This window comes from Actinomadura madurae (assembly GCF_900115095.1).
Classification (GTDB): Bacteria; Actinomycetota; Actinomycetes; order Streptosporangiales; family Streptosporangiaceae; genus Spirillospora; species Spirillospora madurae.
This window is the reverse complement of record NZ_FOVH01000002.1, coordinates 566261-681603: the sequence shown is the minus strand read 5'-3', so window position 1 is coordinate 681603 and position 115343 is coordinate 566261. Positions and strand designations below refer to the sequence as shown.

Genomic DNA, 115343 nt, shown 5'->3' with positions numbered 1-115343 from the left:
CTCCAACGTGGGGATGCTCTCGGAGAAGACGACCGCGCGCATCGTGCCCCTGGCCTTCACGCCGATGTTCTTCAGCTCGTCCACGAGGGTCCCGAGCTTGGCGGAGTCGTGGTCGCCCATCTGGTCGACAAGGAAGGCCAGATTGTTGAGCGCCTCGATCTCGCGCGCCTCGGTCGCGTTCTTCAGCCGCTTGGCGACGGTCGCGCCGAGCGCGACGTGTGACGACAGGAACGCCTTCGCGAGCGTGTAGGGGAACAGGCGCCGGTCGGCGTCCAGCACCGAACTTCCGGTGCGGTCGGGGCCGGGCAGCCAGACCTCCGCCAGCTCCGCGAAGATCGCTTCCTCCTTGGGCGTGGCGGGCGCGCGCAGCGAGATGGACGGGCCTCGGTCGGGCCACCGGCCGCGGATCCGGTCGCGGACCTCGTCACTGATCTTCGTCCGGCGGATGTAGAGGTGGTCGATGTCGGACGCCGCATACCGCTTCGGGTCGGCGATGGCGGCGGGGTCGAGCAACCCGATCAGCTCGGCGAACGACTTGGCGTCGCCGTTGTGCGGGGTCGCGCTCGCCAGCAGCAGCGCGTCGGTGTGCTTGGCGAGGAGGCGGGCCAGCTTGTTGCGAAGGTTGCCCTCGTTGATGAGGTTGTGGGACTCGTCGATGACGACGGCGTCCCAGTGCATGTTCTCCAGGTGCTGCCCGTACCGTCCCTGGTTCTTGAGGGTGTCGACGGAGATGATGACGCGCTTGTAGTACAGGAACGGGTTCCGCCCGGCGGGGATGTCGCGCTGGATCCGCTCGATGCCGACCGAGTCGAGCCGGACGAGCGGGATCGCGAACCGCGTCCACAGCTCATGCTGGAACTGCTCCAGGACCTGCTGCGGCGTCACGACGAGGATGCGTTCGCCGCGTCCCCGGCGGATCAGCTCCGCCAGGATCAGTCCGATCTCCAGGGTCTTGCCGAGGCCGACGACGTCCGCGAGCAGGATGCGGGGCCGCAGCCCCTTCAGCGCCAGCTCCGCCGGACGCTGCTGGTAGGTGAGCGGGTCGAGGAGGAACCGGTCCGCCAGCGCCAGGCCGCGCTCGGACTGCGGCAGCGGCGTGCGGCGCAGCACCGACTCCAGGTACAGGCGGCTGCGCGCGAACGCCGAGGACTCGTCGGCGACGAGCCGGGTGTCCTCGGGACGGAGCTGGACGATGTCGTCGATCCCGGTGAAGAAGACCGCGTCCTCGTCCCGCACGAACTCCGAGACCCCTACAGCGGTGATCTTGAAGCCGTCGCGGGGGGTGGGGGTGCAGGTGCGCACCATCCACTCCGCGTCGCGGACCTCGACGCGCGCGCCCGGCGCATACGGGGTCGCTGTCTCTGCGGAGGAGGTCACTCGGCTGGCTCCTAACGGGTCGTTCTCGCGGGGGTCGGACGGTGGGCCGGGGCGGGCCGCCGGTCAGAGTCTGGAGCCGGGCGCGTAGGCGAGGGCCAGCCGGTCCGCGAGCGACGCCACGACCGGACGGGGCACCGAGCGCTCCCGATGCCGCGAGCGCGCGGGACGCCGGGGCGGCTCGATGTCGGACGGCGGATCGTCAGGCCGCTCGACGTAGGTGAGCGTCGCGAAATGGATGCGGGCGTCGCGCGCCGACATCCCGGCGGCGTCCAGCATGCGGCGGAACTCGGCGGACGCCTCCGCCGGGGTCGGCCGGGACTCCGCGGCGTACTCCAGCATCGCCTCGACCACCGGCGCCAACGACGCGGGCAGGCCCGACATGTCCGGCCTCAGGTCGGGGTTCATGATCGCGTAGTAGAGGGCGTGCTCGTTCTTGTGTTTGTACGGGTAGTGCTTGGTCAGCGCGTAGAGCAGCGTGGCGCCCGTCGCGTACACGTCGGCCGCCGGCGTGAGGTCCTTCGCCGACTCGACCTGCTCGGGCGGCATGAAGACGGGCGTGCCGAGCCGCGTGCCGGTCCGGGTGAGGTTCTCGTCCGTCTCTTCCAGGGCGACGAGGCCGAAGTCGATGACCTTGGGACCGTCCGGGCCGAGGACGATGTTGCCGGGCTTGAGGTCGCGGTGCAGGACGCGGGCGGCGTGGATGTCGGCGAGCGCCTCCGCGAGCATCACGCCCAGCGCCGCCCCCATCTCGGCGGTGAGCGCCGGGCGCACCGACAGGTAGTCCCTCAGCGTCTCTCCGCGCACGTAGTCCATGGCCAGCCACGGGCTGTCGGCGCCCGGCTCGGAGGCGGCCACCAGACCCGCGACGCGCGGCCCCTGAACCATGCCCATCGCGAGCACCTCGCGGTCGAACCGCTCGCGCATCGTTGGCTGGTTCGCCATTCCGTCCCGGATCACCTTGACGGCGACCTGCTCCGCGTCCGGCGTGACCCCGAAGTAGACGGCGCCCATTCCGCCCTCGCCGAGCCGGCCGTGCAGCTCGATGCCGCCGATCGTCCGCGGATCGGACGGTTCGAGCGGCTTCATCGGCACCAGCTTCCCCAGGACGGCACTGACCAGGGTCGTCCTGCCTGACGACCGGCCGGGCAGCCAGGATAGATCTGCGCGCGAGGCGGAGACACCGTTCTCCGACGGTTGCGGAACGGTGACCGTGCGAACCCGGGAGCGGGTCCTCCGCGATGCATCCCACCGGTGCTCCTCCTGACTACGCATCGTCCCAGGTCGGACTGGGGAGAGAACCGAAGTTCCCTGGTCAGGGCGCATCGGAAGCCGGTGTTTTCCCGGAAGCCTGACACGGCTGGCCGTATTCGGACACGGTCTCCGGTCAACCGGCCCACCGCCGGAGAGTCGTGCGAGGACCGGCACCGTTGGGCGGCTGCTCACCAACCTGGATTCCAGCCTGCGCATCATCGCGCTGCCCGAGGACGGCGTCCCGACAGCGCTCGAAGCCGTCGTCACGCGGAAACACCAAGCTCGCGCTGGACGCAGCGCATAGAGACAGCCTTCGCGGCCCGTGTGCCGCCCGGTCCGTGCGTCCGGGTGTTCAGGCAGTCTGTTGAGCCGAGGCGCAGGTTCGCGGTACATCCGGCAAGGGACGCGGGTCACTCGGGCGACAGTTTGGATGCTGCTTCTCGTACGCTCCGGACTGGGTCGTTGACGGCGCGGTCGCGTAGGAGGCTCTGGGTGTCCGGGTCGGCCGGGTGGGCGGCGGCCAGGGCCTCTAGTGCGTCGCGGCGCATGGTGAGGTCGGGGTCGTTGACGGCGCGGTCGCGGAGTAGGGCGAGCGTCTGCGGGTCGTCCGGCCAACCGTCGGTCGTCGCCCTCATGGCGCCTTGCCGCACGCGCCAGTGGGCGTCGTCGGCCGCGCGGTCGCACAGCCACGCGAGGGTTTGCGGGTCATCCGGGCGGGCGGCGGCCACGGCCCGCACGGTCTCCCACCGGACGAAGTCGTCGCGGTCGTTGACGGCGCGACTACGCAGCCAGGCGAAGGCCTTCGGGTCGTCTCGCCAGCCCTCGGCCACCGCCCGGAGGGCCTCTCGCCGGACGGCCTCCTCGCGGTCGTTAGTCGCACGGGCGCGCAGGAATTCGAGGGTCCGCGGGTCGTCGGGCCAGCCGTCGGCGACCGCCCGGATGGCCGCCTTTCGTACCGGGAAGTCCGGGTCCCTGATGCCTCGATCGCGCAGGAGGCCGAGGGTTCGCGGGTCGTCCGCCCAGCCGTGGGCCACTTCTCGTGTTGCCACCAACCGCACGTTCCCGTGCAGGTCGCGGACGGCACGATCGCGCAGCCAGGCGTGGACGTGTGGATCGTCCTGCCAGCCCTCGGCCACCGCGACCGGTTCCCACTGCAGGGCCGCGTTGAGGTCGCCAGCGAGATGATCATGCAGTCCGGCCAGGGGCGGCGGCTCGGCCGGGACGCGGCAGGCCTTGTCGACGATCTTGATCTGCGCCAGCAGGCCCGCCGCCCTCACCGTGGCGGCCAGCATTTCGGCGGTCGTCCAGAGGCCGTCCCGACGTCTGCTCATGGCGCCATCTTCGCAACCGGGGGGCGGTGTCGCGCGTCCCATTGAGGGCCGCTTCGAGTGCAATTCTCTGGGGAGCGGGCCTTCTGGCACTCTGGCGGCAAACGGGGTGAAAGTGATGCGGGGGTGTGGATGGCCGGGGACACGCTGACGCGAGAGCGGATCGGGCATCTGTACGACTACCTGAGCGCGCTCGCCCAGGAGGTCTACGCCAAGCCCGTCCGGCATGTCGGGGATCATGACGTGGCGGTGTCGCCGGGCGACCTGCCGTCCCATCCGGCCGTGCGGGCGGGGGCGGCGGCCGGGGAGGCGTGGCTGCGCGTCGGCAAGGTGGCGAGGCCGCTGCCGCCCGGCCTGCCCGCCGAGCTTCGCGAGCCGTTCCGCGACGTGGTCCGGGACGATCCGTACGTCGCGCCGGAGGCCCCCGATGATCTCGCCTGGCGTGTCGGGGCCCTGACCGAGGACGATCCCGCGGCGGTACGGGTACGTGCGGCCTTCGAAGAGTGGCGTGAGCAGGTGTGGACGCCCTGGGCCGAGGCCGCGCGGGAGGCGATGGCCGCGCGGCGCCTGTACGAGACGCTGTTCCGGCTCCGGCAGCGGATGCGCGCCGACGAGGCCACGCACGAGCTGGTGTGGGGCCACGGCGTCCTCGGGTGGAAGCACGGCGGGCATCGCGTCTGCCATCCGCTGCTGATCACGCGGGCGCGGATCGCGTTCGACGAGCGGTCCGGTGAGATCTCGATCGTCCCGGACGGGATACCGGCGCTGGAGCTGGACTGCCTGCAGGGGCTCGGCGTCCCCGGGATCGACCGGCTGAACGCGGTCGTCGAGGAGGTGCGCGACACGGCGGTCGATCCCTGGGCGCCGGACGGGACGCGGGCCCTGTACCGGCGGATCCTCGCGCCGCTCGGTCTCGACGACCGGCTCGAAGACGGCCCGGATCTCCCGGACGCCGGTCCCTCGCCGGTCATGGCCGAGACGTGGCGGCTGTTCGTCCGCAGGCGCCGCGTCATGTTCCTGCGCTTCTTCGAGCGGCTCAAGGCCGCCGTCGCGGACGGGGAACGGCTGCCCGCTCCGATGGTGGCGCTCGCCGCCGGGGAGGACGCGGCACGGGACGCTCTGGCGGCCGGCGACGCCGACTGGGCGCCGGTCGCCGAGCAGCTGCTGCTCCCCCTCGCGGCCAACGACGAGCAGGAGCAGATCGCGCGCAAACTCGCCCGGCACAGCGGCGTCACCGTGCAGGGCCCGCCCGGTACCGGCAAGAGCCACACGATCGCCAACCTCGTCTCCCATCTGGTCGCGCACGGCAAGCGGGTCCTGGTCACCGCGCACAAGGACCAGGCACTCGCCGTCCCGCGCGAGAAGATCCCGGCCGAGCTGCGGGACCTGTCGCTGGCGGTGCTGGGGTCGTCGTCCGCGGACCTCACGGAGCTGCAGCGGTCCGTCCAGGCGATCACGGCCGCGGCCGACGGTGTCGACGAGGAGCGCGAGGAGAGGGCGACGGCCGCGCTCCGCGAGCGGCTCGACCGGGTGCAGGGGGACGTGGCGGTGCTGCGCAAGCGGCTCCGCGACTCGCTGGAGCGCGAGCAGGAGAGCCTGGAGGTCGGCGGGTTCCGGCGCACGGCGGCGGAGGTCGCCGACTGGCTCGCCGAGAACGAGGAGGCGCTCGCCCGCGTCCCCGATCCGCTGACCACGGCGTCCGCCTGCCCGCTGGACGCGTCCGAGCTGGCCGAGTTCTACGCGCTCGCCGGCGCCATCGAAGGGCGCGACGCGGCTGTGGCGACCATGGATCTGCCGACCGCCGGGCGGCTTCCCGCCGGCGCCGACCTCACCGCCCGCTGGGACGAGTTGCGCAGGCTCCGTGAGGCCCTGGCCGGCCTCCGGGAGTACGTCGCCGACCTCACGCGCGTCGACGGCGTCCCGCAGGAGGAACTCGCCGCGCTCGCCGAGCACACCGGGCAGGCGGCGCGCGCGCTCGAAGGGCTCCAGGAGCCGTGGCTGGCGCGGCTGCGCGAGCAGGTCGCCCAGAACCCGCAGTGGCACGCGCTGTGGGACGGGCACGCGCGGCGGCTCGCCGAGGACACCGGGGAGTGCGCGCGGCTCCGGTCGATCATCGCGGGGTCGGCGGTCGAGCTTCCGGCGGGCGTCACCCGCCGCGAGACCCTCGGCTTCCTGGAGCAGGCGCGGGCGCGCTTCGCCCAGGGCAGGGGCGTGTCCCCGCTCGTGCAGCGCGGGCTCGCCCAGTTCCTCAAGGGCACGAGCCTGGACGGCGAGGCGCCGCGGACCGCCGCCGACATCGACAAGATGACCGCGTTCGTGGAGCTGGGCCGGCGGCGGGAGACGGCCGTCCGGCTGTGGCGGGACGAGCTGGTCGCGGCGCTCGGCGCACCCGACCCGCCGGGCGGGGGCGGTGCGGTGGAGATCTGGATCGACGCGGAGGTCCAGAAGATCCACACCGCACTGGCCTGGGAGACCGCCCACTGGCCGGGGCTGCGGGCGCGGCTGGCCCGGGTGCTCGCCGCCGAGGCCGTCCCGGCACGGCCCGTCCCGGACGATCTGGACCGGCTCGCCGCCGTCCTCGGCGGGCTGCGGGCGCGCGCCCGGGAGCGGCAGGTGCGCGCGGACTTCGACTCGCTCGCCGCCCACCTGGCGGAGGCCCGCCGGCGGGACGGCGCCGCCCCGCTGTGGGCCGACCTCGCGACCGCGCTGGAGCGGGGCGACGCCGCGGCTTGGGACTCCGTGCTCGCGGACGCGTCCCGGCTGGCCGCCCTCCGGCCGCAGGTGGCACGGCTCGACGACCTGCGCGGAAGGCTCGCCGCGACCGCGCCGCGGTGGGCGCGGCGGATCCTGGAGACCGGCGGGGACGCGGACGCCTGCGGCGACCCGGCGCGGCTTGAGGGGCTGTGGCGGTGGCGGCAGGCGGAGACGTGGCTCCGCGCGATCATCGACGCCGACGACCTCGGGCAGGTGCAGCGGCGGCTCGACGAGGCCCAGGAGGAGCAGCGCCGCCTCACGCTGGAGCTGACGCGCCGGTCCGCGTGGCTCGCCATGAAGCGGGGCCTCGGGCACACCCAGCGGCAGGCCCTGGTGGGCTGGCTGCAGACCCTCCGGAAGATCGGCAAGGGCACCGGCGTCAACGCGAACAAGTGGCGGGCCGAGGCGCAGCGGCTCATGCCGGAGGCGATGGGCGCCGTCCCGGTGTGGATCATGCCGTACTACCGGGTCGCCGAGTCCTTCGATCCCGCCGTCGCCGACCCGTTCGACGTCGTGATCATCGACGAGAGCAGCCAGTGCGACGTGTTCGCCCTGGGGCTCCTCGGCCTCGGCCGCAAGGTCGTCGTGGTGGGCGACGACAAGCAGATCAGCCCGTCCGCCGTGGGGGTCCGCCGCGACCGCGTGGACGAGCTGATCCGCACCCATCTGCCGACGTTCCCGAACTCGCTGCTCCTGGACATGGAGTCGAGCCTGTACGACGCGTCCGCGCGGCTCTTCCCCGGTGTGGTGCGGCTGCGGGAGCACTTCCGGTGCCTGCCCCGCATCATCGAGTTCTCGTCCCAGCACTACTACGGCGGTGAGATCCAGCCGCTGCGGGAGGAGTCGGCCGACCGGCTCCCCGGCCCCGCCGTCCGCGCCGTGCACGTCCCGGACGGCGTGCGGCGCGACCTGCCGATCGGCAACGTGAACGAGGCGGAGGCGGACGCGGTCGTCGACCAGGTCGTCCAGTGCTGCTCCGACCCCGCCTACGACGGCCGCACGATGGGCGTCATCTCCCTGCTCGGGACGAGCCGCCAGGCGCAGCTCATCGACGAGCGCCTGCTGGGCAAGCTCGGCCCGGAGGAGTACGAGCGGCGGCTGCTGCGCTGCGGCGACTCCTACGGCTTCCAGGGCGACGAGCGCGATGTGGTCTTCATCAGCGTGGTGTCGGACGGGGAGGGCGCGCCGTTCACGTCCCGGCGCTTCGAGCAGCGGATCAACGTCGCCGCCAGCCGGGCCCGCGACCAGATGTGGGTGTTCCACAGCGTCCGGCCGCACCGGCTGCATCCGGAGGACCAGCGGGCGGCGCTGATCCGCTACGCCGCCGACGGGCAGCGGTCCACCGACCTCGCCCGCGACCTGGAGGCCCGCTGCGACTCCGACTTCGAGCGGCGGCTCCTGCGGATGCTGCTGGGGCGCGGCTATCTGGTCACGCCCCAGCATCCCGTGGGCAACCTGCGGATCGACCTCGTCGTGCGGGGCGGCGGCCAAAGGCTCGCGATCGAATGCGACGGCGACAGGTTCCACGGGCCCGACCAGTGGGAGGACGACCTGCGCCGGCAGACCGTCCTGGAACGGCTCGGGTGGCGGTTCTGGCGCGTCCGCGCCAGCGCCTTCTACCGGGATCCCGAAGCCGCCACGTCCTCGCTGTGGCCTCTGCTCGAATCGCTCGGCATCACACCCGAACCGGGTCCCGGGCCGGAAGGGCCCACGGATACTCCCACGTACGGTCCCCACCTGGATCATCTGGGACCGGACGATGGGATCACGGGCCTGACGTACGTCCCCGGTACGTGAAAAGGGGTGCGGCTCCGGCGCCCGCGTCCGGTACCGTCCCGGCGGCGTGAAGGAGGGGTCGTGGAGATCGTTGTCGATGATCTGAGCGGGGCGGAGATCGGGGCGTTCCTGCGGGAGCATGTGGAGGAGATGCGGGCGATCACGCCTCTGGAGAGCAAGCACGCGCTCGACCTCGACGGGCTGCGGAAGCCCGAGGTGACGTTCTGGTCGGTGCTGGACGGCGGCGCGGTGGTCGGCTGCGGTGCGATCAAGAGGCTGGACGTGGAGCACGCCGAGCTGAAGTCGATGCGCACGTCGACGGCGCGGAAGCGGAGCGGGATCGGGTCTCTGCTGCTGGAGCACATCCTGCGCGAGGCGCGGGGCATGGGGTTCGCGCGGGTGAGCCTGGAGACCGGATCGGCGGAGTTCTTCCTTCCGGCGCGGCGGCTCTACGAGAAGTTCGGGTTCGGGTACTGCGAGCCTTTCGCGGATTACCGGCCCGATCCGCACAGCGTGTTCATGACGAGGCTTCTCTGACGCGAGGTCAGGCGCGGGCGGCGATGTGGCCGACGATGTGGGCGGCGTCCGCGCCCACGCCGGCGAAGACCGACGACGGTTCGGAGTAAAGCCAGCGCAGCCCGACGGCGTAGAGGCCGGGGTGCTCGGTGACGCCTCGGACGTGGCGCGGATACCCCCACTCGTCGAAGACGGGCACGTCCACCCAGGAGAAGTCGAGGCCGAAGCCGGTGGCCCAGACGACCGTGCGGATTCCGGCGGCGTCGAGGTCGAGTTCGGTGGCGGTGTCCGGCGTGAAGGTGTCGGCGGGCGGGCGGTCGTCGGGAGGCGCGTCGATGCCGGCGGCGGCGATGTAGGCGTCGAAGAGGGGGCGGAACTCCTCGTCGAAATGCGTCTCGGCGAACGCCAGGCGCTTGTCGAGGTCGCCGGTGAAGCGGACGGCGGCGCCGTCCGCGGACTCCAGGCGGCCGTACAGGCGCATGCCGCGGCGGGCGAAGTCGCGGAGGCTGATGTCGTGGCCGCCGTCCTTGCCGGACAGGTGCGGGTCGCAGCCGAAGCGGGCGGCCGGGGACGGCAGGTCGGCCACCGTCGGGAACGGGACGCCGACCTCGGAGCCGTGCAGGAAGGCCTGCAGCAGCCACCAGATGGAGTCGCGGCCCCGGTAGCGGCGCGGGACGGCGAAGCAGCCGGAGACCGACAGGTGGACGTCGCGTCCGGCGTCGTGGAGTTCCTCCGCGATCTGGGCTCCGGACTGCCCGGTGCCGACGACGAGCACGGCTCCGTCCGGCAACTGGCCGGGGTTCCGGTAGTCGGCGGAGTGGAGTTGCCGGACGCGGGGAGGGAGCCGCAGCGAGGCGGCCGGGATCTTCGGGCGCTGGTACGGGCCGGTCGCCAGGACGACGTTGCGCGCGGAGATCGGGCCCGAGGGGGTGTGCGCGACGAAGCCGCCGTCCGGCGCGGACAGGCGGGTGACCTCCACGCCCAGCCGCACCGGCGCGTCGATCACGGACGCGTACTCGGTCAGGTGGTCGACGACGTCGGCGCGGGCCATGAAGCCGTCCGGGTCGGGGCCGTCGTAGGGCATGCCGGGCAGCAGGAGGGTGAAGTTCGGGGCGACCAGGCGGAGGCCGTCCCAGCGGTCGTTCCAGCCGCCGCCGAGCCGGTCGCGCCGGTCGACCACGAGATGGCCGACGCCGGCGCGGGTCAGGTGATGGCTGGTGGCCAGGCCCGCCTGCCCGGCTCCGATGACCAGCGTGCCGATCTTCTCCATGGTGGCCTCCCCGTGGACGTGCTTCCACGCAGGACGTTAGGCACCGGCGGCCGTCCGCCGCGTCGGGAGGATTCGGCAACTCAGCCGGAACCGGGATGGGCAGATCTGTGTAGGTCGTGCTCGTAGGCGTAGGCCGTGGCGGCGGCCCGGGAGGGCAGGCCCAGCTTGCCGAGGATGTTGCTGACGTGCCGCGCCACGGTCTTCTCGCTGAGGAACAGGTCGGCTGCGATGGCGCGGTTCGTCCGGCCGGTCGCCACGAGCGCCAGCACCTCGGTCTCGCGGGCCGTCAGCACGCCCGCGGCGGGGGCGCCCGACAGCGCGTCGACCGCCGCGATGTCCGGCGCGGCGCCCAGTTGCTGGAAGATCCACCGGGCCGCGTCCAGTTCCATCGCGGCGCCGTCCTCGTCGCCGAGCCGCCGGCACGCCAGCCCGATCAGGACCCGGACCCGCGCCGACTCGTACGGGACGTCCAGCTCCCGCCAGCCCGCCCACGCCCGGCGCGCCTCGGCGAGCGCGGCCCCGGCGTCGCCCTCCGCGAGCAGGACGGCGGCCCGCGCCTGGCCGGCCGCCGCGCGCAGCAGCGGCGCGCCGAGATCGGCGGCGAGGCCCGCCAGCTCGTCGGCGGCGGCACGGGCGGCCGGGACGTCGCCGGCGGCGAGCATGATCTCCACGCAGGCGGTCAGGGTCCCGGCGCGCGATCCGGGGTCGGACTCCTCGCCGGCGACGCGGCGGACGGCCGCCGACGCCGCGCCCGTCCGGCCCTGCGCGAGCCGGAGCAGGGCGAGGCCCGGCTGCGGTTCGCGGCCCAGGCGGCTCGCCGTCCGGTACAGCTCCTCGGCCTCGCCGAACCGGCCGCGGAGCCGGAGCAGCTCGGCATGCCGGTAGTGGGCCGCCCCCGCCGCCGGGTCGCCCGGACGGCCCTCGAACACCGTGCGGGCGCGCCGCAGCTCCTCGGCCGCGTCCGGCCACGCGCCGTGCAGCTGCATGATCTCGGCCCGGTGCACCAGGCACTGGCCGCGGAACGGATCCAGGCCGGGCTGGGACTCGCACCAGCGGGTCAGCGCCCTCGTCCACTCGGTGGCGCGGCGCACGTCCAGCGTCTCCCCGCAGGCCTCGATCAGGCTGCAGTAGACGTTCCCGGCGACGATCGGCGACACCTCCCCCGCCGTGACGGCGACCATCACCTCGTCGAGCAGCGCCACCCCCGCGGCCGTCCTGCCGAGCCGGATGAGGGCCCGCCCCTCGATCTGCCGGGCGAGGACGACGAGATCGAGGTCGTCGAACCGCTCGCCGATCCCGGCGGCTCGTGCCGCGAGCGCCCGGCCCTCTTCGGCGTCCCCGCCGACGACCCGCCGCTGCCCGGCGGCCACCAGCAGGTAGCCGTGCTCGGCGCAGTCGCGGCCGGCGCCGTCCAGCAGCCGCCCGGCGCGCGCGAGCCAGCCGCCGCCACGCGCGGCGTCTCCCCCGTTCAGCAGCTGGAACGCCAGCCAGAACGCGCACCGCGCCGCCCGCGCCGCGTCGCCCCGCCCGGCGAGCAGATGGTGCGCGCGCTCCCAGAGCGCGACGCTGTCGGCCTCCCGGCCGGTCAGGTAGGCGGCCGCGGCGAAGCGTTCGAGGTCGGCCGGTTCGAGCGGCGCCTCCCGGTCCGCGTCGGCCAGGTGCGCGCACGCGTCCGCCCACCGGCCCGCGGCGAACGATCGCCGTCCCCGCTCCAGGACGTCTACCGTGGTCACACCTCCACCCCACCACACGATCCCTCCGCCGCCCACCGCCCGCAGTCCGGGCCGGACGCCCCCCGGAGCACGCATGATCGAGGTACGGACCGCGGCCGTCGCCGCCGGCGCCGCCGCCGCGCTCGGCCTCGCCCAGGTCGCGGTCGCCGAGCTGACCGGCATCACGACGCTCGGCGGGGACTTCACCGCCGGGGCCGACCGTGTCCAGGGCGTGCAGGTCACGCTGATCGCCTGGTACTGCGCCGTGGCGGTGCCGCTGGCGGTGGCCGTCGCCGTCGCACGCCCCGGGGTGGACGCCCGGATGCGGAAGGTGTCCGTGCTCCCTGCCTCCGCCGGGACGCTCGCGGTCTGGCCGCTCCTGGCCGCCTCCAGTGGCGAAGGTCTCCGGGACGACGTCACCGCCGCGATGCTGACGGGCGTCCTCCTGGGGGCCGCGGGTGCGCTGGCCGTCGCCGTGGTCCCCGTCATCGGCACGGGGCTCGCCGCCTACGCAGCGCTGCAGTGGGTCGCGGCCCTCGCCTGCACAGCGCTGGTGCCCCGGACCGTCGTGTACGCGGGGATGGTGCAGCCGCTGGGGCTGGAGTTCCTGGTCGCGCTGCGGACCGAGCCGTACAACATGGGCTACCACCTGCCGACCATGCTCCCGGTGGCGGCGGCGGTGCTGGTCCTGGCAGGTGCCGTCGCCGGTGTGACCGCCCGGCGCACCCGCGAATGGTGGACGTCCGTGGCCGCGGGCGCGGCGGGGCCGGTGCTCGCCGCCCTCCTCTACCGCCTGACGCCCGATCAGGCGTACCTGTGGAACGAGACCGCGGGGTCGACCGTGATCGTGCTGGCGTTCCTCTCCCTGCCGGTGTCCGCGGTGACCGCCGCGGCGTTCACCCTCCGCCGCACCCGTCCGCAGGAGTAGATCGGCCGCGCGGGCGGCCGATGCGCCGTCAGCGGGTCGTTGTGCGGGGGCGGGGGTTGAGGGCCGAGGCGACGACGCCGGCGAGGCCCTTGGCGGACGCGGCCAGGAAGGTCGTCCAGTCGAAGTAGTCGCGCCACAGCGTGATCTTGCCGTCGTGGACCTCGAAGGTGCCGCAGACCCAGAACTCGGCGCGCCAGGCGCCGCGCTCCAGGACGTCGGTCCGCTCGGTGAGGACGACCGGGCCGGACGCGGCGATGTTGTGGACGCGGGCCTCGAAGCCGGTGCCGTAGCGGGTCATGGCGCGCAGGGTCTTCCCGACGGCGGCGCGGCCGCGGGCGGGCGGGAGCGGGACGTTCTGGTAGATCATTCCAGGGGCGGCGTGGGTGAGGGCCCGGTCGACGTCGAGGTCTTCGAGGGCGGAGAGGAAGTCGGTGACGATCTGGATCTCGGTCATGGCTGTCCTCCAGAAGCCGGGAGGACCACCGTAGTGCGCGACAATCGGGGCATGCGCTTCGGCATCCTGGGACCCGTCGAGGTCGTCAACGGCGGGGCGGCCGTCCCGGTGGGCGGGCCCACGGTGCGGGCGCTGCTGGCGATGCTGCTCCTGGACGCCGGACGCGTCGTCCCGGCGGAACGGCTCATCGACGGGCTGTACGGGGAGGATCCGCCGAGCGGGGCGGCCAACGCGCTCCAGTCGCAGGTGTCCCGGCTGCGGCGCGGGCTCGGGGACGCGGGCCTCGTCGAGGGGCTGCCGGCTGGGTACCGCATCGCCGCCGCGCGGGAGGACGTCGACGTCCACCGCTTCCAGGGGCTCGTCCAGGAGGCGGGCCAGGCCCTGGCGGACGGTCGGCACTCGACGGCGGCGACCCTGTTCGAAGAGGCGCTCGGCCTGTGGCGCGGCCCCGCGCTGGCGGATGTGAGCGCGCCCTTCGCCGGGTCCCAGGCCGCGCGGCTGGAGGAGGCGCGGGCCTCGGCCGTCGAGCAGTACGCCGAGGCGAGGCTGCGGATGGGCGATCCCGGAGCGGTGGTCGCGGCGCTGCGGGACCTGGTGGACGCGCAGCCGCTGCGGGAGCGGGCGCGGGCCCTGCTGATGCGGGCGCTGCACGGCGGCGGGCGGCAGGCGGAGGCGCTCGCGGTGTTCGAGGAGGGCCGGCGCGTCCTCGCCGACGAGCTGGGCGCCGACCCGTCGAGGGAGCTGGCGGACGTCCACCTGGCGATCCTGCGCGGGGATCCGCTGGACGAGCCGCCCGACGAGGCGCCGGCCGTCCGGGCGGGCCTGCCGGCACAGCTCACCAGCTTCGTCGGGCGCGAGGAGGAGTTGCGGCGCATCGGCAAGATGCTGGCGAGCGGGCGGCTCGTCACGCTGCTCGGGCCCGGCGGCGCGGGGAAGACGCGGCTGGCGATCGAGGCGGCCGGGCGGGAGGACGGCGAGGTCCACTTCGTCGACCTGGCGCCGGTCGTCGCGTCCGAGGTGCCGAAGGCGCTGCTCGGCGCGCTCGGGCTGCGCGAGGGCGGGATGCGCCCGGCGCCCGGCGAACGACCGCCCGGCGTGGTGGAACGGCTGGTCACGGCGCTGGACGGGCGGCGGGCGCTGCTCGTCCTGGACAACTGCGAGCATGTCGTGGAGGCCGTCGCCGGCCTCGCGCACCGGCTGCTGAGCGCGTGCCCGCGCCTGCGGGTGCTGGCCACCAGCCGGGAGGCCCTCGCGATCACCGGCGAGGCGGTGTGGCCGCTGCCGCCGCTGGAGCTGCCGCCGGAGGGCGCGCCGGCCGGGGAGCTGCCGGCGTATCCGGCGGTCCGGCTGTTCCTCGACCGGGCCGAGGCGGTGCGTCCCGGCTTCGCGGTGGACGAGGCGAACGCCGGCGCCGTGCTGCGGATCTGCCGGGCGCTGGACGGGCTGCCGCTCGCGATCGAGCTGGCCGCGGCGCGGCTGCGGTCGCTGCCGGTCACCGAGGTCGCGACCCGGCTGGACGACCGGTTCCGGCTCCTGTCGCGCGGGAACCGCGCCGCGGCGCCGCGCCACCAGACGCTCCGCGGGGTCGTCGAGTGGAGCTGGGACCTGCTGGACGAGGCGGAGCGGACCCTCGCGCGGCGCCTCACGGTGTTCTCCGGCGGCCTCACCCTGGAGGCGGCCGCGGGCGTCTGCGACCTCGACGACGCCGACGAGCTGCTCGTCGAGCTGGCCGACAAGTCGCTGCTGCAGAGCGACGGCTTCCGGTACCGGATGCTCGACACCGTCCGCGCGTTCTGCGCCGAGCGCCTCGCCGGGGCCGGTGAGGCGGAGCGCTTCGAGCGGGCGCACGCGGAGTACTTCGCCGGCGTCGCCGCACGCGCGGACCCTCACCTGCGCGGCCCCGGGCAGCTCGAACGGCTGGAGCTGCTCGCCGCCGACCACGGGAACCTGCACGCGGCGCTGCGGCGGTCCGTCCGGCGCGATCCGGCGCTCGCGCTCCGGCTGATCGCCTCGCTGTCCTGGTACTGGTGGCTGCGCGGCCGCGTCGAGGGCGCGCCGCTGGCGTCCGACCTGCTGGAGGTGATCGGCGACGCCCCGCCGGACGGGCTCGACGAGGAGTACGTCCTGTGCGTGACCAACGCCGTCGCGGGCGGCGCCACGGGCGAGCGCGCGGTGGAGTGGCTCGACCGGGCCGCGGAGCTGCTGCGCCGCATCGACCGCCAGGTGCGGTACCCGGTGGTGATCGTCCTGTGGGCGCTGACCGCGGGCCCCGACCGCACCGACATCGACGTCTTCGCCAGGCAGGTCGGGGACGACCCGTGGTCGCGGGCGCTGCTCCGGATGAGCGACGGGTTCGTCGCCCAGCTCGCCGGCGACGCCGCCGGGGTGGAGCGGGCGTGCGGCGAGGCGCTGCGCGGCTTCCGGGCCTGCGGCGACCGGTGGGGCATGGCGAACTCGCTCGACCCGCTCGCGCAGGTCGCCGCCTGGCGCGGCGACCCGGAGCGGGCGCTCGCGCTCCTGGACGAGGCGCTGGAGATGACCGGACGGCTCGGCGCCCTGGAGGACACCGCCGACCTGCTCTACCAGCGCGGCCTCGTCCGCCTGCGCGCCGGCGACCTGGACGCGGCGCGGGCCGAGTACGAGCGGGGCATCGAGCTGGCCCGCCGGGCGGGCACCCCCGACAAGATCGCCGCGGGATGCCACGGGCTCGGCGAGGTCGCGCGCCTCGGCGGCGACGCCGCGCGAGCCCGCCGGATGTACGAGGCGGCGCTCACCGGCTACTCGTCCGAGCGGTTCATCGCCGCCGGCGTGCGGGGCTCGGCGCTGGTCGGGCTCGGATGGCTCGCGGCCGGGGACGGCGACACCCGGCGGGCCCGGGAGCTGTTCGCCGAGGCGCTGGACATGGCGCTGGACCATCCGATCTTCGCCTACCGGGGCGCCGCCGCCGTCGGGCTCGCCGGCGCCGCCGCCGCGGACGGGGACGGCGAGCGCGCCGCCCGGCTGCTCGGCGCGGGACGGGTGCTGCGGGGCGTCGCGGTCACCGGCGATCCCGACGTCGAGCGCGTCGCGTCCGCGGCCCGCGCGCTGCTCGGCGGCCCCGCCTACGAGAAGGCCTACGCCGAGGGGGCCGCGCTCCCCCGCGACCGGGCCGTCGCGCTGCTCGCCCGCCGCTGACCGGACGCCGCCGGACCGGTTCCCGGAGCGGAGCTCCAGCGGAGCGGAGGGAGCCGGACCGGCCTGCTCTTCCGGGGGGTGTGGGGGGTCGTCCCCCCCAGAGGAAACCGGACCGGTCAGCGGACGGTGCGCGGACGGTCAGCGCCGCCCGCGACCGTGGCGGGCATGGACACCTCGGCCCGCAAATGGGGCACCTTCACGATCTGCCTGCTCGTCGCGATCGTGCCGAACATCGACCTGACCGCGCTGAACCAGGCCGTCCCGCACCTGAGCGCGGACCTGCACCCCTCGTCCACCCAGATCCTGTGGATCGCCGACGCCTACGGGTTCGCCCTGGCCGGCCTGCTGATCACCATGGGCGGCGTCGGCGACCGGATCGGCCACAAGCGGCTGCTGCTGATCGGGACGGCGGTGTTCGCCACCGCGTCCGCGCTGACCGCCTACGCGCCGAGCGCCGGGCTGCTGATCGCGGCCCGCGCGGTGCTCGGCGTCGCCGGGGCCACGCTGATGCCGTCCTGCCTGTCGCTGATCCGGCGCGCGTTCACCGAACCGAAGGAGCGGACGATGGCGATCGGCGCGTTCGCCGGCGTCGCCGGGCTCGCGGTCGGGCTGGGGCCGGTCGCCGGCGGCGCGCTGCTGGACCACTTCTGGTGGGGCTCCGTCTTCATGATCAACGTCCCGATCATGGCGGTGGCGCTCCTCGCCGGCGCGCTGGTGCTGCCGGAGTCGCGCAACCCCGTGCCCGGACGGCTCGACCTGCTCAGCGTGCCGCTCTCGGTGGCCGGCGTCCTCGGCCTGGTCTACGCGATCAAGGAGGCGGCGGCGCACGGCCCGGACGAGCCCCGGATCTACGTGTCGGCGGCGATCGGCGCGCTGGCGCTGGCCGCGTTCCTGGTCCGGCAGACCCGGCTGGCCGAGCCGCTGATCGACGTCCGGCTGTTCCGCCGCGCCGCGTTCACCGGGTCGGTCGGCACCAACATGTTCGCGATGTTCGCCCTGGTCGCCCAGTCGCTGATCTTCTCGCTGTTCTTCCAGCTGGCGCTCGGCTGGTCGCCGCTGAAGGCGGGCCTCGCCGGGCTGCCCGGCGCCGCGGGCGCCATGGTCGGCGGCGCCGCGCTCGCCCCGCCGCTGATCGGCGCGCTCGGCCGCGCCCGCGTGGTCGCGCTCGGCATGCTGCTGTCCGCCTGCGGCTTCTCCCTCTACCTGATGATCGGCCTGCACACGTCCTACTGGGCGATGCTCCCGGTGATGCTGCTGTCCGGCCTCGGGATGGGGATGGCGATGACGGTCACCTCCGACACCGTCCTCGCGACCGTGCCGAAGGACCGCTCCGGCGCCGCGTCCGCGATCTCCGAGACCGCCACCGAGCTCGGCGGCGCCCTCGGCATGGCGGTCCTCGGCAGCGTGCTGAACGCCGTCTACCGGGGCGCCCTGGACCTGCCCGCGGGCGTCCCCGCGCCCGCCGCGTCCGCCGCCCGCGACTCCCTCGGCGCCGCCCTCCAGGCCGCCGCGGACCTGCCGGGCACGCTCGCCGCCCAGGTCGCCACGGCCGCGCGGGAGGCGTTCGTGGACGGCATGCACGCCGCCCTCGCCTGCAGCGCCGGCTTCGCCGCACTCGTGGCCGTCTTCGCCCTCGTCACCCTCCGCAACGTCCCCAAGGTCATCCCCGACACCGAGCAAGACCCCGACCTCGTCACCACTCCCTGACCTGGGCGAACCAGGACATACTCCCCCGAGCTAGAAAAAGTGATATCACTTTGCTATTCTCGTGATAACGCATGAAGGAGGACGAGATGGTGGACGCGGCGGCGCAGGTGGAGATGCCGAAGCCGAAGATCGAGGAGCGGGCGGCGGCGGATCGCGGCGGATGGGGGATGCTCGGGGTCGCGCTGCTGCTGATGCTGCTGGCCGTCGCGGCCCTCGTCGCCGGAGTGGCGACCGGCGGGGGCGTCGCCATCGGGACGGGGGTCGTCGCCGGATCGCTGCTGCTCCTGGCCGGGCTGGTGGTCGCGGCCGGGCTCACGCCGGTGGCGCCCGGCGAGGCGCGGGTGCTGCAACTGCTCGGGCGGTACAGCGGGACGGTCCGGACCGACGGGCTCCGGTGGGTGAACCCGCTGACCCAGCGGCAGCGGGTGTCCACGCGGATCCGCAACCACGAGACGGGGCTCGCGAAGGTCAACGACCTGGACGGGAACCCGATCGAGATCTCCGCCGTGGTGGTGTGGCAGGTCGCCGACACCGCGCGGGCGGTGTTCGAGGTCGACGACTTCGTGGAGTTCGTGGCGTTCCAGACCGAGGCGGCCGTCCGGCACATCGCGGGCAGCTTCCCCTACGACGCGCACGACCGGACGTCGCTGCGCGACAACGCCGACGAGATCACCGCGCAGCTGTCGGAGGAGCTGGCGCAGCGGGTGGCGTCGGCGGGCGTCGACATCATCGAGTCGCGGATCACGCGGCTGGCGTACGCGCCGGAGATCGCGCAGGCGATGCTGCGCCGGCAGCAGGCGGGCGCGGTCGTCGCGGCGCGGCAGCGGATCGTGGAGGGGGCGGTCGGGATGGTGCAACTCGCGCTGGAGCGGCTGGACGAGGAGAATGTGGTCGAGCTGGACGAGGAACGCAAAGCGGCCATGGTGAGCAACCTGTTGGTCGTGCTGTGCGCCGACCGGGACGCCCAGCCGGTGGTGAACACCGGCACGCTCTACCAGTGATCCCCGGCGACCAGTGACGGAACGCAAGAAGATCCTGCTGAGGCTCGACCCGGCCGTCCACGACGCGCTGGCGCGGTGGGCCGGGGACGAACTGCGCAGCACCAACGCGCAGATCGAGTTCCTGCTGAGGAAGGCGCTGGCCGACGCGGGGCGGATGCCCGGGACGGCCCGGCGGATGCGCGGGCGGGGCCGCCCGCGCAAGGTCACCGACGACGAGGACGACCCGCCGGCCGGCGGGAGCGAGGACCGACCATGACCCACGTTCCGGAAACGCTGCCGGCGCGGATGTTCCTGCTGGCCTACGACCTGCGGAAGCGGAAGATGACCAGCGGCGGCACGCGGCTCGGCTACGTGCTGCGGGCCGCCGCCCTCACCGAGCTGTTCCTGGACGGGCGGCTCGTCGAGGAACGGGGCAGGCCGGTCCCGGGGACGCCGGGCGAGGACCCGTACGGCGTGCTGACGCAGATCGCGGAGTCGCGGCCCCGCCGCTGGCGGCACTGGGTGTGCAAGGACGCCAAGGGCATCGTCACGACGGTCCGGGAAGAGCTGGTGCGGGACGGCTGGATCCGCACGCGCAGGCGCCGGATGCTCGGGCTGTTCCCGTACTACGAGGTCACCGTGAAGGATCCGCGGGTGGTGAAGGCGCTGTGGGGCGGGGCGTCGTCGGCGCTGCGGGGGCGCCCGGTGGCCCATGTGAACAGCTACGACGCTGCGGCGGTGGCGCTGGCGGCGGCGGGCGAGCTGAAGTCCGTCCTGCCGGAGCCGGACCGGCGGCGGTACCGGCGGCGGATCGAGGAGCTGACGGCGCGGACCGGGCCGGCGCCGGCCGCGGTCCGCGGGCTGATCCGCGAGGAGGAGGCGGCCGCCGCCGGCTGAGCCGCGGGCCCTCTACTCGATGACCAGCTCCACCGGGACGTTGCCCCGGGTGGCGTTGGAGTACGGGCAGACCTGGTGGGCGCGTTCCACCAGGTCCTTTCCGTTCTCCAGGTCGTCGGGGAGCTCGATCCGCAGGACGACGGCGAGCCCGAACCCGCTCTCGGTGTCGCCGCCGATGCCGACCTCGGCGGTGACGGAGACGTCCCGGACGTCCTGGCGGGTGGCGCGGGCGACGGCGCCGAGCGCGCTGGCGAAGCAGGCCGCGTAGCCGGCGGCGAACAGCTGCTCGGGGTTGGTGCCCTCGCCGCTGCCGCCCATCTCGCGGGGGACGGCGAGGGCCAGGTCGAGACGTCCGTCGGAGGTGACGGCCTTGCCGTCGCGCCCGTTCGCGGTGGCCACGGCGGTGTAGTGGATGTCCATGCTGCCTCCTTTAAGTTGCCTCCAATTTAGTTGCTCACAATTAACACCCGGCAAGTGCGGGTTCCTACAAGTTCCGGGGGTCCGAACTTGTATCGGGCGCGAGCGGCGGCGGGGCGGGCGCGCGCCATAGCCTCCTCGGACATGGACCCCGAACGCGTCATCTACCCGCTGCTGAAGTACGTCGTCATGGGACCCGCGATGCGCGTCGCCTTCCTCCCCCGGGTGAGCGGCCTGGGGCACGTCCCGCGGATCGGGCCGGTGATCCTCGCGGCGAACCACCTGGGGTTCCTCGACTCGTTCGTCCTACCGCTGATGGTGCCGAGACGGGTCCACTTCCTCGGCAAGCACGAGTACTTCACCGGGGCGGGCATGAAGGGCCGCGCCATCGCGACGTTCTTCCACAGCGTGGGCGCCATCGCGGTCGACCGCTCCGGCGGGCGGGCCGCGCTGGACGCGCTCGACACCTCGGCGGCCGTGCTGGAGCGCGGCGGCGTGTTCGCGATCCACCCCGAGGGCACCCGGTCCCCGGACGGGCGGCTCTACCGGGGCCGGACGGGCGTGGCGCGGCTCGCGATGCGGACCGGCGCGCCCGTCGTCCCGGTGGCGATAGCGGGCACCGACAAGGTGCAGCCGCGCGGGCAGGCCGTCCCCCGGCCCGGCCGGATCGGGCTGCGCATCGGCGCGCCGATGGACTTCAAGGGACGGGACGCGGGGGTCCCGCGCGGCAAGGCCGCCCGCCAGGTCACCGACGAGATCATGGAGGCCATCCAGCGGCTGTCGGGCCAGGAGTACGTGGACGACTACGCGCCCAGGCCGGACGGCGCGCGCTGACCACGGCGCGTCCGCGACCTGGCAACGGCCGTCTCCAGGTTTGAGCGTGACCGAAAGGGCACGATTCAGGGGGACGGACGGAGATTGCGTGGAAATCAGTCTGGACCTCCAGCTCCCGCGGGACGCCGCGAGCGTCCCGGCGACGCGGAGGCTCCTGGACGCGGCGCTCGCGGCGCTGGGCGTGGAGGACCAGATCCGCGACGACATCGAGGTCATGCTCACCGAGGCGTGCACCAACGTGATCAAGCACGCCGAGCACGGCGCCGGCTACCTCGTGCGGGCCGTCATCCAGGACCGGCGCTGCATGATCAAGGTGATCGACTCCGGCGGCGGGTTCGACGCCGAGCGGGTCCCGCTCCCCGATCCGGTGGCGGACAACGGCCGCGGGCTGCTGATCATGCGGGCGCTCGCCGACGACGTCCGGTTCTCCTCGTTCGCCGAGGACGGGGCGCTGGTCGCGCTGGAGAAGCGGCTGACCTACGGCGAGGACAGCCTCGGCGGAGCGCTCACGGCGCGCCGGACAACGCCGGCGGCGACCGGCGCCGACCTGGAGGCCGAGGACTTCGCCACCGGGCTGTTCGAGCTGGCGCGGGCCGGCGACACCGAGCGGCTGCTCGCCTTCGTCGAGGCCGGGGCGCCGGTGAACCTGTCCGACGACAAGGGCGACACGCTGCTGATGCTGGCCGCCCACCACGGCCACCCGGGCACCGTGCGGGCCCTCGCGTCCCGCGGCGCCGACCCGGAGCGGGCCAACGACCGCGGCCAGCGGCCCCTCGCGGGCGCCGTGCTGAGGAAGGAGGCGGACGTGGTGCGGGCCCTGCTCGACGCGGGCGCCGACCCGCGGGCGGGGTCGCCGTCCGCCGCCGACACCGCCCGCATGTTCGGCTACACCGACTTCCTCGCGTGGTTCGGCGAGGCCGCTCCCCCGCCCGCGTGACTCAGCGGCGCACGCGCAGGACCAGCACCGCCACCAGCAGCGCCGCCGCGGCGAAGACCGCGCCGGTCGCGAACGCCGCGCCCATCCCGTCCACGGGATGCCCGGACGCCGCCGACCCGTGGACGGTGACCATGACCGCCGAGCCCAGGGATCCGCCCGACCAGAGCATGGTCTGCGCGACGCCGGACGCGGCGCCCGACTGCTCCGGCCGCACGCTGGCCAGGATCGTCGCGTTCAGCGGCATGATCGACATGCCGCCGCCCGCGCCCATGAGCATGAACGGGACGAGCAGCGCGCCGGCGTAGCCGTCCCCCGGCGACAGCCGCGACAGCCACAGCAGCCCGGCGGCGACCAAGGCCGTCCCGGCGATGACGAGCGGCCGGGCGCCGAGGCGCCGCATCAACCGCGGCGCCGTCCGGACGACCGCGAACTGCATGCCCACCATCGGCAGGAACGCCGCGCCGGCCCGCAGCGGCCCGTACCCGAGGATCTGCTGGAGGTACTGGGTGAGGAAGAAGAACGAGCCGAACATCGCGGCCGTCAGGCACAGCTGGACGAGATAGGACGCGGCGCGGTCGCGCCCGGTCAGCAGCCACAGCGGCATGATCGGCTGCCCGGCGCGGGTCTCGACGGCGGCGAACCCGGCGAGCAGGACGGCCGCGGCGCCGAACGCCGCGAGCGCGCGGGAGTCGTCCCAGCCGGTCTCCCCGACGCGGATCAGCGCGTAGACGAGGACGGTCATGCCGAGCGTGGAGGCGACGGCCCCGCCGACGTCGAACCGGCCGGGCCGGCGTTCGGTCTCGGCGAGGACGCGCGGCGCGACCAGCGCCAGCGCGAGGCCGACGGGGAGGTTGACGAAGAACACCCACCGCCACGAGCCGGCCTCGGTCAGGACCCCGCCGACGATCATGCCGACGGCGGCGCCCGCGCCGGTCACGGCGGACAGGACGCTCAGCGCCCGGACCCGGGCCCGGCCCTCGAAGGCGGTCGCGATGAGCGCCATCGCGCTCGGGGCCGCGACGGCCGCGGCGAAGCCCTGGGCGGTGCGGGCGGCGAGCAGCGCCCAGCCCGCGGTCGCGAGCCCGCCGAGCAGGGACGCGGCGGTGAAGAGCACGACCCCGGCGGTGAAGGTGCGGCGGCGTCCGAACACGTCCCCGGCGCGCCCGCCGAGGAGCAGGAGGCCGCCGAATGCGAGCATGTAGGAGTACTGGATCCAGGCGAGCCCTCCGGTCGACAGCCCGAGCCCCTGCCCGACCTCCGGCAGCGCGATGGTGACGACGGAGGTGTCGAGGCCGATCATCAGCTGGCAGCCGACGATGACGGCGAGGACGATTCCTGGACGATGATGGTGTGACGGCGCGGCGGCCTTCCCGGGAGCGGCGATCTTCCGGAGTGAGGCCGTCCGCCCGTTGGATGCGGTCAAGTCGGACCTTCCCGAGACTTAAGGAACGGCGAAGTACACTATGCGGGGAACGTACCACCGATACAGACGAAAGAGAACGCTATCGTTCACTATTTCCGGGACCGCGTCATGACCCCGGCCACCCGCCGCCGCGGCGGCGACCTGGAAGCGGCGATCTTCGACGCCGTGTTCGCCCAGTTGGAGACCGTGGGCTACCGCAGGCTGACCATGGAGGGCGTCGCGGCGGCAGCCCGCACCGGCAAGGCCGCGCTCTACCGGCGCTGGCGGTCCAAGGACGAGCTCATCACCGACGCGCTCAAGCACGTCCTGCCGGAGCCCCCGACCGCGCCCGCGACCGGCCGGGTGCGCGAGGACATGCTGCAGATCCTCAGAACGCTGCGCGACACCCTCCTCGCCTGCCGCGGCGCCGCGTTCAGGGTGCTGAAGGAGGAGAGCGACGACGGCAAGGGGCTGGTGCACGAGGTCGTCCGCGAGCGGCTGTCCACGCCCGTCCGCGACCTGCTGTTCCAGGCCCTGGAGGACGCCGCCGCGCGGGGGGAGATCCGCCCGGCGGCGGCGACCCGGCAGGTCGCCAACGTCGGACCGGCCGTGATCGTCTACCACAACCTCACCGAGGGCGGCGCGATCACCGACGACTACCTGGTCTCGGTCGTCGACGGGATCCTGATGCCGATGCTGCGCCCCTGACCGACGCCCCCTGACGAAGGACAGGGGTCACCGCGGCCGTTCGGCCATGATCGATCACCCGCCCGGACCGCGAGGATCCGGGCATGCGATCACCTGTACTCCGGCTTCCGCTCGTCCTGCCCCTCGCCCTGGCGCTGGCCGCGTGCGGCACGTCCGCCCAGGCGGCGAGGACGGCCGCCGGCACGCCGGCCGCCTTCGAACTGCCCGCCCCTACCGGCCCGCACCGGGCCATCGGCACGACCGAGCTGCACCTCGCCGACCCGGCACGTCCCGACCCCTGGGTGCCCGGCCGGGCACGCGAGCTGATGGTCAGCGTCTTCTACCCGGCGGCCCGGCGGTCCGGCCCGCCCGCGCCCTACCTGCGTCCCGGGGTCGCGAAGGTCCTCTCCCAGGCCGACGCGCTCGGCGTGTTCAAGGCCGGGACCGTGGACTGGGCGGCGGCCCGGACCCACGCCGCCGAATCCGCCCCGGCCGATCTCCGCGGCGGCGCGCGGCCCGTCGTCCTCTACTCGCCCGGTCTTGGCGTCCCGCGCGCGCTCGGCACCACGCTCGCGGAGGAGCTGGCCACCCGCGGGTACGTGGTCGTGACCGTCGACCACACCTACGAGACGGCGCCCGTGGAGTTCCCCGGCGGGCGCGTCGAGAACCAGCGGCTGCCCGGACCGGGGCCCGAACGGCTGAAGACCGCGCTGGACACGCGGGTCAAGGACACGCGGCTCGTCCTCGACCGGCTCGCCGCACTGCGGGACGGCCGCAACCCCGACGCGGAGGGCCGCGCCCTCCCGCCCGGCCTCGGGCGGGCGCTCGACCTGTCCCGGGTCGGGATGGCCGGGCACTCGGCCGGCGGCATCGAGGCCGCCGAGGCCATGCGCGTCGACCGGCGGCTGGACGCGGGCATCGACATGGACGGCACCATGCAGTACGCGAAGGACGACTACGTGGAGGTCGCCCGCGCCGGGCTCGACCGCCCGTTCATGCTGATGGGCGCCGCCACCGGCGGGTCGCCCCAGACGCACCTGACCACCCCGTCCTGGGGGTCGTTCTGGCGGAACTCGACCGGCTGGAAGCGCGACCTCAACGTGCCGGCCGCGAGCCACTACTCCTACACCGACGTCCAGGCCGTCCTGCCCGCGCTGGACGAGACCCTCGACATCCCCGCCCAGGACCGCGCCGACCTCATCGGGACGGTCGACCCGGAGCGGATGACGGCGTCAGTGCGCGCCTACGTCACCGCGTTCTTCGACCGTGCGCTGCGCGGGCGGCACCGGCCCGTCCTGGACCGGCCGTCGCCCCGCCACCCGGACGTCCGGTTCATCCGCTGACCAGGTCGGAGGGCTCCCCGCCGCCGGGCAGGATGATCTCGCGGCGGGGGTAGGGGACCCGGATGCCCTCCTTCGCGAAGCGGCGGTGCAGCCGCTTGACGAACTCGTGCTTGATCCGGAACTGGTCGCCGAACTCCCCGGTCCGCAGAATCGCGGTGAACCCGATCCCCGACTCGGCGAACGTGTGGAAGCGCACCAGGATCTCGGCGTCCTCGACCCCGCCCTCCACCTCGCTCATGACCTCCCGGCCGACCTCGATCACGACGTCCTCGACGCGCTCCAGGTCGCTCTCGTAGGCGACCCGGGCCTGGATCAGGAGCGACATGTCCTGCGCGGGGCGGTGGTAGTTGGTCAGTATCGTGTCGGAGAACCGCTGGTTCGGGATGACCTCGATGTTGTCCGACAGCGTCCGGATGGAGGTGTTGCGCCAGTTGATGTCGACGACGTACCCCTCCTGGCCGCTGGACAGCTTGATGTAGTCGCCGGGCTCGATCGTCTTGGACGCGAGGACGTGCACGCCCGCGAACAGGTTCGCCAGGGTGTCCTGGAGGGCGAGCGCGACGGCGAGGCCGCCGACGCCCAGGGCGCCGAGCAGCGGCGTGATCGACACGCCGACGCTCTGCAGCATCACCAGGACGCCGACGCCGAGCACCAGGACCCGGGTGATGTTGGCGAAGATCGTCACGTTCGCGGCGACGCCCTGCCGGGCCAGCGCGATCGAGGTGACCAGCGCCGCGATCAGCCGGGCCAGTGCCAGCGAGATCACCAGGATCGTCACGGCCGTCAGCACCTTGGCGGTGACGTCCAGAGTGCCGCGCGGCAGCTCCAGCACCTTCGCCGAGGTCCACAGGCCGAGCAGCACGGCGAGCGGCATCGCCAGGTCCCGGATGAGGCGGGCGGCAAGGTCGTCCCACGCCCACCGGGTGTCGCCGGCCCGGCGGAACAGCCGCCCGGTCAGCAGCCGCAGCACCACCGCGATCGCGATCGCGGCCACCATAACGACGGCCGCGGCGATGACCCGCTCCAAGCTCAGGTCGCCCAGATCACCCATGACGCGCGCATCTCTCCCTCCGCCGGCACGGCTCACCACCGTCCGATTTGCGTGTTTACGGCTCCTCGATCGTAGTGAAGCCCGGGGCCGGTGCGAGGCACATCACGGACATGTGGCCTCAGCGCCCGGCTACCGGCCGGTTACGATCAATCGGGTGGTAGGCGTGGGAATGATGCGCCGGCTCGGGGTCACGGCGCTCGGACTGCGGAACGGCCCCCACCGTGTGACGGTCGAGCGGGACCTGGAGGTCCCCGCCGCCGACGGCGTGACGCTGCTGGCCGACCGGTACGCCCCGGCCGACGTCGAGCGGGCTCCGACGGTGCTCGTCCGCTCCCCCTACGGGCGGCGCGGGCCGTTCGGGCTGATGTGCGGGCAGGCGTTCGCGTCGCACGGGTTCCAGGCCGTGGTGCAGAGCGCCCGCGGCGGCTTCGGCTCGGGCGGCGTCTTCGAGGCGCTGGACGAGCGCGAGGACGGCCTCGCCACCATCGAGTGGCTCACGTCCCAGCCCTGGTTCGGCGGCACGTTCGCCATGCACGGCCCGAGCTACCTCGGCTACGTCCAGTGGGCCGTCGCCGCCGAGGCCGGACCCGAGCTCAAGGCCCTGTCGATGCAGGTCACGGCCTCCACGTTCCGGGACGCCGTCAACGTCGGCGGCACCTTCGCCCTCGAATCCGCGCTCATCTGGGTGGACCTGACCGCGCGGATGAAGAACTCCCTCTCCGGCATCACCACCGGCATCATGTCGCCGCGCCGCGCCCGCCGCGCCACCCTGTCGGGACGTCCCCTCGCCGAGCTGGACCGGCTCGCGACCGGCGCACAGCAGCGGTTCTTCCAGGACCTCCTGGTCAACGGGCCCGACACGCCGTTCTGGGACAAGCGCGACTTCAGCCCCACCGTCTCCCGGGTCACCGCCCCGGTGAACATGACGGGCGGCTGGTACGACATCTTCCTGCCCTGGCAGATCAAGGACTACGCCGCGCTCCGCGCCGCCGGGCAGCGCCCCTACCTCACCATCGGCCCCTGGTTCCACGCCGACCAGCGCATGATGCGCGGCTCCGTCTCCGACTCCATCAGGTGGTTCCGCGCGCACCTGCTGGACGACCCGTCCGAGCTGCGCGACAACCCCGTCCGGCTCTTCATCACCGGCGCGGACGAGTGGCGGGAGTTCCCCGACTGGCCCGTCCCCGGGATGCGGGAGGAACGCTGGCACCTCCAGCCCGAGGGCGCCCTGTCCCCCGCCGCGCCGCCCGAGTCCGCCCCGGACACCTACCGGTACGACCCGAACCACCCGACCCCGTTCCTCGGCGGCCCGACCCTGCTCGGCGAGACCCGCCCGTCCACCGACCAGAAACGCCTGGAACGCCGCCGCGACGTGCTGACCTTCACCTCCGACGTCCTCGACGACGACCTGGAGATCATCGGCCCGGTCACCGCGGACCTGCACATCCGCTCCAACCGCGAGCACACCGACTTCGTCGTCCGGCTCTGCGACGTCACCCCGGACGGCGAGTCGCTGAACCTCTGCGAGGGCATGCGCCGCCTCGTCCCCGGCACCCCGGAGCCCGGCCCCGACGGCGTCCGCCGCGTCGCCGTCGAACTGTGGCCCGCGGGCCACCGCTTCCGCCGCGGCCACCGCGTCCGCGTCCAGGTCGCCAGCGGCGCCTACCCCCGCATCGCCCGCAACCCCGGCACCGGCGCCCCGATGGGCACCGCCACCGAAATGCTCACCGCCGACCAGGGGATCTTCCACACCCCCGCCCACCCGTCAGCCATCACCCTCCCCATAACCCCCTGAACCCTCTACTTTTGGGCGCGGAGGGCTGCCAGGGCCTTGTCGGCGTGGGTGTTCATGCGGATCTCGCTCTTGACGACCGCCAGGACGCGGCGGTCGGGGGCGATGACGAAGGTCTGGCGCTTGGTGGGCATGAGGGCCAGGCCGCGCTTGACGCCGAAGGCGGCGCGGACCTCGCCGGAGGGGTCGGACAGGAGCGGGTAGCCGAAGGAGTGCTTGTCGGCGAACTCCTTCTGCTTGGCGACCGGGTCGGCGCTGATGCCGACGGGGTGCGCGCCGACCTCGGCGAGTTCGGCGACCAGGTCGCGGAAGTGGCAGGCCTCGGCGGTGCAGCCGGGGGTCATGGCGGCCGGGTAGAAGAACAGGACCACGGGGCCCTGCTCCAGCAGGCCGCTCAGGGTGCGGGGCTCGCCCGTCTCATCGGGGAGTTCGAAGTCGTCAACGACGTCACCGACGTTCATGGGACGAACCTAGCGGAACGCGGTTCGGTTCGAGGAGGGCGGCGACGTCGCGGGACGTCCAGTGGCCGTGCGCGCCGGGGCGGGCGGCCAGGTAGGACGCGGCGCGCTCGGGGGGCCAGCCGTGGGCCTCGCGCAGGCCGTGGCCGAGCATCGCCAGGTAGGAGGCGGACGGCGGGTTGGGCGGGGCGGGCGCCGGCGAGGTGAAGGTGAGCATGGGGCGGCCCGCGCGCTCGCCGACCTTCAGGACGGTCTCGTAGCGGCCCGGGCCGATCCGCTGGCGGCCGTGCGCGACGGCCTCCGAGAGGTCGTGGTCGGTGCCGGTGTCGCGGCGCATCTCCTGGGAGAGGACGTCGCAGAACTGGCGCCGGGTGAGCAGGTAGGCGCGGGCGGCGGCGCGCCCGGGGAGGGCCGGGTCGTAGAAGGCCATGCCGCCGCCCCAGGTCAGGGACGTGTGCGCGAAGTAGATGCCGCCCGGCACCGTGATCGACTGCTCGGCGCGGGCGGGGCGGGGGTCGCGGCAGCCGGTGTGGTGGCGGGCGCCGCCGCGCGGACGGCCGCCGGACAGGTAGCACGCGAACCTCTCGCGGAAGAGGTTCGAGCCGTACGCCACATACCAGAGGGGTTCGTCATTCATCTGGTCCAGTATCCCCGCAGGTGGGCGGTGCTTCGCGGAGTGCGGGCCCGCCCGAGATCCGATTCGTCAGGTTTGACGGAGAGGGCGGGCGGATATGACAATGGCCGAGCAGGTGTCTACGACGCAGATACCTCCGAGCTTCCCCTGTGTAGTCCCGGAGGATCCGTCATGCACCGCCCTTTGAACATTGCTCTCGTGTCCGCCTCCGACCTTGACGGCGAACACCTGCAGTCAGTCCACGTCCGGGATCTCGCTCGTTCGCTCACCCGTCCGCTGATCGCCGACGGGGAGCCCAACCAGGTCACGGTCTACACGCGCCGGCAGGACCGGTCCGTGCGCGGTCGCGTCCGGCTGGCACCGGGCGCCGCGCTCGTCCACCTCGACGCGGGCCCCCCGCGCCCCCTGTCCGACGACGAGCTGCTCCAGCACCTGCGCGACTTCGCCGACGGGCTCCGGCGCCGCTGGTCCGGCGCCGGACGTCCCGACATCGTGCACGCGCACGGCTGGATCGGCGGCCTCGCCGCCTGCGCCGTCGCCCGCGAGCTGGGCATCCCGTTCGCGCAGAGCTACCACGGCGTGTCGGCCGCCGAGCGCCGCGCCGGGCGCCAGGTGCACCCGCACCGCGACCGGCTGGAGAAGGCCATCGGCCGGGACGCCGACGTGGTGCTCGCCGGGCACGAGGAGGAGGCCGGCGCGGTCGTGCGGATGGGCGTGCCCCGCCCGTCGGTCTCCGTCGTCCCCTACGGCGTGGACGGCGAGCAGTTCGCGCAGGTCGGGCCCGCGATGCCGCACGGCGGCCGGCCCCGCCTCGTGATGGTCTGCGACGACCTGGAGGCCGGGGACGTGGAGACCGGGATGCGCGCCCTCGTGCACGTGCCGGACGCCGAGCTGGCCGTCGCCGGCGGCCCCGCCCGCGAGGACCTGGAGAGCGACGCCACCGTGCACCGCCTCCGGACGCTCGCCAAGGAGCTGCACGTCGCCGACCGGGTCATCTTCCTCGGCCGGCTCCCCCGCAAGAACCTGCCGAAGCTGCTGCGGACAGCGAGCCTCGCGCTCTGCCTGACCCCGCGCCAGCCGTGCCCGTCGATGCCGCTGGAGGCGATGGCCTGCGGCGTCCCCGTCGTGGCGACGCCGTCCGGCGCGAACGCCGACGAGGTCCTCGACCACATCACCGGCCTGCACGTCCCGCCGGGGCGGCCGGTCGTGGTCGGCCGCGCGATCCGCACCCTGCTGGCGGAGGAGACCACCCTGCACGGCTACTCGATCGCCGCCGCGGACCGGGCCCGCTCCCGCTACTCGCTGGAGCGCGTCGCCGCCGAGACGCTGCGCGCGTACCAGAAGGTCCTGCCCGTCCCCGAGCCCGAGCCCGAGCCGGAGGCCGAGGACGCGGCGGAGCACGACGCCGACAGGACCCCCGCCCTGGCCGGCTGACGAGCCCCGCCCCGCGGGCCCCGGATCCTCACCGGAATCCGGGGCCCGTTCACGTTCCCGCCGATGGGATACTCAACGGGATGACCGGAAGGGGCGTTCGGTGCTGATCGGCAGAACGGCGGAGCTGGCCGAGCTGTCCGCGGCGCTGGACCGCGCCGCCGCGGGCGCCGCCGGCGTGGTGCTCGTCAGCGGGGACGCCGGGGTCGGCAAGACGCACCTGGTGTCCACGCTCACCGAGGACGCCCGCGGCAAGGGCTTCGCCGTGCTCGTCGGGCAGTGCGCCGAGCTGGGCGAGAGCATGCCGTACCTGCCGCTGACGGACGCGCTGTGGACGGCCGCGCAGGCCGGCACGGCCGAGGCGGGCGACGTCAAGGCCGCGCTCGCCGCCCGCCCCGTCCTCGGGCGCCTGCTGCCGGACGGCGACGGCGGTCCCGGCGCGGCGTCCGAGCTGGCGCAGCAGCAGCTGTTCGGGGCGGTCCTCGGGCTGCTCGGCGAGCTGGGCAACGACCGGCCCGTCCTGCTCGTCCTGGAGGACCTGCACTGGGCCGACCGGTCGACGCGGCACCTGCTGACGTTCCTCAGCCGCGTGCTGCAGCGCGAGCGCGTCTGCCTCGTCGGGACCTACCGGTCGGACGACCTGCACCGGCGGCATCCGCTGCGGCCGGTGGTGGCGGAGCTGCTGCGGCTGCCGAACGTGACCGGCGTCGAGGTCCGGCCGTTCGGCGCGGGCGAGACCGCCGAGTACCTCGCCGAGCTGTCGCGCGGGTCCGCGCCGGTGACGGCGGACGTGGTCGAGCGGGTGCACCGGCGCTCGGAGGGCAACCCGTTCTACGCGGCCGAGCTGTACTCCTCCGGCCTGGACGACCGCGACGACGGGACGGCGGAGCTGCCGTCCGGGCTCGCCGACCTGCTGCTGTCGCGGATGGAGCGGCTCTCCGACGGCGGCCAGCGCGTGGTGCGGGTCGCGGCGGTCGCCGGGCGCCGCGTCGACGACGAGCTCGTCCGGCGGGTGTCCGGCCTGGACGAGGCGGCGGTCGGCGAGGCGCTGCGCGAGGTGGTGTCGCACCAGCTGCTCGTCCCGTCCGGCGCGGGGTACACGTTCCGGCACGCGCTGCTGCGGGAGGCCGTCTACGCCGACCTGCTGCCGGGCGAGCGGACCCGGCTGCACGCCGACTTCGCCCGCCTCCTCGCGGACCTCCCGGAGGGGACGCGCGGCTCGGCGGCGGAGCTGGCGCACCACAGCCTCGCCGCGCACGACCTGCCGGCGGCGTTCGCCGCGTCCGTCCGGGCGGGGCGGGAGGCCGACCGGCTGGGTGCCCCCGCCGAGGCGTTCGAGCACTACGAGCGGGCGCTGGAGCTGTGGGAGGCGGTCCCGGAGCCGGAGGCCGCCGCCGGGACGGACCGGCTGCGGCTGTCGCTCACCGCCGCCCAGGCGTCCGCGCGGGCCGGCGAGCTGCGGCGGGCGGTGCACCGGCTGCGCCGCATGCTGACCGTGATCGACCCCGCCGACGTGCGCCTCGGCTCCCGCATCCGCGAGCACCTCGCCGCCTACCTCGGCGACATCGACGAGGACGAGGAGTCGCAGGCGGTGGCGCGGGAGGCGGTCGCGATGCTGCCCGCCGACCCGCCGACCGTCGAGCGCGCCGACGCGCTCGCCACCTACGCCCGGACGCTGCTCTACCGGGACCGCGACGGGGAGATGCCCGCGTACGCCGAGAAGGCGATCGAGGCGGCGCGGGCGGCCGGGGCCACCGGCGCCGAGGCCAGCCTGCTGGTCACGCTCGGCGTGCACCGGGAGTCGCGGGAGGCCGACACCGGCGTCGCCGAGGTGTTCGCGCGGGCGCACGAGCTGGCCGCGGCGGACGACGACAACTCCATGATCGCGATGCGGGCGGCGTTCCACTACGCGCGGACCAAGTTCGACCGCGGCGACCTCGCGGGCGCGGTCCGGGCCGCCGACGAGGGGGTGAAGTACGCCCTCGACAAGGGGATCGCGTGGAGCACGTTCGGGACCGTGCTGCGCTCCCTGCGGTTCCTCGTCCACTACACCTCGGGCGACTGGACGGAGGCGGGCCGGCTCGCCGACGAGTTCGCGATCCAGGTCGACCGGTCGACCGGGGGGCACGTGTCCGCGTACGCCCTGTTCCTCGACGTCGCGCAGGGCACGCCGACGGTCGAGGAGCGGCTGCGCTGGATCCTGCCGCTGTGCCCGCGGGACCCGTTCATCAACTACCTCGCACGCGGGCTCGCCGCCGAGCACGCCCTGTGGCGGGGCGACCCCGACACCGCGGCCGGCCATGTCCGCGACGTCCTCGGCACCGTCTACCGCGAGTCGATCGGCGCCATCCGGATCGCCGCGACGGGGCTGTGGGCGGAGGCCGACCGGGCCGCCCGCGCCCGCGCCGCCGGCGACGAGGACGCGGTCCGGGCGGCGGCGGAGACCGGTGACCGGCTGCTCCAGGCGGCGCGCGGCGTCGTCGCGGTCGACGTCCACGGGCACCCGCGCACCTGGATCGGCGGGGAGGGGCAGGGCTGGCTGGCCCGCGCCGAGGCCGAACGCAGGCGCGTGGACGGGGTGCACGACGTCGGCCTGTGGCGCCGGACCGCGGACCTGTTCACCTTCGGCGACCCGGACGGCGGGTTCGTCTACGAGGTGGCGCGCTCCCGGTGGCGGCTGGCGGAGGCCCTGGTCGAGAACGGCGACCGCGAGGCCGCCGCCGAGGAGTGGCGAGCGGCCGTCGAGGCCGCCGAACGCCTCGGCGCGCGGCCGCTGCTCGCCGCCCTGCGCGACCTCGGCGCCCGCGCCCGCCTCACCGCCGGGCGCCCGGCGCGCCCCGAGCCGTCCGGCCCCCTGGCCTCGCTGACCGGCCGCGAGCGCGAGGTCCTGAAACTCGTCGCCGAGGGGCACAACAACAGGGAGATAGCGGCGACCCTGTTCATCTCCCCCAAGACGGCCAGCGTCCACGTCTCCAACATTCTCGCGAAACTGAACGCGACCAGCCGCACCCAGGCCGCCGCCATCGCCCACCGCGAAGGCATCTGAATTACCGTGATCTTGCAATTTCCCGGGGCGCTGAGTACTCTTCGACGCGTGACTGCCGGGTCGGCCTTGGGCCATGAGCGAGTGAGGTTCCCGGCCTCCGAGTGAGGCCGGGGCGGGCACGCGGCCCGCCTTTCCACTCGCGTTCCTCTCTCTCACCTGTCGCGCCGAGCGCGACGTCATCGGGCATGCCCGCTTTTCCGGCATGCCCTCAAAAACCCTTTCCCAAGCCATAGGCGCATGGCATCCCTGTGGCTCTGTTCAGCATGCCCGAAAACAATTCAGGAGACAGATGGATTTCAATACCCGGATCATCGAGGAGTTCCGCGCGAACGGCGGGCGGGTCGGCGGCCCGTTCGAGGGCGGGCGGCTGCTCCTGCTGACGACGACCGGGGCGCGGACCGGCGCCCCGCACACGACGCCGCTCGGGTACCTGCCGGACGGCCTCGGCCGCGTCCTCGTCATCGCCTCCGCGGGCGGGGCGCCGAAGAACCCGGCGTGGTTCCACAATCTCGTCGCCGACCCGCGGGTCACGGTGGAGAGCGGCTCCTTCGCCTACGAGGCGGACGCCGTCGTCCTCGCGGGGGACGAACGCGACCGCGCCTTCGCGCGTGCCGTGGAGGCCGATCCCGGATGGGCCGGCTACGAGAGCGAGTCGGGGCGGACGCTGCCCGTCGTCGCCCTGGTCCCGACCGTCTCCGGGCCGCCCGGCGGGCCGGAGACGCCCGGCGCGATGCTCCTGGCGGTGCACGACGCGTTCCGCGCTGAGCTCGCGCTGATCCGCAAGGAGGTCGCCGCGTCGGGCGCCGGGATCGGCGCGCAGCTGCGGATCAACTGCCTGACGCTGTGCCAGGGGCTCGGCAACCACCATCTGGGCGAGGACACGCAGATGTTCCCCGTCCTGGAACGGCTGCATCCGGGGCTCGCACCGCTGCTGGCGCGGCTGAGGAGCGAGCACGAGACGGTGAAGGAGCTGCTGGACGAGCTGCGCCGCGTCCTCGACGCCGGCGAGCCCGCGTCGCTGCTCGCCGAGGTGGAGCGGCTCACCGGAACGCTGGAGGCGCACCTGGACCGCGAGGAGGAGCGGCTCGTGCCGCTCCTCGACACGCTCGAGCTCTAGAGCAGGCCGCGGCCCGGGATCAGCGGGAGGTCGAGGGCCGTGAGGAGGCCGGGCGGCGCCTCGACGACGGCGGGGACGGCGTTGACCAGGCGCATCGCGGTGGCCTTCAGGCCGGCGGTGTTGTGGTCGCCGTCGGTGCCGAGCAGCCGCAGGTCGACCGTGTAGTTCGGCTCGCCGCGCACCTCGACGCGGTAGCAGCCGGCGCCGGCGGGCTGCGGCCAGTCGGGGGCGAGGTCGTCGCGCAGCCGGGTGACGTGCTCCAGGACGACGACGGCCTCGCCGCCGCGCATCCCCTTGACCTCGAAGCGCAGGGCGGCGGCGGTGCCCTTCCCGATCGTCCCGGAGGAGACGTCGAAGTCCTCGGGCGCCGGCAGCCGGGTGTGCTCCTCGTCGATCCCGTCGAGGTCCACGCCGAGCCCGGCGGCGATCTGCCGGACCACGCTCCCCCACGCCATGGTGAGAACGCCCGGCTGCAGCAGCATCGGCGTCTCGTCGAGGGGACGGCCGAAGCCCATGATGTCGAACAGCACGGTGCCCTGGTCGTAGGTGGCGTAGTTCAGGATCTCCATGCAGCGGACCTGCTCGATGCGCTCGCTGATGCCGGTGACGGCGAGGGGGAGCACGTCGTTGGCGAAGCCCGGGTCGATGCCGTTGACGAAGATCGACGCGCCGCCCGCGGCGGCCGCCTCCCGGACGGGGTCCGCCATCTCGGGCGGCACGACGCCGTCCGGGAACTGGAGGAACACCGGGCTGCTGGAGACCACGTTCACGCCGGCGCGCAGGATGCGGCACAGGTCGTCGAGCGCCTCCATGATCCGGACGTCCGCCATCGCGGTGTAGACGACGCAGTCGGGCCGCGCCGCGAGGAGCGCCTCGGCGTCGCCGGTGGCGGTGACGCCGAGGTCGCGGCCGAGGCCGGCGAGATCGCCCGCGTCGCGGCCGATCTTGGCCGGGGTGGAGACCCAGACGCCGGCGAGTTCGAGGTCGGGCCGGGCGTCGATGCCGGCGATCGCGTGCCGGCCGACGTTGCCGGTGCTCCATTGGACGACGCGGTACGTCACAGATCCTCCAGGCGCAGGTCGAGGTTCGGGGTCTCGATGCCGCCGTCCACGCGCAGGACGCCGCCGGTGACGTAGGCCGAGGCGGGCGAGGCGAGGTAGAGGACGGCGGCGGCGATGTCCTCGGGGACGCCGACGCGCCGCAGCGGCGTCCGCTCCTCCATCTCGGTGCGCAGCTCGTCGCTGGTCATGACGATGTCGAGCGCGGACGTCGCGACGGATCCGACGGCGATCGCGTTGACGCGGACGCGCGGGGCCAGGTCGAGCGCGGCGAGCCGGGTGTAGTGCGCGAGGGCGGCCTTGGCGGTGCCGTAGGCGAGGTAGCCGCGGCCCGCGATCCGGCCCATCACCGAGGAGATGTTGACGACGCTGCCGCCGTCCGCCGCGAGCAGGTGCGGGACGGCGGCGCGGGTCAGCGCGTGCGTCGTGCTGACGTTGAACTGGAACGCGTTCTCCAGCCTCCGCGGCGAGGTGTCCAGGAAGGGGACGGGCATCGCGCCGCCCATGTTGTTGACCACGATGTCGAGCCGGCCGAACTCGCCGGCGGCGCGGTCGGCCAGCCCGGCGGCGGCATCCGGATCGCTGAGGTCGGCGGGCACGACGAGCGCCCGGCGCCCGGCCGCCTCGATCTCGCCTGCCACCTTGCGCAGCTGCTCCTCGGTCCGGGAGGAGATCACCACGTCGGCGCCGGCCTCGGCGAGCGCCACCGCGGTGGCCGCGCCGATGCCGCGCCCGGCGCCGGTCACCACCGCGACCCTGCCCTCGATGCGGAACCGGTCCCAGATCACCGGCGTCACCTCCGGTCCGTCGCGTCACTGCCCGCACAGCCTACGCAGAATGTAGAACGTGTTTCAATAAGTTGGGCGGACCGGTCAGGCGAGGAAGTCGAACCGGACGCCGGCCCCGGCGTCGAGGGCCGCGCGGTAGGCCGTCCAGCTCAGCGCGAGGTCCTGCCAGGGCAGCCCGACCGGCGCGTACACGGTGACCTCGTCGCCCTTCACCCGTCCGGGCACCTGGCCGCGCAGGAGGTCGCGCAGCGTCCCGGCCGCGTGCTTGACGTCCAGCCCGGCGTCGGCCAGCACGCCCATCTCGACGGCGAGCGGGACGTCGTCCACCACGACGCGGGCGCCCTCCAGCAGGTCGGCGCCCAGTTCCGCCTTGCCGGGCTCGTCCGCGCCGAGGGAGGTGATGTGCGTCCCGCGCGCCACGTCGGCGGCGTGCAGGAGCGGGCGGCGCGCCCAGGTCGCCATGACGACGATCCCGGCGTCCCGGACGGCGGCGCGCGGGTCCGCCGCGACCGCCGCGGGCACGCCCAGCCGGTCGCCGTGCCGCCCGGCGAAGTCCGCGGCGCGCCCGGCGTCCAGGTCGCAGACGGCGAGGCCGCGCACCTCCCGGAGCTCGCCCAGCCCGCGCAGGACCAGCTCAGCCTGCGCCCCCGCGCCGATCACCGCGACCTCGCCGGCGTCCGGGCGGGCCAGCGCGTGCGTGCCGAGCGCGGCGGCGAGGCCGGTGCGCCAGGCGGTGACGGTCGCCGAGTCGAGCTGCGCGAGCAGCTCGCCGGTGCCGAGGTCGTGCAGGCAGACGACGCCGCGCAGCGCCGGGCGGCTGCCGGGGAACTTGGCGTTCACCTTGACCGTGTAGGCGGGGATCTCCTCGACCAGTCCCGGCATCAGCGCCGTCGCCGTGCCCTGGCCGGGCAGTTTCGCGATCACGCGGCGGGCGGCCGGGCCGCCGTCCACCGCCCGGAAGCCGCGGCGCAGCGCGTCCAGGCACACCTCCGGGACGAGCAGCGCCTCAAGGTCGGAACGGGTCAAAAGGAGCGTCACCGGACCATTCTCCCGTTCCGGTGGCCCGGCGTCACCACCGCGGTCACCGGCGACCGGTGACGAGCGCGTCCCAGTCGGTGAGCCAGTCGTTGCCCGCGTCGTCGACGAACGACCCCGGCGGCGGGGTGACCCCGTGCTCGCGCAGCCATCCCCCGGGGCGCCGCATCGAGGGCCGCAGCCGCCCGTCGCTCGGCATCAGCTGCGGCGGGATCGGCGCCGGCTTCGGCGGCGGCCCCTGCGGCTCGGCGGCGGCGCCGGCGACGTCCTTCTCCTCGGCCATGCCGATCGGCCCCTGGCGGCGGGCGTTGAAGAACTGGTCGACCGCCGGGTGCGGGCTGGACAGCACCATCTCCCGCGGCCCGAACATCACCAGGCCGCGGCGGAACAGCAGGCCGAGGTTGTCCGGCAGGACGCGCGCGGTGCCGATGTCGTGCGTGACGATCAGGAAGGTGGCGCCGAGCTCGGTGTTGAGGTCGACGAACAGCTGGTTGAGGTAGGCGGTGCGGACGGGGTCCAGCCCGGAGTCCGGCTCGTCCGCCAGGATGATCTCGGGGTCCAGCACGAGGGCGCGGGCGAGCCCGGCGCGCTTCTTCATCCCGCCGGAGATCTCGCCGGGCAGCTTGTCCTCCGCGCCGGTGAGCCCGACCATGTCCATCTTCTCCAGCACGATGCGCCGGATCTCCGCCTCGCCCTTCTTGGTGTGCTCGCGCAGGGGGAAGGCGATGTTGTCGTAGATGTTCATGGAGCCGAACAGGGCGCCGTCCTGGAACAGCACCCCGAACTGGCGGCGCAGCTCGTAGAGGTCGTTCTCGCGCAGCCGCGGGACGTCGCCGCCGCCGACGTAGACGTGGCCCCGGTCGGGACGCAGCAGCCCGACCAGGTTCTTGAGGAACACCGACTTCCCGGTTCCGGACGGCCCGAGCAGGGCGGAGATCTCGCCCGCCGGGATGGTGAAGGACACGTCCTCCCAGATGACCTGCCGCCCGAACGACTTCCTGAGCCCTTCCACCCGGATCTCGACACCCATGGGCACTCCCGAGCCGGGGGAACCGGGGGCGGGGGATCCGCGTCATATGTCCGGCCCCCCGTCGCCTCCGACCCTACGTCCGGGAGGCCGCGCCGGGGAGACCCATTGGACCTACCGTCCAGTCATGGACCGGCCAAACGGGTCATCCTGCCCGAGTTTCGGGCACGCATCGCGCACCCATTGTGACAAGCCGTACCGGGACGTTTAGTCACTTTCTCGCCTTACGCCAACGTTCAGGATTCTTCCAGCATGTCCCGTGACCTCCGGCGCACCAACACGGGTGCGCCCAATCCCCCCTGGAGGCACAGTGAAGATCCGTTCCACCCGCATCGGCGGCGCCGCCACGGCCGTCACCGTGGCGGCGTCGGGGCTGCTGGCGACGGCACTCGTCGCCGGTCCCGCCGATGCGTCCCTCGACGCGCCCACCGGGCGCGTCACCACCCTGTCCGACACCGGCGGGGTGGCCGCGAAGCTGGCGCGGCAGCTCGGTGGCCGCAGCGCCGGCGCCTACGTGGACCAGGCCACCCAGAACCTGGTGGTCACGGTGACCGACGCGAAGGCCGCCCAGGCGGTCCGCGCCGCCGGCGCCGTGCCCAAGAGCGTCACGCGCAGCGGTGCCGACCTGAAGAAGGTCATGTCGGCGCTCAAGCGCGAGGCGACCGTCCCGGGCACCGCCTGGGCCGTCGACCCGGCCGCCAACCAGGTCGTCCTCACCATGGACGGCACCGTCAAGGGCGCCGAGCTCAAGAAGGTGCAGGCCGCCGCCGCCAAGCAGGGCGCGGCCGTCCGGACCAAGAAGGTCGCGGGCGCGTTCCGCATGTTCGCCGCCGGTGGCGACCCCATCTACACCGGCAGCGCCCGCTGCTCGCTCGGCTTCAACGTCAAGAAGGGGAGCGAGTTCTTCTTCCTGACGGCCGGGCACTGCACCGAGGCGGGCTCGACGTGGACCGACGAGTCGGGAGCGACGCTCGGCAGCAACGCCGGCAGCAGCTTCCCCGGCGACGACTACGGCATCGTCAAGTACGACTCCGCCCCGGCCGACACCGAGGGCGGCGTCACCGTCAACGGGCAGTTCCAGGACATCACCGGTGCCGCCGAGGCCACGGTCGGGCAGACCGTGACCCGCAGCGGCAGCACCACCGGCGTCCACGACGGGCAGGTCACCGCGCTGGACCAGACGGTGAACTACCAGGAGGGCAGCGTCAGCGGCCTGATCCAGACGACGGTGTGCGCCGAGCCGGGCGACAGCGGTGGCCCGCTGTTCGCCGGGTCCAGCGCGCTCGGGCTGACGTCCGGCGGCAGCGGCAACTGCTCGTCCGGCGGCGTCACGTTCTTCCAGCCCGTGACCGAGCCGCTGTCGGAGTTCGGGGTCGAGATCTACTGACCCGGAACCCCGCAGGGTGACCTGACGGCCCGCCGGAGCTCCCAGGCGGCGGGACGCCTCGATGCCCGGCCCCGGTCCCTCGACCGCCCCCGGCGAGGGACCGGGGCCGAACCTTGTTCTGTTCCAGCGCGTACTGGCCGGTATCCCCCGACTGACCACGGCGGACGTTCCGAGCCTGCCAATGCCTTCGTCCCGAATTGGTCACCTTCTGCGTCTTACGCGCACCTTGACGGTTCTTACACCATGTCGATGACCTCCGGTGCACCACTCGGGTGCGCCCAATCCCCCGTGGAGGCACAAGTGAAGATCCGTCACAGGCGCGTCGGCGCCGCGGCCGTCACCACGGCGGCGGCAGGCCTGGTGGCCGCCACCCTCGCCACCGCTCCCAGCGCGTCCGCGGCTCCGGCCGCACCCGCCGCCCCGCCCGCTCCCGGCACCGTGGCGACGAAGCTCGCGCAGCAGCTCGGCTCCAGCACCGCCGGCTCCTACCTCAAGGGCGGCACGCTGGTGGTCACGGTGACCGACGCGAAGGCCGCCCAGGCGGTCCGCGCCGCCGGCGCCGTGCCCAAGACCGTCACGCGCAGCGGCACCGACCTGAAGAAGGTCATGTCGGCACTCAAGCGCGAGGCGACCGTCCCGGGCACCGCCTGGGCCGTCGACCCGGCCAGCAACCAGGTCGTCCTCACCATGGACGGCACCGTCAAGGGCGCCAAGCTCAAGAAGGTGCAGGCCGCCGCCGCCAAGCAGGGCGCGGCCGTCCGCACGGAGAGGGTCGCCGGGTCGTTCCGGACGTTCACCCTCGGCGGCGAGGCCATCTACACCGGTGGCGCCCGCTGCTCGCTGGGCTTCAACGTCCGGAGCGGGAGCACGTACTACTTCGTCACCGCCGGGCACTGCACCAACATCGGCACCACCTGGACCGACGGGTCCGGGCGGACGCTCGGCCGCACCGTCGCCAGCAGCTTCCCCGGCAACGACTACGGCGTCGTGCAGTACACCTCGACCCCGACCGACACCGCGGGCGCCGTCCAGCTGTACAGCGGCTCCCGCAACATCACCGGCTCCGCGAACGCCACGGTCGGCCAGACCGTGTACCGCAGCGGCAGCACCACCGGCCTGCACAACGGCCGGGTGACGGCGCTCAACCAGACCGTGAACTACCAGGAGGGCAGCGTCAGCGGCCTGATCCGCACCACGGTCTGCGCGGAGCCGGGCGACAGCGGCGGCTCGCTGTTCGCCGGGTCCACGGCGCTCGGCCTGACCTCGGGCGGCAGCGGCAACTGCTCCTCGGGCGGGACGACGTTCTTCCAGCCCGTCACCGAGGTGCTGAACCGCTACGGGCTCAGCGTCTACTGACCAAGGAGGCTCCCATGAGCGGCGGGCCGTCCCCACACGGACTCCGTGGGGGCGGCCCGCCCGGGTGTTCAGCCCAGCGCCGGGACCTCCAGCGCGCGGTGGATCTCGCCGATCACGGCCGGCCGCTGCTCGGCGAGGTAGAAGTGGCCGCCCGGGAGCACCTTCAGCGCGAACCGCCCGTCGGTGACCTGCTCCCAGCCGCGGGCCTGGCCGGGGGTGACGTGCGGGTCGGAGTCCCCGATGATCGCGGTGACCGGGACCGCCAGCCGCGTCCCGTCCTTGTGCGCGTAGTCCTCGATCAGCGCGAAGTCGTTGCGGACGTACGGGAGGACGAGCTCGCGCAGCTCCGGGTCCCGCAGCGCGTCGGCGTCGGTGCCGCCGAGCTTGATCATCTCGGCGACGACGCCGTCGTCGTCCTGGTCCGCGACGCGGTCGTCGCCGCGGTCGTGCGGCGGCCGGGCACCGGAGGCGAACACGTGCGCGGGCGCGCTGCCCCGCTCCTGCAGCAGCCGCGCCACCTCGTAGGCGAGGACGGCGCCCATGCTGTGCCCGAACAGCGCGGCGGGACGGTCCATCAGCGGGGCCATCGCCCCCGCGATGAGCCGGGCGAGCTGGTGCGCGTCGGTGACGAGCGCGTCCGCCATCCGGTCGGCGCGCCCCGGGTACTGGACGGTGTGCATCTCGACGGCCGGGCTGACCTCCTTGGCCCACGTCCGGTAGAACACTGCCGACCCGCCCGCGTGCGGAAGGCAGAACAGCCGCAGCGACGCCCACGGCCGCGTCTCGGGGCAGCGGAACCAGGTCACGTGATCAACTCCTCCTCCTCGTGGCGGCGGGACGCCACGCGCGGGTCGTGCGGGAGCGGCCACGGCGCGACCCGCGGGTCCGGGACGAGCTTCGGCGCGGTGCTCTCCGCCGCCACCTTAAAGCCCCGGCGCCGGTAGTTGGCGATCGCGTTCGGATGGTCGAGGCTGCTGGTGCGCAGCCACACCCGGGACGCGGGCCCGGAGTCCACCGCCCACAGCTCCCCGCGCTGCCACGCGCGGCGCGTGCACTGCTCGACGAGGTAGCCGCCGTACCCGCGGCCGACGAACGCGGGCGTGAGCCCGACCAGGTGGATCTCGGTGTCGCCGCCCGGCTGCGCCTCGATCTCGAAGAAGCCGGCGATCGTCCCCTCGGCCATCGCGATCCAGGTGGACAGCTCGGGGCGGTCCACCCAGGCGCGCCAGCGCGCGTACGTCCAGGGGAAGCGGTCCGTCCAGCAGACGCGGGCGCCGACCGCCGCGTACAGGGCGCGGCTGACGTCGGCGGACGGCACGCCCGCCAGGGTGAAGGTCATCTCGACGCCCGGCAGCGGCGCGGGACGCAGGTCGGCGGCGTCCCGCATCTCCATCTCCCACTCGGCGACGGCGGGGATCTCCAGAGCGGCGCCTCCCGGAGGCGAGGCCCGGCCCCCTTCAGTCACCCATCGCCTCGATGAGGCTCTTCGGCCGCATGTCGGTCCAGTGCTCGTTGATGTAGTCGAGGCACGCCTGGCGGGTGTCCTCGTCCTTGGCCACCGTCCATCCGGCCGGGACCTCGGCGAAGGACGGCCACAGCGAGTGCTGGTTCTCGTCGTTGACGAGGACGACGTAGGTGCCGTCCGGGTCTTCGAAGGGGTTCGTCATCTGCGTCGTCCCTTTCAGTGCGTGCTGTGCAGCTTGTCGAGCTTGGCGGCCAGGACGGCGCCCATCTCGGCGGCCGGGCCCGGCTCCATGAGCAGGTGGTGGTCGGCGTCGAGCGGGTAGTCCTCGATCTCGCCCTCCACGAGCGGCCCCCAGTTGGACCGCCCGGTGGGCGCGGCGGCGCTGCGGCCCCGCATGGCGGTGAAGAACAGGACGTCGCCGCGGAACCGTCCCGGCCGGTACTCCTCGGCCTGGCGGAGCCCGCTCTCGTAGCTGCGGTAGACGTTGACCAGGTCGTCCTCGCCGAGGGTGGCGAGGGCGTCGTCGCGTTCGGCGAGGACCGCCATGATCTGCGCCATGTCCGGGTTGCCGTCCTCGGCGACCATCGTCGCGTCGATGCCGATCGACTCCAGCAGCTCGGGGAGGATCTCGCGCCGCTCGGATTCGAGGTCCTGGCCGTGGTAGGCGTCGATGACGGCGAGCAGGCCGACCCGCTCCCCGGCGGACTGCAACTGGACCGCCATCTCGTAGGCGACGAGCCCGCCGAGGGACCAGCCCGCGAGGTGGTACGGGCCGGACGGCTGGACGGCCCGGATCTCCTCCACGTAGTCGCGCGCCATCTCCTCCACGGAGCCGGGCGGCTCGGCCCGCGTGAACGCGCGGTTCTGGAGCCCGTAGGCCGGCTGGCCGGGGCCGAGGTGCCGCTGGAGCTGGAGGTAGCTCCAGGCCAGCCCGCCGGCGGGATGGACGAAGAAGATCGGCGGCCGGGTCCCGGACACGCGGATCGGCAGCAGCACCTCGAAGCCGAGCCGGTCCTCCGGCTCGCCGGCCCTGGCCAGCGCCTCGACCGTCTGGTGGGTGAACACGTCGCGCGGGGTGAGCTCGATGCCGGCGTTCCGGGCGCGGGTGGCGAGCTTGAGCGCGGCGATGCTGTCGCCGCCGAGGTCGAAGAAGCTGACGTCGGCGCCGACGCGGCCGAGGCCGAGCACGTCCGCGACGATCGCGCAGAGCCGCTCCTCGGCGGGCGTGCGGGGGGCGCGTCCGGCGGCGGCCCCGCCGTGGTCGGGCGCGGGCAGGGCGCGCCGGTCGAGCTTGCCGTTCGGCCCGACGGGGAACGTGTCCAGCCGGACGAACGCGGCGGGCACCATGTACTCGGGGAGCTTCCGCGCGACGAACTCGCGCAGACCCTCCACCGTGGGCTGTGCCGCGGGGGGTTGCGGGGGACCGTCCTCCTCGGGGGCCAGGTCTGGGGCGATGACGTAGGCGACGAGGGTCTTGACGCCCGGGGTGTCCTCGCGGGCGATGACGGCGACGTTCGCGACGGCCGGGTGGGCGGCGACGGCGGCCTCGATCTCGCCCAGCTCGATCCGGAAGCCCCGGACCTTGACCTGGGAGTCGGCGCGGTCGACGTAGTCGAGGCGGCCGTCCGGCCGCCATCGGACGAGGTCGCCGGTCCGGTACATGCGGCCGCCGGGCGGGCCGAACGGGTCGGCGACGTACCGCTCCGCGGTGAGCGACGGCCGGCGCAGGTAGCCCCGGCCGACTCCGGCGCCGGCGAGGTACGCCTCGCCGACCACGCCGGGCGGGACGGGCCGCAGCCCGGGGTCGAGCACGTACACGCGCATGTCGTCGAAGGGGCGCCCGAGCGCGGGCGTCGTCTCGGACGGGTCGGCGAGCGGCGCCCGCTGCGGGGCGAGGGTGGTGTACGTGGTCGCCTCGGTCGGCCCGTACATGTTGCAGACCTCGGTGTCCGGGCACGCGGCGAGGACCTTGCGCATCGCGGCCGGTGAACCGGTCTCCCCGCCGGTCAGCACCTCGCGGAGCCCGGCGAACGCGTGCGGCCGCTCGTCCGCGACGAGGTTGAACAGCGTCGTTGTGATGAACAGCCCAGTGAGGTCCTCGGCCGTGATGATCTCTTCGAGGGCCTCGCCGTCCAGGTGCCCGGGCGGGGCGACGACGGCCGTCCCGCCGCGCAGCAGCGGCGTCCACATCTCGTAGGTCGAGGCGTCGAAGGCGTGCGGCGAGTGGACGAGCACCCGGTCGTGCGCCCCGTTCCCGAGCCGCTCCTCGGTGGCGAGGTCGACCGCGTCGCGGTGCGAGATCATGACGCCCTTGGGCGTCCCGGTCGAGCCGGAGGTGAAGAACACGCAGGCGAGCTGCTCCGGATGGCACTCGACGCCCGGGTCGGTGCCGGGCTGCGCGGCGATCCGCGGGTCGTCGTCCACGACCACGATCCGCGCGGACGTGCCGAGGCCGTCGGCGCGGTCGCGCATGACCGAGTCGACGAGGAGGACGGGGGCGCCGACCTCGGCGACCGCCCACGCCATCCGCTCGGGCGGGTGGCCGTGGTGGATCGGCGCGTACGCGCCGCCCGCCTTGAGGATCGCCAGCGTCGCCACGACGGTTTCGGCGGATCTCTCCAGCAGGACCGCGACGGGCGTCTCCGGGCCGACTCCGAGCCCGAGGAGAAGGTGCGCCAGCCGGTTGGCGCGCGCGTTCAGTTCGGCGTAGCCGAGCGACCGGCCGGCGGCGCGGACGGCGACGGCGTCGGGTGTCCTCGCCGCCTGGGCGGCGAAGCGGGCCGTGAGGGTGCCGGGGCGGCGGGCCGTGGCCGGGCCCTGCCAGTCGCGGAGGACCTTGGCGCGCTCGTCCTCGTCCAGCACGTCCATGCGGCCGAGAGGGAGGTCGGGGTGGTAGGCGATTGCGTCGAGGATGCGGGTGAGGCGGCGCATCAGGCGGGCCGCTTCGGCCTCGCCGCAGAAGTCGGTGCGGTGGTCGACGCGCAGGGAGAGGCCCCGGCCCGGGACGGCGGCGAAGGTCAGCGGGTAGTGCGACGCGTCGTAGCCGGCGACGTCGTGGAGGGAGAGGCCGCCGAGGTCGGTTCCCGCGGCGTCCGGGTCGAAGGGGTAGTTCTCCAGGACGGTCATCGTGTCGAACAGCGTCCCGGTCCCGGTGAGCCGCTGGATGTCGGACAGGCCGAGATGGTGGTGCTGCATCAGCGCGGCCTGCTCGTCCTGGAGGCGGGTGAGCGCCTGCGCGACGGTGTCGGCGGGACGGACGCGGACCCGGATCGGCAGCGTGTTGATGAACAGGCCGATCATCTGCTCGACGCCCGGGAGTTCGGGCGGCCGGCCGGAGACGGCGGCGCCGAACACCACGTCGGTCGAGCCGGTGAGGCGGCCGAGCAGCGTCCCCCAGGCGAGCTGCAGGACGGTGTTGAGGGTGACGCCCTGGGCTCGGGCACGGGCGTTGAGCGCCGAGGTGAGCTCTTCGGTGAGGCGGGTCCGGACACGCCCCGGGGCGCCGGTGACCGGGTCGCCCGCGCCGGGGGCCACGAGGGTGGGCTCGTGGACGCCGTCGAGGGCGCGGCGCCAGGCGTCCTCCGCGGCGGCGCGGTCCTGCCGCGCGAGCCAGGCGAGGTAGTTCTTGTACGGGGCGACGCGCGGCATCCCGGTGTCGTCGCCCTTGGCGAGGTACAGCGCGAACAGCTCGGTCTGCAGGACGGGCGTGGACCAGCCGTCCAGCAGGATGTGGTGGTTGGTGAACACCATGCGGTGCAGGCCGTCCGACAGCTTGAGGAGCAGGAAGCGCAGCAGCGGCGGCCTCGCCATGTCGAACGGCCGGGCGCGTTCGGCGTCGGCCAGGTCGCGGGCCCTGGTCTCGCGCTCGGCCTCGGGCAGGGCGGACAGGTCCTCCTCCCGCCACGGCAGGCGGACCGTCCGGTGGACGACCTGGACGGGCGAGCCCTCCTTGCGCTGCCGGAAACCGGCCCGCAGGTTGGCGTGGCGGCGCAGGAGCGTACCGGCGGCGGCGCGCAGCGCCTCCCCGTCGAGAGGGCCGCGCAGGTCGAACACGATCTGGGCGGTGTAGACGTCGTGGCCGGAGTCGTAGAGGGCGTGGAAGAACAGGCCCTGCTGTAGCGGGGACAGCGGGAGGATGTCCTCAAGCTGCGACGTGCTCACTCCAGCTCCCATTCGCCGTCGAGCTCGGCGGCGAGCTCGTCGATCTCCTCCTGGCTGACGTCCACGAGGGACAGGTCGGACGGGGTGAACCCGCCGACCGGCCCTTCGGCCGCGCCCTCGGTCACGTGCGCGGCCAGGCCGCGCAGCGCCGCGTACCAGCGTCCGGCGAGGTCCTCGACCGCGGCGTCGTCGAACAGGCGGCCCGCCCACGTCCACGTCGCGGACAGCTCGGGGCCGTCCGGCAGGTCGCGGGTGTGCGCGTTGACCTCGATGGCGTGGACGAGGCCGAGCGCAGCGTCCTGGCCGGGGCCGAGCGCGGCGCTGTCGTTCTGGTCGGCGGGGCCCCAGTCGGTGGCCTCGGGCGCGGCGGTGCGGCCGAGGTAGTTGAACGCGATCTGCGGAGGCCGGCCGCCGCGGGCGGCCGGGTCGAGGTAGCGGAGGAGCCCGTGGCCGATGCCGTTGTCGGGGATCTCGCGGAGCTGCTCCTTCACCCGCTTGAGCGCGGTGCCGACGGCCTGGCCGCCGTCGCGGACGTCGGCGGGGTCGACCCAGCCGGCGTCCAGGCGGACCGGATGGATCGAGGTGAACCAGCCCGCGGTGCGGGACAGGTCGACGCCGGGGACGATCTCTTCACGGCCGTGCCCTTCGAGGTCGACGAGGACGGCCGTCTCGTCGGTGACGCCGCGGTCGCGCCGCCATTCGGCGACGGCCAGGGCGAGGCCGGTGAGCAGCACGTCGTTGACCCGTCCGTGGAACGCGGCGGGGACGTCGGTGAGCAGCGGCGCGGTGACGTCGGCGGGCAAGTCGAGCGTGAGGTGCCGCGCCGTCCCGAACGTGTCGGCCGCGGGATCCAGGGGATGGGCGCCGAGGACGGGGTCTGGGGTGGCGAGGACGTCGTCCCAGAGCGGCATCTCGGCGGTGCGGACGGGGTCGGACGCCTCGGCGGCGAGGCGCTGCGCCCAGCGGCGGAACGAGGTCGGCACGGGGTCGAGGTCTCCCCCGGCCCAGGCGGTGACGAGGTCGGGCAGGAGGATGCGCCAGGACACGCCGTCCACGGCCAGGTGGTGGAGGGTCAGCAGGAGGCGCCCGGACGCGGCCGGGCCGGCATCGAACCAGACGAGCTGCGCCATCGTCCCGGCGGCCGGGTCGAGGCGGCGGCGTGCCTTCTCCGCCTCGTCGGCGAGGACGACTCGCAGTGCCTCGGCGTCGAGGCCCGCGACGTCCACCCGGCGGACGAGCGGGGCGGCGTCGACCGTGCCCGGCTCGGTGACCTCGAAATCGGTGCCGTCGAAGCGGAGCCGGAGCATGTCGTGGTGGTCCAGGAGGGTCTGGAGCGCGGCGGCCAGCCTGCCGGTGCCGAGGTCCGGCGGGACCTGGAGCAGAACCCGCTGGCTGTAGCCGGCGACGGGGCCGTGGAGGTCCTGGAACCAGCGCATGATCGGGGTGGCCGGGATCCGGCCGATGCCCGCGCCGGGCGGTTCCGTCTCGATCCGCTCGCCCTCGCCGACCGGCGTGGCGGTCGCGGCCAACTCCTCGACGGTCTGATGCTGGAACACATCGCGGGGGGTGATGACCAGACCGGCCTGGCGGGCGCGGGAGACGAGCTGGATCGCGATGATCGAGTCACCGCCCAGATCGAAGAACCCGTCGTCTACCCCCACCCGCTCCAGGTTGAGTACCTCGGCGAACAACCCGGCGAGGGTCTCTTCCTCCGGGGTGCGAGGGGGGCGGGACGACACCTTCGCGGTGAAGTCGGGATCGGGCAGCGCCCTGCGGTCCAGCTTCCCGTTCGCGGTGAGCGGCAGGGCATCCAGTTCGACGACGGCCGCCGGGACCATGTAGCCGGGCAGATGCCTGCCCGCGAAACGGCGCAGCTCGGCGGTGTCGACCCCGTTGCCCACCACGTAGGCGACCAGCCGGTCGTCACGGACGATCACAGCAGCGCCCTGGACGGTCTCGTGCCTGGTCAGGACCGACTCGATCTCGCCCGGCTCGATCCGGAAACCGCGCAACTGAACCTGCTGGTCAGCCCGCCCCAAATATTCAAGGCGACCGTCCTTCAACCACCGCCCGAGGTCACCCGTCCGATACATACGGGCGCCGGACTCACCGAACGGGTCAGCGACGAACCGCTCCGCCGACAGGCCAGGACGGTTCAGGTAACCGCGCGCCAACCCTGCGCCAGCGACATACAGCTCACCGACCACCCCAGGCGGAACCGGCTGAAGGCGACCGTCCAAGACGTACACGCGCAGATCAGGGATCCCGACACCGATCACGCTCCCAGGCGCGGTCGCGGCCTGGACCCGGTCAAGCGCCAGATACGAGACGTGCACGGTCGTCTCGGTGATCCCGTACATGTTGACCAGCCTCGGAGCGTCCTCCTCATACCGGGAGTACCACTCCTCCAAACGCCCCAGATCCAGCGCCTCACCACCGAACACCACGTACCGCAACGCCAGATCAACGTCTGGACGCTCCTTGTCGGCGACCATCAACTGGTAGAACGCCGACGGCGTCTGGTTCAGAACCGTGACCCGCTCGCGCTCCAGAAGAGCGAGGAAGTCCGTCGGCGTCCGTGACGTCAGATAGGGGACGACGACGAGGCGACCGCCGTACAGCAGCGAGCCCCACAGCTCCCACACCGAGAAGTCGAAGGCGTAGGAGTGGAACAACGTCCACACATCATCCGACCCGAAACCGAACCAGCCTTCCGTGGAGCGCAGCAGCCGCACCACATTCTGATGCGGAACCACCACACCCTTGGGACGCCCCGTCGAACCCGACGTATAGATCACATACGCCGGATGGTCAGGCGAAATGTCGAGACCAAGGTTCGTCTCGTCGTACCCGACCGCATCGAGGTCTTCCGGGCCGAGGGTCAGGACCGGCTCGGCGTCCTCGACCATGTAGGCGATCCGATCCTCCGGATAATCCGGATCGATCGGCACATACGCCGCACCCGCCTTCAACACCGCAAGGATCGCCACCACCAGATCCACCGAACGCGGCAACGCCAACGCCACGAACCGCTCCGGCCCCACACCCTCCTCGACCAGCCGCCGCGCAAGACGATTCGCCCCCGCATTCACCTCCGCATACGTCCACGACACACCCTCGAACGACACCGCCACCGCCCCCGGACGAACCGCCGCCTGCGCCTCGAACAGCGCCGGGATCGTCGCCCGCTCCACGGCGCCGCCCTTGCCGCCGGCCCAGCGGCGCAGGAGGGTGCGGCGTTCGGTCCGGTCGAGGATCTCGGCGGCGGTGACCGGCGCGTCCGGGTCGGCGACGAGCTCGCGGACGAGACGCTCGAAGCGCTCCGCGATCGTCTGCGCGGTGGCGGGGTCGAAGAGGTCGAGGGCGTATTCGAGACCGGCCTCGATCCCGCCGGGCGTCCCGTCGTCGCCGTGCCGTTCCTCCAGGTAGAGGGACAGGTCGTACTTGGCCACGCCCGCCGTGAGGGGTTCGGCGCCGCCGGTGAGGCCGTCCATTTCCAGCCGCGCGGCGGGGTTGTTCTGGAAGGACAGCACGACCTGGAACAGCGGGTGCCGTGCCATCGACCGCGCCGGGTTGAGGACCTCCACGAGCCGTTCGAACGGCAGGTCCTGGTGCACGTACGCGGCGAGGTCGGCCCCCTTCACCCGTGCGATCAGCTCCCGGAACGTCGGGTCGCCGGAGGTGTCGGTGCGCAGGACGAGCATGTTCACGAACATGCCGACCAGGTCGTCCAGGGCCTCGTCGGTGCGGCCCGCGATGGGCGCGCCGATCGGCACGTCCGTCCCGGCGCCGAGGCGGGTGAGCAGGGCGGCGTAGGCGGCCTGCATGACCATGAAAAGGCTCGCGCCGCTCTCGCGGGCCAGGGCCAGCAGCCCGGCGTGCAGGTCGGCGTCCAGTTCGAAGGCGTGCGTCGCGCCCCGGTAGGACGCCTCGGCCGGGCGCGGCCGGTCGGTGGGAAGCGCCAGTTCCTCGGGCAGGCCGTCCAGCGCGTTCCGCCAGTAGGCGATCTGCTTGGAGATCAGGCTGTCCGGATCGTCCTCCGACCCGAACAGTTCACGCTGCCACAGCGTGTAGTCGGCGTACTGGACGGGCAGCGGCGCCCACTGCGGCGCCCGGCCTTCCGCGCGGGCCGCGTAGGCGAGGATCACGTCGCGGGCGAGCGGCGCCATCGACCAGCCGTCCGCCGCGATGTGGTGCAGGACGAGCACGAGGACGTGCGTGTCGGCGCCGAGCGCGAAGAGCCGCGCCCGCAGCGGCGGCTCCACGGACAGGTCGAAGCCCTGCCCGGCAGCGGCGGCGAGCGCGGCCGGCAGCGCGTCCTCGCCGGTCTCGGTGACGTCGAGGCGGGGGCGGGCGTCCGCCGGGTCGAGGACGAGCTGCCGGGCGCTGCCCGTCCCGTCCGGGAAGATCGTGCGGAGCGACTCGTGCCGGGCGACGACGTCGCCGAGCGCGGAGCGCAGCGCGTCCAGGTCGAGGGCTCCGTTGAGGCGCAGCGCGACGGGCATGTTGAACGTCGCCGACGCGCCCTCGAACCGGTTGAGAAACCAGAGCCGCTGCTGGGCGTACGACAGCGGGACGACGTCGGGGCGCTCGGCCGGCACCAGCGGCGGGCGGACGTCGCCGGCCGCGTCCGCGAGACGTCCGGCGAGACCGGCGACGGTCGGCGCCTCGAACAGCGCCCGGACGGGCAGTTCGGCGCCCAGCGCGGTCCGGATCCTGCTGACGAGCCGGGTCGCGGTGAGCGAGTCGCCGCCGAGGTCGAAGAACCCGTCGTCCACGCTCACCCGCGGAACGCCGAGGACCTCGGCGAACAGCCCGCAGAGGATCTCCTCATGCGGCGAGCGCGGCGCGCGGCCGGCGGGCGTGCCCGCGTCGGGGGCGGGCAACGCGGACCGGTCCAGCTTGCCGTTGACGGTGAGCGGCAGGCCGTCCAGGACGGTGAGGGCCGGGACCATGAAGTCGGGCAGCCGCTCGGCCGCGTACCGGCGGACGGCGGCGACGTCGACGTCCGGCCCGGCGAGGTAGGCGGCGAGGCGCCGGTCCCCGGGACGGTCCTCGCGGACGATCACGGCGGCCTGCGCGACCCCGGGGCATCCGGCGAGGACGCTCTCGATCTCGCCCGGCTCCACCCGGTAGCCGCGGATCTTGACCTGGTCGTCGGCGCGGCCGAGGTACTCGATCGTCCCGTCCGGGCGCCATCGGGCCAGGTCGCCGGTGCGGTACATGCGGTCGCCGGGGGCGCCGAACGGGTCGGCGACGAACCGCTCGGCGGTCAGGCCGGGCCGGTCGAGGTACCCGCGGGCGAGCTGGGCCCCGGCCAGGTACAGCTCCCCGGGGACGCCGGGCGGGACGGGCTGGAGCGCGGGGTCCAGCACGTACGCGCGGGTGTTGCGCTGGGGGGCGCCGACGGCCGGGCGCTCGCTGCGCGCGACCACCTGGTTCATCGTGTCGATCGTCGACTCGGTCGGCCCGTAGAGGTTGCGCGTGGTGATCCCGGGGATCGCGCGGAGTTCGGCCCACAGGCTCTCGCCGATGGCCTCGCCGCCGAGAAGCAGCTGTGCCGGGAGGTGCCGGCCGTCGTCGTCCAGGAGGCCTGCTTCGCGGAGGGAGGTGAAATGCGACGGGGTGGTGTTCACCAGGTCGATCCGCGCGCGCGCCACGTACGCCGTGTACGCGTCCACGTCGCGGCGGGTCTCGTCGTCGATGAGGTGCAGCTCGTGGCCGTACATCATCCACAGCAGGCCCATCCAGGAGGTGTCGAACGAGAACGACGCCAGATGGGCGAACCGCATCCTGCGCCCGCCGGCGGCCTCGATCGCGGGATCGATGAACGCGTCCCGGTGCGCCTCGAAGTAGTTGAGCAGTCCCGCGTGCGGAACCGTCACGCCCTTCGGCCGCCCGGTGGACCCCGACGTGTAGATGACGTACGCGCCGTTCGCCGCACGTAGGGGCCGCACCCGCTCCGCGTCGGACGGGTCGTGCGCGGGCCGTCCGGTGGTGTCCGGGAAGTCGTCGGCCGTGATGGCGAGGGCCGGGCGGCAGTCGTCCAGCATGAAGGCGATGCGCTCGGACGGGTACTCCGGGTCGATCGGCACGTAGGCGGCGCCCGCCTTGAGGACGCCCAGGATCGCGACGACGATCTCGGGGGTGCGCGGGAGGACGAGGGCGACGCGGTCTTCGGGGCCGATGCCCCGGGCGATGAGCTCGTGGGCGAGGCGGTTCGCGCGCTCGCTCAGGTCGGCGTAGGTCAGGCGCGTGTCGCCGCAGACGAGAGCCACGTCGGACGGGGTACGGGCGGCCTGGGACTCGAAGAGGGCCGGGAGGCTCCCCTCCGGGACGTCGGCGGCGGTGTCGTTCCAGGCGGCGAGGGCCGCGCGTTCGGCGTCGCCGGCGAGGCCGACGGCGCCGATCGGGCGCCCGGCGTCCTCGGCGAACGCCTCCAGGAAGCGCCGGACGCGGGCCAGCAGGGACTCGACGACCGGGTGTTCGAAGACGTCGGGCCGGTAGTGCAGGCGGAGCGACAGCCTCTCACCGGGCACGGCCACGAACGACAGCGGGAAGTGGGTCGCGTCGTAGGAGTCGGCCTCGGTGATGCGGACGCCGTTGAGGGACCCGTCCATCGAGGACGGGTCGAACGGGTAGTTCTCCAGCACCGTCATCGTGTCGAACAGCGCACCGCCGTGGCCCGCCGCGCGCTGGATGTCGGTGAGGCCGAGATGGTGGTGGGCGAGGAGCTCGGTCTGCTCGTCCTGGAGCCGTTCCATCAGCGTGCCGAGCGGCTCGTCCAGGCGGTACCGGACGCGGACGGGCAGCGTGTTGATGAACAGCCCGATCATCTGCTCGATGCCGGGTAGCTCGGGCGGGCGGCCGGACACGGTCGCGCCGAACACGACGTCGTTCGTCCCGAGGAGGCGCCCGAGGACGAGGCCCCACGCGCCCTGCAGGACGGTGCTCAGCGTGACGCCGTGGCGGCGGGCCGCGCGGGTGAGGCGGCGCGTGGTGCGCTCGTCCAGCTCGGTGACGGTCCGCTCGGGGCGTTGGGGGGCACGGGCGGCGGCCTCGGGGGCGACGAGGCTCGGTCCGTCCACGCCGTCGAGGGCGCGGCGCCACGCGTCCTCGGCGGCGGCCCGGTCCTGCCGCGCGAGCCACGCCAGGTAGTCCTTGTACGGGGTGACGCGCGGCATCCCCGTGTCGTGGCCGCCCTGCATGTAGAGCAGGAACAGCTCGGTCGCGAGGATCGGCGTGGACCAGCCGTCCAGCAGGATGTGGTGGTTGGTGAGGACGAGCCGGAACCGCTCCGGCCCCATCCGGACGAGCACGAACCGCAGCAGCGGCGGCGCGGTCATGTCGAAGCCGCGCGCCCGCTCCCGCGCGACGACGGCGTCGGCCTCGGCCCCGGACGCGGTGATCTCCTCCCACGGAAGGCCGACCGTGCGCGGGACGACCTGGACGGGACGCGACAGGTCCTCGTGCCAGAACGCGGCGCGCAGGTTGGCGTGCCGGCGCAGCAGCGTCCCGGCGGCGGTCCGCAGCGCGGCGGCGTCCAGCGGCCCCTCAAGGTCGAGGACGATCTGCGCCGTGTAGACGTCGCCGTCGCCGGAGTCGAACAGGGCGTGGAAGAAGAACCCCTGCTGCAGCGGTGACAGCGGCAGGATGTCCTCAAGATCACCCCGGTTCACCACTTCTGCCTCCACGCGGTCTGCAGCTTGTCGATCTCGCCCTGGTCCAGGTCGACGAGCAGGTCCGACGGGGTGAAGCCGCCGGCCGCACCGTCGGTGACGTCCGCGACCAGGGCGCGCAGCGCCGCGAACCAGCCCTCGGCCAGCTCCCGGACGTCACCGGGGTCGAGCAGCCCGCCCGGCCACGTCCAGGTCGCCGACAGCACGGGTCCGCCGGGCAGGTCGCGGGTGAGGGCGTTGATCTCCAGGACGTGCGCCATCGGCATGCGCGGGTCCTCGCCCGCGGGCAGTTCCTCGGCGGCGAGGGTCCAGTCGCCGCCGTCCCCGCCGCCGTCGACGCGCCCGAGGTAGTTGAACGCGATCTGCGCGGGCGGGATCTCGGCCAGTTCCGCGTCGGCGTCCAGGTACCGCAGCAGCCCGTAGCCGGGGGCGTCCGGGACCGCCCTGAGCTGCTCCTTGACCTTCTTGACGGCGGCGCCGCCGGTCGCGGTGCCCGCGTCCAGCCGGACGGGATGGAGCGAGGTGAACCACCCGGCCGTGCGGGAGACGTCGGCGCCGGGGACGGCGGCGTCGCGGCCGTGTCCTTCGAGGTCGACGAGAACGCCGGTGCCGCGCCCGCCGTGCCGCCTGCGCCATTGGGCGAGGGCGACGGCGAGGCCGGTGAGCAGCACGTCGTTGACCCGTCCGTGGAACGCGGCGGGGACGTCGGTGAGCAGCGGCCCGGTGACGTCGGCGGGCAGGTCGAGGGTGAGCGAGCGGGCGCGGTCCGCGATGTCCCTGCGCGGGTCGAGCGCGCGGGGCGCGAGGTTCGCGGGCGGGCCGTCGACGATGTCGAGCCAGTCCTCCACCTGGTCCGCGCTCCGCTCGACGGCCGCGAGCTTCTGCGCCCAGCGGCGGAACGACGTCCCCACGGGCTGGAGCTCTCCCCCGGCCCAGGCGGTGACGAGGTCGGGCAGGAGGATCCGCCAGGACACTCCGTCCACGACGAGGTGGTGGAGGACGGCGAGGAGGCGGCCCTGCTCCTGGCCCGCGTCGAACCAGACGAGCTGCGCGACCGTTCCGGAGGACGGGTCGAGGCGGTCGCGGGCGGCGGCGGCCTGCTCGGTGATGACGGTGGTGAGCTTGTCGGCGTCCAGGCCCGCGACGTCGACGCGGGTGACCAGGTCCCGCGCGTCGGACGAGCCCGGCGGGCGGACGACCGGCTGCCAGTGCCCGCCGTCCACGTCCAGGCGGAGCCGGAGCATGTCGTGGTGGTCGAGGAGGGTCTGGAGGGCGGCGGTGAGCCGCTCGATGCCAAGGTCGGGCGGGGTGCGCAGCAGCATCGACTGGTGGAAGCCCCGGATCAGCGACGCGTCGCCGCGAACCCGGTCGCGGAGCCAGGCGACGATCGGGGTGACCGGGACGGGCCCGACGCCGGCGCCGGGCGGTTCCGTCTCGATCCGCTCGCCCTCGCCGACCGGCGTGGCGGTCGCGGCCAGCTCCTCGACGGTCTGGTGCTGGAACACATCGCGGGGGGTGATCACCAGACCGGCCTGGCGGGCGCGGGAGACGAGCTGGATCGCGATGATCGAATCACCGCCCAGATCGAAGAACCCGTCGTCTACCCCCACCCGCTCCAGGTTGAGCACCTCGGCGAACAACCCGGCGAGGGTCTCTTCCTCCGGGCTGCGAGGGGGGCGGGACGACACCTTCGCGGTGAAGTCGGGATCGGGCAGCGCCCTGCGGTCCAGCTTCCCGTTCGCGGTGAGCGGCAGGGCGTCCAGTTCGACGACGGCCGCGGGAACCATGTGGCCGGGCAACGACCGTCCGGCGATTCGACGCAGCTCGGCGGTGTCGACCCCGTTGCCCACCACGTAGGCGATGAGCCGGTCGTCACGGACGATCACAGCAGCGCCCTGGACGGTCTCGTGCCTGGTCAGGACCGACTCAATCTCGCCCGGCTCGATCCGGAAACCGCGCAACTGAACCTGCTGGTCAGCGCGCCCCAGATATTCGAGGCGACCGTCCTTCAACCACCGCCCGAGGTCACCCGTCCGATACATACGGGTTCCGGACTCACCGAACGGGTCAGCGACGAACCGCTCGGCCGACAGGCCAGGACGGTTGAGGTAACCGCGCGCCAGACCCGCACCCGACACGTACAGCTCACCGGTGACACCGGGCGCGACCGGCTGGAGACGGTCGTCCAGGACGTAGACGCGCAGGTCGGGGATGCCGACACCGATCACGCTGCCGGGCGCGGTCGCCGCGTAGGCACGGTCGAGCGCGGTGTAGGAGACGTGCACGGTCGTCTCGGTGATCCCGTACATGTTGACCAGCCTCGGAGCGTCCTCCTCATGCCGGGTGTTTGTTTGGCGCCCGGACGCTCCTTGTCGGCGGCCATCAACTGGTAGAACGCCGACGGCGTCTGGTTCAGAACCGTGACCCGCTCCCGCTCCAGAAGAGCGAGGAAGTCCGTCGGCGTCCGCGACGTCAGATAGGGGACGACGACGAGGCGACCGCCGTACAGCAGCGAACCCCACAGCTCCCACACCGAGAAGTCGAAGGCGCAGGAGTGGAACAACGTCCACACATCATCCGACCCGAAACCGAACCAGCCTTCCGTGGAGCGCAGCAGCCGCACCACATTCTGATGCGGAACCACCACACCCTTGGGACGCCCCGTCGAACCCGACGTATAGATCACATACGCCGGATGGTCAGGCGAAATGTCGAGACCAAGGTTCGTCTCGTCGTAGCCGACCGCGTCCAAATCCTCCGGACGCAAGGTCAGGACCGGCTCGGCGTCCTCGACCATGTAGGCGATCCGATCCTCCGGATAATCCGGATCGATCGGCACATACGCCGCACCCGCCTTCAACACCGCAAGGATCGCCACCACCAGATCCACCGAACGCGGCAACGCCAACGCCACGAACCGCTCCGGCCCCACACCCTCCTCGACCAGCCGCCGCGCAAGACGATTCGCCCCCGCATTCACCTCCGCATACGTCCACGACACACCCTCGAACGACACCGCCACCGCCCCCGGACGAACCGCCGCCTGCGCCTCGAACAGCACCGGGATCGTCGCCCGCTCCACGGCTGCCGCGTCGCCCCCGGCCCACTCGCCGAGAATCAGGGACCGCTCCTCCGGCGCCAGCACGTCGGCGGATCCGATGGGCGCGTCCGGGTCGGCGACAAGCGCCGCGAGGTACCGCTCGAAACGTTCGATGAGGCGCCGCGCGGTGGACGGGTCGTAGAGGTCGAGCGCGTACTCCAGCTCGCCGTCGAGCCCGTCCTCCCGCTGGGTGAGGATCATCAGCAGGTCGAACCGGGACACGCCCGCGCTGAGCGGCTCCGGCTCGGCGCTGAACCCGGGCATCTCCAGCCGCGCCTCGGGGTTGTTCTGGAAGGTGAGCCCGACCTGGAACAGCGGGTGGCGGGCCAGGTGGCGCGGCGGGTTCAGCACCTCGACGAGCCGCTCGAACGGGACGTCCTGGTGCGCGTACGCCGCGAGACCGGTCTCCCGGACCCGCCCGACCAGTTCCCGGAACGTCGGGTCGCCGGAGGTGTCGGTCCGGAAGACGAGCATGTTCACGAACATGCCGACCAGGTCGTCCAGGGCCTCGTCGGTGCGGCCCGCGATCGGCGAGCCGATCGGCACGTCCGTCCCGGCGCCGAGGCGGGTGAGCAGGGCGGCGAACGCGGCCTGGGCGACCATGAACGGGCTGGCCCCGGTCTCCTGCGCGATCTTCAGCAGGCCGGCGTGGACGTCCGCGCCCAGCCGGAACCGGGCCGTCCCGCCCCGGTAGGACGCCTCCGCCGGACGCGGCCGGTCGCTGGGAAGCGCCAGCTCCTCCGGCAGCCCGTTCAGGGCGTCCCGCCAGTAGGCGATCTGCTTGGAGATCAGGCTGTCCGGGTCGTTTTCGGAGCCGAAGAGCTCCTGCTGCCAGAGCGTGTAGTCGGCGTACTGGACCGGTAGCGGCGCCCACTGGGGCGCGCGGCCCCCGGCCCGCGCGGCGTAGGCGGTGATGAAGTCGCGGGCCAGCGGCGCCATCGACCAGCCGTCGCCGCCGATGTGGTGCATGAGCAGCAGCGCCACGTGCTCCCGCGGCCCGACCCGGAACAGGTGGGTGCGGAGCGGCGGCTCGGCGGAGATGTCGAAGGCGTATCCGGCGGCCATGGCCAGCCGCGCCGGCAGCTCCGCCTCGGTCGTCTCGGTGACCTCCAGCTCGGGCCGGGCGGCGGCCGGGTCCAGGATGAGCTGGCGGGGCACTCCCCCGCCGTCGGGCAGGATCGTGCGGAGCGACTCGTGCCGGGCGACGAGGTCGCCGACTGCGGCGCGGAGCGCGTCCGCGTCCAGCGGCCCGCGGATGCGCAGCGCGACCGGCATGTTGTAGGTCGCGGACGGCCCCTCGAACCGGCTGAGGAACCAGAGCCGCTGCTGCGCGTACGACAGCGGGATCACCTCGGGGCGTTCCCGCGGCTCCAGGGGCGGGCGCCCGGGTGCGGCGCCGCCGCCGAGCACCGCGGCGAGGCCCGCCACGGTCGGGGCCTCGAACAGCGCGCGGACGGGCAGCTCGACGTCGAGGGCGCGGCGGATCCGGCTGACGACCCGCATCGCGACGAGCGAGTTGCCGCCGAGCGCGAAGAAGTCGTCGTCGGCGCCGACCCGGTCCACGCCGAGCAGGTCGGCGAAGACGGCGGCGACGGCGCTCTCCGTCTCCCCGGCCGGTGCGCGGTACGCGGTCGCCGGGGCGATCGTCAGTTCGGGCTTCGGGAGCGCCTTGACGTCGACCTTGCCGTTCGGGGTCAGCGGCATCTCGTCCAGGACGACGACCGCGGCGGGCACCATCGACTCCGGCAGGCTCTCGCGGATGTGGGCGCGCAGCTCCTCCGGGTCGGGCGTCATGCCGGGCGCCGCGACGACGTACGCGACGAGCCGCTTCTCCGCCGGGCCTTCCCCCGCGGCCTCGGCGGCTTCGACGCCGGGCAGGTCCAGCCCCTCGACGGTGACCGCGCCGCCCGACGCGACGGCGGCCTCCAGCGTCCGCCGGAACAGGCCGGTGAGACGCTCGGCCGTGCCCCGGTCGAACAGGTCGAGCGCGTATTCGAGGGTTCCCGCGAACCCGCCCGAGCCGTCGGCGGCGTCCTCCAGGAGGAACTCCAGGTCGAACTTGGCGACGCCGGGGTCCACCGGCTCGACGGCGACGTTCAGGCCGGGCAGCTCGACGGTCGCCTCGGGGTTGTTCTGCAGGGTCAGCATCACCTGGAAGAGCGGGTGCCGCGCCAGCGACCGGACCGGGTTGAGCACCTCGACGAGCCGCTCGAACGGGACGTCCTGGTGCGCGTAGGCGGCGAGGTCGGTCTCCCGGACGCGGGCGAGCAGCTCCGCGAACGACGGGTCGCCGGAGGTGTCGGTCCGCAGCACCAGCGTGTTGACGAAGACGCCGACCAGGTCGTCCAGGGCCTCGTCGGTGCGTCCGGCGATCGGCGAGCCGATCGGCACGTCCGTCCCGGCGCCGAGGCGGGTGAGCAGGGCGGCGAGCGCGGCCTGCAGGACCATGAACACGCTGACCTGGTGGTCGCGGGCGAGCGTGCGCAGCCCCTCCGACAGCTCCGCCGGGAGCTCGAAGGCGACCTGCCCGCCCCGGTAGGACGCGCGGGCGGGGCGGGGGCGGTCGTGCGGCAGCCTGATCTGGTCGGGCAGCCCGGCGAGGGCGTCCTTCCAGTAGGCGATCTGGCGCGCGGCGAGGCTGCCCGGGTCGGTCTCGTCGCCGAGCAGCTCGCGCTGCCAGAGCGCGTAGTCGGCGTACTGGACGCCGAGCGGCGCCCACCCGGGGGCGCCGCCGTCGTGGCGGGCCAGGTAGGCGGTGATGACGTCCCGGGCGAGCGGCGCCATCGACCAGCCGTCGCCGGCGATGTGGTGCAGGACGATGAGGAGCAGGTGCTCGTCCCCGCCCGATTCGTTCCTGCCCGATTCGTCCCGGCCGAGGCGGTAGAGGTGGGCGCGCACCGGGAGGTCGTTCGCGAGGTCGAAGCCGCGCGTGGCGTCCACGAACAGCGCGCTCTGGAGGTCGTCGGGCTCGGCGGCCTCCAGCCGCGGCCCGGCCTCGTCCGGCGGAAGGATCACCTGGCACGGTTCGCCGTCGACCTCGTCGAACAGGGTGCGGAGCGACTCGTGCCGGGCGACGACGTCGCGCAGCGCGTCCCGCATCGCGTCCTGGTCGATCGCGCCGGTGAGCCGCAGCGGGATCGGCAGGTTGTAGGTGGCGGTGGGCCCTTCGAGCCGGTTCAGGAACCAGAGCCGCTCCTGCGCGTGCGACACCGGCAGCGGGACGGGGCGTTCCGCCGTTCGCAGCGCGGGGCGTTCCGCGGCGCCGGCGGACGCGATGTACTCGGCGAGGCCCGCGACCGTCGGCGCCTCGAACAGGGCCCGGACCGGAAGCTCCACGTTCAGCGCGGCGCGTGCGCGGGCGATGACGCGGGTCGCCTTCAGGGAGTCGCCGCCGTGGTCGAAGAACCCGTCGTCGACGCCGACGCGCTCCAGGCCGAGGACGCTCGCGAAGATCCCGCAGAGGATCTCCTCGCGGGCGTCGCGCGGGCCGCGGGCGGTGAGGCCGCCGGTGAAGTCCGGTTCGGGCAGCGCGGCCCGGTCGAGCTTGCCGTTCGGCGTGAGCGGCATGGCGTCCAGCACGACGATCGCGGACGGCACCATGTAGTCCGGCAGCGTCCGCGCGACGAACGCGCGCAGCTCGGCGGGGCCGGCGGGGCCGACGACGTACCCCGCGAGGACGGTGTCGCCGACCGCGTCCCGGCGGGCGACGACCACGCTCTGCACCACGGCGGGGTGGGCCGACAGCGCGGCCTCGATCTCCCCCAGCTCGATGCGGAAGCCGCGGACCTTCACCTGGTGGTCGAGGCGGCCCAGGTACTCGATGTGCCCGGCGCGGTTCCAGCGGACGAGGTCGCCCGTCCGGTACATGCGCTCGCCGGGTCCGCCGTACGGGCACGCGACGAACCGGTCCGCGGTCAGGCCGGGGCGGCTCAGGTAGCCGCGCGCCAGGCCGTCGCCCGCGACGTAGAGTTCGCCGGGCACGCCGACCGGGACGGGCTTGAGCCGGTCGTCCAGCACGTAGGCGCGGGTGTTGGCCATCGGGCGGCCGATCGGCGCGAGCCCCTCGGCGTTGCCGTCGTCGTGCCAGCCGGTGACGAAGATCGTCGCCTCGGTGGGGCCGTAGATGTTGGAGATCCGTGCGTCCGGCAGCAGCGTCCGGAGGTCCCGGACGAGCTGCGGCGGCAGCGCCTCCCCGCCGAGCGCCACGTAGTCGGCCTCCAGCCGGACCTGGGAGGACGCCCCCGCGGCGCCGGCGCCGTGCCGGCCGACGCGCGCCAGCAGCACCGCGACCACCGACGGGACGCCGCTGATCAGCGACCCGGACCAGCCGCCGCGCTCGGCGATCTCCAGCAGGTCGCGGACGACCTCGATCTCGCCGCCGGCGGTGAGCGGCACCAGCCACTCGAACACCGACACGTCGAAGTTGAGGGACGTGGAGAACAGGACCCGCCGCATGCTGCCGGGCCCGTAGCGCTCCATCGACTCGGCGCAGAAGTCCACGACGTTGGCGTGGGAGATGACGACGCCCTTGGGGCGGCCCGTCGAACCGGACGTGTAGATGATGTACGCCGGGTTGGCGGGACGCAGCGGCCGGACGCGCTCGGCGTCGGTGACGTCCTCGCCGGAGAGCCCGTCGAGCGAGAGCGCGTCGAGTTCGACGCGGGGCGTCCCGCCGGGCAGTGCGGCGTCGCCGGTGGTGATGACGCAGGCGGGGGCGGCGTCCCCCAGCATGTAGGCGATGCGGTCGGGCGGGTACGCCAGGTCGATCGGCTGGTACCCGGCGCCCGCCTTCAGCACGGCCAGCGCCGCCACGACCAGGCCGGCGCCGCGCGGCAGCGCGAGGGCGACGAAGTCCTCGGCGCCGACCCCGCGCCCGATCAGGTGGCGGGCGAGCCGGTTCGCGCGGGCGTTCAGCTCGGCGTAGGTGAGCCGGGTGCCGCGGTCGACGACGGCGGTGGCGTCCGGTGTCCGGGCGGCCTGCGCCTCGACCAGCTCGGGGACGACGGCCGGCGCGACGGTCACTGCCGTGTCGTTCCACTTCTCCAGGACGAGGGAGCGCTCAGCGTCGTCCAGCAGCTCGACCTCGCGGAGCGGCGTGGAGGGGTCGGCGTCGCCGAGGGTGCGCAGGAACCGGACGTAGCGGTCCAGGTGCGTGGAGACCTGGTCCTCGGTGTAGAGGTCGGGGTGCGCCTCGAAGTCGACGCGCATGCCGGCGCCGTCGAAGTTGTCGTAGATGTTGATCGACAGGTCGTCGATCGGCCCGATCGTGATCGCGTGCATCCTCGCCGGCAGGCCCGCGAAGTCCAGCCGGTAGTCGAAGGCCATGACGTTGATGACGGGCCCGTAGAGGCGGCGGCGCTCGCCGAGGAGCTTCAGGTCGCGCAGCAGGTCCTCGCGCCGGTACCGCTGGTGGCGCAGGGCCCGCGCGGTCGCCCGCGTCACCGTGCGGACGAGGTCGTCCACCGTCATGTCCGGGCGGACGCGCACCCGCAGCGGCAGGATCGTGGCCAGCATCGCCGGGGTGTCCAGCGCGACCTGGGACGTGCGGCCGGTGACGGCGAGGCCGAGGATGACGTCCTCGGTGCCCGTCATCCGCGCCACGTACGCGGCGGTCGCGGCGATCGCGAGGCCCTGCGTGGCGGTGCGCAGCCGGCGGGCGCCCGCGGCGAGCCCGGCGGTCTCGTCCGGCGGGACGACGGTGACCAGGCTGAGGTAGTCGGCGGTCGGCTCGGCCATCTCCTCCGCGAGCGACACCGCGACCGGCTTGTCGGCGAACCGCTCGGTCCAGTAGGCGCGGTCCCGCTCGAACCTCTCCGACGCCCGGTAGGCCTCCTCGTCGGCCAGGACCTTCCGGTAGTCGCCCAGCTCGGCGGGGACGTACTCGCCGCCGTTCGCCAGCGACGTGTACACCTCGGCGGCGCGGCGGCTGATCAGCGAGCCGCTGTGGCCGTCCTGGATCACGTGGTGCGCGCGGATGAACCACCAGTGCCGGTCCGGGGACAGGCGCAGCAGGGCCGTGACGTACAGCCGGTCGGCGTCCAGCGGCAGCGGCGCCGCCATCCGCTCCCTGACCCACGCCCGCGCGGCGGCCTCCGGGTCGGGCTCGCCGGACAGGTCGACGAGCGGGATCGTCGCGGTCGCGTCCGGGTCCAGGATCTGGTGCGGCAGGCCGTCCCGCTCGGCCAGCCGGGCGGTGAGGGCCGGCACCTCGTGGACGGCGCTGCGCGCCACCCGGTCGAACAGTTCATGGTCGACCGGGCCCTCGATCTCGATGTACTGCGCGATGTGGATCGGCGTCTCGGGCGCCAGTTGCTGCGCGTACCAGACGCTCTTCTGGGCGGCCGAAAGGGGAACGTACTCGGTGGACATCAAGCGGCACTTTCGGGGTCGCAGGGGGTTCGCATTACGCCTGGCATCGGAACCGGCAAGGCGCCGGGATGCAGAAATTCAAAGAGAATGACCACAGAACTGACCGGGTTTCCCCGTCCCCTTTCACCCCGAGTCCCTTCCGGGTACGCGATCGGCCCGCGCGATCCCGGAGTCAACGCCCTGTGTTCCCGCCAATACGGAGCGCCGCCGCTTTCCGTACTCGATCGGACCCGCCCTCGACCCACGTTCTACTCAGGAGTAGCGGGGTCACAGTCAACCAGCCTGTCACATGGCTCGCAATCCCCTCAAAAGCAGAACTTGGCCCGTCCCATTGCTAACAGGAGTGACAAAACGGCCGGTCGGACGCGCGTATGCGGCGGGGCCCGACGCTCACCCGATGACAAAGGTTGGCAACCGAATCCGGTCAGTCCGATTACGCAGCGTGAATTGCGGGGCCCTACCTGGGCGGGTACTCGTGCACCACGACCGCCGCGGCCCGCACCGCCGGATGCCGCTGCAGTACCGCCTCGATCTCGCCCAGCTCCATCCGCACCCCGGCGATCTTGACCTGCCGGTCGACGCGCCCCAGGTACTGCAGGGTGGGCCGGTCCTCGCCGCCCGCGCCCGCCGGCAGCAGCTTCACCGCGTCGCCCGTCCGGTAGAGGCGCCCGGTCGGGGACGCGCCGAACGGGTCGCGGTAGAACGCCTCGCGGGTCCGCTCGTCGTTGCCGATGTAGCCGCGCCCGACGACCAGGCCGCCCACGAACAGCTCACCGGTCTCCCCCACGTCGCACGCCGTCCACGTGCCGTCGTCCTCCCCGCGGAGCACGTACAGGCGCGCGTTGACGATCGGAGTGCCGATCGGCAGGCGCAGAAGCTCCAGGTCACCGGACGTCACGGCGTGGTGGGTGACGTCGTCGGAGCACTCGGTCGGGCCGTAGGCGTTGAGGAGCCGGGCGTGCGGCATCGCCTCCAGCCAGCGGCGGGACAGCTCGACCGGCAGCTCCTCGCCGGTGGCGATCATCCATCTGAGGTGCGGCAAGGGCCGTTGCCGGGGGGCCTGGGGGGCCGTCCCCCCAGAATGAGCCGACCCCGGGGCGAGATCGTCCAGGAGGTGCCTGACCATGGTGGGGACGAGCTCGACGACCGTGATGCCCTGCTCGTCCACCGCGCGGGCGAACGCCTCCGGGTCGTGGCCCGTCCCGTCGCCGATGACGTCCACCCGGCCGCCGAGCAGCAGCGGGCTGAGCATCTGCCAGATCGAGATGTCGAAGCCGAGCGGTGCGGTGAACGCGAGGACGTCCGCGCCGGTCAGCTCCAGGTCGATGTTCTTCGCCCAGAGATGGTTGAGCATGCCGCGGTGCTCGACGACCGCGCCCTTGGGGCGGCCCGTCGAACCCGAGGTGAACAGCACGTACCGGGGCTGGTCGGGGGAGGTCAGCCGCGGCTCGCCCGTCCAGGGGGCGAGGCCCTCCGCCTCGGCGGCGCGCACGAGGCGGCAGCCGGCCTCGGCGGCGCCCTCCAGCAGGGCGGGGGCGGTCGCCCCGGCATCGACCGTGACCAGCACGGACGCTCCCGCCTGGTCGAGGACGTCGCGGACGCGCCCCGCCGGCCAGGTCTCGTCGGCCGGGACGTAGAGGGCGCCGACCAGCTCGATCGCGAGGAACGCGGCGATGACCGACGCGCACCGCTCGCCGCCGACGCCGACCACCGTGCCGGGCTCGACGCCCTCCCGTTCCAGGAGCGCGGCCAGGCGCCGGGCCTCGGCGGCCAGTTCCCCATAGGAGAGCGACCGGTACTCGTCGGTCACGGCGGGACGGTCCCGCTCGGCGGCGTACCGCTCCACGCGGGCGATGACGGGATCGGCCAGGTCGACGTCCTGCTCGCGCAGCATCCCGTGCCGCGCGGCCAGCTCGCGGGCCCGCCGGGCCTCTGCCGCGGACACGTCCAGGGCGGGCAGCCCGGCCAGGGGGAGCAGCCGGTCCACGGCGGGTCCGCGAGCGCTCATCATTACTCTCCGTGATGTAGAACTTCTCCGCTGTAACAGCAATACAAGCGGGCCATAGCTTATGTCCGGCGTCCGGCAGAAGCACCTCGCATTGTGCCCTACCGGCGGGTAATCGGGGGGTTGCGGCGGCAAGATGCGCGAAGGTACCGTGATGAGCCGCCATGGCTCTGGCGTGAAGCCCGCGGCGAACTTCGGGGGAAGATGAGGGAATTGCTTCTTCATTTCAGGGTGGCAGCGTGCCGATAATAACCTCGCCGCAGGATTTCAATGTCGACGACCTTTACGTCGATCTGCGGCATGTCATCGAGCGTCCGCTCTACCTCAAATGCGAGGGCTTCAATTTCGCCGGATCGGTGAAGCTGAAGGCGGCCGCGGCGATGGTGGAGGCGGCCGTCCGGGAGGGCGCGATCACCCCGGAATCGATCATCGTCGAGTCGTCGTCGGGCAACCTCGGGATCGCGCTCAGCCTGATCGCCGCGAGCCGCGGGCTGCGGTTCGTCTGCGTCACCGACCCGCGCTGCAACCCGGCGTCGATGCGGGTCATGCGGGCGCTCGGCGCGGAAGTGCGCGTCGTGTCCGGCACGGACGCCAACGGCGGCTACCTCGGGGGGCGCATCAGGTACGTCCAGGAGCTGTGCGCGGAGGACGCGCGGTACGTGTGGCTGAACCAGTACGCCAACCGGAACAACTGGCTGGCGCACTACAGCGGGACCGCTCCATCGATCGACCGCGAGTTCCCTGACCTGGAGGTCCTCTTCGTCGGCGCCGGGACGACCGGCACCCTGATGGGCTGCGCCCGCTACTTCCGGGAGCACCGGCGCCCGGTCACGATCGTGGCGGTGGACGCGGTCGGCTCGGTCACCTTCGGCGGCATCCCCGAGCGCCGGATGGTGCCCGGCCTCGGCACCAGCAGCAAGCCCGCGCTGGTGGACGAGGCCTACATCGACGACGTGGTGCACGTCCCGGAGACCGACACGATCCGGACCGTGCACGCGCTCGCCGCGCGGGGGTTCCTGTTCGGCGGCTCCACCGGCACCGTCGTGTCGGGCGCGTCCCGCTGGCTGGCGGAGAAGTACCCCGGCGAGGACCCGATCGCGGTGGCCATCGCCCCCGACCTCGGCGAACGGTACCTGGACTCCCTCTACGAGGAGAGCTGGGTGCGCGAGCACTTCGGCGACCTCGCCGCTATCCTCGGCGACTGATCATCTAGACGACACGGAGTTTCCATGACGCAGGCCCCCACGTTCGCCGTGATCTCCGGCGCGCAGGTCCACGACGCGGTCGCCGGGCGGGAGCGCGAGGTCACCCGGATGGTCGAGGCGGCCTACCGGCTGCACGGCGAGGGCCGGACCGTCAACCCCGACTCCTACTTCCTGCGGTTCCCCGACCGGCCGTCCGACCGGATCATCGCCCTGCCGGCGTCGGTGCGCGGCGACGTCGGCGTGCACGGCATCAAGTGGATCTCCAGCTTCCCCGGCAACGTCGCGAACGGCATCCCGCGCGCGTCGGCGGTGCTGATCCTCAACGACGCCGAGACCGGCTACCCGTTCGCGTGCCTGGAGAGCTCGATCATCTCCGCGGCGCGCACCGCGGCGTCCGCCGCCCTCGCCGCCGCCACCCTCGCCGATGCCCGCGGGTCCCGGCCGCGCCGCGTCGGCTTCGTCGGGGTCGGCCTGATCGCCCGTTACATCCACACGTACCTCGCGGGCAACGGCTTCACGTTCGACGAGTTCGGGATCCACGACCTCTCCCGCGAGCACGCCGAGGGCTTCCGGGGGTACCTGGAGCGGTCGGAGAAGGGCGGGATCACGATCCACGATTCGGCGGAGTCGCTGATCCGCTCGTCCGACCTGGTCGTCTTCGCGACCGTCGCCGGCGAGCCGCACGTGCACGACCCGGCCTGGTTCGCGCACGACCCGCTCGTCCTGCACGTGTCGCTCCGCGACCTCTCCCCCGAGATCATCCTGGCGTCCTGCAACATCGTGGACGACGTCGAGCACTGCATGAAGGCGAACACGTCCCCGCACCTGGCGGAGCAGCGGGTCGGCAACCGCGACTTCGTCGACGGGACGCTTGACGACGTCCTCACCGGGAAGACCACGCCGCCCGCCGGAAAGCCGGTGGTGTTCTCACCGTTCGGGCTGGGCGTCCTGGACCTGGCCGTGGCGAAGTATGTGTACGACCACGTGTCGTCGTCCGGCACGCTGAACACCGTCCCGGGCTTCTTCCACGAGATGAAGCGCTACGGCTGACGCCCGGTGGCGGCGAGGGACCCAAGGAGGGCCAGGGCCTCGCTGCTCGCCGACCCCGGCTCCGCGTGGTAGACGACGAGTTCCTTCCCGGGGCTCGACCGGACGTCGAACGTCTGCATGGTCAGCGTCAGCGGCCCGACCTCGCGGTGCCGGAACCGCTTGCGTTCGAGCGCCTTGCCGCGGGCGTCGTGCCGCGCCCACAGCTCGGCGAACTCGGGGCTGCGTTCGAGCATCTCGGCGAGGACTCGGCGGACCCGCGGGTCGTGGGGCGCCTCGCCGTGGCCCAGCCGGAAACCGGCCACGCTGTTGCGGGCGACCTCGTGCCAGTCCTGGTAGAACGTCCGGGCGGCCGGGTCGGTGAAGACCACGTGCATGAGGTTGCGCGAGTGCGCCCAGTCGTGGAACAGCGCGTCGGCGATCGCGTTCGACGCGAGCACGTCGTAGGCGCGGTTGTAGACGATCGCGGGGTTGTCCGGCCACGCGTCCATGAGCTGGAGCAGGCCCGGATCCACGTGGTCGCTGCCCGCGCCTGCGCGCGAGCGCGGGCTGAGCCCGGCCAGGCGGAACAGGTGCGAGCGGCCGTCCTCCGCCAGCCGGAGGGCGGCGGCCAGCGCGTCGATCACCTGCGCCGACGGGGCCCGCTCCCGGCCCTGTTCGAGGCGGACGTAGTAGTCGACGCTGACCCCGGCGAGCATCGCGACCTCCTCGCGCCGCAGCCCGGGGACCCTGCGGAACCCGGCGGCGGGAAGACCCACCTCGTCCGGTGTCACCTGGGCCCGCCGGGCGGAGAGGTAGGCGCCGAGTTCGGTGCGCGTCATGCCGCCATGGTAGGTCGCGGTGCGCCGGGGTTCCTGGGTGCGGCACTCCCAGGAACCCCGCGACCTGCCACATAGCCCGCGGACCGGCCACGGTGGTGGCCATGGCAACGAATTCATCGAAGGTCGTCCTGGTCACCGGCGCCAGCAGCGGTATCGGCGAGGCCGTCGCCGCCCGGCTCGTCAAGGAGGGCCACCGCGTGGTCGCGGGGGCGCGGCGGACCGACCGCCTCCAGGCGCTCGCGGACCGCTGCGGCGCCGGCCTGGACCCGGTGCGGCTGGACGTGACCGACCGCGCGGACGTCGCCGCGTTCGTCCAAGGCGCCCGCGACCGGCACGGGCGGGTGGACGTCCTGATCGGCAACGCCGGGGTCATGCCGCTGTCGCGGCTGGACTCCCTCCTCGTCGACGAGTGGGACCGGATGATCGATGTGAACGTCCGGGGCCTCCTGCACGGGATCGCCGCCGCCCTGCCCGTCTTCGCCGCACAGGGCGGCGGGCACTTCGTCACGGTCGCGAGCGTCGGCGCGCACGAGGTCGTCCCGACCGGCGCCGTCTACTGCGGCACCAAGTACGCCGCGTGGGCGATCACCGAGGGGCTGCGCCAGGAGTGCGACCCGTCGATCCGCGTCACGACCGTCTCGCCGGGCGTGGTCACGTCCGAACTCGCCGGCTCCATCACCGACCCCGGAGCCGCGGAGGCCATGCGCACCTTCCGGGCGAACGCCATCGCCCCGGACGCCATCGCCGAGGCGGTCTCCTACGCCCTCTCCCAGCCGGACGGCGTCGACGTCAACGAGATCGTCGTCCGCCCGTCCCGCCAACGACCGTGAAGGAACCCACCATGTCGCTCCCGTCCACCTGGGACCTCACCGGCCGCGTCGCCGTCGTCACCGGCGCCGCCCGCGGCATCGGCCGCGCCACGGCCCTGCTGCTCCGCGACCGCGGCGCCCGCCTGGTCGTCACCGACCGCTCCGACGCCGTCGAGGACCTCGCGTCCGACACCGTGGCGGCCCTGGTCGGCGACGTCGCCGACGAGGACCTCGCGCGCTCGACCGCGCGCCTCGCCCTCGACCGGTTCGGGCGCCTCGACATCCTGGTCAACAACGCCGGCCGCACCCTGAACAAGCCGATCACCGAGACCACGGTCGAGGACTTCGAGGACATCCTGCGCGTCAACGCGCGCGGCAACTTCGTCCAGGCCCGCGAGGCGTTCCGCGCCATGGAGGCCGGCGGCGGCGGCGCGATCGTGTCGATCGCGTCCGTCTCCTCGGTCGTGGCGTTCGAGACGCAGACGGCCTACGCCGCGTCCAAGGGCGCGCTGGCGCAGATGACGCGCGTGCTCGCCATCGAGGGCGGGCCGAAGGGGATCCGCTCCAACGCCGTCCTCCCCGGCGTGATCGACACCGACATCATGGAGGGCGTCGTCGAGAACGGCCGCGCGATGCTCGCCTCCTTCGGCCCGGCCCACCCGATCGGCCGCATCGGCCGCCCCGAGGAGGTCGCCGAGACCGTCGCCTTCCTGGCGTCGGACGCGTCGAGCTTCATCACCGGCGCCCTCGTCGCCGTGGACGGCGGCTGGACCGCGCAGTGATCAGAGGCCGATGGCGGCCTTCTCCCCCATGTAGGAGCCCGCGCCGGGAAACCCGGCGCGGGCCAGCTCCACGAACCGCTCGCCGAACCCGAGCCCCGGCAGATCCGCGAGAGCGACGAACGCCACGGCCCTGATCGGCCTGGTGTCAGTGCCCGCCACATCGCCAAGCACCCCGCCGACCCGCCGGGCCTCGAAGGTGATGTGCACGACGCCCGCCGGCACGTGGTCGCAGACGTAGAGCAGCCGCCCGACCTCGACCTCGGCGCCGGTCTCCTCCCTCATCTCCCGGACCAGCGCGCCGGCCAGGGTCTCCCCCGCCTCGACCTTCCCTCCGGGCAGCGACCACGACCGCCCGCCCCCGGTGTCCTGGTCGAGCAGCAGAACGTGCCCGTCCTCGATGACCACCCCGGTGACCCGAACGGACACTCAGGCCTCCGAGACGTGCTGGAGCAGGTCGAAGACGAACACCGCCTCCATCCGCCGCCCCCTGACTTCGAAGGGCACGACCTGGCAGATCGCATTGGGCATCCGGTTCACCCCCAAGCCGAAGAAGTCCCGCGCCTCGGACAGCAGGACGGCCCAGGGGCGCATCTCCTCCGGCGACCGCATCGGCGTCCCCGACCGCCGCACGAACTTCCGACCGATGATGTATCCGCCGACCTCGGTGTCGAGGGTCGTGTGCTCAAGCCAGAAATCGGGCCAGAGCGGAAGCGCGAACCGGTGCCGCGAGGACCCACCACTGACCGGATCACCCAGGATCGCCGCCAGATCGGCGATCTTCTGATCGCGCAGGCCCCGCCACCGTCCGGCCTCCTCCACCAGACCGGCCGGCGGATCGTCATACGGCGCCGGCGGCTCCAGCACGGCCCCCGGGGCCATGTCGCGCATGTCGTCCAGCAGCGACAGCTGGTAGCCCTCCCTGGTCAGCGTCCGCGGAGGCCGCGGCTCGGGGTCGGCGAACCGCTCGCACGACCAGCACCACCACGGCTCCGGCCCGCCCATGCACGACCCGGTGAAGTAGATCTCGCGACGCTCATGCCGCCGATACAGCTCGTCGCCCACGGGCATGCCGTACTCCACCGGGACCAACGCCCCACCACACCGCTCACACTCAGCCTCCACACCCCCTCAGACGCCACCCGCGCCCCAGGTGTTCGGCAAAGATCGCGAAGAGATGCCTCAGACGAAGTCGGTCGTGTCCAACTCGAACCCGAACGGCTCCGGGAGTGCCAGGCCGTTGCCGACAGTCACCTGATCGGTGCGCGCATAGTCCTCGCCGTCCGGCCTGCTGAACAGCGTCACCCGCTTCTCGTCGCGATCGACGAGAAGGTAGAGCGGGATCTCCGCACGCGCGTAGGCCTGCCGCTTGCCTTCGCGATCCGCTCTCGGTCTCGATGACGTCACCTCAACGACCATGGCGATTCCATCCGGTTCCGACCAGGAGTCGTCGTTGTCGTAGACATCAAGGTCGAGAGGCGCGAACGTCCCGTCCGGGATCACGTAGTTCGGCAGACCGCCGTCGCTGGGCAGGACGAGGCCCATGTTGCCGGAGAAGTCGAACGCGGTCGAACTGTGCAACATGACTTGGCGGATGATCCTGGCGATCGCCCGCTCGTGCCTACTACCGGGGGGTGGTGACACGACGATCTCTCCGTCGATCAGCTCGGCTCGGAGACCCTCGGGGGTATCGAGGGCGAGGAATCTGTCCAGGAGACCGCTGTCGCCCTGCGTTAGAGGCTCATCAACCATGACAGTCATGCTCTGCTCCCTTCCTCGCGCACGAGTCTACAAGCAGAGCGTCACCTTTCGAATGCAGATTGTAGTAACCGAGCCTGGCGCATCCAGCGTATGGGCCCATCGCCGGATCCACCAAAGGTGGCTGATCACGGTCGTCGGGGCGGCGTTAGAGTGAGGTCGTGGGCCCCTTGGCGGAAGACCCGTCGTCGCGGATCAGCGAAGACGATCGTGAGACGGCCGTGCGGCGCTTGCAGGAGGCCTATACCCAGGGGCACATCTCGCATGAGGAGATGGACGAGCTTCTCAATCGGGTGTTCGACGCCGGGACGCACGGCGAGCTGGTGACGGCGCTGGCCTCGCTCCCCGCGGAGAAGGCGCCCACCACGTCCACGATCGCCGCCGTCAGCGGGCGGATCCGGCGGCGCGGCGCATGGCGGGTGCCGCGGGTGCTGAAGGTCGAGTCCGCGTTCGGCCGGGTGCATCTGGACCTGTCCCGGGCTGTCATCGAGCATCCGGTGGTCGACATCGAGCTGCAGCTCACCACCGGCGAGGCGAAGATCACGGTGCCCCGCGACGCGGAGGTCGACGTCGAAGGTCTGCAGACCGTGTGGAAGGACTCGGCCTACACACCACCGCGGCGCTCCCGCCCCGGCGGGCCGAAGATCTTGATCTCCGGCACCATGGGCTTCGGACGCCTGAAGATCCGCCACGCGCGGCGCTGAGGGTCCTCACCGAGGGACGAGCCGGATCACCGGGTACCGCCGGTCGGACTTGCTCTGGTACTTCGCGATGCGCGGCTGTGCCGCGGCGATGCGCCGCCACGCCTGCTCGCGGTCCGCGCCCTCAAGCCGCTGCGGCGTCACGGGCACGGCGTCCTGCCCAGGCAGCTCGATCGCCGCCTGGTCGGGGTGCGCCATCAGGTTGACGTACCAGTCCGGGTGCTGGCTCCCGCCGCCGGACGCGACGATCAGCCGCGCGTCCTCCCCATCGGCGAACCACGCCACGGGCGTCTCGCGATGCCGCCCGCTCCGGCTCCCGACCGTGTTAAGGATCAGCACGTCCATCCCCATGAACCTCTTTCGGCCCCGCCGCACCTTGCGGTTCACGCGGGCGTTCATCCGCTGCTGCATCCACCGTGAGAAGGCTCCGGGCGTCCCGCTCCTACGCTCGCCCGCCTGCTGCTCCTGCGCCATGTCTACCTCCACCTTGTTCTCCATGGAGGCCACGCTAGGAGCGGCCCGCTCCCACCCGCTTCTCGATTCCTGACCGGTCCGCTTCCTCGACCGGCGCCAAGGGGCGACGCGGTGTCACATTGGCCGACGCTCGTTGACTCTGGCTCTGGATTGACAATTCTGGATAACAACTTCTTCGCCATCGAAGATGCAGATGGTGAAGGGAACGGGTGCCATGCGGTATGCGCAAAGTGATCTCGTACTGCGAAAGCACCGCTGGGCGGTGTGGGAGAAGCTGGCCGCCTTGACTGCGGCCGCGGCGGGCCTGGGTCTGACCCTTGCGCCCCTGTCCGTGCGGGCGGCCATCCTGGTTTCCCTCGTGGTGTGGGCGGTGACGGCCGTCCTGCTGGTGGAGAAAGGGCGTCGTGCCACAGGCGTCCGCCGAGGTCCTGTTCATACTCGACGCGCACGGCAACGCGCTCATCAAGGTGGACGGCGATGGCTTCGAAACCGGTGACCTCGACCGGTTCGTGGACGCGCTCGGGCTGCCTTGCAGCGGCCCCGGCCATGCCCTCAGCTGGGCCAAATTCGGCAGGATGTATCCCGGTCTGGTCCCGTGGGACAAGCGCCATAGCACGCTGCTCGCGATACTGCTCGTGTCAGTGTTCACCCTTCTACTCGTGGCCGCCATCACCTTCTTGAGCTCCACGGGAATCTTCCCGAGGCCCCCTGAGCCGAGCCCGTCATCACAATCTGAGCAGCGAAACAACTTCGGCTCGGCGCTTCACTACCCCGGCCGATATTAGGGACGAGCTTCACGACGATCCCGACCCTGGGCGCCCAGGCGCTCCCCCGGCGCCGGCCCTCGGAAAAGTGGGGCGCCGGGGCCGACGTCGGCGGTCTAGGCTGCTTTGCCGTGCAGGAGACACGCCTTGATACAGCTCGGATTCAGGCTGCTCGCCAGGTGATCGACCCCGTTTTTCTCGATACTCCGCTGTACGACTGCGAGGCGCTGGGGCGCGACCTCGGGTGCGCGGTGAGCGTCAAGCTCGAAACGGCGAACCCGGTCCGCAGTTTCAAGGGGCGCGGCACCGAGGTCGTCGCGAGCCGGCTTGCAGGCGGCGGCTCGCGTGCCGCGGTGTGCGCCAGTGCGGGCAACCTCGGCCAGGCCCTCGCCTGGTCCGGTCGCGGCCGGGGGCTCGACGTCGCCGTCGTGGCCTCCCGCTTCGCACCCGCGGCCAAGCTCGACCGCATCCGCGCGCTGGACGCCCATCTGGAGCTGGTGGACGGCGATTTCGAGATGGCTCGCGAGCGGGCTGCGGCCATCGCGCGGCACGACGGCATCCGGCTGGTCGAGGACAGCCTCGACATCGAGACCTGCGAGGGTGCGGCCACCATCGGCCTGGAGTTGGTGGACACCGCTCCGTCGTTCGACACCGTCCTGATCGCGCTCGGCGGCGGTGCGCTGGCCACCGGTGTGGGGCATGTGGTGAAGGCCCTCGCGCCCGATGTCGAGGTGGTCTGCGTCCAGCCGCTGGGGGCTCCGGCGATGACGCATTCCTGGCGGCAGCGGCGCGTCGTCACGACCGACTCGACCGACACCATCGCCGACGGCGTCGCCGGCCGGTTTCCCATCCAGGCCGTGCTGGACGACCTTCTGCTGGTCGCCGACGACGCCGTCCTGGTCGAGGAGGCGTCGATCATCGCCGGGATGCGGATGCTCCTCGGCCACGCGGGGCTCGTCGTCGAGCCGTCGGCCGCGCTCGGCATCGCGGCGATCCTCGAAGACCGCGACCGCTTCGCCGGCCGGCACGTCGTCACCATCGTGTGCGGCGGCAACGTCGACCTGGACGCCTACCACCGCTGGGTCGGCGCGCCCCCCACCCCCAGGTAGGCCGCTTAGGCGAATCTGGACGTGTCCAGCTCGATGTCGATGGGTTCCGCAAGAGGGAGGGTCTTGCCGAAGGGCACCCACTCGACCTTGTGGTAGTCGCCCTCCTTCGGCTCGCTGAACAGGCTCACCTTCTGTTCCCTGCGGTCTACTAGGAGGTAGAGCGGAATCTCCGCCCGCGCGTATCCACGTCGCTTGGCGTCTCGGTCCACTTCCGGCCTTGAGGAGGTCACCTCGACCACCATGGCCACGCCACCGGGCTCAACGGGCATCCAAGACTCAGCGTCGCGGAAGAGACCCGTCTCGGCGAGAGCGAACGTCGCGTCCGGAATCACGCGGTTGCCCGGCTGCCCACCATCACTGCTTGGCACGAGCAGACCCTTGTTGCCCGACCAGTGAAACCTGTGCGGGGAGTCCCGCACCACCTGCAGGCTGATCTCTGCGATGCACCACTCGTGCGCGCCTATGGGGGGTGGGGACACGACGATCTCTCCGTCGATCAGTTCGGCTCGGAAGCCCTCCGGGGTGTCGAGGGCGAGGAAACCTTCCAGGAGAACGTCGGCGTCCCCGTGCGACAGAGGCTCATGAACCATGACAGTCATGCTCTGCTCCTTTCCTCGCGAGCGAGTCTATGAGCAGAGCGCCACCCTTCGCATACAGATCGTAGTTGTCGAGCGTTACGCCCCCAGCGTACGGCCCTATGCGTCGGGTGGGGCAGATAGAACGGGCGCGAGTGGGCACGGTTTGTCTATGGATGAGCGAGATGCCAGGCGCGGGGACGTTCAGGAGCTCAGTGACTTCGAGCTGACCGTGTACGAGACCGTGGCGGAGATCGACAAGGAGCGGGGCGCGGCCGACTTCGAGACGATCGGGGCGCTCGTCGAGGCGCCCGAGGAGGATCTGTGGGCCGCGCTCGGGCATCTGGTGTCGATCAACCACCTCCACTCGACGAGCAAGGGGTACGTGCTCGGTCCGCACGACTGGGCGCCCTGATCGTCCCGGTGGATGGGAACGCGTGTGAGGCGGGCGCCGGGCGCGCGGCACGATGACCCGGTGAGCGCCGGACACGTGGGGGAGGCCGCCCGATGAGGCTCGTCGTCACCGAGGAGCAGCGGGAGCTGCGGGACGCGCTGCGGCGGTTCTTCGCCGACCGCTCCCCCGCCGCCGAGGTGCGGCGGCTGATGGAGACGGCCGAAGGCTACGACCCCAAGGTGTGGGCGCAGATGGCCGAGCAACTCGGCCTGCAGGGCCTCGCGATCGCCGAGGAGCACGGCGGCGCCGGGTTCGGGGTGCGCGAGCTGGCCGTGGTGTTCGAGGAGATGGGACGGGCCGCGGTGTGCGCGCCGTTCCTGGCGACGATCACGGCCGGGGCGGCGCTGGAGGCCGGGGACGGCGGGCACGACCTGCTGCCCGGGATCGCGGACGGGTCGGTCATCGCGACGCTGGCCGTGGCCGAGGACGGCGGATCGTGGGATCCCGGGGATGTGGAGACCACGTTCCAGGACGGGAAGTTGTGGGGGGCGAAGAACTTCGTCTTGGACGGCCACATCGCTGATCTTGTTCTGGTGGCGGCCAAGAGCGATGGCGGCGTGGGGATTTATGCCGTCGAAGACGTGGCCGCCCTTACCAGGGAGGTTCTGCCCACGCTCGACCAGACGCGGAAGCTGGCGCGGGTCGGGATGGACGGGGTCCCGGCGCGCAAGGTTGGCGGGCGGGACGCGCTGCTGCGGGCGCTCGACGTGGCGGCCGTCGTGCTGGCGGCCGAGGAGCTCGGCGGGGCCCAGAAGGCGCTCGACATGACCGTCGAGTACGTGAAGGTGCGGCGGCAGTTCGGGCGGCCGATCGGGTCCTTCCAGGCGATCAAGCACCGGTGCGCCGACATGTTCGTGCTCGTGGAGTCGGCGCGGTCGGCGGTGCTGAACGCGGCGGCCGCCGCCGACGAGGGCCCCGGGGAGCTGCCGGCCGCCGCCGCGCTGGCCAAGGCGTACTGCTCGGACGCCTACTTCCACACCGCCGGCGAGGCGATCCAGCTCCACGGCGGCATCGGGTTCACCTGGGAGCACGACGCGCACCTGTACTTCAAGCGGGCGCAGGGGTCGCGGCAGCTGTTCGGGGCGCCGGACCGCCACCGGGAGCGGCTCGCCGCGCTCGCCGGGATCACGGGTGCAGCCGCAGCCCCTTGAGGACCTTGTCCACGCCGTTCTTCGGGCCGTGGACCGCGAAACCGACGAGGGGCATGTCCTCGGCGGTGACCGCGCGGACGGTCTCCCGGTTGGCCTCGTCGTGGCCGGTCTTGAACATGTCCTCGATGTAGACGGCGATGTCCATCTCGCGGGCGAGGGCGCGGCCGTGGGCCTTCAGGATCGCCCCGGCGTCGGCCTCGTAGACCAGCACGGGCTGCCGGAACATCGCCAGGTACCGGTTGCCGGACGCGTCCTCGTACGGTTCGCCGATGACGCCGGGGACGCCGCCCGCGACGGCGCTGGCCAGGAACGCGGTGACGTTGAGCCGCTGCCAGGCGGCCAGGTCGTCCCGGACCACGATCCCGATCTTGGTGTCGAAACGCATGCCGTCCAAGGTGCCTCATGAGAGGCGCGCCGTCTTGAACGCTCGTGCGCCAGACTGGTCACGTGGACTGGAGCAGGTACTGGCGGTCGCCCGACCGCCCCCTGGAGGCGATGCACGCCCATTTCGAGCGGCACGTCTATCACCGGCACAGCCACGAGACGTACTCGTTCGGCGTGACCGAGGACGGCTATCAGGCGTTCCGGTGCCGGGGCGACGCCCACACCAGCGCGGCGGGGATGGTCATCGCGTTCAACCCGGACGATCCGCACGACGGTCATGCCGCCGACGAGCTGGGCTTCACGTACCGGATGGTGCACATCGGCCCGGAGCTGGTCTCCGCCGTCCTGGCCGACATCGCGGACGGCCCGGCCGGGCCGCCCCTGTTCGACTCGCCCGTCGTCCCGGATCCGGTCCTGGCGAAGAACCTGCGCGGCCTGCATCAAGCCCTGCTCGGGGCCGCGCCTGCCCTGCGGCGGGACGAGCTGCTGGCCGCGACCGTCGGGGCGATGGTCGACCGCGCCGCCACCCGGCGGGTGCGCGTTTCGGTGTCCGGCGGGTTCGTCGAGCGGGCCCGGCGGCGGCTCGAAGAGTCGTACCTGGACGACATCGGCGCCGACGAGCTGGCGGAGGCGGCGGGGTGCAGCCGGTTCGCGCTCTACCGGGGGTTCCGGCAGGCGTACGGGATGGGGCCGAGCGACTACCAGCGGCAGCTCCGCCTCCGTGCCGCGCGCCGCCTGCTCGCCGCCGGCGAGGCCATCGGGGACGTGGCCGCCCGCACGGGCTTCGCCGACCAGAGCCATCTGACGCGCTGGTTCGTGCGCTGCTACGGCATGACGCCGGGCTGCTTCCAGAGTGCCGCCTGAGGGAGAATGCCCGGTATGAAACGGGCGAGCGGGGCGATGTTCGGGCTGGCGTACGGGGACTCGCTGGGGGCGCCCACCGAGTTCCTGTCGATGAAGCAGATCCACAAGCGGTTCGGCGACCACGGGCCGACGCAGCTCAACGGCGATCCCGCGCTCGTCACCGACGACACGCAGATGACCCTCGCGGTGGGGCTGGGCCTCCTGGACGCCCTGGCCAACCCTCCGTTCACCCCGGATCTGATCACGCCGATGTGGCGGCGGCGCTTCGTCGACTGGCTGAACGACCCGGACAACACCCGGGCACCCGGCCACACCTGCATCCGGGCGTGCCAGGGCCTCGAAGCCGGACTGCCCTGGGTGAAGGCCACCGTGGCGGGCTCCAAGGGCTGCGGGGCCAACATGCGCGTCGCGCCGGTCGGGCTCGCGCCCGGCCTGACGGACGAGACGCGGGCGGGGGCGGCGCAGTTGCAGGCCGCCCTCACCCACGGGCACCCGACCGGGCTCGCGGCCAGCGAGCTGACCGCGTTCGCCGTCCGGTGGCTGGCCGACGGGATGGACCCGTCCGACCTGCCGGAGGCGCTCCGCGCCCGCTGCCACGACCAGCGCACGACCTACCACGAGCGCTGGCTCGGCACTCTCTGGCAGCGGCCGGGCACGGACGCCCCGGAGACCTTCGTCTCGCGCGGCTGGGACGAGTGCCTCGCCGTCCTCGACCGGCTCGACGAGGCCCTGGCGCGGGGCGACCGGACGTCCGACCCCTGCGAGATCACCGGCGGTGGCTGGATCGCCGAGGAGGCGCTCGCCACCGGCCTGCTGTGCTTCCTGCTGTTCCCGGACGAGCCGGTCGAGGCGATCTGGCGCGGCGCCGCCAGCTCCGGCGACTCCGACTCGATCGCCTGCCTGGCCGGCGCGTTCGCGGGGGCGCACCTCGGCATGGACGCCTGGCCCGCCGAATGGTCCGCCCGCATCGAGTACGCCGACCGGCTCGCCGCGATCGGCGCGGCCTGGGACTGACCTCGCGAGAGCACCGCTCTTGACGGCACCGCACCCTATGGCTAACCTCATTAGCCATAGGGCTACCAAAGATATAGGAGCGTGCGATGAGCGAGACCCGGTTCCTCGACCTGCCCGGTGGGCGTCTCGCCTACGACGACACCGGGGACGGCCCCCTGGTCGTCTGCCTGCCGTCGATGCTCGACCTCCGGTCGCAGTACCGGTTCCTCCGCCCGCTGCTACTGCAGGCGGGGTACCGGGTCGTGACCGTCGACCAGCGCGGGATGGGCGAGACGAGCGCGACGTGGCCCGAGTACGGCAGCACGCCGCTGGCCCACGACCTCATGGCGCTGCTGCGGCACCTGGACGCCGGGCCGGCGCTGGTCTACGGGTGCTCGAACGGCGCCGCGGCAGGCGTGTGGGTCGCGGCCGAGGCGCCGGAACTGGTCGGCGGGCTCGTGCTGGCGGCCCCGTTCGTCCGGGACGGCAAGGCCGGGTTCACGCAGAAGCTGACGATCGCGCTCGCGCGGATTCCCGGGCTGGCCGTGCCGCTCTACATGTCCTACTACCCGAAGTGGGAGCCGAAGCCGCCGGCCGACTTCGCCGAGCACGCGGCGAAGCTGAGGGCCAACTTCAAGGAGCCGGGCCGCGGCAAGGTCATCGCCGGCTACCTGAGCATGTCGCACGCCGAGTCCGAGGCGCGGCTCGACCGGGTCCAGGCGCCCGTGCTCGTCATCATGGGGACGGGCGACATCGACTGGCCCGACCCGGCCGCCGAGGCCCGCTGGGTCGCGCGCAGGCTGAACGGCGAGGTCGTCCTGCTGGACGGAGCCGGGCACCACCCGCACGTCGAGTACCCCGAGAAGGTCGCCGACGCCGTCACGGCCTTCCAGAAGAACCTCTAGGACGCCGACCAGCCCGTCCAGGCGTCGATCGTGATCGCTATGACCGGGCCCTCGGGCGGGCGCTCGCGGTACTGGGCGTAGCGGTCCGCCAGGAGCCGGACGGGCCCGGCCATTCCCGCGCCGTCCTCGACGATGTGGGCGTGGCCGTCGACGCGGACCCACCAGAGCCGCTCCCAGTCGTCCTCGTAGTGGTCGGCCAGCAGCGCGACGCGGGGGTTGGCGCGGATGTTCGCGAGCCGCCGCAGATCCCGCGTGCTCTTGGGCTTGTGGTCGACGGCCGTGTAGACGGCGCCCCGGTGGACGGCGAACGTCACGGGGACGAGGTGCGGCCGCGCGTCCTCCCCCACGGTCGCCAGCCGGACGACGGGAACCGTCGTCAGCAGGCGGCGCGCCTCGTCCGGCGCAAGCTTCGGCACACCCTCAGCCTGCCATGCCCGCTCCCCCGGCAGGAGTACGCGGATCACCCCCTGGCGGGAGGCCGGGCGGGGCGGGTCCCGGCGAGGGTCGTCCCATGGAGTCGATCGTCAGGCACTGGCCGCGCTGGGCCGGCTACGCGGCGGGCGCGTGGTCGACGGGCGCGGTGGCGGTGGCCCTCTACTGGGCGTGCGGCGGGGAGGCCGGGAACCCGCTGGACGGCGCGCGGCCGGCGGCGTGGGCGATCGCCGCGTGCCTGGGGGCCGGCGGGATCATGGCGGTGTCGACCGTCCGGGACGTCGGGCGGCACATGCCGCGCTGGTGGCCGCTCGCCGGGCTCTGGGGCGCGTTCGCCGTGGCGGGGGCCGGGACCTTCGGGTTCGTCATGAACGCGCTGCAGCTCGCCTTCACGGGGACGGTCGACGACTGGCCGGAGTTCGGCGTCGAAATCCTCTGCGCGGCGGGCGCGGCGCTGCTGGCGGGCGCGGCCCTGGCCTACCAGCGGCGGACGGCGGGGGCGTGCGCGCGCTGCGGCCGGGTCCATGCCGACACGGGCACGGTACGCAGGCCCGCGCCCGTGTCGGCTCCGCCGCGCGGAGTGCGGTGGGCGGCCTACGCCGGGACGCTCGCCTTCGTCCCCTACGTCGTGATGAAGACGACGTGGGCGTTCGGGGGCTCGTTCGCCGGGATCGAGGGTGAACGGGTCGTCGCCGAGTTCGAGCGCAACGGCGCGTCCGGGCTGGTCCTGACGCTGGAGAAGTACGGGCTGGACTTCACCACGCTCTCGGCGGCGCTGGGGATAGTCCTCCTGTTCGGGCTCACGCGCGGGTGGGGGCAGGTCTTCCCCCGGTGGACGCCGTTCGCGGGACGCGGGGTGCCGCGCTGGCTGCCGCTCGCGCCGGCCTGGCTCGGCGCCCTCACGCTCGGCCCGTACGGCGTCGTGGGGACGGTCGGGTACCTGCTGCCGCCCGTCGTCGGGCTGGGCGACCTCCCCGACGACCCGCTCCTGCACGGCTGGTCCGGCTGGACGGTCGCGGCGTGCGGGATCGTCGCGTTCGCCGTCTACGGGACGGCGCTGGGCGTCGCGGCGTGGTCGTACCAGCGCCGCACCCGCCCGCGGTGCGTCAGTCCTGGAAGTCCGGCGGCCGGTGCTCCTTCCGGGCCTTGATCGCCTCCTCGAAGTTGTGGGTGGTGAGCCGGACGTACAGCTGGGCCAGGCCCTCCTGGCCCATGTGGGCGTCCAGGCTCGCGGCGTCCAGGCTCGACCACAGCATCCGCTTCGTCAGCTCGGTGCCGGGACGGCTGAACCCGGCGATCCGCTCGGCCAGCTCGTAGCTCGCGTCGAGGAGCTTGTCGCCGGGGACGACGCGCGACAGCAGCCCGACGCGCTCGGCCTCGGCGGCGTCGACGTCCCGCCCGGACAGCATCATCTCGAACGCGCGGGAGGCGCCGATGGCGCGCGGCAGCAGGTAGCTGAGGCCGAGCTCGCTCGCGGTCAGCCCGTTGTTGATCCCGGCGGCGCGGAACAGCGCGGTGTCCGAGCCGAGCCGGATGTCGGCGGCCAGGGACAGGCACAGGCCGCCGCCGATCGCCGGGCCGTTGACCGCCGCGATCACCGGCTGGTGGACGCGGCGCATCGCGCGGATCACGTCGTCCAGCAGCTCCATGGAGCGGAGCGCGATGGTCGGGAGCGTCAGCCCGTCGATGCCGGGGATGTGACCGGGGTTCTCCAGGTCCGCCCCGGAGCAGAACCCGCGCCCCGCGCCGGTGATGACGACGACGCGGGTCCCGTTGTCGCGGCCGACCTCCTCCAGCGCCTCGCGGAACGGGACCATGACGTCGAACGCCATGGCGTTCATGCGCTCGGGCCGGTTGAGGGTGATGAGCGTGACGTCCGGCCGCGGCTTGTCGATCAGGACGAAGGGCACTGCGGGGCCTCCCAAGGTCACCTAGCAAGCGCTAGGTTACACGCGCGGGAAGTCCGGCGGCGCGAGCCCCCGCTCGACCACCCTCGCCAGCTCCCCCTCGGTCAGGACGCGCGGCTCGCCGATCGTCCTGGCCCGGACGTACACGCCGCAGAGCCACTCCAGCAGGCGCGCGTTCTCGAAGGCCTCGTCGAGGTCGCGGCCGATCGTGACGCCGCCGTGGTTGGCCATCAGCGCGGCGCGCTTGCCGCCCGCCATGGCCGCCCGGACGTTCTCCGCCAGCTCGGGCGTCCCGTAGGTGGCGTACTCGGCGACCTTCACCACGCCGCCGAGCAGCAGCGTGTTGTAGTGGATCGGCGGCAGCTCGGACATCGTCGTCGCCACGACGGCGCCGTAGGTCGAGTGCGTGTGCACGATCGCGGCGGCCGGCGTCGCCGCGTAGAGCGCGAGGTGCATGGGGGTCTCCGACGACGGCGCCCGCTCCCCCTCCGCGAGCCGCGACTCCAGGGTCACCACCGGGCAGTCGGCGGGCTCCATCCGGTCGAGCATCATCCCGCCCGGCGTGACGGCGACCAGGTCCCCCGAGCGGACGCTGATGTTGCCCGACGCGCCCGTCACCAGACCGGTATCGGCCAGCCTGCGGCCGATCGCGCACAGCTCGGCCCGCTCGTCCTCCAGCAGCATGCGAATACCTCTCACATCTCACGGTTCCCACCGCGTACGCTACGGCCCTGACGATCACGAAGGGGCCGGTCATGACCGTTGTCACTCTGGGCGCGCACATCCTGGACGTCCTCGCCCGTCCCGTGCAGGGCATCCCGGACGGGCAGGACACCGTCGTGGTGGACCAGATCCGGGTGACCGCCGCGGGCGCCGCCGCCGGGACCGCCGTCGCCCTCGCCCGGCTCGGCAACGAGGTGATCTCGGTCGGCGCCATCGGCGACGACGACCTCGGCGACCTGCTGGTCACGATCATGCGGCGCGACGGCGTGGACGTGTCCGGGCTCGTCCGGCGGACGGCCGACCAGACCAGCGCGTCCGTGCTGCCGATCCGGCCGGACGGCGGGCGGCCGAGCTTCCACGTCCCCGGCGCGAACCTGACCCTCACCCCCGGCGCGGTCGGGCCGGGCCTGCTCGGCGCGGCGGACGTGGTGCACCTCGGCGGTCCCGACGTCACGTTCGGCCTCAACGACCCGGCGTTCTTCGACATGCTCGCCGCCGCCCGCGAGTCCGGCACCGTCGTGACGATGGACCTGCTGTCCAACATGCCCGACCTGCTGACCGGCGCCGCCGCGTTCCTCCCGTACGTCGACCACGTCCTGCCCAACGAGGAGCAGGCGGCGGCGCTGACGGGCGAGGACGACCCAGAGAAGGCCGCGGCCGCGCTCCTCGGGCAGGGGCCGAGCACGGTCGTCGTCACGCTCGGCGCGGACGGGAGCCTCGTCGCCACCGCCGAGGGCGTGCACCGGCTGCCCGTCCTGCCCGTGGAGGTCGTCGACACCACCGGGTGCGGCGACGCGTACTGCGCCGGGTTCATCACCGGCCTCACGCACGGCAGGGACGTCCTGGAGTCGGCGCGCTGGGGCACCGCGGCGGCGGCGACCGTCGCCCGGGGCCTCGGCTCGGACGCGTGCCTCACCGACCTGGACGCGGTCCTCGCCCTGCTGAGCTAGATCTTCTGCTTCTCGTCCTTCCAGTAGGGATCGCGCAGGAGCCGCTTGTAGAGCTTGCCGGTCGGCGTCCTCGGCATCCGGTCGACGAAGTCGATCGAGCGCGGAGCCTTGTACCCGGCCAGCGAGGCGCGGACGTGCGCGATCAGCTCGGCGGCGAGCCCGTCCGAGGGGGCGGCGCCGTCGCCGAGCTCGACGGCCGCCTTCACCTGCTCGCCGAACTCCTCGTCCGGGACGCCGAACACCGCCACGTCCCGGACGGCCGGATGAGTGATCAGCACGCCCTCGATCTCCGCCGGGTAGATGTTCACCCCGCCGCTGATGATCATGTCGATGACGCGGTCGGACAGGAAGAGGTAGCCGTCCTCGTCCAGGTAGCCGACGTCGCCGGTGGTGAACAGCCCGTCCTCGCGGTGCACCGAGCGGGTCTTCTCCTCGTCCCCCCAGTACTCGACGTCGTCGCCGCTGGTGTAGCGGAAGTAGATCTGGCCGCGCTCCCCCGGCGCGGCGGGCTCGCCGTCCTCCCGCAGGACGTGCACCTCGGTCGTGGGCAGCGGGCGGCCGACGCTGCCGGGCTTCTCCAGCCACTCCCGCGCCGTGATGACGCTGTTCACCGACGCCTCGGTGGAGCCGTAGTACTCCGAGACGATCGGGCCGAACCAGTCGATCATCTGCCGCTTGACCTCGGGCGGGCAGGGCGCGGCGCCGTGCCAGACGACCGCCAGGCTGGAGCCGTTGAAGGCGGCGCGGGTCTCCTCGTCCAGGCGCAGCAGCCGGACGAACTGCGTCGGGACCAGATGGACGTTCGTGACGGCGTGCCCGTCGATGAGCGCGAGCGTCTCGGCCGGGTCGAAGCTCCGCCGGATCACCACCGACCGTCCCCGCAGCAGGAACATGAACGACCACAGCCACTGCGCCGAGTGGTACACGGGCCCGACGAGCAGCGACCTGCCGTCCGGCGGGATCCCCAGCACATCGGCGAACACGTCGCCGATCAGCGCCGCCGTCTCGATCGAGGCACCGACGCCCAGCATCTTGCGGCTGACGCCCTTCGGCCGGCCGGTGGTGCCCGAGGTGTAGAACATCGGGAAGCCCATGACCGGGTCGGTGATCTCTTCCCGCGCACCCGCCCCGAGGAACTCCTCGTACGGGGTGAAGCCCTCGACCGCGCCGCCGAACGCGACACGCCCGGCGAGGCCGAGCCCCTCGGACGCCTCCCGTGCCACGTCTCCGAACGCGTCCTCGGTGAACAGCACCCGCGCGCCCGCGTCCTCCAGGACGTAGCGCAGCTCGTCGGCCGTCCAGTGCCAGTTGACCATGACGTACCGGAGCCCGACGTGCGTCGCCGCGCACATCAGCTCGAAGTACTCGCGCCGGTTGCCGGAGTGGATCGCGATCGCGTCGCCGGTGCCGAGGCCCAGGCCGCGCAGCGCGCCCGCCAGCCGGTCGGTCCTCGCGTCCAGCTCCCGCCATGACGTGGCCCCGCGCTCGTCGGTGATCGCGGGTTCGTCCGGCCTGGCTTCGGCGTACGGGGCGAGCAGAACGGCCATCGGCCACCTCCAGGAACGCGACAACGCCCAGGATGCGACTCTAGATCGGGACCGTCGTGACCACCAGGTCAGAAGAGCGGCCGGTCCGCGTAGAGGACCGCGTCCGCCGCGCCGGCGAGCTGCTCCAGCCGGAACACCTCCGTCCGGTGGAACGGCGGGGCGCCCGTCCGGGCGACGACCAGCGCGAGGCTGCCCTTGGCGAGCGGGCACAGCGCGTACCGCGTGCCGTCCGGCGCGGTGAACGCGCGCGGCCGCAGCGGCAGCAGCCCCGGCAGGCCGGTGCCGGGGACGCCGCCGGCGCTGACGTGCACCAGCACCGCCCCGCCCTCCCCTTCCAGCTCGGCGAGCCCCGCCCAGTCCGCGCTCAGGATCGCCGGGACGGCGTCGGCGAGGATCCGCGCGCCGTGCTCCGGGACCGCCGCGACCTGCCCGATCACGGCCGCGTCGGGGAAGGCGCCCTGCGGCTCGACGGTCGGCCAGATGCCGACGACCTCCACACCGGGCACCGAGCCGAGCCCCTCGGCGAGCCGGTCGGTCGCCGCGCCGGCGGGCCACACGACGGTGAAGTCGTCCATCGCCCGGCCGTTGTCACGTTCCAGCACCGCCATCTGGACGACGTCCGCGCCCGCCGCGCCCAGCGTCCGGGCGACCTGGCCGAGCGATCCGGGACGGTCCGGCAGGCGCACCCGTATCCGCAGCAGCATCGCCACCTCCAGTCTCCGTGCCAGGCCCCCAGCCTCCGCGACGGGCGTTTCCACGGTGTTACCGCGAGGTCTCGTCCTGAGAAAACGGCACGGGAGGTCGGTGCTGGAATGGCGGGTACAGGTCAAACTAGAGTCCGGTGAAGGTCATCGAATGGCCTGTCGCCTCCTGCCGTCCAGCATTAAGGTAACTGCACGTGTCGAGGGACGGGGAACCCCCAGTCAACGAGGACTCCCGAGCCGAGCCGGGACCGGCGCCCGAGGGCGGCGCTGGACCGGCGCCCGCGGGCGGTGCCGGCGCGGACTTCCGCGCCGAGGTGCGGGAGGCGCTCGCCGGGCTGGCGGCGCGGCTCGACCGCGAGCACGAGCGCGCGGCGCACCGGGAGGCCGTCATCGACCGGCTGCACGAGGAGAACCAGCGGCTCCGCCGCGGGGAACTGGAGGCGATGCTGGAGCCGGTCCGCTCCGCGCTGTACCGGCTGCACGACCAGGCGCGCCGGGAGTCCGACCGGCTCCGCGCGCCCGAGCGGACCGATCCGCCCGACCCGCGGCAGACGGCGCTGCTGCTGGCCGCCGTCGCCGACGACGTCGCCGACGCGCTCGCGCGCCTCGGCGTGGACCGCTTCACGGTCGAGCCGGGCGCCCCCTACGACGCGTCCCGGCACCGCCCGGTCGCGGTCACGCCCGTCGACGACCCGCTGCGCGACGGCACGGTCACCGGCGTCCGGGCGGACGGGTTCGAGCAGGGCGGGAAGGTGCTGCGCAAAGCGGCGGTCAGCGTCGGGCGCCTCGGCGGGAGACCGGACGGCGAGGACGGGAAGGCGGCCGGGGGGAACGGGTCCGGCGCCGCCGCCGCGACGGGCCGCGCCGGCGGCGGGGCGGGCGGCACGGTGAACACCGGACAGACGACGAACAGCGGGTGAGGGACATGGCCGTCTACGGGATCGACCTGGGAACCACGTACTCCTGCATCGCCTCCATCGACGACGTGGGGCGTCCGGCGGTCCTGCGGAACCTGGAGGGCACCGACACCACGCCGTCCGTCGTGTTCTTCGAGAGCGGCGAGAACGTCATCGTCGGCGCGACCGCCAAGGACACCGCGGTCCTGGAGCCCGACAACGTCGTCAGCCTGATCAAGCGGGACATGGGCCGGGACGTGACGCGCCCCATCCACGGGATCGACTTCACCCCCGAGGAGGTGTCGGCGTTCATCCTGCTGAAGCTCGCGACGGACGCGCGCACCACCACGGGCGAGGACGCCCGGGACGTCGTCATCACCGTCCCCGCCTACTTCGGCGCGGCCGAGCGGGACGCCACCCGCAAGGCCGGGCGGATCGCCGGGCTGAACGTCATCGACATCGTGTCCGAGCCGATCGCCGCCGCGATCACCTACGGCGTCCTCAACCCCGAGCAGGACCGCACGATCCTGGTCTACGACCTCGGCGGCGGGACGTTCGACACCACCGTCATCGCGCTGCGCGACGGCCACATCGAGGTCGTGTGCACCGATGGCGACCACGAGCTCGGAGGCGCCGACTGGGACGCGCGGCTCGTCGAGCACCTGGCCGAGCGGTTCCGCGCCGAGCACCCGGACGCGGGCGACCCGCTCGACGACAAGCAGACCGAGCAGCAGCTCCGCCGCGACGCCGAGGACGCCAAGAAGGCGCTCACCACCCGCACCGCGCACACCGTCCGGGTGATGCACGGCGGGCGGGTCGCGGCCGTCGAGGTGACGCGGGAGAAGCTGGAGGAGCTGACCAAGGACCTCCTCGACCGCACCGTCGAGATCACCGGCCGGACGCTGTCCACGGCGGCGGACAAGGGCGTGGAGGACTACGACGACCTCGTCCTGGTCGGCGGGTCGACCAAGATGCCGGTCGTCGCGGCCCGGCTGGAGACCGAGCTCGGCCTCGCGCCCCGCCTGCAGGACCCCGACCTCGCGGTCGCGAAGGGCGCGGCGCTGTACGCGTTCGAGGAGACCTACCGGCGGCTCGTCCGGGAGGGCGCCGCCGAGCGCGCCGAGGAGATGGCGACCCGGGCCGGGCTGTCGGCCGAGCAGCAGCGGCAGATCGCCGGGCGGCAGATCAAGACCGTCGCCTCGCACGCGTTCGGGATCGTCGTCGTCGACCGGGAGACCGGCGCCGAGAACGTCGCGCACCTGGTGCACGCCAACGACGAGCTGCCCGCCGCGAAGACCGAGGACTTCTTCACCGTCTACGACGACCAGACGTCCGCCGACATCCGGGTGATGGAGCAGGCGGGGGTGGTGGAGTCCACCGACCTGATCGACAACACCGAGATCGCGACCGGGGAGATCCGCGTCCCGCCGGGCAAGAAGGCGGGCTGGCCGATCGGGGTCACGTTCGCGCTGGACTCCTCCGGACTGCTGAACGTCATGGCCGTGGAGAAGGAGACCGGCGAGCGGCTGGAGCTGAAGGTGGACGTCGGCGGCATGTCCGAGGAGGAGGTCGAGCGGTCCCGCAAGGCCCTGTCCCGGGTCCAGGTCAGCTAGCGGCCCGCCGACCCCTGGAGGCGCCCGTGGCGTTCGACGACGACTACCGGCGGGAGGTGCTGGAGCCCGCGCGGGCCGCGGGCGACCAGCCCCCCGAGGACCTGCGCGTCCGCTACGCGCTCCACGAGCTCACCGGGGAAGACGTCGCGGCGCGGGTGAAGCAGGTCCGGCAGTGCTGGCGGCGGGCGCGCGGGCAGCTGAAGTACCGCAAGCTGATCGACCGGCTGGAGGCCGAGCACCGCGAGCTGGCCCCGCTGTTCTCCGCCGCCGAGCGCGGCGACCTGCGGCCGCTGGAGGCGCGGCTGCGCGGCGGCCGGGAGCGCGGCGAGCGGCGCCGCGGCCGGGCCCGCGCCCGGCTCGCCGACGCGGCCGGGGCGCTGCGGATGGCGGCGCCCGCCGAGCTGGAGGCCATCGCCCGCACCGCGGGCGTCACCCGCGCCGAGCTGGCCGAGCTGGCCGCCGCCGACCGCATCGAGATCCGCGACCCGGACCCGCTGCCGACCGCCGCGCCCTACCCGGCGTTCCGCAAGGTGCAGGAGTCGCTCGACGTCCTCGGCAGGCGGCACCTCGCCGACTTCGTGTTCGGGACGCGGCTGACCGGCCCGATCCGGCTGCTGGACGGCTTCGCCGAGCCCGGCGGGACCCTGCGCCTGGACAAGGACGCGGTGGCGGCGGCCGGCGCCGAGTGGGCGCGCCGCAGCCGCGACACCAGCACCACGCACGCCGACACGATCCTGGCGGCGCTGCGGTCGGGGGCCGAGCCGGCGGACCTGCTGCTGTTCGACGTGGCCGACCGGCTCCGCGAGCGGCTGCGGCAGCGGGCGTCCGAGCGCGCCCTGCTCCAGTACGCGGTCGAGGACCTCGGCGTCGAGCAGGGCGACGCGCGCCGCCTGGTGTTCGCCGTCGTCCGCGAGACCGGGCCGGGCGGCGGCCTCGCGGGACGGCTCCGCGCCCTGCTGGACGCCGGCGACGTGTACGCCGCGTCCGAGCTGGCCGACGCCGCGCAGGTGCCGCACCCGGCACCCGGCACCGAGCCCCCGGAGGAGGAGGTCCTCGCCGCCGAGGCCCGGCACCGCCTCGACACCGCGCTGCGCCTCCGCGAGGCCGCCACCGCCGAGGCCGACCCCGACCGCGCGTTCCGCCTCCTGTCCGACGCGCTCCGCCTCGTCCGCGACCTTCCCGGTGCCGAGGCGCACCGGCGCCGCCTCCCGCCACGTCCCGTCCCCGCCCTGCACGCCGACATCGACCCCGGCACGGGCGGTGACGGCCGCGCGTCGGTGCGGCTGTCGTGGGAGCGGTCGCCGTCCACCGCGGGCGAGGTGCTCTACCACGTCGTGCGGCGGACGGGGCGGGCCCCGCGCGACGTCCGGGACGGGGACGCGATCGGCGGGGCGCTCGACGAGCGGCCGCCGGTGAACGCGCCCGTGTGCTACGCGGTGTTCGCGATGCGCGGAGACGCCGCCGCCCCTCCCGCCGTGGCCGGGCCGCTGACCGTGCGGCCGGAGCCCGCCGAGGTCGAGCTGCTGCCCGGGGACGGGCAGGTGACGGGGCGCTGGCGGTGCCCGGCGGAGGCGGCGCGGGTCGTCGTCGTCCGCGATGGGCAGGCCGTCGCGGCCGGCCGGGACGGGTTCCGGGAGCGCGTCCCGAACGGGCGGACCCACCACTACCGGATCTGCGCCGTCTACCTCGACCCGTCCGGGCGGGAGGTCACGACGGACGGCGTGCGGGCGTCGGCCACCCCCAGCGCGCCGCCCGAGCCCGTGTACGAGCTGAGCGCCGAGACCGATCCCTCCGACCCCGGACTGGTGCGGGCCCGCTTCGACCCGCCCGGCCACGGGACGGTCGAGCTGGTGCTGTCGGACGGCCCGCCGCCGTGGCCGCGCAGCGCGCTCGTCCCCCTGGAGGAGGTGCGGCGGGAGACGCGCCGGCTCGCGGGCACGCCGGCATCCGGCGGACTGGCGGTCCGGCCCGGGAGGGGCGGGTGGCTGCTCGCGGTGACCGTGGCGGAGGGCACCGCCGCCATCGGCGCCCACCACCGGCACGTGAACCTGCCGCCGCCGCGCCGGCTGGTCGCCGAGCGGCGCGGCGCCTACGTGCACGTCGGGTTCGACTGGCCGCCCGACGTCGCCGAGGTCGACGTCGTCTACCGGATCGGCGGCGGGCCCCGGCACGGCGCGGGTCCGCCCTCCAGCGAGGCCGTGACCCGCGCCGCCTACGACACCCAGGGCGGGGTGCGGCTCGCGGTGCCCGAGGACGAGCCGGTCGAGCTGTCGGTCGCGGCGGCCGGGACCGTGGGCGGCGCCCGGGTGACCGGCCCGCCGGTGATGGCGGAGGTCGCCGCGCGCACCATCGTCCGGTACGACGTGCTGCGGTCGGGGCCGCCATGGCGGAAGACCCTGACGGTCCGGCTCACCTCGCCCCACCCGCTGCGGGTGGCGCGGCTGTCGCTGGTCCTGCGCACCGGGAAGGTGATGCCGCACCGCGCCGCCGACGGCGAGACGCTCGGCGTGTGGGAGCAGGTGCCCGTGCCGGGCGAGCTGTCGCTGGACGCGCCGGACGCGCGCGCGCCCTACTGGCTGCGCTGCTTCGCCGACGACGACGTCGTCGAGCTGAGCGATCCGCCCGTCCGCCGGCTGCGGGTCCGATGATGGCGGGACCGCTGGCCCGGGCGGGGATCCCCGGCGTGCCGTCCAGGCAGGGCATCACCTGCCCGTACTGCTTCGCGTCGGTCGCGCCGCAGCGCATCCTGTTCCGGTGCCGCGGGCGGGCCGGGCGGCGGCAGGGGTGCGCGCCCGTCCTCGACGAGAAGCTGGCCGAGTACACCGGGTCCACCGCGGGCGCGTCGCTGCCGCCGGTGTTCGCCGCGTCCGGGCGCAAGGGCCGGGCCGGCTGCCCGGAGTGCGGGGTGCCGACGGGGAACCGGGCCTGCCCGGAATGCCACAACCCGCTCCCGGCCGCGTACTGCGACTCCCCCGGCCGGATCGTCGCGCTCGTCGGCGCGAAGAACGCCGGCAAGAGCACCTACATCGCCGTCCTGCTGCACGAGCTGATGAACCGGGTCGGGACGGAGCTGGACGCCTCGCTCGTCGCGTGCGACGACCGGACGATCGAGCGGTACAAGCGCGACTTCGCCCGGCCGCTGCTGGAGGAGCGGCGGCTGCTGCCGACGACGGCGAGCGCCGCGACCGGGCCGCGCGAGCCGCTGGTGTACCTGCTCACCAGGACGCGGCGGGGGCGCTTCTCCCGCCCGCGCAACGACTCGCTGGCGCTCGTGCTGTTCGACACCGCGGGCGAGGACCTGCGCAGCCGGGAGGCCACCGACCTGCACCTGCGGTACCTGGAGGCCGCCGACGCGATCATCTTCCTGGTCGACCCGCTGGAGCTGCCGGGCGCGCGGACGCAGGTCCGCGACACCGTCCCCGGGCCGCCCGCGGCCGGCGAGGACCCGGGCAGCGAGCCGCTGAACATCATCGCCCGCGTCACCGAGACGCTCCGGCAGCGGCGCGGCACCCGGCCGGGCGAGCCGCTGCCCGTCCCGGTGGCGGTCGCGCTCACCAAGATCGACGTGCTGCGGCCGGCGCTGCTGGCGCAGTCGGCGCTGCACCGGTCGCGGTCCGGGCAGGGCGTCCTCGACCTGGACGACAGGGACGCGGTGCACGAGCAGGTCCGCGCGCTGCTGCACGACTGGCAGGCCGGGCAGCTGGACACCTACCTCGGGCAGCAGTACGCCGACCACGCGCTGTTCGGGCTGTCGGCGCTCGGCGGCGTCCCGGAGGAGGGACGGGTCGGCGCGGGCGGCGTCCGCCCGTACCGGGCCGAGGATCCGCTGCTGTGGCTCCTGCACCGGTTCGGGATGCTCGACGGCGTCCGTCCCGGAGGCGGGTAGCCGTGGCGTGGCAGCTGCACTACACCTCCGCCCGGCGGGGACCGACGGGGCGGGCCGGGTTCCAGTTCGTCGCCGAGACGCCCGGCCTGCCGGACGGGGTGCGGGCCGGGGTGACGCCCCATCTGTCGTACCGCCCGCCGCCGGACGCGCCGCCGGCCCCCCGCGACGCCGAGCTCGACAGGTTCCCCGTCGCGTTCCTGTACGACCGGGTGGACGGCCGGCCGCTGCTGCTGCGCTGCCGCTACCTGGGCCGCGACTACTCGGGCCGCTACGGCAACTTCTTCGCCCACGCGGTCGTCGCCGAGCCCGCCGAGCTGGAGGGCCTGCGGCCCGCCGAGCTCTGGCACGCCCCGCTGTGGGCGCCCGGGCCCGCGCAGGACGACCGGCTCGCGGAGCTGGAGGAGCTGACTCCGGACGACACGCTGGCCCCCGAGGCGCTGGCCCGCTGGCTCGCCTCGTCCGGCCCGGACGCTCCGCACCGCACGCTCGCCCTTCTCATCGACGCCGCCGTGAAGGTCCTGGAGCAGGGGCACGGCCGCCTCGTCCTCATCGCGGACCATGTCGAGACGATCGCCCGCTGGATCGCGCTGATCACCTATTCGCTGCCGGTGGACACGGCGGCGCGGCTGACCTTCACCACCTACTCCGCCGACCCGGACGCCGCGGCGCAGAGCCTGGTGGGCACGACCACCGGGGTCTGGTCCGCCACGCGCACCCAGGCCAGGGACACGTCCGCCGTCAACGTCGAGTACGGCTTCGGCGAGTTCGGTACGGAGCCGTCCCTCTTCGGCCGCATCGTCGCCGCCTGCTGGCGGCGCGCCGACTTCGCGGGCCTCGACTGCCTGGGCGAACTGGCCCTTCTCGACCCGGACGAGGGCGGGCCGGCGGCGCTGGAGCGGGCCGCGGCCCTGGTGGCGCTCGGCCGCCGGTACGAGGGGCTCACGGCCGCCGAGGAGGACGCCGCGGCGGTGCTGCTGTCCCGGCGCCCGGACGACGTCCCGGAGTGGCTGTGGGAGGAGCTGGCCCCCAGTGTCCCGGTCCTGCGGATGTCCCTGCTGCTGGCCTTCCACGACCGGGCGCGGCGCACCCGGGACGTACTCCTCGCGCGGCGGTGCGCATGGCGTTTCACGGAGCTGGCCCTGAGAGAGCCGGCGCTGCGCCACCTGCTGCCGGACGACCTCGTGGAGGTCGCGGGCGAGACGCCCGGCGAGGAGTCGCCCGTGACGTCCGCGCTCGCGGCGGCCGGCACGCTGCCCGAGATCGCGGGCGTGGCGGCGGTCGCCGCGCTGACCGGCGTCCGCGTCGCCCCCGCCGAGGTGACCCGCGCCGCGGCGAACGCCGTGCCCTGCGCGGGCCCCGAGCTGAAGACCGCGATCGACGCCTGCCCGGGGGCGCTGCGGGGCCCGCTGATGGAGGGGGTGGTCACCGGCCTCGCGCGCCGGGCCGCCGCCGACGGCCCCGGCGACCTCCATGACCCGGACGTCTGCGACCTGCTGTACGACCACGCCGGGGGACTCGGATCCGAACCGGACGTCGCGATCCCCGTCCTCGCCTCGGTCGGGCGGCGGCGTCCGGACCGCCGGATCGCGGTCACCCGCGTGCTGCTGACCGCCGGAGCGCCGCCCTCCAGGATCGAACCCGCGCTCGCGGAGGTGTGGGCAGGACCGCCCACGGCGGGTGAATGCCTGCGTCTCCTCGAAGCCCATGCGGCGGAGTTCGCCTCGTCCCGGGCGCTCGCCGGCCTCCCGTCCCGGACGTTCGGGGAGCTCGCCCACCACCCCGGCACCGAGCTCGGCGAGCTCCCCGCGCTCCGCCTCGCCGCCCGGGTGCGGGAACTGCTCCCGGACGGCGCCGCCGCGCGGGACGCGGCGGTGGTCCAGGCGTACGCGGAGGCGCTCGCGGCCGGGCGGGGCGAGCAGGCCGCGCGGGCGCTCGCCGTCCTCGCCGACCCGGGAGAGGCGACCGCCCGGGTGGCGGACGGCGCGTTCGCCGGCGCCGTGCGGAGCCTGACCGCACGCCCGCCGCATTTCCGGTCCGCCCTCCTCGCCGCCCTCCCCGAGGCCGCCCGCGCCCGCGTGGGGGAACGCTGGATCACCGGCCTGGGCGAACGGGCCCGCGCGGGACGCAGCCCGCTGCGCCCCTCCGAGGTCGCGGAGCGCAACGACCTGGTCGAGGTCGTGCTGCGGATGCGGCGCGGCGGCGCCCGCGAGCCGGGCCTGGAGCGGTGGGCCGCCGCGGCGTCCGCCGGGTGGCTGGCGGCCCGGCAGATCGACTCCCATCTCGCGGGCTCGCCCGGCCTGCGCGAGGAGCTGCGCACCCTGCGGGCAGAGGGGGCGTGAGCGCGTGCACCCCGTGATCGTGCTGCTGCTGATCGTCGTGTGGCTGGCCGCCATGTGGCTGGGGTTCATGTACCTGTTCCCCATTCTGTTCGCCGCGACGCTGGTCGTCGCCGGGGCGGCCGCGCTCGGCCTCTACTACCTGCACGCGTGCCGGACGCTCGCGCCGTCCACGCTGGACGGCCCGTCCCCGGTCGCCGCCCCCGACATCGCCTACCGGCACTACCTGCTCGGCCAGGTGTGGCGCGACTGGTGGACGATCAGCCGCACCGTCGTCCCGCAGGTGTACCGGACGGCCAGGGGCGTCGTGCTGAGGCTGACGCGGACGCTGCTCGGCGGCCCGTGGGGCTTCTTCGTCTTCCCCGCCTGGCTGGCGCTGTGCGCGGGCATCGCCGCGGCGGCCGTGCCCGCCTCGGTGTTCGTGCTGGCGCTGACCGTCCTGTACGGGCTGGTCGCCGCGCTCGGCCTCGCCGTGTGGCTCGGGTGCGTGCTCGTCCTCGCGGCGGTGGAGCGCGGCTTCATGATGTACGGGCGCATCCTGCAGACGTGCCCGCACCCCTTCTGCTACGAGCGCATCGGCCTGCCCGAGTACGAGTGCCCCGGCTGCGGGGCCCGGCACCCGCACCTCGCGCCCGGAGCGGGGGGCGCCTTCCGGCACGTGTGCCGCTGCGGCGCGCGGCTGCCCACGACCGTCCCGCTCGGGCGCTTCCGGCTGGCCGCGTACTGCCCGCACTGCGGCGGTCGCCTGCCCGAGCGGATCGGGCGCGTCCGCGTGGAGCCGCTGCCGTTCGTCGGCGGCCCGGCCGCGGGGAAGACGACGTTCATGGTCCTCGGCATCCGCGCCCTGCACGCGCGGGCCCGCGCCGTGCACGGGCGCCTGGCGTTCGTCGAGCAGCGGCACGCGCAGGCGTACGCGGGCGCGATCCGCGAGTTCGAGCGCGGCGGGCGGCTCGCCAAGACCGGGCCGGAGCTCCCCCTCGCGACCATGGTGGACGTGGAGCTGCCGGGGCGGGCCCGGCGGATCCTCTACCTGTTCGACCCCGCCGGGGAGCACTACACCGGCGCCACGGAGGTCAGGTCGCTGCGCTACCTGGACCACAGCGAGGCGCTGCTGTTCATCGTCGACCCGCTCGCGCTCCCCCAGCTGCGCCGGACGCTGACCGGGGACGAGCGCGCGTTCGTCGACGAGGCCGCCGCGTCGTCGGAGGAGGACCCCGCCGACACCCTGCAGCGGGTGCTGAACGAGCTCCGCTCCCGCCCCGACCAGGGGCGGCAGAAGCGCGTCGCCGTGATCGTCACCAAGACCGACCTGCTGACCCGCACCGGGATCGGCCGCGGCCTGGACGACACCGACCTGCGCGAATGGCTCGGGCGCGTCGGGCTCGGCAACACCGTCCGCGCCCTCGACCAGGTCGCCGCCCAGGTGCGGTACTTCGCGTCCGGCCTCGGCACCGAGCCCGCCGGCGTCGCCGACCTGCTCGGCTGGGTGACCGGGCTGCCCGCGGCCGGGGCGTCCAACGGCGACCGGCCGCTCACCGACGCCCCGCAGGAGCTGCCGGGGACGGCGCCGCTGCGCGCCCCCTGGCCGGTGCGCGGCCGCGGCTCGGGCCGCGTGCCCGTCGGCTACCAGGCCGGGCGGTGGGCCGTCCTCGCGGGGGTGTCGGTCCTCACCATCGCCACGGTGACCGGCGCGGTCGTCGCCGCGGCGGAGCGCTTCCCGTTCTAGACACCTACAGGGTTGTGTCACAGAACTGACGCCGCGTACGGTCGAGATGTGATCATTCGCATCGGCATGGCCCCCGCCGCGTCCACGCTCGGGCCGGACGCGCTGGCCGCCCTCGCGCGCGGCCTCGAACGCGAGGGGTTCGACTCCCTCTGGGTGACCGAGCGGGTCACCGGGCCCGTGCTGGACCCCGTGGTGACGATGACCTACGCGGCGGCGCTGACGTCCCGGATCAAGTTCGGCACCGCCGTGATGGCGCTGCCGGGGCGCTCCCCCGCGGTCCTCGCCAAGGAGCTGGCCTCGCTGGACGTGGTCTCGGGCGGGCGGCTGCTGCCCGCGTTCGGGCTCGGGCAGCGGCACGCGGGCGAGCAGCAGGCGTTCGGGGTGCGGCGGGAGGAGCGCGCCGCGATCTTCGAGGAGGCGCTGCCGCTGCTGCGCCGGTTCTGGGCCGAGGACGAGGTCACCCACGACGGCCCGCGGTTCCACTACGAGCGGCTGCGCGTGCTGCCGAAACCGGCCGCGCGCGGCTTCGACGTGTGGATGGGCGGGACGTCCGACGCGGAACTGCGCCGCACCGGGCGGCTCTCGGACGGGTGGCTCGCCGCGTTCACCACCCCGGCGGAGGCCGAGCGCGGCCGGCGGATCGTCCAGGAGGCGGCGGCGGGCGCGGGACGCGAGATCGAGGAGGAGCACTTCGGCGCGATCGTCCCCTACCGGCGCGGGCCGCTGCCGGCGGAGGCCGAGGAGCGGCTGGCGCGCGTCCGGCAGGTCGCCGGTCCGGCGCCGGCGGGCGATCTCGTCCCCGACCTGGACGGGGTGCAGGCGCACCTGAAGCGGCTCGTCGAGGCGGGCCTGTCGAAGTTCGTGCTGACGCCGCTGGCGCCGCCCGCCGGCTGGGACGCCGAGCTGGCCGACGTCCGCGACGCCGCGCTGCCCCTTCAGACGCGGCGCTGAGCGTCCGCGCCGGGGGCGGCGCCCCGGTCCAGGGCGTCCAGGACGAAGCCCGCGACCTCGCCGGCGAGCCGGTCGGCGGTCTTCGGGCCGTCGGCGCGATACCAGGAGGGCATCTGGTTGACCATGCCGAGCGCGACGATCGTGACGGTCTCGGCGGGCGTCGCGGTGCCGAACACGCCGTCCCGCTGGCCTTGCTCGACGATGCCGCGGAACGTCACGTGGTAGCGGCGCCGGTCGGCGCGGATCGACCGCATCCGGGCGCTGTCCAGCCGGTGCATCTCGCGGGAGAACACCTTGGCCTCGTCGATGTGCTCGGCGGTGCTGCGGACCAGCCCGGTCAGCACCGCGTGCAGCGCCTCGCGGGGCGGCGGCCCCTCCGCCAGCACGGCGCCGAGGTCGGCGAGCTGCCGGGCGATCAGCGAGTGGTAGATCTCGTAGAGGAGATCGTCCTTGGAGTCGAAGTAGTGGTAGAGGGCGCCCTTGGTGACCTCGGCGGCCTCCACGATGCCCTGGACGGACGTGCCGTCGAAGCCGCGCTCGGCGAACAGCCGGAGCGCGGCGTCCAGGATCCGCCGCTCGACCGCGCTCTGCCTGACCGGGACCGTGGACTCGGGCACCGTGGACTCGGACAGGGTCGACTCGGGCGGCGCCGACTCGGGGACCGGCGTCGGTTCCGTCTCCGTCACCTGGGCACCTCCCTGGTGCGCGCGGGCGTTGACTCGGATGTGTCCTGCGCATAGCTTGCCAGAAACCGACCAGTCGGTATGCAGGGAGAGGGAAAGCCGATGCCCGCAGTTGAGACCGTCCGCGGCCCCGTCGACGTCGCCGGCCTCGGACCCACGCTGATGCACGAGCACGTCTTCGTCCTCGGGAGCGAGCACGTCCACAACTACGGCGCCGGCGACTGGTGGGACGAGGAGGAGAAGGTCGCCGACGCCGTCGGCAAGCTCCGCGAGCTGGCGGAGCGGGGCATCGGCACCATCGCCGACCCCACCGTGTGGGGGCTCGGCCGCTACATCCCCCGGATCCAGCGCATCAACGAGCGGGTCCCCGAACTCGGCATCATCGTGGCCACGGGCATCTACACCTACAACGACGTCCCCTTCCAGTTCCACCACCGGGGCCCCGGCACGATGCTGGACGAGGGCCCGGACCCGATGACCGGCCTCTTCATCCGCGACCTCACCGAGGGCATCGGCGGGACCGGGGTCAAGGCCGCCTTCCTCAAGTGCGCCGTGGACCACCCCGGCCTCACGCCGGGCGTCGAGCGCATCCTGCGCGCCGTCGCCGGGGCGCACCGCGAGACGGGCGCGCCGCTCACCGTCCACACCGAGAGCTCGGTCCACGCGGGCCGGACGGTCGTGGACCTGCTCGGCAAGGAGGGCGTCGACCTCACCAGGCTCGTCATCGGGCACGCGGGCGACAGCAACGACCTCGACTACCTGATGGAGCTGGCCGACACCGGCGCGATCCTCGGCATGGACCGGTTCGGCCTCGACATCATCAACCCGACCGCCGACCGGGTCGCCACCATCGCGGCGCTGTGCGAGCGCGGATACGCCGACCGGATCGTCCTCAGCCACGACGCGAGCTGCTTCATCGACTGGTTCGGCCCGGACCCGGCGACGGTGCCGGCGATGCAGCCGAACTGGAACTACCGGCACATCAGCGACGACGTCCTGCCCGCGCTGCGCGAGGCGGGCGTCACCGACGCGCAGATCGACCAGATGCTGGTCGGCAACCCGAGGCGGTACTTCACCCGCTGACGCTCCGCGCGTCCCGGGGATCGGCCCGGCGACTATTCCCTCGAAATCGGGAATCATGGGAGGAACCTGCACGGGAGGAGGCCCATGGTGAGCGAGGGACCCGTGCGGCGCGGTGCCCGCGGCCTGCTGCCGATCCTCCTCGTCACGCTGCTGGCCCTCCTCGCCCCGGGCTGCCGGGTGATGGAGGAGGGCACCGACGACGTCGCGCCGCCCGTCGACGCGGGCCCCAGCAGGACCAAGCCCGCCAAGCCCAGCGGCCGGCGCCCCGGCGTCGTCAACATCGAGACCGAGCAGACCCTCAACGGCACCCGCGCCGCCGGGACGGGCATCGTGCTCACCCCGGCCGGCCTCGTCCTCACCAACAACCACGTGATCCAGGGCGCCACCGCGATCAAGGGCACCGACACCGACAACCGCCGCACCTACACCGCGCAGGTCGTCGGCTACGACCGGACGGGCGACATCGCCGTGATCAGCCTGACCGGCGCGACCCGGCTGAAGGCCGCCCGGTTCGCCTCCGCGTCGTCGGTGCACGTCGGCGACGCGGTGACCGCCGTCGGCAACGCGGGCGGCAAGGGCGGCACACCGACCGTCGTCACCGGCGAGGTCACCGCCCTGGACCAGTCCGTCACCGCGCGCGACGACAGCAACGGGACCTCCGAGCGGCTGACCGGCCTGATCGAGACCAGCGCCCCGATCAAGCCGGGCGACTCCGGCGGCCCGCTGCTGGACTCCACCGGCAAGGTCATCGGGATCAACACCGCCGCGTCCGCCGGGTTCTCGGTGAAGGGCGCGGAGCGGAAGAAGGACCACCGCGGGTACGCCATCCCGTCCGACCGGGCGCTGGAGATCGCCCGGCAGATCCAGCGCGGCGAGGCGTCCTCGACCGTGCACATCGGCAGGACCGCCATGCTCGGCGTCAAGGTCCGCTCCAACGGCGGCTCGCCGGGCGCGCTGGTCACCGAGCTGGTGCCCGGCTCACCCGCCGCGACGGCGGGGATCCCCGTCGGCGCCGCGATCGTCACCCTCGGCGAGAGCGCGGTCGACACGCCCGCCGCGCTCACCGCCCTGATGCTGTCCCACCACCCGGGGGAGGTCGTCCGCATCGAATGGACGACGCGCGACGGCGGCCGGTCGGGGACGACCCTCCGCCTGGCGGAAGGCCCGCCGCAGTAGGACGGGTTATCGTGCGACAGTAGAACGGTCGGACGACCATGAGGATGTGGCCCTATGACGCGCAAGGCGCCCGCCGGTGACTTCGACGACTCGGGTCTGGAGGTCTCCAAACCGAAGGCGTGGGCGGCGGGCGTGCCCGGGGTGACGGCCGCGCTGCGCCAGTCGTACGAGCAGATGGGCGTCCGCCGGACGGCGCTGACCCTGCTGCGCGTCAACCAGAAGCAGGGGTTCGACTGCCCCGGCTGCGCGTGGCCGGAGGGCGACCACCGGCACGTCGCCGAGTTCTGCGAGAACGGCGCGAAGGCGGTCGCCGAGGAGGCGACGACGCGGCGGATCACCCGAAAGTTCTTCGCCGCGCACACCGTCGGGGAGCTGGCCGAGCGGTCCGACCACTGGCTCGGGCAGCAGGGGCGGCTGACCGAGCCGATGGTGAAGCGGGCCGGGTCCGAGCACTACGAGCCGGTGTCGTGGGACGAGGCGTTCCGGCTGCTGGCGGCCGAGCTGACCGCGCTGGAGTCGCCGGACGAGGCGGTCTTCTACACCTCCGGCCGGACGAGCAACGAGGCCGCGTTCGCCTACCAGCTCTTCGCCCGCGCGTTCGGCACGAACAACCTTCCGGACTGCAGCAACATGTGCCACGAGTCGTCGGGGTCCGCGCTGAGCGAGACCCTCGGCATCGGCAAGGGCTCGGTGCTGCTGGACGACCTCTACCGGGCCGATCTCATCTTCGTCGTCGGGCAGAACCCGGGCACGAACCATCCGCGCATGCTGTCGGCGCTGGAGCGGGCCAAGAAGGAGGGCGCGCGGATCATCGCCGTCAACCCGCTGCCCGAGGCGGGGCTGATGCGGTTCAAGAACCCGCAGCGGCCGTCCGGGGTGACGGGCCAGGGCACGGTGCTCGCCGACCGGTTCCTGCAGATCAGGCTGAACGGCGACCTGGCCCTGTTCCAGGCGCTCAACCGGATGCTGCTGGAGTCGGACGCGCCCGACGCCGTCGACCACGAGTTCCTCGACGCCCACGCCCACGGCGTGGACGCGTTCCGCGAGCACGTCCTCGGCCTGGACTGGGACGACGTGCTGGAGGCGACCGGCCTGACCCGCGGGGAGATCGCCGCGACGCTCGGCGACGTCCTCGCCGCGAAGCGGATCATCGTCTGCTGGGCGATGGGCCTCACCCAGCACCGCAACTCGGTGCCGACGATCCGCGAGATCGTCAACTTCCTGCTGCTGCGCGGCAACATCGGGCGGCCCGGCGCGGGCGTCTGCCCGGTGCGCGGCCACTCCAACGTGCAGGGCGACCGGACGATGGGCATCTGGGAGAAGCCGAAGCCCGCCTTCCTGGACGCCCTGGCCGCCGAGTTCGGGTTCGAGCCGCCGCGCGAGCACGGCGTCGACACGGTGGACGCGATCCGCGCCATGCGGGACGGCAGGGCGAAGGTCTTCCTCGGCATGGGCGGCAACTTCGTCCGCGCCACCCCCGACTCCGCCGTGACCGAGGCCGCGCTGCGGAGCTGCCGGCTGACCGCCCAGGTGTCCACCAAGCTCAACCGGTCGCACGCGGTGGCCGGCGAGGTGGCGTTGATCCTTCCCACGCTCGGCCGCACCGAGCGCGACGAGCAGGGGTCGGGGCCGCAGTTCGTCTCGGTCGAGGACTCGATGGGCATGGTGCACGCCTCGCGCGGCCGCCTCGCCCCGGCGTCGGACCGGCTGCTGTCGGAGGTGTCCATCGTCTGCCGGCTCGCCCAGGCCGTCCTCCCCGGATCCGGCATCGGCTGGGACGCGATGGAGCGCGACTACGACGTGATCCGCGACCACGTCTCCCGGGTCGTCCCCGGGTTCGAGGACTACAACGCCCGCATCCGCGAGGCGGGCGGGTTCACGCTCCCCCACGCGCCCCGCGACGAGCGGCGGTTCCCGACCGCGACCGGCAAGGCCAACCTGACGGTGAACGAGCTGGAGGTCCTCCGGATCCCGGAGGGGCGGCTGCTGCTCCAGACCGTCCGCAGCCACGACCAGTACAACACCACGATCTACGGGCTGGACGACCGCTACCGCGGCGTCAAGGCCGGGCGCCGCGTCGTGTTCGTCAACCCCGCCGACCTCTCCGGCCTGGGCCTCGCCGACGGCGCGCTCGTCGACCTCGTGTCGGAGTGGTCGGACGGCACCGAGCGCCGCGCACCCGCGTTCCGCGCCGTCGCCTACCCGACGGCGCCGGGGTGCGCGGCGGCGTACTTCCCGGAGACCAACGTCCTCGTCCCCCTCGACAGCACCGCCGAGGTCAGCAACACGCCCACCTCCAAATCGGTCGTCATCCGCCTGGAGCCCGCGTCCTCGCGGTGATGTAGTCCCGCCGCGGACGCTGGTTTAGGCTGCGGGCATGACGAACCTCCCCGAGCATGCCGGGACGCCCGGAGCGCCGGAGATGCGGGCCGGCGACGCCGACCGCGAGCGCGTCGCGCACGTGCTGCGCGACGCGGCCGGCGACGGGCGGCTGACGCTCGCCGAGCTGGACGAGCGGCTGGACGCGGTGTACGCGGCGAAGACGTACGCGGACCTGGAGCCGCTCACCCGCGACCTGCCGGCGCCGGGCACGGCCGCGCCGCCGGCGCCGGTGTCCGGCGCGGACTGGCGGCCGGTGGAGGGCGCGCCGTCCTGGAAGAGCGGCATCGGGGTCATGAGCGGGTTCCAGCGCTCGGGCGTGTGGAACGTCCCCCGCAAGTTCAGCGCGTTCGCGTTCTGGGGCGGCGGCAAGATCGACCTGCGCGAGGCCCGGTTCGACGAGGGCACGGTCACGATCCGGGCGCTGGCGATCATGGGCGGGTTCGAGATCATCGTGCCGGACGACATCACCGTGCACGTCAAGGGCCTCGGCATCATGGGCGGCTTCGACCAGCGGGCGAGCGGCCCGGGCGTCCCCGGCTCGCCCACGGTGGTGGTGAAGGGCCTGGCGTTCTGGGGCGGCGTCGGCGTGAAGCGCCGCAAGTCCAGCCGGCAGAAGAAGAAGCAGAAGAAGGAGCTCGGAAGCGAGTAGGCGCCGCGCCGCCTGACGCGGAGCGGGTCAGCCGGCGAGGCGGTCGAGCCACTCGTTGAGCAGTGCCGTCTCCGAGGCGCTCAGGGCGGGCGGCGGGGCGGCGGCCAGGGCCGCCTTCAGGGCGGCGGCCTTCAGGGCCACGGCGTCGGCGAGGGGGGCCGCGTCGGGCGGGACGGTGACGGCGGCGAGAACGGCCTCGCGCGTCCGGACCGACGTCTCCCGGTCGCCCTCCTCCCCGGCGGGTGCCGCGATCAGCGTGAGCGTGACCCCGACCCCCGCGGCGTGGATGACGCGCGCGGCGGTCTCCACGGGGACGCGGAGGCGGCCCGCCCGCGCGACGGCCTCGATCAGGCCCAGCAGGATGGCGTCCGCCTCCTTCGCCGCGGCGGGGGTCCGGGACGTCCCGTACATCAGCGTGTAGAACGCCGGGTGGGTGACGCCGTACTCGACGTGCAGGTCCCAGCCCCGGCGCAGGTCGTCGACCGGGTCACCGGTGGTGCCCTGCGCGCGCTTGCTCGCCAGGTACTCGTCGAACCCGTACGCCGCGACGGCGTCGAACAGACCCTGCTTGTCGCCGAAGTGGTGGTAGAGCGTCGGCGCCCCGACGCCGGCGGCGGTGCACACGGCCCGCGTCGAGACGGGCTCGCCGTTCGCCTCGGTGAGCAGCCGGGCCGCCGCGTGGACGATCCGGTCCCGGGTGGCGAGGTCCTTCCGAGCAGTCACAACAACGATGCTACAGAAAATTTCCGAACATCGCTATGCACAACTCGTGTAGCGCGACTATAGTCCTTCTCGTACCAACGCTATAGACGGTCGGACGGCCGTCACGAGACACGAGAGGGGGCGCGGCCATGCGCAGCGCCGTGCTTTCCGGGCCGGGCAAGCCGCTGGAGATCGTCGAGCGGGAGGTGCCCGAGCCGGGCCCCGGCGAGATCCTGGTGAGGGTCACCGCCTGCGGGATGTGCTTCTCCGAGGTCAACCACCTGCGGGGCCACTACCCGTTCGGGACGTTCCCCGCCGTCCCCGGGCACGAGATCAGCGGCGTCGTCGCCGCGCTGGGCGACGGCGTCACGTGGCCCGAGGTCGGTACGCCGGTCGGCACCGGATGGATCCACGGGTCGTGCGGAACCTGCGACCAGTGCGTCCGCGGTGACCAGATCCTGTGCACCGGGGCGCCGAAGCGGGTCACCGGCGTGAACACCGACGGCGGCTACGCCGAGTACTTCGTGGGCCGCGCCGGGTTCGTCACCCCGCTCCCGGACGGCCTCGACCCGGTCGCCGGCGCGCCGCTGATGTGCGCCGGGATCACCGCGTTCAACGGACTCCGCCACGCCGGCACCGCCGCCGGGTCGAAGGTCGCCGTGCTCGGCACCGGCGGCGTCGGGACGATGGCGCTCCGGTTCGCCGCCGCCATGGGCGCCCGCGTCGCCGTGGTGTCCCGGTCGCGGCGCGCCGAGAAGGAGGCGCTGGACGCCGGCGCCGAGGTGTTCGTCGCGACGCGGGAGCAGGACCCGGCGGAGGCGCTGCGGGCATGGGGCGGCGCCGACGTGGTCGCCAACACCGCGCCCGACACCGGGACCGGCCTCGCCGCCTTCGGCGGCCTGCGCCCCGACGGCACCCTGCTCTACCTCGGCATGGGCGCCGAGAACGTGAGCGTGCCGCCGGCGGCGCTCGTCTCGAACCGGCTGCGGGTGATGGGCGTGCCGTCCGGCTCACCGCACGACCTGCGCGACACGCTCGCCTTCGCGAAGGCGCACGGCATCGTCCCCGAGGTGACGCCCGTCACCCTGGACGACGCCCCGCGCGTCCTCGCCGCGATGGACGAGGGCACCCACCGGGGCCGCGCCGTCATCACCTTCGCGTGAACGTGCCCTTCCCGGGGGCGACCCCCGGAACCCCCGCGGTGCGGAGCCGGCGACCTCCACTCCGCCGACGCTCCGCTACGGCCGCCGTCCCCGCCACGGCCGCGCCTTCTCGTAGGCGGCGCACGCGGCCATGACCAGGGCGTCGGCGTGCCGGGCGCCGACGACCTGGAGGCCGACCGGCAGGCCGCCGGAGGTGAGGCCGCACGGCAGGCTCGCGGCCGGCTGCTGCGTCATGTTGAACGGGTAGGTGAACGGGGTCCAGCTCGTCCAGCGCGGGGACGGCGAGCCCGGCGGGACCTCCCGCCCGGCCTCGAACGCGACGATCGGCATCGTCGGGGTGAGCAGCAGGTCGTACCGCTCGTGGAACAGGCCCATCAGCCGGCCCAGCTCCATCCGGCGGGCGGTGGCGGTGAGGTACTCGACGGCCGAGTACCGCGCGCCCTGCTCGCAGATCTCCCGCAGGCCCGGGTCCAGGCGTGCGAACGCCTCCGGCGGAAGGTGCTCGACCACCTTGGCCGCGCCCGCGAACCACAGGACCTCGAACTCCTCGACGGGGTCGCCGAAGCCGGGGTCGGCCTGCTCCACCTTCGCGCCCAGCTCGGTGAAGACCTCGGCGGCGGCGGCGACGGACGCCGCGACCTCGGGGTCGACCCGCGCGAACCCGAGGTCGGGGCTGAAGGCGATCCGCAGGCCGGTCAGGTCGTCCGGGCCCGCCTCGGTGAACGGGACCTCCGGCGGCGGCAGCGACGACCAGTCGCGGCCGTCGGCGCCGCAGATCACGTCCAGGAGCAGGGCGGCGTCGGCCACGGTGGTGGTCATCGGGCCGGTGTGCGCGAGCGTCCCGAACGGGCTCGCCGGGTAGTGCGGGACGCGGCCGTACGTCGGCTTGATGGTGAACGTGCCGGTGAACGCGGCCGGGATGCGCACCGAGCCGCCGCCGTCGGTGCCGAGCGCGAGCGGCGCCATCCCCGCCGCGACGGCCGCCGCCGCGCCGCCGGACGACCCGCCCGGCGTGCGGGACGGGTCCCGCGGGTTGCGGGTGACGCCGGTCAGCGGGTTGTCGGTCACGCCCTTCCAGGCGAACTCGGGCGTCGTCGTCTTCCCGACGAACACCGCGCCCTGCTCGCGCAGGCGGGCCACCGACGGGGCGTCCTCGTCCCAGGGGCCCGCCGGGTCGATCGTCGTCGAGCCGCGCAGCGTCGGCCAGCCCCGGGTGAGCAGGACGTCCTTGATGGAGACGGGCACGCCGTCCAGCGGCCCGAGGGTCGCGCCGCGCCGCCACCGCCCGGCCGCCTCACGGGCCATGTCGAGCGTGGTCTCCCCGTCGACCAGGCAGAACGCGTTGAGCTCCGGGTCGTCCCGCCGTATCCGGGCGAGGACGGCCTCGGCGGCCTCGACCGGGGAGAGCGTCCCGGCCGCGTACGCCTCCACCAGTTCGGTCGCGGTCAGATCGGCCGCGTCGGCCATGGCTACCCCCTCTGGTTCGAACCCACATAGCCGAGCCGCTTGTCCACGACGTTGCGGAGCGGGCGGCCGGACACGTAGCGGCCGAGATTGGCGGCGAACAGCCGGACCAGCTCGTCCCGCCAGCCGATCACGTCGCCGGACATGTGCGGGGACACGATGACGTTCGGCATGTCCCACAGGGGCGAGGACGGCGGCAGCGGCTCGTCCTCGAAGACGTCGAGCGCGGCGCCCGCGATCCGGCCGGCCCGCAGCGCCTTGACGAGGTCGGGCTCGGCCACCAGCGCGCCCCGGCCCACGTTGATCAGCCGCGCGGACGGCCGCATCCGGTCCAGCGCGGCGGCGTCGATCATGCCGCGGGTCTGCGGGGTGAGAGGGGCGGCGAGCACCACGTAGTCGGCCTCGGCGAGCGCCTCGTCCAGCCGCTCCATCGGATGGACGAGGCCGAGGTCGGAATCGGCGTCGCGGGCGGTGCGGCCGGCGCCGGTGACGGCCAGGCCCGCCGCGGACAGCCGGCGGCCGATGGCGCGGCCGATCGGGCCGGTGCCGACGACGAGCGCGCGGGACCCGGTGACGCGCTCGGTCTCGCGGTGCCGCCAGCGACGCTCGCCCTGAAGGCGCAGCGTGCCCGGCAGGTCCTTGGCGAAGGCCAGCACCAGCCCGAGGACGTACTCGGCGATCGGCTCGTCGAACACACCTCGCGAATTGGTGACTTTAGTCTCACTCTCGATGAGGGCCGGGAACATCAGCCGGTCGACGCCGGCGCTCGCGATGTGCACCCACCCGGGCCCGCCGGACGCCGGCCAGGCCCCCGCGAGGGCGTCGGAAAGGAAGTCCCACATGAAGAGGACGTCGGCGCCCGGAAGCGCCTCGGCGAGCTCTGTTTCGCGCACGTAACGGACCCGCGCGAGGCGCTCGGCCTCCGCCATGCCGCGCGGCTCGACGTCCCCGACCAGCACCACCACGTCGGGCGGGCCGCCGGAGGCGTGCTGAACAGGGTCCATCGGCGTCACTTCCGGGGTGTGCGGAGTTTACGAGAAGGCAACTCGTGGAGGCATTGACACGCTAGGAAGCGTTCGTAGGATTGTCAACAATCAGCGCGGTGCACCACGGCCCTGGTCACCGCACTGACCCCTGTGCTGCAAGACCGTCGCAACCGAAGCCTGGCCAGGACGGATCCCAGAGCGCTCTAACTCAAGCCCCCTCCGGGGGGTGTGGGGGTCACCCCCCACGACCATGGAGAGTCCTTTCGGGTGGCGACGATCTCGCCAACCCCACTTCACGGGGAGGTCCGGCATGCCCAAGCTCATGACCATCACTCTGGAGCGTCGTGGCGTCTCGTGCGTCGCGGAGCTGCTGGAGAAGGACGCGCCGCGGACCTGCGAGGCCGTGTGGCGCTCCCTGCCCCTCGGAGGCGACGCGTACCACGCCAAGTACGCCCGCAACGAGGTGTACACGATGGTCGAGCGGTTCTCCGAGGACGAGGTCGGCCTGGAGAACCCCACCGTCACCCCCATCCCGGGCGACGTCGTCTACTTCTCCTTCCCCGGCGGGATGCTCGACCGGAAGTTCAAGGAGGAGAAGAACATCCACGCGCTGCCCGGCGTCATCGACCTCGCGATCTTCTACGGCCGCAACAACCTGCTGCTCAACGGCGACGTCGGGTGGGTGCCCGGCAACGTGTACGCGACGATCGTCGACGGCCTCGACCGGATGGCGGAGGCGTGCAACGACGTCTGGCGATCCGGCGGGGTCGGCGAGCGCCTCGTCTACGCCCGCGCCGAGTCCTAGAGCGGTGGGCACCCAGATGACATTCGACCCCACGCTGGTCGTCGGCCCCGAGCTGCTCGCGCAGCACGGCATCGGCGTGGTCGCGCCCTTCGACTTCGCGCTCGACCGCGAACTGTGGCGCTGGACCCCAGACGACGTCTCGCTGTACATGACCCGGCTCCCGTACGTACCGGTGCCGGTCACCGTCGAGATGGCCTCCGCGCTGTCCGACCAGTCGATCGTCCGGCAGGCGACCCGCGACGTGCTCGCCCCCGAGCCGCTCGCGGTCGCCTACGCCTGCGCGTCCGGCAGCTTCATCCGCGGCAAGGCCGGTGAGCTGCAGCTGCACCAGTCGATGACGGCGGCCGGCGCGCCGGTGTCGACGACGACGTCGGGCGCGCTGGTGGAGTCGCTCCGGCTGCTGAACGTCCGCCGCATCGCGGTGGTCACGCCCTACATCGACGCCGTCACCGAGCGGCTCGTGTCGTTCCTCGGCGAGTACGGCATCGAGGTGGTGTCGTCGGTCGGGATGGGGCTGCTCAGCCACATCTGGAAGGTCGGGTACGGCGAGATCGTGTCCGCGGTGTCGACGGTGGACGGCCCCGAGGCCGAGGCCGTCTTCATCAGCTGCACGAACGTCCCGACCTACGACATCATCGCGCCGCTGGAGCAGATGATCGGCAAGCCGGTGCTGACCGCCAACCAGGTGACGATGTGCTCGGCGCTGCGCGCGATGGGCCGCTCGGCGGCCGGTCCCGGGCAGTCGCTGGTACAGCTCGCCCCGTCCACGGCGGCCTGATCGCCAATGATCCGCGAGGTTAGGATTGTCGACAACATGGGGCACAACGGGTTGACCGCCGGATTCCTCTACCCCGGCTACAGCGCCGAGGACGACTATCCGGTCATCGAGCGCGCCCTGCGGGAATCGGGAGCGGGCGGCGTCAGCCTGCCGGTCGTGCACACGCTGATGCGCGAGGACGCCCACCGCGTCGACGCGCTGCTCGACATCGGCGGCGCCGACGTCCTCGGCGAAGGCGCCCGGACGCTGCGCGACATGGGCGTGCGGGCCGCGGTGTGGGCGTGCACCAGCGGCAGTTTCGTGTTCGGCTGGGACGGCGCCGCGCAGCAGGTCGCGGGCGTGCGGGAGGCGGCGGGCGTGCCCGCGTCCAGCACCTCGTTCGCGTTCGTGAACGCGGCGCAGGCCCTCGGCGTGACGAGGGTCGCGGTGGCCGCGACCTACCCGGCCGACGTCGCCGAGCGGTTCGTGGCGTTCCTCGCGCACGCCGGCATCGAGGTGGTGGCGCTGTCCTGCCGGGGCATCGTCACCGCCGCCGAGGTCGGCACCCTCGGCCGCGACGAGGTGCTCGCGTTCGTCGCGGCCAACGACCATCCGGACGCCGAGGCGGTGCTGGTCCCCGACACAGCGCTGCACACCGTGGCCTGGCTCGACGAACTGGAGGAGCGGGTCGGCAAGCCGGTGCTGACCGCCAACCAGGTGAGCGTGTGGGAGGGGCTGCGGCTCGCGTCCGGCCCCGAAGGCCTCCCGCCGCGCACCGGGCTGGGCCGGCTGTTCGCCGCGCCCGCCACCGTCCCCGCCGCGGGACGAGATACCTGGAAGCCGTGACGAAAGGGGCCCGCCCATGGGCCGGTTGGGTGAGCTGGAACCTGTCCCCCGCAAGTCGACCGTCGAGATCGTCTCCGACGAGCTGCGCTCGGCGATCATGTACGGGTCGCTGGAACCCGGCGCGCAACTCGGCGAGGCCGAGCTCGCCGGGCGCCTCGGCATCAGCCGCGGCCCGCTGCGCGAGGCGATGCAGCGGCTCGTCCAGGAGGGCCTGCTCGTCAGCGAGCCGCACCGCGGGCTGTTCGTGATCACCCTCGACGAGGGGGACGTCGAGGACGTCTACCTCGCCCGGCTCGCGATCGAGCGCGAGGCATGCCAGCTCATCATGGAGCGGAACCGGGGCGAGGCGGTGGCCCGGCTCACCGACGCCCTGGACGCGCTGGTCGACGCCGCGAGCCAGCGCGACCGCGTCGCGATGAGCGATGCCGACCAGGCGTTCCACGAGGTGCTGGTCAGCTCGTCCGGCAGCCCCCGGCTGGAGCGGATGGCGCACACGCTGCTGGTGGAGACGCGGATGTGCCTGAACGCGCTGCAGGACACCTACCCCGAGCCGACCGAGCTGGTCGAGGAGCACCGGCGGCTCGTCGACGCGATCGGCGACGGCGAGGAGGAGCGGCTGCTGACCCTCATCGAGGAGCACATGACCGACTCGATCGAACGGCTCCGCGTCACCTGACGCCCGGCCCGCCCCCGGCCCTGGACATCCGGACCGCGGGGCACCTACATTGCAGATTGTCGACAATCTACCGGAGGGACGCATGGCTACGCTCTCACCCCTGCTCAAGCAGGCCACCCCTGTTCTTGCCGAGCGCGGCGAGGGCGTGTACCTGTACGACACCGACGGCCGCCGGCACCTCGACTTCACCGCGGGCATCGGCGTCACCAACACCGGCCACTGCCACCCGCGCGTGGTCGAGGCCGCGCAGAAGCAGGTCGGGACGCTGATCCACGGGCAGTACACGACGGTGATGCACCAGCCGCTGCTCCGGCTGACCGAGGCCCTCGGCGACGTCCTGCCGGACGGCCTGGACTCGCTGTTCTTCCTCAACAGCGGCAGCGAGGCCGTCGAGGCGTCCATCCGGCTGGCCCGGCACGCCACCGGGCGGCAGAACATCGTGGTCTTCCACGGCTCCTTCCACGGCCGGACGATGGGCGCCGCCGCGCTCACCACGGCGGGCACCAAGTTCCGCGCCGGGATCGGCCCGCTGATGCCGGGCGCCGCCATCGCGCCGTTCCCGCAGGCCTACCGGTACGGCTGGCCGGAGGAGGAGGCCACCCGCTTCGCGCTGCGCGAGCTGGACTACCTGCTCGTCACCGCCAGCCCCGCGGCCGACACCGCCGCGTTCGTCGTCGAGCCCGTGCTCGGCGAGGGCGGCTACATCCCGGCGCCGCCCGCGTTCCTGGAGGGGCTGCGCGAGCGCGCCGACCGGCACGGCATCCTGCTGATCATGGACGAGGTGCAGACCGGGTTCGGGCGGACCGGCCGGTTCTGGGGGCACGAGCACTCCGCGGCGCGCCCGGACGTCCTGATCACGGCGAAGGGGCTGGCCAGCGGGTTCCCGCTGTCGGCGATCGCGGCGCCGGCGGCGCTGATGGAGAAGGCGCGTCCGGGGTCCCAGGGCGGGACGTACGGGGGCAACGCGGTCGCGTGCGCCGCCGCGCTCGCCACGCTCCAGGTCATCGCCGACGAGGACCTCGTCGGCAACGCGGCCCGGCAGGGCGCGCGGCTGAACGACGGGCTCCGCAAGGTCGCCGCCGACCACCCGGAGATCGGGGACGTGCGCGGGCTCGGGCTGATGCAGGCCAGCGAGTTCACCACCGGGGACGGCGAGCCCGACGCCGCCGCCGCGACGCGGGCGCACAAGGCCGCCGCCGAGCGCGGGCTGCTGCTGCTCACCTGCGGCGCGTACGGCAACGTCGTCCGGATGATCCCGCCGCTGATCGTCGACGAGGAGCAGGTCGACGACGCGCTCGGCATCTGGTCGCACGCCGTGGCGGACGCGACCGGCTGACGCGACCCGGGGCACGGGCGTTTCCGGGGAGGAGGCGCGGCGCCCGGTGGTGAAAGGGCGAGGCCACCGGGCGCCGCGGCATCCGGGCGCGTCAGCCGAGCGGCCTCGCGCAGTCGATGGGCCAGTACGGGCCCCAGACGTCGAGCGAGTTGAGCACGAACTTGATCATCACCGGGTCGAAGGCGATGCCGACGTGCGCGTTGGTGTCGTTCGGGCACTTGTCCTGGAGCAGCACGTTCTGGGCGTTCGACCCGTTCAGGAACTCCGACGTGTAGGGCGTGACGACCTCGTCGTACTTGGTGGCCAGCACGATGTACGTCGGGCCGGGCTCGGTGTCGCCGCCCTCGTTCAGCTTCTTCAGGAAGTCGGATCCGACGATCTGCTGGCCCGCCGCCGGCGCGGCCCTGACGACCGCCTGCGTGATGCCGAGCAGGCTGCCCAGCTCGACCAGGCCCGACATGTTGGTGCCGTGGTTGGACGGGACGATCCCGACGAGCCTGTTCACCTTCGCGGCCCCGCCGAGGAACTTCATGTAATAGCGCGGCATCATGCCGCCCTGTGAATGGCCGACGATGTCGACCTTCGGCGCCCCGGTCGACGCGAGCACCCTGTCGACGAACGCCGACAGTTCACCGGCCGAGGTGGGAATGTCGTAGATTCCCTGGATGGGGCCGTCCTTCGGGCCGCCGTAATTGAGGGCGTAGACGCAGTATCCGGCCTTCTTCAGCGCGGGCGAGAGCTTCTGCCAGTTGAACGCCATGTTCTCGAAGGTGCCGTGCACCAGCACCACCGGGCGGGGGTGCAGGAACGAGGGTTTGCAGTTCCAGTCGTTCGCCCCCTCCGGGCTGGTCTCCGCGTGCGCGGCGGGTGCCGGCGCGGCGAAGGCGGCGGCCATCGCGGCGGCCATGACCGCCCATGAGCGGAGCCGTCTGAAACGCATGGGCATCTCCCTTGATGCGGGCACGACGAAATCGCCGGACGTCCGGCCATTTCTGCTTGTCGTGACGGTCGGGGTGGAGTGCCCACAACGTACGGCCGCTTTCCGGCGCGGTCTTGTGGACCGGCCGCCGGTTACCTCGGGGGAATTGTCAGCCGATTCACAACCGGCCCGGCGCGCACGTCATCCGACCTGCGTTTTCGTCGGAACGCCGCATACCTACCGGTTCGCGCCGCTCACGAGGCGGTCATTCGCGGGTGAGGCCGTCGACGAGGGCGCGGAGCCCGTCCAGGTAGGTGTCCTGCGCGGTCAGCGGCGCCCAGTCCGGGGCGACCTCCGCGAGCCGCGGCAGTTCCGTCCCGTCCAGCTCGGCGAAGACCTGGTCACGGTAGGTCGGGCGGTCGTCCCGGGCCCGCCGGCGGGCCGCCGCCGCCCGGACGATGATCTCCCCCGCGGTGTAGTACCAGATGGCCCGGTAGGCGTGCACGGCCCGCTCGGGGGCGAGCCCGCACTCGGCGAGACCGTCCAGGA

The 115343-nt window shown here is 73.5% G+C and carries 88 protein-coding genes and 1 pseudogene (2 of these 89 running past the window's edge); 49 read left to right on the top strand and 40 right to left on the bottom strand.

Annotated elements, in window-relative coordinates; all coding sequences use genetic code 11:
• The 3 genes from BM339_RS08805 to BM339_RS08795 form a co-directional block, all read right to left on the bottom strand.
• Positions 1-1377, bottom strand: the start of a protein-coding gene (locus BM339_RS08805) for a DEAD/DEAH box helicase (RefSeq protein ID WP_075020463.1). It extends 1401 nt beyond the left edge of the window; only the first 1377 of its 2778 coding nucleotides appear in the window; the start codon lies at positions 1375-1377; the stop codon falls past the left edge of the window.
• A 63-nt stretch (positions 1378-1440) separates the two neighbouring features.
• Entirely contained in the window at positions 1441-2463 is a 1023-nt protein-coding gene (locus BM339_RS49710) for a serine/threonine-protein kinase (RefSeq protein ID WP_075020462.1), read from the bottom strand.
• A 575-nt stretch (positions 2464-3038) separates the two neighbouring features.
• Positions 3039-3959 (bottom strand): HEAT repeat domain-containing protein, encoded by a 921-nt coding sequence (locus tag BM339_RS08795; RefSeq protein WP_177287650.1) that lies wholly within the window; start codon positions 3957-3959, stop codon positions 3039-3041.
• A gap of 129 nt (positions 3960-4088) precedes the next feature.
• Between BM339_RS08795 and BM339_RS08790 the strand changes: the two genes are divergently transcribed.
• Together BM339_RS08790 and BM339_RS08785 are read left to right on the top strand one after the other, a co-directional pair.
• Complete coding sequence (locus BM339_RS08790; RefSeq protein WP_177287649.1) at positions 4089-8507, top strand: AAA domain-containing protein; 4419 nt, start codon at positions 4089-4091, stop codon at positions 8505-8507.
• Between the two features lie 60 nt (positions 8508-8567).
• Positions 8568-9023, top strand: a complete 456-nt coding sequence (locus tag BM339_RS08785; RefSeq protein ID WP_075020459.1) for a GNAT family N-acetyltransferase — start codon at positions 8568-8570, stop codon at positions 9021-9023.
• A gap of 7 nt (positions 9024-9030) precedes the next feature.
• On the opposite strand, the gene BM339_RS08780 is transcribed toward BM339_RS08785, so the two are convergent.
• Together BM339_RS08780 and BM339_RS08775 are read right to left on the bottom strand one after the other, a co-directional pair.
• Positions 9031-10272 (bottom strand): flavin-containing monooxygenase, encoded by a 1242-nt coding sequence (locus tag BM339_RS08780; RefSeq protein WP_075020458.1) that lies wholly within the window; start codon positions 10270-10272, stop codon positions 9031-9033.
• An 80-nt stretch (positions 10273-10352) separates the two neighbouring features.
• On the bottom strand, positions 10353-12005 hold the full coding sequence (locus BM339_RS08775) for a helix-turn-helix domain-containing protein (RefSeq protein WP_218163601.1): 1653 nt from the start codon (positions 12003-12005) through the stop codon (positions 10353-10355).
• 73 nt (positions 12006-12078) lie between these two features.
• Here BM339_RS08775 and BM339_RS08770 point away from each other — a divergent pair, with 73 nt between their 5' ends.
• The gene (locus BM339_RS08770) at positions 12079-12912 is read left to right on the top strand and encodes a hypothetical protein (RefSeq protein WP_075020457.1); all 834 of its coding nucleotides are present in this window, start codon (positions 12079-12081) and stop codon (positions 12910-12912) included.
• A gap of 28 nt (positions 12913-12940) precedes the next feature.
• Here the strand turns inward: BM339_RS08770 and BM339_RS08765 are convergent, their stop codons facing one another.
• Positions 12941-13366, bottom strand: coding sequence for a limonene-1,2-epoxide hydrolase family protein (locus BM339_RS08765; protein WP_177287648.1), 426 nt, complete (start codon positions 13364-13366; stop codon positions 12941-12943).
• Between the two features lie 51 nt (positions 13367-13417).
• On the opposite strand from BM339_RS08765, the gene BM339_RS08760 reads away from it, so the two are divergent.
• From BM339_RS08760 to BM339_RS08740, 5 genes are all read left to right on the top strand, one after another.
• Entirely contained in the window at positions 13418-16540 is a 3123-nt protein-coding gene (locus tag BM339_RS08760) for an AfsR/SARP family transcriptional regulator (protein WP_177287647.1), read from the top strand.
• Positions 16541-16705: 165 nt separating this feature from the next.
• On the top strand, positions 16706-18247 hold the full coding sequence (locus BM339_RS08755) for an MFS transporter (protein ID WP_075020455.1): 1542 nt from the start codon (positions 16706-16708) through the stop codon (positions 18245-18247).
• A 71-nt stretch (positions 18248-18318) separates the two neighbouring features.
• Entirely contained in the window at positions 18319-19248 is a 930-nt protein-coding gene (locus tag BM339_RS08750; RefSeq protein ID WP_143118314.1) for an SPFH domain-containing protein, read from the top strand.
• A gap of 13 nt (positions 19249-19261) precedes the next feature.
• Positions 19262-19504: a type II toxin-antitoxin system antitoxin gene (locus BM339_RS08745; RefSeq protein WP_021597529.1), complete on the top strand. Its 243-nt coding sequence runs from the start codon at positions 19262-19264 to the stop codon at positions 19502-19504.
• Positions 19501-20124 carry a GOLPH3/VPS74 family protein gene (locus BM339_RS08740; RefSeq protein ID WP_021597530.1) on the top strand — a complete coding sequence of 208 codons (624 nt, stop codon included), beginning with the start codon at positions 19501-19503 and terminating at the stop codon, positions 20122-20124. Before BM339_RS08745 ends, BM339_RS08740 begins: the two co-directional genes overlap by 4 nt.
• 12 nt (positions 20125-20136) lie before the next feature.
• On the opposite strand, the gene BM339_RS08735 is transcribed toward BM339_RS08740, so the two are convergent.
• The gene (locus BM339_RS08735) at positions 20137-20544 is read right to left on the bottom strand and encodes an organic hydroperoxide resistance protein (protein ID WP_021597531.1); all 408 of its coding nucleotides are present in this window, start codon (positions 20542-20544) and stop codon (positions 20137-20139) included.
• 141 nt (positions 20545-20685) lie between these two features.
• On the opposite strand from BM339_RS08735, the gene BM339_RS08730 reads away from it, so the two are divergent.
• On the top strand, positions 20686-21375 hold the full coding sequence (locus BM339_RS08730; protein ID WP_083597442.1) for a lysophospholipid acyltransferase family protein: 690 nt from the start codon (positions 20686-20688) through the stop codon (positions 21373-21375).
• An 88-nt stretch (positions 21376-21463) separates the two neighbouring features.
• A complete protein-coding gene (locus BM339_RS52425; protein WP_083597440.1) occupies positions 21464-22312 on the top strand; it encodes an ATP-binding protein in 849 nt (282 codons plus the stop codon).
• A gap of 1 nt (position 22313) precedes the next feature.
• Here the strand turns inward: BM339_RS52425 and BM339_RS08715 are convergent, their stop codons facing one another.
• Positions 22314-23735 carry an MFS transporter gene (locus tag BM339_RS08715; RefSeq protein ID WP_075020454.1) on the bottom strand — a complete coding sequence of 474 codons (1422 nt, stop codon included), beginning with the start codon at positions 23733-23735 and terminating at the stop codon, positions 22314-22316.
• A 108-nt stretch (positions 23736-23843) separates the two neighbouring features.
• On the opposite strand from BM339_RS08715, the gene BM339_RS08710 reads away from it, so the two are divergent.
• The gene (locus tag BM339_RS08710; RefSeq protein ID WP_075020453.1) at positions 23844-24422 is read left to right on the top strand and encodes a TetR-like C-terminal domain-containing protein; all 579 of its coding nucleotides are present in this window, start codon (positions 23844-23846) and stop codon (positions 24420-24422) included.
• Between the two features lie 83 nt (positions 24423-24505).
• On the top strand, positions 24506-25744 hold the full coding sequence (locus BM339_RS08705; RefSeq protein ID WP_218163600.1) for an alpha/beta hydrolase family protein: 1239 nt from the start codon (positions 24506-24508) through the stop codon (positions 25742-25744).
• Here BM339_RS08705 and BM339_RS08700 read toward each other — a convergent pair.
• Positions 25734-26795, bottom strand: a complete 1062-nt coding sequence (locus BM339_RS08700; protein WP_075020452.1) for a mechanosensitive ion channel family protein — start codon at positions 26793-26795, stop codon at positions 25734-25736. The two genes, BM339_RS08705 and BM339_RS08700, sit on opposite strands and share 11 nt — an antisense overlap.
• Before the next feature lie 154 nt (positions 26796-26949).
• Here BM339_RS08700 and BM339_RS08695 point away from each other — a divergent pair, with 154 nt between their 5' ends.
• Positions 26950-28590 (top strand): CocE/NonD family hydrolase, encoded by a 1641-nt coding sequence (locus tag BM339_RS08695; protein WP_337959902.1) that lies wholly within the window; start codon positions 26950-26952, stop codon positions 28588-28590.
• A gap of 5 nt (positions 28591-28595) precedes the next feature.
• Here the strand turns inward: BM339_RS08695 and BM339_RS08690 are convergent, their stop codons facing one another.
• The gene (locus BM339_RS08690) at positions 28596-29048 is read right to left on the bottom strand and encodes a peroxiredoxin (RefSeq protein ID WP_021597539.1); all 453 of its coding nucleotides are present in this window, start codon (positions 29046-29048) and stop codon (positions 28596-28598) included.
• Positions 29035-29682: a hypothetical protein gene (locus BM339_RS08685; protein ID WP_024934730.1), complete on the bottom strand. Its 648-nt coding sequence runs from the start codon at positions 29680-29682 to the stop codon at positions 29035-29037. Before BM339_RS08685 ends, BM339_RS08690 begins: the two co-directional genes overlap by 14 nt.
• Positions 29683-29877: 195 nt before the next feature.
• Here BM339_RS08685 and BM339_RS08680 point away from each other — a divergent pair, with 195 nt between their 5' ends.
• The 3 genes from BM339_RS08680 (at position 29878) to BM339_RS08670 (ending at position 35273) form a co-directional block, all read left to right on the top strand.
• The gene (locus tag BM339_RS08680; RefSeq protein WP_021597541.1) at positions 29878-31113 is read left to right on the top strand and encodes a glycosyltransferase; all 1236 of its coding nucleotides are present in this window, start codon (positions 29878-29880) and stop codon (positions 31111-31113) included.
• Between the two features lie 100 nt (positions 31114-31213).
• Complete coding sequence (locus BM339_RS52260; protein WP_075020450.1) at positions 31214-34156, top strand: helix-turn-helix transcriptional regulator; 2943 nt, start codon at positions 31214-31216, stop codon at positions 34154-34156.
• Positions 34157-34445: 289 nt separating this feature from the next.
• Positions 34446-35273, top strand: a complete 828-nt coding sequence (locus BM339_RS08670; RefSeq protein WP_075020449.1) for a nitroreductase/quinone reductase family protein — start codon at positions 34446-34448, stop codon at positions 35271-35273.
• On the opposite strand, the gene BM339_RS08665 is transcribed toward BM339_RS08670, so the two are convergent.
• The 4 genes from BM339_RS08665 to BM339_RS08650 form a co-directional block, all read right to left on the bottom strand.
• The gene (locus BM339_RS08665; protein WP_075020448.1) at positions 35270-36334 is read right to left on the bottom strand and encodes an NAD(P)H-dependent amine dehydrogenase family protein; all 1065 of its coding nucleotides are present in this window, start codon (positions 36332-36334) and stop codon (positions 35270-35272) included. The two genes, BM339_RS08670 and BM339_RS08665, sit on opposite strands and share 4 nt — an antisense overlap.
• Complete coding sequence (locus BM339_RS08660) at positions 36331-37128, bottom strand: SDR family oxidoreductase (protein ID WP_218163599.1); 798 nt, start codon at positions 37126-37128, stop codon at positions 36331-36333. The genes BM339_RS08665 and BM339_RS08660 overlap by 4 nt, the downstream gene beginning before the upstream one ends.
• Positions 37129-37203: 75 nt before the next feature.
• Positions 37204-38157, bottom strand: a complete 954-nt coding sequence (locus BM339_RS08655) for an ornithine cyclodeaminase family protein (RefSeq protein WP_021592626.1) — start codon at positions 38155-38157, stop codon at positions 37204-37206.
• Between the two features lie 43 nt (positions 38158-38200).
• Positions 38201-39184, bottom strand: coding sequence for an ABC transporter ATP-binding protein (locus BM339_RS08650; RefSeq protein WP_024934727.1), 984 nt, complete (start codon positions 39182-39184; stop codon positions 38201-38203).
• A 307-nt stretch (positions 39185-39491) separates the two neighbouring features.
• Here BM339_RS08650 and BM339_RS08645 point away from each other — a divergent pair, with 307 nt between their 5' ends.
• On the top strand, positions 39492-40568 hold the full coding sequence (locus tag BM339_RS08645; protein ID WP_075020447.1) for a S1 family peptidase: 1077 nt from the start codon (positions 39492-39494) through the stop codon (positions 40566-40568).
• 300 nt (positions 40569-40868) lie between these two features.
• On the top strand, positions 40869-41924 hold the full coding sequence (locus BM339_RS08640; protein ID WP_021592623.1) for a S1 family peptidase: 1056 nt from the start codon (positions 40869-40871) through the stop codon (positions 41922-41924).
• Positions 41925-41992: 68 nt separating this feature from the next.
• Here the strand turns inward: BM339_RS08640 and BM339_RS08635 are convergent, their stop codons facing one another.
• The 7 genes and pseudogenes from BM339_RS08635 to BM339_RS08605 form a co-directional block, all read right to left on the bottom strand.
• Positions 41993-42730 (bottom strand): thioesterase II family protein, encoded by a 738-nt coding sequence (locus BM339_RS08635; RefSeq protein ID WP_021592622.1) that lies wholly within the window; start codon positions 42728-42730, stop codon positions 41993-41995.
• Positions 42727-43389, bottom strand: a complete 663-nt coding sequence (locus BM339_RS08630; protein ID WP_256255270.1) for a GNAT family N-acetyltransferase — start codon at positions 43387-43389, stop codon at positions 42727-42729. The genes BM339_RS08635 and BM339_RS08630 overlap by 4 nt, the downstream gene beginning before the upstream one ends.
• On the bottom strand, positions 43382-43591 hold the full coding sequence (locus BM339_RS08625; protein ID WP_021592620.1) for an MbtH family protein: 210 nt from the start codon (positions 43589-43591) through the stop codon (positions 43382-43384). The genes BM339_RS08630 and BM339_RS08625 overlap by 8 nt, the downstream gene beginning before the upstream one ends.
• A gap of 14 nt (positions 43592-43605) precedes the next feature.
• Positions 43606-47550, bottom strand: a complete 3945-nt coding sequence (locus BM339_RS08620) for an amino acid adenylation domain-containing protein (RefSeq protein ID WP_075020445.1) — start codon at positions 47548-47550, stop codon at positions 43606-43608.
• Complete coding sequence (locus BM339_RS08615) at positions 47547-55229, bottom strand: non-ribosomal peptide synthetase (protein WP_075020625.1); 7683 nt, start codon at positions 55227-55229, stop codon at positions 47547-47549. The genes BM339_RS08620 and BM339_RS08615 overlap by 4 nt, the downstream gene beginning before the upstream one ends.
• Positions 55226-64698: pseudogene (locus BM339_RS08610) on the bottom strand (amino acid adenylation domain-containing protein). The gene BM339_RS08615 and the pseudogene BM339_RS08610 overlap by 4 nt, the downstream one beginning before the upstream one ends.
• Before the next feature lie 457 nt (positions 64699-65155).
• Positions 65156-66706, bottom strand: a complete 1551-nt coding sequence (locus tag BM339_RS08605; RefSeq protein WP_075020624.1) for an amino acid adenylation domain-containing protein — start codon at positions 66704-66706, stop codon at positions 65156-65158.
• 236 nt (positions 66707-66942) lie between these two features.
• On the opposite strand from BM339_RS08605, the gene sbnA reads away from it, so the two are divergent.
• The gene (gene sbnA / locus BM339_RS08600; protein ID WP_021592612.1) at positions 66943-67908 is read left to right on the top strand and encodes a 2,3-diaminopropionate biosynthesis protein SbnA; all 966 of its coding nucleotides are present in this window, start codon (positions 66943-66945) and stop codon (positions 67906-67908) included.
• A gap of 24 nt (positions 67909-67932) precedes the next feature.
• Complete coding sequence (gene sbnB / locus BM339_RS08595; protein ID WP_075020444.1) at positions 67933-68958, top strand: 2,3-diaminopropionate biosynthesis protein SbnB; 1026 nt, start codon at positions 67933-67935, stop codon at positions 68956-68958.
• On the opposite strand, the gene BM339_RS08590 is transcribed toward sbnB, so the two are convergent.
• Positions 68949-69776: a helix-turn-helix domain-containing protein gene (locus BM339_RS08590; protein ID WP_075020443.1), complete on the bottom strand. Its 828-nt coding sequence runs from the start codon at positions 69774-69776 to the stop codon at positions 68949-68951. The genes sbnB and BM339_RS08590 overlap by 10 nt on opposite strands.
• A 101-nt stretch (positions 69777-69877) precedes the next feature.
• Between BM339_RS08590 and BM339_RS08585 the strand changes: the two genes are divergently transcribed.
• The gene (locus BM339_RS08585) at positions 69878-70606 is read left to right on the top strand and encodes an SDR family oxidoreductase (RefSeq protein WP_021592609.1); all 729 of its coding nucleotides are present in this window, start codon (positions 69878-69880) and stop codon (positions 70604-70606) included.
• Between the two features lie 11 nt (positions 70607-70617).
• Positions 70618-71367 (top strand): SDR family NAD(P)-dependent oxidoreductase, encoded by a 750-nt coding sequence (locus BM339_RS08580; protein WP_021592608.1) that lies wholly within the window; start codon positions 70618-70620, stop codon positions 71365-71367.
• On the opposite strand, the gene BM339_RS08575 is transcribed toward BM339_RS08580, so the two are convergent.
• From BM339_RS08575 to BM339_RS08565, 3 genes are all read right to left on the bottom strand, one after another.
• Positions 71368-71793 (bottom strand): NUDIX domain-containing protein, encoded by a 426-nt coding sequence (locus BM339_RS08575; protein ID WP_021592607.1) that lies wholly within the window; start codon positions 71791-71793, stop codon positions 71368-71370.
• The gene (locus tag BM339_RS08570; RefSeq protein ID WP_143118313.1) at positions 71794-72435 is read right to left on the bottom strand and encodes a hypothetical protein; all 642 of its coding nucleotides are present in this window, start codon (positions 72433-72435) and stop codon (positions 71794-71796) included. It abuts the gene before it with no gap.
• A 111-nt stretch (positions 72436-72546) separates the two neighbouring features.
• Positions 72547-73125 (bottom strand): Uma2 family endonuclease, encoded by a 579-nt coding sequence (locus tag BM339_RS08565; protein ID WP_075020441.1) that lies wholly within the window; start codon positions 73123-73125, stop codon positions 72547-72549.
• Positions 73126-73283: 158 nt separating this feature from the next.
• Here BM339_RS08565 and BM339_RS08560 point away from each other — a divergent pair, with 158 nt between their 5' ends.
• The gene (locus tag BM339_RS08560; RefSeq protein WP_075020440.1) at positions 73284-73826 is read left to right on the top strand and encodes a DUF1707 SHOCT-like domain-containing protein; all 543 of its coding nucleotides are present in this window, start codon (positions 73284-73286) and stop codon (positions 73824-73826) included.
• Between the two features lie 6 nt (positions 73827-73832).
• Here the strand turns inward: BM339_RS08560 and BM339_RS08555 are convergent, their stop codons facing one another.
• The gene (locus tag BM339_RS08555) at positions 73833-74321 is read right to left on the bottom strand and encodes a nitroreductase family deazaflavin-dependent oxidoreductase (protein ID WP_256255269.1); all 489 of its coding nucleotides are present in this window, start codon (positions 74319-74321) and stop codon (positions 73833-73835) included.
• A gap of 380 nt (positions 74322-74701) precedes the next feature.
• On the opposite strand from BM339_RS08555, the gene BM339_RS08550 reads away from it, so the two are divergent.
• On the top strand, positions 74702-75082 hold the full coding sequence (locus BM339_RS08550; RefSeq protein ID WP_075020439.1) for a hypothetical protein: 381 nt from the start codon (positions 74702-74704) through the stop codon (positions 75080-75082).
• Positions 75083-75240: 158 nt separating this feature from the next.
• Positions 75241-76170 (top strand): threonine ammonia-lyase, encoded by a 930-nt coding sequence (locus BM339_RS08545; RefSeq protein ID WP_218163598.1) that lies wholly within the window; start codon positions 75241-75243, stop codon positions 76168-76170.
• A gap of 5 nt (positions 76171-76175) precedes the next feature.
• Here the strand turns inward: BM339_RS08545 and BM339_RS08540 are convergent, their stop codons facing one another.
• Positions 76176-76769 (bottom strand): Uma2 family endonuclease, encoded by a 594-nt coding sequence (locus BM339_RS08540; RefSeq protein ID WP_218163597.1) that lies wholly within the window; start codon positions 76767-76769, stop codon positions 76176-76178.
• Positions 76770-76917: 148 nt separating this feature from the next.
• Between BM339_RS08540 and BM339_RS08535 the strand changes: the two genes are divergently transcribed.
• Together BM339_RS08535 and BM339_RS08530 are read left to right on the top strand one after the other, a co-directional pair.
• Positions 76918-77160 carry a Rossmann-fold NAD(P)-binding domain-containing protein gene (locus BM339_RS08535; protein ID WP_021592600.1) on the top strand — a complete coding sequence of 81 codons (243 nt, stop codon included), beginning with the start codon at positions 76918-76920 and terminating at the stop codon, positions 77158-77160.
• Positions 77161-77252: 92 nt separating this feature from the next.
• Positions 77253-78350: an acyl-CoA dehydrogenase family protein gene (locus tag BM339_RS08530; protein ID WP_075020437.1), complete on the top strand. Its 1098-nt coding sequence runs from the start codon at positions 77253-77255 to the stop codon at positions 78348-78350.
• Here BM339_RS08530 and BM339_RS08525 read toward each other — a convergent pair.
• The gene (locus BM339_RS08525; protein ID WP_021592598.1) at positions 78325-78735 is read right to left on the bottom strand and encodes a DUF2000 domain-containing protein; all 411 of its coding nucleotides are present in this window, start codon (positions 78733-78735) and stop codon (positions 78325-78327) included. The two genes, BM339_RS08530 and BM339_RS08525, sit on opposite strands and share 26 nt — an antisense overlap.
• A 62-nt stretch (positions 78736-78797) precedes the next feature.
• Here BM339_RS08525 and BM339_RS08520 point away from each other — a divergent pair, with 62 nt between their 5' ends.
• From BM339_RS08520 to BM339_RS08510, 3 genes are all read left to right on the top strand, one after another.
• On the top strand, positions 78798-79598 hold the full coding sequence (locus BM339_RS08520; protein WP_256255268.1) for an AraC family transcriptional regulator: 801 nt from the start codon (positions 78798-78800) through the stop codon (positions 79596-79598).
• A gap of 15 nt (positions 79599-79613) precedes the next feature.
• Positions 79614-80612: an ADP-ribosylglycohydrolase family protein gene (locus tag BM339_RS08515; RefSeq protein WP_021592596.1), complete on the top strand. Its 999-nt coding sequence runs from the start codon at positions 79614-79616 to the stop codon at positions 80610-80612.
• A gap of 86 nt (positions 80613-80698) precedes the next feature.
• The gene (locus BM339_RS08510) at positions 80699-81496 is read left to right on the top strand and encodes an alpha/beta fold hydrolase (protein ID WP_021592595.1); all 798 of its coding nucleotides are present in this window, start codon (positions 80699-80701) and stop codon (positions 81494-81496) included.
• On the opposite strand, the gene BM339_RS08505 is transcribed toward BM339_RS08510, so the two are convergent.
• A complete protein-coding gene (locus BM339_RS08505) occupies positions 81493-81912 on the bottom strand; it encodes a TIGR03668 family PPOX class F420-dependent oxidoreductase (RefSeq protein WP_021592594.1) in 420 nt (139 codons plus the stop codon). The genes BM339_RS08510 and BM339_RS08505 overlap by 4 nt on opposite strands.
• 95 nt (positions 81913-82007) lie before the next feature.
• Here BM339_RS08505 and BM339_RS50620 point away from each other — a divergent pair, with 95 nt between their 5' ends.
• On the top strand, positions 82008-83078 hold the full coding sequence (locus BM339_RS50620) for a hypothetical protein (RefSeq protein ID WP_218163596.1): 1071 nt from the start codon (positions 82008-82010) through the stop codon (positions 83076-83078).
• Here the strand turns inward: BM339_RS50620 and BM339_RS08495 are convergent.
• Both BM339_RS08495 and BM339_RS08490 read right to left on the bottom strand, forming a co-directional pair.
• Positions 83035-83838, bottom strand: a complete 804-nt coding sequence (locus tag BM339_RS08495) for an enoyl-CoA hydratase (protein ID WP_021592592.1) — start codon at positions 83836-83838, stop codon at positions 83035-83037. The two genes, BM339_RS50620 and BM339_RS08495, sit on opposite strands and share 44 nt — an antisense overlap.
• A gap of 36 nt (positions 83839-83874) precedes the next feature.
• A complete protein-coding gene (locus BM339_RS08490) occupies positions 83875-84519 on the bottom strand; it encodes a class II aldolase/adducin family protein (RefSeq protein WP_075020436.1) in 645 nt (214 codons plus the stop codon).
• A 71-nt stretch (positions 84520-84590) separates the two neighbouring features.
• On the opposite strand from BM339_RS08490, the gene BM339_RS08485 reads away from it, so the two are divergent.
• Positions 84591-85508, top strand: a complete 918-nt coding sequence (locus tag BM339_RS08485) for a carbohydrate kinase family protein (protein WP_075020435.1) — start codon at positions 84591-84593, stop codon at positions 85506-85508.
• Here BM339_RS08485 and BM339_RS08480 read toward each other — a convergent pair.
• Positions 85505-87055: an AMP-binding protein gene (locus BM339_RS08480; RefSeq protein WP_075020434.1), complete on the bottom strand. Its 1551-nt coding sequence runs from the start codon at positions 87053-87055 to the stop codon at positions 85505-85507. The two genes, BM339_RS08485 and BM339_RS08480, sit on opposite strands and share 4 nt — an antisense overlap.
• Before the next feature lie 68 nt (positions 87056-87123).
• Positions 87124-87759, bottom strand: a complete 636-nt coding sequence (locus BM339_RS08475) for an ACT domain-containing protein (RefSeq protein ID WP_021592588.1) — start codon at positions 87757-87759, stop codon at positions 87124-87126.
• Between the two features lie 194 nt (positions 87760-87953).
• Between BM339_RS08475 and grpE the strand changes: the two genes are divergently transcribed.
• From grpE to BM339_RS08440, 7 genes are read left to right on the top strand one after another with little or no spacing between them, the layout of a single operon-like run.
• Positions 87954-88679 (top strand): nucleotide exchange factor GrpE, encoded by a 726-nt coding sequence (gene grpE / locus BM339_RS08470; protein WP_024934719.1) that lies wholly within the window; start codon positions 87954-87956, stop codon positions 88677-88679.
• Positions 88680-88684: 5 nt separating this feature from the next.
• Entirely contained in the window at positions 88685-90268 is a 1584-nt protein-coding gene (locus BM339_RS08465) for an Hsp70 family protein (RefSeq protein WP_021600389.1), read from the top strand.
• Between the two features lie 26 nt (positions 90269-90294).
• The gene (locus BM339_RS08460; RefSeq protein WP_075020433.1) at positions 90295-92916 is read left to right on the top strand and encodes a SaeA-related protein; all 2622 of its coding nucleotides are present in this window, start codon (positions 90295-90297) and stop codon (positions 92914-92916) included.
• Positions 92917-92951: 35 nt separating this feature from the next.
• Positions 92952-94154, top strand: coding sequence for a TRAFAC clade GTPase domain-containing protein (locus tag BM339_RS08455; protein WP_256255267.1), 1203 nt, complete (start codon positions 92952-92954; stop codon positions 94152-94154).
• Between the two features lie 2 nt (positions 94155-94156).
• Entirely contained in the window at positions 94157-96493 is a 2337-nt protein-coding gene (locus BM339_RS49700; protein WP_075020431.1) for a GAP1-N2 domain-containing protein, read from the top strand.
• A 4-nt stretch (positions 96494-96497) separates the two neighbouring features.
• Positions 96498-98216 carry a TRAFAC clade GTPase domain-containing protein gene (locus BM339_RS08445; RefSeq protein ID WP_075020430.1) on the top strand — a complete coding sequence of 573 codons (1719 nt, stop codon included), beginning with the start codon at positions 96498-96500 and terminating at the stop codon, positions 98214-98216.
• Between the two features lie 48 nt (positions 98217-98264).
• A complete protein-coding gene (locus BM339_RS08440) occupies positions 98265-99167 on the top strand; it encodes an LLM class flavin-dependent oxidoreductase (RefSeq protein WP_075020429.1) in 903 nt (300 codons plus the stop codon).
• On the opposite strand, the gene BM339_RS08435 is transcribed toward BM339_RS08440, so the two are convergent.
• Positions 99152-99853, bottom strand: a complete 702-nt coding sequence (locus BM339_RS08435) for a TetR/AcrR family transcriptional regulator (protein ID WP_021596181.1) — start codon at positions 99851-99853, stop codon at positions 99152-99154. The two genes, BM339_RS08440 and BM339_RS08435, sit on opposite strands and share 16 nt — an antisense overlap.
• A 99-nt stretch (positions 99854-99952) precedes the next feature.
• On the opposite strand from BM339_RS08435, the gene BM339_RS08430 reads away from it, so the two are divergent.
• The 4 genes from BM339_RS08430 to BM339_RS08415 all read left to right on the top strand — a co-directional run bounded on the left by BM339_RS08430 (position 99953) and on the right by BM339_RS08415 (position 105140).
• Positions 99953-100933 (top strand): phosphotriesterase family protein, encoded by a 981-nt coding sequence (locus tag BM339_RS08430; protein ID WP_075020428.1) that lies wholly within the window; start codon positions 99953-99955, stop codon positions 100931-100933.
• An 87-nt stretch (positions 100934-101020) separates the two neighbouring features.
• Complete coding sequence (locus BM339_RS08425; protein WP_075020619.1) at positions 101021-102109, top strand: S1C family serine protease; 1089 nt, start codon at positions 101021-101023, stop codon at positions 102107-102109.
• Between the two features lie 54 nt (positions 102110-102163).
• Positions 102164-104449, top strand: a complete 2286-nt coding sequence (locus BM339_RS08420; protein ID WP_075020427.1) for an FdhF/YdeP family oxidoreductase — start codon at positions 102164-102166, stop codon at positions 104447-104449.
• Between the two features lie 37 nt (positions 104450-104486).
• The gene (locus BM339_RS08415) at positions 104487-105140 is read left to right on the top strand and encodes a DUF1707 SHOCT-like domain-containing protein (RefSeq protein WP_021596185.1); all 654 of its coding nucleotides are present in this window, start codon (positions 104487-104489) and stop codon (positions 105138-105140) included.
• A gap of 27 nt (positions 105141-105167) precedes the next feature.
• Here the strand turns inward: BM339_RS08415 and BM339_RS08410 are convergent, their stop codons facing one another.
• Entirely contained in the window at positions 105168-105863 is a 696-nt protein-coding gene (locus BM339_RS08410) for a TetR/AcrR family transcriptional regulator (RefSeq protein WP_021596186.1), read from the bottom strand.
• Between the two features lie 128 nt (positions 105864-105991).
• Here BM339_RS08410 and BM339_RS08405 point away from each other — a divergent pair, with 128 nt between their 5' ends.
• Positions 105992-107005: an alcohol dehydrogenase catalytic domain-containing protein gene (locus BM339_RS08405; RefSeq protein ID WP_075020426.1), complete on the top strand. Its 1014-nt coding sequence runs from the start codon at positions 105992-105994 to the stop codon at positions 107003-107005.
• Between the two features lie 75 nt (positions 107006-107080).
• Here BM339_RS08405 and BM339_RS08400 read toward each other — a convergent pair whose 3' ends face one another.
• The gene (locus tag BM339_RS08400; protein WP_075020425.1) at positions 107081-108472 is read right to left on the bottom strand and encodes an amidase; all 1392 of its coding nucleotides are present in this window, start codon (positions 108470-108472) and stop codon (positions 107081-107083) included.
• A 2-nt stretch (positions 108473-108474) separates the two neighbouring features.
• Positions 108475-109473, bottom strand: a complete 999-nt coding sequence (locus tag BM339_RS08395; protein ID WP_218163595.1) for a D-2-hydroxyacid dehydrogenase — start codon at positions 109471-109473, stop codon at positions 108475-108477.
• A 304-nt stretch (positions 109474-109777) separates the two neighbouring features.
• Between BM339_RS08395 and BM339_RS08390 the strand changes: the two genes are divergently transcribed.
• From BM339_RS08390 to BM339_RS08370, 5 genes are all read left to right on the top strand, one after another.
• On the top strand, positions 109778-110260 hold the full coding sequence (locus BM339_RS08390) for a DUF3830 family protein (protein ID WP_177287656.1): 483 nt from the start codon (positions 109778-109780) through the stop codon (positions 110258-110260).
• A 16-nt stretch (positions 110261-110276) separates the two neighbouring features.
• Positions 110277-111038 carry a maleate cis-trans isomerase family protein gene (locus tag BM339_RS08385; protein ID WP_021596191.1) on the top strand — a complete coding sequence of 254 codons (762 nt, stop codon included), beginning with the start codon at positions 110277-110279 and terminating at the stop codon, positions 111036-111038.
• A 36-nt stretch (positions 111039-111074) separates the two neighbouring features.
• Positions 111075-111863 carry a maleate cis-trans isomerase family protein gene (locus tag BM339_RS08380; RefSeq protein ID WP_177287646.1) on the top strand — a complete coding sequence of 263 codons (789 nt, stop codon included), beginning with the start codon at positions 111075-111077 and terminating at the stop codon, positions 111861-111863.
• A gap of 16 nt (positions 111864-111879) precedes the next feature.
• Positions 111880-112539, top strand: a complete 660-nt coding sequence (locus BM339_RS08375) for a GntR family transcriptional regulator (RefSeq protein ID WP_021596193.1) — start codon at positions 111880-111882, stop codon at positions 112537-112539.
• 82 nt (positions 112540-112621) lie between these two features.
• A complete protein-coding gene (locus tag BM339_RS08370) occupies positions 112622-113875 on the top strand; it encodes an aspartate aminotransferase family protein (protein ID WP_024936289.1) in 1254 nt (417 codons plus the stop codon).
• Positions 113876-113966: 91 nt separating this feature from the next.
• Here the strand turns inward: BM339_RS08370 and BM339_RS08365 are convergent, their stop codons facing one another.
• Entirely contained in the window at positions 113967-114815 is an 849-nt protein-coding gene (locus BM339_RS08365; protein ID WP_083597436.1) for an esterase/lipase family protein, read from the bottom strand.
• Between the two features lie 244 nt (positions 114816-115059).
• Positions 115060-115343 carry the final stretch of a TetR/AcrR family transcriptional regulator gene (locus BM339_RS08360; protein WP_024936291.1) on the bottom strand. It continues 373 nt past the right edge of the window, so 284 of the gene's 657 nt are visible here — the last part of the coding sequence; its start codon lies beyond the right edge, outside the window; it ends in the stop codon at positions 115060-115062.

What these genes read in the sequence shown, in the direction of transcription:
- BM339_RS49710 (WP_075020462.1), bottom strand. Translation starts at nt 2,463, where the DNA reads ATGAAGCCGCTCGAACCGTCCGATCCGCGGACGATCGGCGGCATCGAG.
- BM339_RS08795 (WP_177287650.1), bottom strand. Translation starts at nt 3,959, where the DNA reads ATGAGCAGACGTCGGGACGGCCTCTGGACGACCGCCGAAATGCTGGCC.
- BM339_RS08790 (WP_177287649.1), top strand. Translation starts at nt 4,089, where the DNA reads ATGGCCGGGGACACGCTGACGCGAGAGCGGATCGGGCATCTGTACGAC.
- BM339_RS08780 (WP_075020458.1), bottom strand. Translation starts at nt 10,272, where the DNA reads ATGGAGAAGATCGGCACGCTGGTCATCGGAGCCGGGCAGGCGGGCCTG.
- BM339_RS08770 (WP_075020457.1), top strand. Translation starts at nt 12,079, where the DNA reads ATGATCGAGGTACGGACCGCGGCCGTCGCCGCCGGCGCCGCCGCCGCG.
- BM339_RS08765 (WP_177287648.1), bottom strand. Translation starts at nt 13,366, where the DNA reads ATGACCGAGATCCAGATCGTCACCGACTTCCTCTCCGCCCTCGAAGAC.
- BM339_RS08760 (WP_177287647.1), top strand. Translation starts at nt 13,418, where the DNA reads ATGCGCTTCGGCATCCTGGGACCCGTCGAGGTCGTCAACGGCGGGGCG.
- BM339_RS08755 (WP_075020455.1), top strand. Translation starts at nt 16,706, where the DNA reads ATGGACACCTCGGCCCGCAAATGGGGCACCTTCACGATCTGCCTGCTC.
- BM339_RS08750 (WP_143118314.1), top strand. Translation starts at nt 18,319, where the DNA reads ATGAAGGAGGACGAGATGGTGGACGCGGCGGCGCAGGTGGAGATGCCG.
- BM339_RS08740 (WP_021597530.1), top strand. Translation starts at nt 19,501, where the DNA reads ATGACCCACGTTCCGGAAACGCTGCCGGCGCGGATGTTCCTGCTGGCC.
- BM339_RS08735 (WP_021597531.1), bottom strand. Translation starts at nt 20,544, where the DNA reads ATGGACATCCACTACACCGCCGTGGCCACCGCGAACGGGCGCGACGGC.
- BM339_RS08730 (WP_083597442.1), top strand. Translation starts at nt 20,686, where the DNA reads ATGGACCCCGAACGCGTCATCTACCCGCTGCTGAAGTACGTCGTCATG.
- BM339_RS08710 (WP_075020453.1), top strand. Translation starts at nt 23,844, where the DNA reads ATGACCCCGGCCACCCGCCGCCGCGGCGGCGACCTGGAAGCGGCGATC.
- BM339_RS08705 (WP_218163600.1), top strand. Translation starts at nt 24,506, where the DNA reads ATGCGATCACCTGTACTCCGGCTTCCGCTCGTCCTGCCCCTCGCCCTG.
- BM339_RS08700 (WP_075020452.1), bottom strand. Translation starts at nt 26,795, where the DNA reads ATGGGTGATCTGGGCGACCTGAGCTTGGAGCGGGTCATCGCCGCGGCC.
- BM339_RS08690 (WP_021597539.1), bottom strand. Translation starts at nt 29,048, where the DNA reads ATGAACGTCGGTGACGTCGTTGACGACTTCGAACTCCCCGATGAGACG.
- BM339_RS08685 (WP_024934730.1), bottom strand. Translation starts at nt 29,682, where the DNA reads ATGAATGACGAACCCCTCTGGTATGTGGCGTACGGCTCGAACCTCTTC.
- BM339_RS08670 (WP_075020449.1), top strand. Translation starts at nt 34,446, where the DNA reads ATGGATTTCAATACCCGGATCATCGAGGAGTTCCGCGCGAACGGCGGG.
- BM339_RS08650 (WP_024934727.1), bottom strand. Translation starts at nt 39,184, where the DNA reads ATGGGTGTCGAGATCCGGGTGGAAGGGCTCAGGAAGTCGTTCGGGCGG.
- BM339_RS08625 (WP_021592620.1), bottom strand. Translation starts at nt 43,591, where the DNA reads ATGACGAACCCCTTCGAAGACCCGGACGGCACCTACGTCGTCCTCGTC.
- BM339_RS08605 (WP_075020624.1), bottom strand. Translation starts at nt 66,706, where the DNA reads ATGAGCGCTCGCGGACCCGCCGTGGACCGGCTGCTCCCCCTGGCCGGG.
- sbnB (WP_075020444.1), top strand. Translation starts at nt 67,933, where the DNA reads ATGACGCAGGCCCCCACGTTCGCCGTGATCTCCGGCGCGCAGGTCCAC.
- BM339_RS08590 (WP_075020443.1), bottom strand. Translation starts at nt 69,776, where the DNA reads ATGACGCGCACCGAACTCGGCGCCTACCTCTCCGCCCGGCGGGCCCAG.
- BM339_RS08585 (WP_021592609.1), top strand. Translation starts at nt 69,878, where the DNA reads ATGGCAACGAATTCATCGAAGGTCGTCCTGGTCACCGGCGCCAGCAGC.
- BM339_RS08580 (WP_021592608.1), top strand. Translation starts at nt 70,618, where the DNA reads ATGTCGCTCCCGTCCACCTGGGACCTCACCGGCCGCGTCGCCGTCGTC.
- BM339_RS08570 (WP_143118313.1), bottom strand. Translation starts at nt 72,435, where the DNA reads ATGCCCGTGGGCGACGAGCTGTATCGGCGGCATGAGCGTCGCGAGATC.
- BM339_RS08565 (WP_075020441.1), bottom strand. Translation starts at nt 73,125, where the DNA reads ATGACTGTCATGGTTGATGAGCCTCTAACGCAGGGCGACAGCGGTCTC.
- BM339_RS08555 (WP_256255269.1), bottom strand. Translation starts at nt 74,321, where the DNA reads ATGGAGAACAAGGTGGAGGTAGACATGGCGCAGGAGCAGCAGGCGGGC.
- BM339_RS08540 (WP_218163597.1), bottom strand. Translation starts at nt 76,769, where the DNA reads ATGACTGTCATGGTTCATGAGCCTCTGTCGCACGGGGACGCCGACGTT.
- BM339_RS08535 (WP_021592600.1), top strand. Translation starts at nt 76,918, where the DNA reads ATGGATGAGCGAGATGCCAGGCGCGGGGACGTTCAGGAGCTCAGTGAC.
- BM339_RS08530 (WP_075020437.1), top strand. Translation starts at nt 77,253, where the DNA reads ATGAGGCTCGTCGTCACCGAGGAGCAGCGGGAGCTGCGGGACGCGCTG.
- BM339_RS08525 (WP_021592598.1), bottom strand. Translation starts at nt 78,735, where the DNA reads ATGCGTTTCGACACCAAGATCGGGATCGTGGTCCGGGACGACCTGGCC.
- BM339_RS08515 (WP_021592596.1), top strand. Translation starts at nt 79,614, where the DNA reads ATGAAACGGGCGAGCGGGGCGATGTTCGGGCTGGCGTACGGGGACTCG.
- BM339_RS08510 (WP_021592595.1), top strand. Translation starts at nt 80,699, where the DNA reads ATGAGCGAGACCCGGTTCCTCGACCTGCCCGGTGGGCGTCTCGCCTAC.
- BM339_RS50620 (WP_218163596.1), top strand. Translation starts at nt 82,008, where the DNA reads ATGGAGTCGATCGTCAGGCACTGGCCGCGCTGGGCCGGCTACGCGGCG.
- BM339_RS08490 (WP_075020436.1), bottom strand. Translation starts at nt 84,519, where the DNA reads ATGCTGCTGGAGGACGAGCGGGCCGAGCTGTGCGCGATCGGCCGCAGG.
- BM339_RS08485 (WP_075020435.1), top strand. Translation starts at nt 84,591, where the DNA reads ATGACCGTTGTCACTCTGGGCGCGCACATCCTGGACGTCCTCGCCCGT.
- BM339_RS08480 (WP_075020434.1), bottom strand. Translation starts at nt 87,055, where the DNA reads ATGGCCGTTCTGCTCGCCCCGTACGCCGAAGCCAGGCCGGACGAACCC.
- BM339_RS08475 (WP_021592588.1), bottom strand. Translation starts at nt 87,759, where the DNA reads ATGCTGCTGCGGATACGGGTGCGCCTGCCGGACCGTCCCGGATCGCTC.
- BM339_RS08465 (WP_021600389.1), top strand. Translation starts at nt 88,685, where the DNA reads ATGGCCGTCTACGGGATCGACCTGGGAACCACGTACTCCTGCATCGCC.
- BM339_RS08430 (WP_075020428.1), top strand. Translation starts at nt 99,953, where the DNA reads ATGCCCGCAGTTGAGACCGTCCGCGGCCCCGTCGACGTCGCCGGCCTC.
- BM339_RS08420 (WP_075020427.1), top strand. Translation starts at nt 102,164, where the DNA reads ATGACGCGCAAGGCGCCCGCCGGTGACTTCGACGACTCGGGTCTGGAG.
- BM339_RS08415 (WP_021596185.1), top strand. Translation starts at nt 104,487, where the DNA reads ATGACGAACCTCCCCGAGCATGCCGGGACGCCCGGAGCGCCGGAGATG.
- BM339_RS08405 (WP_075020426.1), top strand. Translation starts at nt 105,992, where the DNA reads ATGCGCAGCGCCGTGCTTTCCGGGCCGGGCAAGCCGCTGGAGATCGTC.
- BM339_RS08400 (WP_075020425.1), bottom strand. Translation starts at nt 108,472, where the DNA reads ATGGCCGACGCGGCCGATCTGACCGCGACCGAACTGGTGGAGGCGTAC.
- BM339_RS08395 (WP_218163595.1), bottom strand. Translation starts at nt 109,473, where the DNA reads ATGGACCCTGTTCAGCACGCCTCCGGCGGCCCGCCCGACGTGGTGGTG.
- BM339_RS08390 (WP_177287656.1), top strand. Translation starts at nt 109,778, where the DNA reads ATGACCATCACTCTGGAGCGTCGTGGCGTCTCGTGCGTCGCGGAGCTG.
- BM339_RS08385 (WP_021596191.1), top strand. Translation starts at nt 110,277, where the DNA reads ATGACATTCGACCCCACGCTGGTCGTCGGCCCCGAGCTGCTCGCGCAG.
- BM339_RS08380 (WP_177287646.1), top strand. Translation starts at nt 111,075, where the DNA reads ATGGGGCACAACGGGTTGACCGCCGGATTCCTCTACCCCGGCTACAGC.
- BM339_RS08375 (WP_021596193.1), top strand. Translation starts at nt 111,880, where the DNA reads ATGGGCCGGTTGGGTGAGCTGGAACCTGTCCCCCGCAAGTCGACCGTC.
- BM339_RS08370 (WP_024936289.1), top strand. Translation starts at nt 112,622, where the DNA reads ATGGCTACGCTCTCACCCCTGCTCAAGCAGGCCACCCCTGTTCTTGCC.
- BM339_RS08365 (WP_083597436.1), bottom strand. Translation starts at nt 114,815, where the DNA reads ATGCGTTTCAGACGGCTCCGCTCATGGGCGGTCATGGCCGCCGCGATG.